Source organism: Streptomyces sp. NPDC047017 (assembly GCF_040644175.1).
Taxonomy (GTDB): Bacteria; Actinomycetota; Actinomycetes; order Streptomycetales; family Streptomycetaceae; genus Streptomyces.
Genome location: NZ_JBEYVW010000020.1, coordinates 54,801 through 164,827 on the forward strand (window position 1 = coordinate 54,801; position 110,027 = coordinate 164,827).

Below are 110,027 nucleotides of genomic sequence, written 5' to 3' on the forward strand. Positions count from 1 at the left end.
TGGCTCTCGTCCCGGATGCTCTCGTCGACCTGGATGCCGCGGGTGAGGCTCTCGATGATGGTGGCGCGCAGTGGCCGGAACCGGCGGGAGAACTGCTGGAGGACGGCCCGGTCGGACTGCCGGTGCTGCCCGATGACCTGGATCAGCCGCTTGCCCTGCTCGGACTCGGCGTCGAAGACGTTGACGGTGAAGGAGCGCAGCAGGCTGATCATCGCGGCGGTCAGCCGGCTGTTGGTGGCCTCCCGCAGCTCGGCGACCGCGCGGCGCACCTCGGGGCGGGTCGTGGTGGTCTCGTAGACCTTGAGGAAGCCGAGGGTGGCCAGGCAGAGTGTGACGGACATGGAGTAGGAGTCCACCACGCCGAGCTGGCTCTGCTCGTGGGTGACCTCGGTGTCCGGGCCGGAGGGCCGGAAGTAGTGTCCGCCGGCGAAGGTGGGGCTGTCGTCCGGTCCGGTGTGGGTGCGCATGAACTGGGTCAGCGCGGTGATCAGGTTGGGCGGGATCTCCAGGCGGCTGCCGATGCCGTCCAGGGCGCGCAGCACGTCCCGTTCCGTGGTGTCCGGCTGGTCGAGGCGGAAGGCGGGGACCTCGGTGGCCGGGTAGAGCAGGCACAGCAGGCGTTCGGCGTCGGCGACGCTGCTCAGCCCGTCGGTGTCCTTCCAGACCAGCTTGCCGTCGTCGAACGAGTGCCGGGCCGTGGCCCGCCAGATGTCCAGCAGATGCTGGCGTGGCTTGATCTGCATCCCCGCACCCCTCGTACAGGTTTGGTTTCCCTGTGTGCAGTCATGGTCCCCGTTCCTACGGGACGGCAACCTCCGTATTGCGCCGTCCCAGGGCCAGGAGCATCCCCTCGTGCCCCGGCCGCACCGAGTGGTGCAGGTCGTGGATCTCCAGCTCGCGGGCGAACGGGGCCAGGGCCTCGCGGGCCCGGTCCTCGTTGACCCGGTAGGCCGGGTAGTGGTGTTCGCCCACGTGGTAGCCGACCGACTCCTTCATGAAGGCGACGGCGAACGGCGCCCCCTCGTCGAGCGCGTTCATGAAGCACCGCACGCCGCGCCGGAACTCCTCGGGGCACTCGGACATCGAGTCGGCGACGAAGAACATCGTGCCGAGGTCCCAGCGCCGCTGCCCGTCGAGGTCGAACAGGTTGCCGCGCTCGACCCGGACGATCTCGCCGAGGCGGCCGCGCGGATCGACGTCGCGGTAGGCCGGGGCCTCGCGCAGCACCTGCCAGAAGGCGTCCCACGCCGGGTCGAGGCCGCCCGGGGAGACCTGCCGCTCCAGGTACGCGACGTTGGGGCGCGCGTATTCGAGCAGCAGGATCTTCTCGCACCAGGGCAGCATGGACAGCGCCGGATACAGGTTGGCGCCGGCGCCGACGTCGACGCCCCGCACCGAGTCCGGCACCGACCCGGCGAAGCAGCGGCTGAAGTAGTCGCGCAGCGACCGCACGATCAGCAGGTCGACTTCGAGCGGGGTCCGGTAGTTGAGATCGACGTACACCTCTGGGTCGAACTTCGACCACGGTGCGTCAGCGTTGCGGTCCATAGTCACCCTGCCGCGTTTCCATTCGTTTCCGGAGCAAGAGGCGCGCCGTGTGCGCGTGCCCCGTTGGGCGTCGGCGAACGAAGCGGCGAACGGCGTTTCCCGCACGGTAGGCCGCGCGAGCACGCCCGGACAGCCGGGAATACGCCAGTCCCCATGTGCAGGGGGCACTCCGGCGCACGTCGGCACAGCTCGGCGCACACCCTAAGTCGCCCTTGCGAGCAGGGAGTTGGCCGCCCACTCTAGTCAGGGCGAGCCGCCGGCCGCCACACCTGGAGTCAGTCGATCGGGTGTACCTCGCCGGTGCCCGTCGAGTTGACGTCCGTACGTCCTGACTGGGGGGTGGCATGACCGCCGAACCGCTGGAACGCTCCTTGGACCGCCACGAGCAGCTCACGAGGCGGGATGCCGCCGCCGCCCTCATGCCGCTGGTCCTGCGCGAGGCGCGCGAGTCCGACCTGCCCGAACTGTGCCGGCTCGACGAGGAGATCTTCCGCGAGGTCGCCTATCCGGGCTTTCTGCTGCGCCAGCTCTACGACATGTACGGGCCCCACTTCCTGGTCCTCGACGACGGCCGGGGCCAGTTGCGCGGTTACGTGCTGGCCGGCACCTCGGCGCCGTCCCGGGACAGCTGGATCCTCGGCCTGTGCGTGGCGCACGACCGGCGCCGGGTCGGGCTGGGCCGGACGTTGATGGTGGAGGTCCTGGACCGGCTGCGCCGCTGCGGGGTGGAACAGGTCCGGCTCACCGTGGAGCCCGCCAACCGCGCCGCGAACCTGCTCTACCGCTCCCTGGGCTTCAGTCCCGAGCCCCCGAACTCCGGCCTGCGCCGCGACTACTTCGGCCCCGGCATGGACCGCCGCGTCCTGCGCCTGCGGCTCACTTCCGACGACTGAGGCGGGGGGGCGGCGGCGCGCCGATGGCGCGGGGGCGCGGGTCTGGTCGGGACGGGGGTGGCCGGTGGGGCCGGCCGGGACGAAGGTGGCCGGTGGGGGCCGGCCGGGACGGACCTGGGCTACGCGAGTGCGGCCAGCGGCGGGCTCGGCCTATGCGGGTGCGGCCGGTGAGGACCCGCAGGGTGGGCGGCCCGTGCAGATGCGGCCAGTAGCGGGCCCGGCCCGTGCGGGTGCGGCCGGTGACGGTCCGGCCGGTGGAGACCCGAGCAGGGCGGGCGGCCTGCGCGGATGGGGCCAGGAGGGATCCTCCCTAGGCGGATGCGGCCGGTGAAGGCCCGGCTGGTGGAGCCCCCGTCAGGACGGGCGGCCTGCGCGGGCACGGCCAGCCCGGCCTATGCGGTCCGGCCGGTGAGGGCCCGGCCAGGACAGGAACCTCGCCTGTGCGGGTGCGACCGGTGGCAGTCCGGCCGGCCCGTGGAGGCCCGGCCAAGACGGGCGGCCTGCGCGGGCCCGGTCAGTGGCGGGTCCGGTCAGTGGCGGGTCCGGTCTGGACGGACCCGGCCTACGCGGTCCAGCCGGTGATGCCCGATCGGGATGGACGCCACCCGCGCGGGCGCGGCCGGTGAGTGGCCGAGCCAGGACGGACCCGGCTTGTGCGGGTGCGGCCGGTGAGGCCCGGCCGCCTGCGGTCCGGCCAGGACGAGACCAGCCACCCGGGAGCCCCATCAGGACGCGACCACCCACCTGCGAGCCCGATCAGGACAAGACCGGCCACCCGCTAACCCGGCCAGAACGAGACCCGACCCCCGCCAGCCCGGCCAGAACGAGACCCGACGCCCGCCAGCCCAGCCAGAACGAGACCGGCCGCCCGCCAGCCCGGCCAGAACGAGACCCGGCGTCCGCCAGCCCCCGGGGACGAGACCGGCTGCCCCCCAACCCGGTCAGGACGGGGTTCGGGCTGCTGCCAGGAGGCGGGTTACGTCGTCCGTGCAGATGGTCAGGGCGGCGCCGACCGTGGCGAGGGTGTCGCGTTCGGCGGGGGTGTAGGGACCGTCGGCCAGGGCGATCCGGGCGCCCTGGAGGAGGATCGACTCGCGGCCGGGGGCGGCGAGGTGCGGGGCGAGCGGGTCGAGCGCCTCGTGCAGCTCTATGGCCAGGCCCGTCACGCACGGCTGGTCCTCGTAGACCCGGCCGGTGTCGGCGGCCAGCGCCTCGACGAGGGCGGCGAGCTGCTCCTCGGTGCAGTCGGCGAGACCGGCCGCGCGCACCGCGCCCGCGGCGGTCTCCAGGGCCGTACGGGAGGAGGTGCCGCCGGCTGAGAGCACCGCGAGGGCGACGGTGTGCACGGCGTCGCGCAGCATCGCGGAGAAGCGGGAGGTGGTCGGGTGGTCCAGGGTGTCGAGGCCGAAGCGGCCGGCGCAGGCGGCGCACTCGACGACCGGTCCGGCCGCGCCGCGCGGCAGCAGCGGCACTCCGAGGACGGTGAACCGGCGCCGGCCGGCCAGCCGCTGGTAGTTGCGGTCGCCGCCGCAGCCGGGGCAGAAGAACTCGCCGTCCCCGACGGGTGTCCAGGCGGTACATGTGCCCAGCATCCGGGCAAGCCCGGCGGCACGGCCGTTTCGTCCCCGTACTGGCAGCACGTCGCACCTCCGTAACCTCGCGGCAACATCGCCGCGTGGCCGTGATGTTAGCCACATCGGGGAGCCTGAGTCAGTACCTTGGACGAGACCTTTCCGTGACCTGACGGAGACCCTGGCCGGTAAACGCCCGTGCACGACGGGGCCCCGGCCGCCCTCACGGGTGGCCGGGGCCCCGAACTCGCCGGTCAGCGCGGTCAGCGCGCCGCGCGGTTGACGGCCGAGACGACCGCCTTCAGCGACGCGCGTGTCGTGTTCGCGTCGATGCCGATCCCCCACAGGACCTTGTCCTCGATCGCGCATTCGATGTACGAGGCGGCCTGCGCGGAGGCGCCCTCGCTCATCGTGTGCTCCTGGTAGTCCAGCAGGCGCACATCCACGCCGATGGTGTGCAGGGCGTCGAAGAAGGCGGAGATCGGGCCGTTGCCCGAGCCGGTCAGAACGGTGTCCGCGCCGTCGAGCACGGCCTCCACGGTCAGCGTGTCCACGCCGTCGGTGTCCGTCGTCGACTGGCCCGTACGGACCTGGATGCGGCCCCAGGGGTTGTCCGGATTGGGCAGGTACTCGTCCTGGAAGACCGACCAGATCTCCTTCGGCGTGATCTCGCCGCCCTCGGCGTCCGTCTTCGCCTGGATGATCTTCGAGAACTCGATCTGCATCCGGCGCGGCAGGTCCAGCTTGTGGTCGTTCTTCAGGACGTAGGAGATACCGCCCTTGCCGGACTGCGAGTTGACCCGGATGACCGCCTCGTAGGAGCGGCCCACGTCCTTCGGGTCGATCGGCAGGTAGGGCACCGCCCACTCGATGTCGTCGACCGTGACGCCCTTGGCCCTGGCGTCGGCCTCCATCGCGTCGAAGCCCTTCTTGATGGCGTCCTGGTGGGAGCCGGAGAAGGACGTGTAGACCAGGTCGCCCACGTACGGGTGGCGCGGGTGGACCTCCATCTGGTTGCAGTACTCCCAGGTACGGCGGATCTCGTCGATGTCGGAGAAGTCGATCTGCGGGTCGACGCCCTGTGAGAACAGGTTCATGCCCAGGGTGACGAGGTCGACGTTGCCGGTGCGCTCGCCCTGCCCGAACAGGCAGCCCTCGATGCGGTCGGCTCCGGCCATGACCGCCAGCTCGGCCGCCGCCACGGCGGTGCCGCGGTCGTTGTGCGGGTGCACGGACAGGCACACGTGCTCACGGCGGGAGAGGTTGCGGTGCATCCACTCGAAGCGGTCCGCGTGCGTGGAGGGCGCCGAACGCTCCACCGTGGCGGGCAGGTTCAGGATGATCTCGCGGCCCGGGCCCGGCTGGTAGACGTCCATGACCGCCTCGCAGACCTCCAGCGCGAAGTCCAGCTCGGTGTCGGTGAAGATCTCCGGGCTGTACTGGTAGCCGAATTCCGTCTCCGGGCCCAGCAGTTTCTCGGCGTACTCCATCACCAGGCGGGTGCCGTCGACGGCGATCTGCTTGACGTCGTCCCTGGAACCGCGGAAGACCACCCGGCGGAAGACCGGCGCGGTGGCGTTGTACAGGTGGACGGTGGCCCGCCTGGCGCCCTTGAGCGACTCCACGGTCCGCTCGATCAGGTCCTCGCGGGCCTGGGTCAGTACGGAGATCGTGACGTCGTCCGGGATCGCGCCCTCCTCCTCGATGATGGAGCGCACGAAGTCGTAGTCGGTCTGCCCGGAGGCCGGGAAGCCGACCTCGATCTCCTTGTAGCCCAGCTTGACCAGCAGGTCGAACATGGCGCGCTTGCGGGCGGGCGACATGGGGTCGATCAGCGCCTGGTTGCCGTCGCGCAGGTCGGTGGAGAGCCAGCGGGGCGCGGCGGTGATCCGCCGGTCCGGCCAGGTGCGGTCGGGGATGTCGACCTGCTCGTACTGGCCGTACTTGTGGATCGGCAGGGAACTGGGCTGCTGGCGATTGGCCATGATTGCGTGGGCTCCTCGGGGATTCCGCGGTGGCGCGGGTGCCGGAAAGACGGCCGACGGCGCAACGCCAGACTCCGCGGGGAGGGGGTCGGCCTCGACTACAGGCCCTCGCCGCGGCAGCTAAGGAGAAGCAGCCCGAAACGCATGGTGCTGTGCAGCCTAGCCGAGCCGCGCCGGACGCGCGGGCCTGGTCCAGTATGCGAAACCGGGCGGACAAGAGGGACAAAACGTGTGTCATGTCACGCCGCGCAATCGTCCTTACCCTTCGCGACCGTGCCTCGAACCCCTTGCCCCGATTTTTCACTAATCATGGTTGCGGGTAGTGACATTGAAGTAACGCAGTGCGATGGTCGAAGCATGACCAGCCACGGGGGCCACGAGCCCGTCTTCTGCACCATCGTGCCGCCGCACGTCCTCGACCGCCTGTCCCGGCACGAGGACCCCGCGCTCTCCGGTCCGGCCCGCCGCAGCCTGGAGCGCGACGCCCTGGAGCGCACCCGCCGCCGGCTGACCACCGTCATCGGCGCGAGCCCGGTGGCGCCGCCCGCCGGCAAGCAGGCGGAGCAGCCGCACCGCACCGTCTACGACGCCCGGCACGGCACCGACCTGCCCGGCACCAAGGTCCGCTCCGAGGGCCAGCAGCCCGGCAAGGACGCCACCGTCAACCGCGCCTACTCCGGCCTCGGCGCCACCTTCGAGCTGTACCTGAAGGCGTACGGCCGCGACTCCATCGACGGCAGCGGACTGCCGCTGGACGCGTCCGTGCACTACGACGAGAAGTACAACAACGCCTTCTGGAACGGCGACCAGATGGTGTTCGGCGACGGCGACGGCGAGATCTTCCTCGACTTCACCATCCCGGTCGACGTCATCGGCCACGAGCTGACCCACGGCGTCACCCAGCACACCGCCAACCTCGCCTACTTCGGCCAGTCCGGCGCGCTCAACGAGTCGGTCTCCGATGTCTTCGGCTCACTGATCAAGCAGTACACGCTCGGCCAGACCGCCACCGAGGCCGACTGGCTGATCGGCGCGGGCCTGCTCGCCCCGCGCGTCACCGGCACCGCGCTGCGCTCCATGAAGGCCCCCGGCACCGCCTACGACGACGACGTGCTCGGCAAGGACCCGCAGCCCGCCACCATGGACGGCTATGTGAGCACCGGCAGCGACAACGGCGGCGTGCACATCAACTCCGGCATCCCCAACCACGCCTTCTACCTCGCCGCCACCGCGCTCGGCGGCCACGCCTGGGAGAAGGCGGGCCAGGTCTGGTACGACGTGCTGACCGGCGGCAAGCTCAAGCAGGAGGCGGACTTCGCGGACTTCGCGACCCTCACCGTGCAGGCCGCCCGGGAGCGGTTCGGCGCGGGCGACGAACTCCAGGCCGTGAAGAAGGCATGGGAACAGGTGGGGGTGCGCACACTCTGAATCCGTACTAGACACAGACCCATGCGTATTCAGGTACGGCGCACCGGCGGATTCGCGGGCATCGAGCGGCACGCCGAGGTCGACACCTCGGGGCGGCCCGACGCCCCCGAGTGGCAGGCCCTGGCCGAGAAGGTGCTGTCCGAGGAGGCGGCGGCCGCCGGCCGGGGCACACCGCCGGCCGGGGTCCCCGACGGCTTCCACTACGAGATCACCGTGGACGGGCACACCGTGCGCACGGCGGACCCCGACCTCACCGAGGACCAGCGCGAGCTGGTCTCCAGAGTGCTCAAGGAAGGGGCCTGACTCCTCGGCCGCGCACGGGCGTTGACTTCTGTTACCGGGGGTACGGATGATCCGCGCATGGCGACCGACACAGGCACTCCCCGCACCCCGGGCACCCCCGGCGCGTCCCGTCCCCGGTACCCCCTTCCCCGGTTCCCGGACGGCTTCCTGTGGGGCGTGTCCACCTCGGCGCACCAGATCGAGGGCGCCGCCGGTGAGCGCGAGCCGTCCGTGTGGGACGCGTTCACCGCCGAGCCGGGCCGCGTCAAGGACGGTTCCACGGCGGCGGTGGCCTGCGACCACTACCACCGCCACCGCGAGGACGTCGCCCTGCTGGCCGGGCTCGGCGTGGACGCGTACCGCTTCTCCGTCTCCTGGCCCCGGGTCAGCTCACCCGGCGGCCTCGACTTCTACGACCGGCTCGTGGACGACCTGTGCGCGGCCGGGGTGCGCCCGGTCCCCACCCTCTTCCACTGGGACCTGCCGGCCGGGCTGGACTGGCTGGACCGGGACACGGCCGAGCGGTTCGCCGCGTACGTCTCGGTGGTCGCCGCACGGCTCGGCGACCGGGTCACCCGGTGGATCACCCTCAACGAACCGGCCGAACACACCCTGCTCGGCCACGCGCTGGGCGTGCACGCCCCCGGCAGGCGCCTCCTGTTCGACGCGCTGCCGGTCGCCCACCACCAGCTCCTCGCCCACGGACTGGCCGTCCGGGCGCTGCGCGCGGCCGGTGCCACGGACATCGGCATCGCCAACTCCCACGGCCCGACCTGGCCCGCCTCCCCGGACGCCGCCGACACCGAGGCCGCCGACTTCTACGACACGCTCCTCAACCGCCTCTTCGCCGACCCGCTGCTGCTCGGGCGCTACCCCTCGGGACTCGGCGAGCTGATGCCCGGCGACGTCGAGGCGGACCTGAAGACCATCGCGGAACCGCTGGACTGGTACGGGATCAACTACTACGCCCCCACCCGCGTGGGCGCCCCGCAGGGCACCGGAGGCGACTTCGGCGGCGTGCCCATCCCCGCCGAACTGCCCTTCTCCCTCCGCGAGATCGAGGGCCGGCCGGTCACCGACTACGGCTGGCCGGTCGTCCCCGAGGGGCTGACGGAGCTGCTGACCGGCTTCCGCGACCGCTACGGCGACCGGCTCCCGCCCGTCCTCATCACCGAGAACGGCTGCTCCTACGACGGCCTGGACGACCAGGACCGCATCGCCTACCTGGACGGCCACCTGCGCGCCCTGCACCGGGCGCTGGAGGCCGGCGTGGACGTACGCGGCTACTTCGTGTGGTCCCTGCTGGACAACTTCGAGTGGGCGGAGGGATACGCGCGCCGCTTCGGCCTGGTGCACGTGGACTTCACGACGCTCCGGCGGACCCCGAAGGCCTCCTACGCCTGGTTCCGGGACGTGCTGCGGGCGCAGAGATGACCCAGGCCAGGCGGCTGCCGCCGGACGCGCTCGCCGAGCCGGTCACCCCGGTCGGCCGGGGCTGGACGGCGGCGCTCTCGCTCGCCAACGGCGCCGTCTGGGTGGGCTGGTACGGCCCGCTGCAGATCCTGCTCGCCGCCCAGGCGAAGGACTTCGCGCCCGGCACCGGGATGTCCAAGGAGACCCTACTGGCCTGGGTGACGGGCGCCGGCGCGGCGGTGTCGCTGGTGGCGAACCCGCTCTTCGGCGCGCTGTCGGACCGTACGACGGCCCGGTGGGGCCGCCGCACGCCGTGGATCGTGGCCGGCACGGCGAGCGGGGCCCTGTCGCTGCTGCTGCTCGCGGGCGCGGACGGGGTGGCGGCCATGGCGGCCGGCTGGTGCCTGGTCCAGCTGACGCTGAACGCGGCGTTCGCGGCGGTGACGGCGGCGGTCCCGGACCGGGTGCCGCGCGGCCGGCGGGGCGCGGTGGGCGGCTGGCTGGGGGCGGCGCAGATCCTCGGCGTGGTCGCCGGCACCGGCCTGGCGACGGCCGCGGGCGGTACCCGGGCGGGGTACGCGGCCTGCGCGGTGTTCACGGCGGCGGGCGTGCTGCCGTACGTCCTCGGCTTCCGGGACCTGCGGCTCGCCCCCGCGGACCGGCCGCCCTGGTCCTGGCGCGGCTTCCTGGCCGGCTTCCGGCTCAGCCCGCGCCGCCACCCCGATCTGGCCTGGGCCTGGCTGACCCGCTTCCTGATCAACCTCAGCAATTCCCTGGTGCTCCTGTACCTGCTCTACTACCTGCGCGACCGCGTCGGGTACGCCGATCCCGAGCGCGGCGTGCTGGTCCTCACCGCGGTGAACGGGGTGACGCTGCTGGCCACGGTGGTCGCCGGGGGCGTGTGGTCGGACCGTACGGGCCGCCGCAAACCGTTCGTGGTCTGGTCGGGCGTGCTGATGGCGGCGGCCACGGCGGCCCTGGCGGCCTGGCAGACCTGGCCGGGCGCGATCGCCGCGGCGGCGGTCCTCGGCGTCGGCTTCGGCGTCTTCACCTCGGTCGACTTCGCCCTGATGACCGATGTGCTGCCCACCGCCCCGGACCGGGGCAAGGACCTCGGCGTGATCAACGTCGCCAACGCGCTGCCGCAGGTCGCGGCGCCCGCGCTGGCCGCGCCCATCGTGACGTACCTCGGCGGCTACCGGGCGCTGTACCTGGTGGCGGCGGTCGTCGCCCTGGCGGGGGCGCTGCTGGTGCGCGCGATCCGCGGGGTGGAGTGAGCGGGCGGGACGGGCAGGAGGCGGAGCGGGCCGGAGGGAAAAGCCCTACGGGCTTGTCACCGCCCCGTCGTACCCTGGGAAGCGCGAGGCCGCCCTCAGCTGCGCGGCCGTGACGAGGAGGAATCGCAGGCGTCGAGCGCCGGCCCATGACTCAGACATCCGCAGCCAACACGCCCGCGCAGGGGCAGGCGAGAGCAGAGTTCACCGTCCCCGCCCAGCACCCCATGGTGACCGTCCTGGGCTCCGGCGACTCCCTTCTGCGCGTGATCGAGAGGGCCTTCCCCGGGGCCGACATCCACGTCCGGGGCAATGAGATCAGCGCGGTGGGCGACACGGCGGACGTCGCCCTCATCCAGCGCGTGTTCGACGAGATGATGCTGGTGCTCCGCACCGGGCAGCCGATGACGGAGGACGCAGTGGAACGCTCGATCGCCATGCTCAAGGCGAGCGAGAACGGGGAGAGCGACGGCCAGGAGACCCCGGCCGAGGTGCTGACGCAGAACATCCTGTCCTCGCGCGGCCGCACCATCCGCCCCAAGACGCTCAACCAGAAGCGGTACGTCGACGCGATCGACAAGCACACGATCGTCTTCGGCATCGGCCCCGCCGGCACCGGCAAGACCTACCTGGCCATGGCCAAGGCCGTGCAGGCCCTCCAGTCCAAGCAGGTCAACCGCATCATCCTGACCCGCCCGGCGGTCGAGGCCGGCGAACGCCTCGGCTTCCTGCCCGGCACCCTCTACGAAAAGATCGACCCCTACCTGCGCCCGCTCTACGACGCCCTGCACGACATGCTCGACCCCGACTCGATCCCCCGCCTGATGGCGGCCGGGACGATCGAGGTCGCGCCGCTGGCGTACATGCGCGGTCGTACGCTCAATGACGCCTTCATCATCCTGGACGAGGCGCAGAACACCAGTCCCGAGCAGATGAAGATGTTCCTGACGCGGCTCGGGTTCGACTCGAAGATCGTGATCACCGGTGATGTGACGCAGGTGGACCTGCCGAGCGGGACGAAGAGCGGGCTGCGGCAGGTGCAGGACATCCTGGAGGGCGTCCAGGACGTCCACTTCTCCCGGCTGTCGTCGCAGGACGTCGTACGGCACAAGCTGGTGGGCCGTATCGTCGACGCGTACGAGAAGTACGACAGCAGGCACGGCACCGAGAACGGCGGCGCTCCCCAGGGCGGCCGGCCGCGGGCCGCCGGGCGCGGGCACAAGGGGAAGTAGACCAGCACGACCATGTCGATCGACGTCAACAACGAGTCCGGAACCGAGGTCGACGAGCAGGCGATCCTCGACATCGCCCGCTACGCGCTCGCACGGATGCGCATCCACCCGCTCTCCGAGCTCTCGGTGATCGTCGTGGACGCCGACGCCATGGAGCAGCTGCACATCCAGTGGATGGACCTGCCGGGCCCCACGGATGTCATGTCCTTCCCGATGGACGAGCTGCGTCCGCCGGGCAAGGACGACGAGGAGCCCCCGCAGGGCCTCCTCGGTGACATCGTGCTGTGCCCGGAGGTCGCCGCCAAGCAGGGCGCCGAGGCGGAGACACAGCACTCCATGGACGAGGAGCTGCAGCTGCTCACCGTCCACGGGGTGCTGCACCTGCTCGGGTACGACCACGAGGAGCCGGACGAGAAGGCCGAGATGTTCGGCCTGCAGGCGGCCATCGTGGACGGCTGGCGTGCGGAGCGGGGCATGGACGGCCCCTCGCCGGCGCCGACCGTCTCGTAACCGCCGATGAGTGCGCAGCTCGTCGTCGGCGCGATCGCCCTGGTCGTCGTCGCCTGGCTCGCCGCCTGCGCGGAGGCGGGCCTGGCGCGCATCTCCAGCTTCCGGGCCGAGGAGGCCGTGAAGTCGGGGCGCCGGGGCAGTGCGAAGCTGGCCCGGATCGCCGCCGACCCGACCCGCTATCTGAACGTGGCCCTGCTGGTGCGCGTCGCCTGCGAGATGGCGGCGGCCGCGCTGGTCACCTCCGCGTGCCTGAAGGCGTTCCCGGCCACCGCCGAGGCGCTGGTGGTCGCGATCGCGGTGATGGTCCTGGTGTCGTACGTCGCCGTCGGGGTCTCCCCGCGCACCATCGGCCGGCAGCATCCGCTGAACACGGCGACCGTGGCGGCGTACGTGCTGGTGCCGCTGGCGCGGATCATGGGGCCGGTCCCGTCGCTGCTGATCCTCATCGGCAACGCGCTCACCCCGGGCAAGGGCTTCCGGCGCGGCCCGTTCGCCTCGGAGGCGGAGCTGCGCGCGCTGGTGGACCTGGCCGAGCAGGAGTCCCTGATCGAGGACGAGGAGCGCCGCATGGTGCACTCGGTCTTCGAACTCGGGGACACGCTGGTGCGGGAGGTCATGGTGCCGCGCACCGATCTGGTCGTCATCGAGCGGTACAAGACCATCCGCCAGGCCCTCACGCTCGCGCTGCGCTCGGGTTTCTCGCGCATCCCGGTCACCGGGGAGAGCGAGGACGACGTGGTGGGCATCGTGTACCTGAAGGACCTGGCCCGGCGCACGCACATCAGCCGGGACGCGGAGAACGACCTGGTGTCCACGGCGATGCGCCCGGCCGTGTTCGTGCCGGACACGAAGAACGCCGGGGACCTGCTGCGCGAGATGCAGAAGGACCGCCATCACGTCGCGGTGGTCATCGACGAGTACGGCGGCACGGCCGGCGTGGTCACCATCGAGGACATCCTGGAGGAGATCGTCGGCGAGATCACCGACGAGTACGACCGTGAGCTGCCGCCGGTGGAGGAGCTGGGCGAGGACCGCTACCGGGTGACCGCCCGGCTGGACATCACCGATCTGGGCGAGCTGTACGGCCTGGAGGAGTACGACGACGAGGACGTGGAGACGGTCGGCGGGCTGCTCGCCAAGGCGCTGGGCCGGGTGCCGATCGCCGGGGCCTCGGCCCTGGTCGAGCTGCCGGACGGGCGGTCGCTGCGGCTGACCGCGGAGGCCGCGGCGGGCCGCCGGAACAAGATCGTGACGGTGCTGGTGGAGCCGGAGGACCCTGCGGACGACGAGGAGAAGCCCGAGTGACGCCCCAGGAGCTGCGGGCCCTGTGCCTGTCCTTCGGCGCGGCCGTCGAGGACTTCCCGTTCACCCCGGAGACCTCCGTCTTCAAGGTGTGCGGCAAGCTCTTCGCGCTCACCGCGCTGGACGCGCGGCCCCTGACGGTCAACCTCAAGTGCGATCCCGAGGACGCGGTGCGGCTGCGCGGCGAGCACCCGGGGCTGATCGTCCCCGGCCGGCACATGAACAAGCGGCACTGGAACACGGTGACGGTCGACGGCCGGCTCCCGGACCGGCTGGTCCGGGAGCTGGTCGAGGACTCGTACGATCTGGTGGTGGCCCGGCTACCGCGTGCCGAGCGGCTGCGCCTCGACCGCCCCTGAGACCGCCGCTGAGCCCTTGCGGCCGCGCAGGCCGAGCCCGACCAGGACGGCCGCGGCGAGCACGATCACCGTGTCCAGGGCGAGCACGGTGTGGACACCGGCGAGCAGGTCGTCGGAGGTGGTGGCCAGCACGCCGAGCAGCGGGATGCCGACCGTGATGCCGACCTGCTGGGTGGCGGTGACCAGGCCGGTGGCCAGGCCCTGCTCCTCGTCGGGGACGCCGGAGGTGACGGTCAGGCCGTAGGAGACGATCGCACCCAGGTGGCACATGCTGGCCAGCGAGACGGCGGCCGTGGCGAGCCAGACCGACCAGGTGTGGGCGTTCACCCCGAGCAGCGCGGCGGTCAGCAGACCCTGCCCGGCCAGCGCGGCGACCAGGGTGCGGCGGGCGCCGATGCGGCCAATGACCTTCGGGGCGTACGCGCCGGCCACCGCCGACAGCACGCCCTGCGCGCCGAAGACGAGGCCGGTCTCGAAGGCCGACAGGCGCAGGGTCTCCTGGAAGTACAGGGTCAGCACGAAGATGACCGTGGACATCATCGAGAAGGTGACCAGACCGCCCACGTTGCCCCAGGCCACCGTGCGGCGGCGCAGCATGGGCAGGGAGACGAGCGGGGCGGTGGAGCGGGACTCCACGACGGCGAACGCGGTCAGCAGGGCGAGTCCGGCGATCAGCGCGGCGATGACGTCGGCGCGGCCGAAGCCGTGGTCGGCGGCGGTGGACAGGGCGTAGATCAGCGACAGCAGGCCGGTGGTGACGGTGACCGCGCCGGGGATGTCCAGGCGGGGCCGGTCGGGGGTGCGGGACTCGGGCAGCAGGGCGGGGGCCAGCGGGAGCACGAGCAGCGCGAACACGCTGAGCAGGGCCATGGTGGAGCGCCAGCCGAGGGCGTCGGTGAGGACGCCGCCGGCGACCATGCCGACGGTGAAGCCCAGCGACAGCAGGGTGCCGGAGATGCCGAGGGCGCGGTCGCGGGCGGGGCCCTCGGGGAAGGTGGTGGTCAGCAGGGACATGCCGGTCGGCACGATGGCGGCGGCGCCCAGTCCTTGCAGGGCCCGGCCGGTCAGGAAGGAGGCCGGGTCCCAGGCGAGGGTGGCCAGCAGCGAGGCGGCGCCGAACACGGCCAGGCCGGTCAGGAACAGCTTGCGGCGGCCGTACAGGTCGCCGATCCGGCCGAACAGCAGCAGGAAGCCGCCGGAGGGGAGCGCGAAGGCGGTGACCGCCCACTGGAGCGCGGACCGGCTCATGCCGAGGTCGGTGCCCAGCTCGGGCAGGGCGACGTTCAGCACGGAGAAGTCCAGGGCGACCATGAACTGGGCCGCGCACAGGACGAAGAGGACCAGCTTGTCGCGCGTCGACAGCCGGGGGTCGCCGGGTGCCGCCCGGCCGGGGGCGGTGGGAGCGGGTGCGGGTGAAGGTGCGGGTGCGGGTGCGGGGGTCGTGGTGGTGTCGATCGCCATGGGCAACAGCCTCGTGCGGCCGGAATACCCGTGGGGAGTCGGCACTTATGGTGGTGGTGGCACCACCAGACAGTACGAGGGGGATCCGGACGTGCCCGACACCGACGTGTTCAAGAGTCAGCGGCGGCGCGAGCTGCGCGAGTTCCTGATGAGCAGGCGGGCCCGGGTGACGCCGGCCGAGGCGGGCCTTCCGGACGGCGGGGCGCGGCGGCGCACGCCGGGGCTGCGGCGCGAGGAGGTCGCGGTGCTGGCCGGGGTGGGGGCCTCCTGGTACCAGTGGCTGGAGCAGGGCCGGGACATCTCCGTCTCCCCGCAGGTGCTGGACGCGGTGGCCCGGGTGCTGCGGCTGGGCAACACCGAGCGCCGCCATCTGTACGTGCTGGCCGGGCTGAACCCGCCCGTGCCCGAAGTGGCCCCGGAGCTGCGGGACATGTGCGACGGGCTGCGGCGGCTGATCGACACCTGGATGCCGTATCCGGCGCACATCATGGACATGTACTACAACTGCGTGATGTTCAACGACGCCGCCGCGGTGGTGCTGGGCATGCGCGCGGACCTTACGCGCAACTGCCTGGTGGACTTCTTCACCGACCCGCTGTACCGGGCCCGTTCGCACAGCTGGGAGAGCAACGCGCGGGCGGTCGTCGCGCAGTTCCGGGCCGCGTGCGCCGCCCGGCCCGACGACGAGGGCTACCGGTCGGTGCTGGCCGAGGTGAGCGAGGCCAGCGAGGAGTTCACGGCGCTGTGGGAGGAGCGGGACATCGAGGAGCCCGGTCAGATCCGCAAGGAGCTGGAGCACCCGCTGGTGGGGGTGCTGTTCGTGGAGTCGACGGCGATGCGGGTGCCGGCCCGGCCGGATCTGACGGTCGTGCTGCACACCCCGCTGGACGAGGCGAACACCGCGGCGAAGCTGGAGTGGCTGGCCTCCCCGGAGGGGCGGCGCGGGGCGATGTATCCGGTGGCGGGATGAGCGGGGCGGTTCCCTGTTCGGGGACGGCTCCCCGTTCCGGGGCGGTTCCCTGTTCGGGGGCGGTTCCCCGTTCCGGGGCGGTGCCGCGCCTCCGTATGCTCGGATCATGACCGACAGCAACGGGCTCGACCCCGAGGACCGCAAGATCGTCACCCTGGCCCGTTCGGTACGGGCCCGCAACGGCGTGCCGGAGGGCGCGGCGGTACGCGACGAGACGGGCCGCACCTACGCGGCCGGTTCGGTGCACCTGGCCTCGCTCGACCTGAGCGCCCTGCGGACGGCGGTGGCGATGGCGGTGGCCTCCGGCGCGACCTCGCTGGAGGCGGCCGCGGTGGTCAGCGAGGCCGAGGGGCTGCCGCCGGAGGACCTGGCCGCGGTACGGGATCTGGGCGGGGCCGGGACGCCGGTGCTGCTGGCCGGGCCGGACGGTGCCGTGCGGCTGACGGCGGCCGCGGAGTAGGACGCCGGGCGTCCGGGTACCGCCGGCGCGGCGTTCAGAGGGCGTCCGGGCCGCGTTCGCCGGTCCGGACGCGGACGACCGTCTCGACGGGCACGGCCCACACCTTGCCGTCGCCGATCTTCCCGGTGTGCGCGGCGTGGACCACCGCGTCGATGACGGCGTCCGCCTCGGCGTCCTCGACGACCACCTCGATCCGGACCTTGGGCACGAGGTCGACCCGGTACTCGGCGCCGCGGTACACCTCGGTGTGGCCGCGCTGGCGGCCGTAGCCGCTCGCCTCGGTCACGGTCAGGCCCTGTACGCCCCGCTCCTGGAGGGCGGTCTTGACCGCGTCGAGGCGGTGCGGCTTGATGATCGCGGTGATCAGCTTCATGGCTGGGGCGTGGCCTTCTGGGCGGAGTGGACGGGGGACGCGCCGACCGGGGCGCCGTGCCCGAGGACTCCGTGATCGTAGGCGGTCTCGGCGTGCACCGTCAGGTCCAGACCGGTGTGCTCCTCGTCCTCGCCCGCGCGCAGCCCGATCACCTTGTCGAGCAGCCGGCCCAGGCCGTACGTCGCGGTGAAGGCGTACGCCGCGACGCTCGCCACGGCCAGTGCCTGCCGGCCCAGCGGGGCGAGTCCGCCGCCGTACAGCAGGCCCTCGGGGCCGCCGGTCATCGCCCGCTGCGCGAACAGGCCGATGAGCAGGGTGCCGACGACACCACCGACCAGATGGACGCCGACGACGTCCAGGGAGTCGTCGTAGTCCAGCCGGAACTTCCAGCTCACGGCGTACGAGCACAGGCAGCCCGCGGCGAGGCCGACGGCCAGGGCGCCGGGCAGGGCGACGGTGCCGCAGGCCGGGGTGACGGCGACCAGTCCTGCGACGGCGCCGGAGGCGGCGCCCAGCGTGGTGGGGTGGCCGTCGCGTTTGTTCTCCACCACGAGCCAGCCGAGCAGGCCGGTGCAGCCGGCCGCGAGGGTGTTGAGGAAGGCGGCGGCGGCCAGGCCGCCGGCGCCCGTCGCGGAACCGGCGTCGAAACCGAACCAGCCGAACCAGAGCAGGCCGGCGCCCAGCATCACCATGGGCAGGTTGTGCGGGCGCATGGCGTCCTTCTTGAAGCCCAGGCGCGGACCGAGGACCAGGCAGAGCGCGAGGCCGGAGGCGCCGGAGGTGATCTCCACCGGGAGGCCGCCGGCGAAGTCGAGGGCGCGCAGGCCGTGACCGATCCAGCCGCCGGGGCCCCACACCCAGTGGGTGACCGGGACGTATACGAGCAGCGTCCAGGCGGGCACGAAGACCAGCCAGGCGCCGAACTTCGCGCGGTCGGCGATCGCGCCGCTGATCAGCGCGGCCGTGATGATCGCGAAGGTGAGCTGGAAGGTGGCGAACAGGAGGGTGGGGACGGTGCCGTGGACGTCGGCGGGGCCGATGTGCGCGAGGCCCGCCTGGTCCAGGCCACCGATCAGGCCGGCCGCCGTGTCGGTGCCGAAGGCGAGGGAGTAGCCGCAGGCCAGCCAGACCACGGTGACCAGGGCGATCGACACGAAACTCATCATCAGCATGTTGAGCACGCTCTTGGTGCGCACCATGCCGCCGTAGAACAGGGCGAGTCCCGGGGTCATCAGCAGGACCAGGGCGGTGGCGGCGAGCAGCCAGGCGGTGTCGCCGGTGTCGACGCGGGCGGTGGCGTAGGCGGCGTGCGCGGTGGCCAGGGCGGCGGGCTCCACGGGTGGCGTCTCCTCGCGGTGGGGGATCGTCCGAGGGTCACCGGCGTGCGTTTCCGGTCGCGTACGGGTGTGTTTCCGTGACGTTTCGTGTTGCCCGGGGGTTTCCGGGGCCTTCGCCCGGGGCGGTGGGTGGCACGCCGTGCGGCGGGGCGCCGGGGATCAGGGACAATGGGCGCCATGAGCGTTCGTACCCAGTCATCCGAGCAGTCCGGCGAGACTGTCCACCGGGCGGGCTTCGCCTGTTTCGTGGGCCGTCCCAACGCGGGCAAGTCCACCCTCACGAACGCTCTGGTCGGGCAGAAGGTGGCGATCACCTCGAACCGCCCGCAGACGACCCGGCACACCGTGCGGGGCATCGTGCACCGGCCGGACGCGCAGCTGATCCTGGTGGACACGCCGGGGCTGCACAAGCCGCGGACGCTGCTGGGCGAGCGGCTGAACGACGTGGTGCGGGCGACGTGGGCGGAGGTCGACGTGATCGGCTTCTGCCTGCCGGCCGACCAGAAGCTCGGGCCCGGTGACCGGTTCATCGCCAAGGAGCTGGCGGGGATCAAGCGGACGCCGAAGGTCGCGATCGTCACCAAGACGGACCTGGTGGACTCCAAGGCGCTCGCCGAGCAGTTGATCGCGATCGACCAGCTGGGCAAGGAGCTGGGGATCGAGTGGGCGGAGATCGTGCCGGTGTCGGCGACGGGCGGCGAGCAGGTGGAGCTGCTCGCCGATCTGCTGATCCCGCTGATGCCGGAGGGGCCCGCGCTGTATCCCGAGGGCGATCTGACGGACGAGCCCGAGCAGGTGATGGTGGCGGAGCTGATCCGGGAGGCGGCGCTGGAAGGGGTGCGGGACGAGTTGCCGCACTCCATCGCGGTGGTGGTGGAGGAGATGCTGCCGCGGGAGGACCGGCCGGCGGACAAGCCGCTGCTGGACATCCACGCGAATGTCTTCATCGAGCGGCCGAGCCAGAAGGGGATCATCATCGGGCCGAAGGGGAAGCGGTTGAAGGAGGTCGGGATCAAGTCGCGCCAGCAGATCGAGGCGTTGCTGGGGACGCCGGTGTTCCTGGACCTTCATGTGAAGGTGGCGAAGGACTGGCAGCGGGACCCCAAGCAGTTGCGCCGGCTCGGTTTCTGACACCCCGCCCCTTCGCCCACCCGGCCGCCCGGCTCGGTGAGTGAAGAGGTCCCGCCGCGGGGCTCCGCCCCGGACCCCGGCGGGGACTCCGTCCCCCGCACCCCTGTTCGGGCCACCCGCCTGCCCGGCTCGGTACGTGAAGAGAGTGCCCTCCGGGGCTCCGCCCCGGTCCCCGGCGGGGCTTCGTCCCCTGCGTCCCTGGGGGAGTCCGGCCGCTGTCCCCCTGCGGAGGGACGTGTCCCTGCGGCCCTCCCCCTCAGTTCGCACGCCGCGCCCCAGGGCCGGCCGCCCCCGGCGGTCGGCCCTGTTCTCGTCAGCGGAGGGCTCGGAGGGCCTTTTCCGTCTGGGGGGTGTTCAGTTTGACGAAGACCGGGGCCGTGCCCAGGGGGGTGGCGTAGGACGGGAGGGTTCTTCCTCCCTTGAGGGTTTTGTGGTGGGCCACGTCGTACCAGGTGCCCGGGGGGAGGTGGACGGGACGGGTGGGGGCGGCGGTGAGTTGGGGGGCGGCGAGGACGGCCGGGCCGAGCATCCACTCGTCGGAGACGGTGTAGGCCGCCCTGTCGTGCGGGAAGTCGAAGAAGAGGGGGCGCATGATCGGGTCGCCGGTCTTCAGGGTCTGCTGGACCTGATCCCAGAGGTAGGGGGCCAGGCTGGCGTGGCGGGCGATGGCCGCGCGGTAGAGGGCGGTGGTCTGCCGGTCGTAGACCACCTTCTTGCCGGTGGTGGGGTCGGTGGTCTCCACCGGGGACGTGGAGGCGTACATCAGCGGCATCAAGGACGCCGACTGGGCCCAGCGGACCAGGACCTCCTTGGTGGGGGCCGGCTCGCCGCTGGAGCCGCCGATCATGTCGGTGGTGACGAACGGGTAGCCGATGGTGGAGATGGCCAGGTTCTGGGTGACGGAGGCGCGCAGCGAGTTCCAGCCGGTGCCCTTGTCCTCCTGCCGGGTGACGAATCCCGCCCGGTGGGCCGCCGGGTCCCAGTGGACGCGGATGCCGACGCCCTGGAGGTCGTAGCCGTCGGCGAGCTGCGCGCCGAGCCGCTGGTAGTCGGTGGGCTTGTACCCCGCGTGCGGGGCGCACCGCTCGTCGAAGAAGCGGGTGTCGAACTTGAGGCCGTCGATGCCGTAGGCGCTCATGAGGGACTTGAGGCGGCCCTCGTACCAGGCCTTGGCGTCCGGGTTGCCGAGGTCGACGATGCCGGCCGTACCGTTCCACCAGGTGACCGTGCACGGCTTGGTGGTGTCGGCGGCGTCCTTGAGCAGGTAGCCGTGGTCGGCGGCGTACCGGTACTGGTCGGAGTCGAGGTTGATCCACAGGGTGACCCAGAGGCCGAAGTCGAAGCCCAGGCCGTGGATCTCGCGCGACATGGCCCCGGGGTCGGGGTACGCCTTCGCGTCGAAGGTCATGTTCCCGTAGTTCGACTCCCACTTGTCGTCGAGCTGGAGGGTGTGCCCGGTGACTCCGTTGTCGTGCAGGCGCCGCGCGTAGTCGAGCAGTCCTGCCTGGTCGACGTGGGTGTAGAACTGCGCCCAGGAGTTCCAGACGGGTTCCGCGTACTGGCGGTAGGTGGCGTCGGACTTGGCCGGCCTGCCGACGATGCCGATGTAGTCGCGGTACACGTCCAGGGGCGTGGACTCGACGAAGACGGTGGCCTTGTAGGGGGCCGCGGAGTCGATGTCGAAGCGGCCGAGGCCGTCCCCGCCCTGGTTGAGGTCGACGTCCATGACCTGGCCGGTGTCCACGCGCAGTCCGGTCGCCGCGGAGGTGTACCAGAACGGGTCCACCATGTAGTACGACGCCGGTCCGAAGCCCGGGTGGACGACCTGGCCGCTGTCCAGCGGCCAGGGCTGGTCGGTGCCGGGGCCGCCGTTCGGGGTCTCGGCCTCGCCGTGGCCGTACCAGTGGCCCGCGGAGTTCAGGGCGTAGGCGAGGCCCAGGCGGTCGGGGGCGGCGGCGCCGGTGACCCGCCAGTCGAGCTGGTAGCGGTCGGCGGCCGGGGTGAGGCGGGCCTCGACGGTGGCGCCGGGCGCCGTGGTGGCCGCGGTGAGCGTGAGGGTGCCGCCCCGCCAGGTCCAGTGGGTGACACGGGTGGCGTGCTGCCAGGTGCCGGCGGTGCGGAAGCGCAGGGCGCCGGTGTCACCGGGGGCGGTGGCCAGCACCGTGCTGCCCGAGCGGCGGGTGGTCAGGGCGAGTTGACCGGTCGTCACCTGGAGCTGGTAGCCGGGTGCGGTGCGGCTGCGCGGGACGGTCAGGGTGAGCCGGTCCGCGGACGTGGTGAGGCGGGGGGCCTGGGGGGACGGGGCGGCGGCGGCCTCGGCCCGGTGCTGCGCGGTGAGGGTGGCGGGGAGGGCGAGGGCCAGGGCCAGGGCGGCGAGGAGCGCCCGCGGTCTGCGTGATGGTCTGCGCACGACGCATGTCCTTCGACGGAGGGAGTCAGGAGGGAGCCATGGGTCAGTGGGTCAGGGCAGGGAGGGGGGCCGGAGAGGGGGCAGGGGGGACGGGAAGTGCGGGCCCGTGCAGCGGTGCGTGCACGATCGTGCTTGATTCGGCCGATGATCGAGCAGCAAACGTCACCTGTCAACGGTGCCTCACGCCGACCTGCCGAAGCCGATGGTCGGCACCGCCCGGCGGCGCGGCCACGGCTCGACGCTCGCCTCCGGCACCAGGGCGTCCAGGAAGGCGTACCGCCGCAGGGCCGCCGGGTCCTGCGCGTCCAGGGACTGGACCCGGCGCCACCAGGCGGCGATCTCGGACCAGCCGGGCGCCGACAGGGAGCCGCCGAACTCCTGCACGGAGAGCGCGGCGGTGAGGCCGGCGAAGGCGAGCCGGTCGGCCAGCGGCCAGCCCGCCAGCGAACCGGTGACGAAACCGGCCACGAAGACGTCACCCGCCCCGGTGGGGTCCAGCGCCTCCACCGCGATGGCGGGCACCTCGGCGCTCTCCCCCGTGCGCCGGTCGACCGCGTAGGCGCCCTCCGCGCCCAGGGTGACCACCGCGACCGGCACGAACTCGGTGAGCGCGTGCGCGGCGGTGCGCGGGCAGTCGGTGCCCGTGTAGCGCATCGCCTCCTCGGCGTTGGGCAGGAACGCCTCGCAGTGCTCCAGGTCGGCGAGGCCGGCCAGGTCCCAGGTGCCGGTGTCGTCCCAGCCCACGTCGCCGAAGATACGGGTGCCCCGGCGGGCCGCCTCGGCGATCCAGGGGGCGCGCCGGCCGGGGGTGAGGGAGGCGACGGCGGCTCGCGCGCGCGGCGGGCAGGCGGGGGCCTCCGTGTGCAGCAGGACGTCCTCGGGGGGCGGCTCGTGGCCGTGGGAGACCATCGTGCGCTCCCCTTCGTACGCCATGGAGACGGTGACCGGCGAGTGCCAGCCGGGGACCGTGCGGGACGGCGAGAGGTCGATGCCCTCGCCCTGCTCCAGCGCGTCCCAGCAGTACTCGCCGTAGTGGTCGTCGCCGAAGGCGGCCGCGAGGGAGGTGCGCAGGCCGAGGCGGGCCAGCGCGGTCGCCATGTTGGCCACGCCGCCCGGGCTCGAACCCATCCCGCGCGCCCAGGACTCGGTGCCGCGCACCGGGGCGGAGGCGAGTCCGGTGAAGACGATGTCGAGGAAGACGGTGCCGGTGAGGTAGACGTCCCAGGGCGGGTCGCCCGTCACACGCAGGGCGGACAGCGGGTCCACCTGGGGGTCGAGGGGGGCGTGCGGCACCCCGACGATGTACTCGCGGTCCTGCGGGTACGCGCCGCCGTCCGGGTACACGGCGTCGTCGTCGGGGTACTCGCCGTCGTCCGGGTGCGTCCCGGCCCGTGGGTACGGGGCGTACGCGTGCTCCGGCTCGTTCGGGTACTCCGGCTCGTTCGGGTACTCCGGTCCTTGGCCGGCGGACGTGTTGGACGCGGTCACGGTGCGCTCCCTGGCATGGTGCGGATCAAGCCAGTGTGCACCAGAGGACCGACAACGCGTCGGCGGTCACGCCGGACGGACCCGCCCAGAGGTCCGCGGGCCCGGCTACCAGCGGGGCGTCGCCGGTACGGTCCAGCCCGGCTCGGCCACCCGCATCGCCGCCGCGTCGTCGCGCTCGCGCAGCGCACCGTCGTCCGCCAGCCACCGGCGGTGCAGGCGTGCCAGCTCGGCCCGGTCGAGGGCGATCCCGAGGCCGGGGGTGTCGGGGACGGTGATCCGGCCGCCGTCGAAGACGAGGCGTTCGGTGAGGACGTCCTCGGACTGCCAGGGATAGTGGGTGTCGCAGGCGTGGTGGAGGTCCGGCACGGTCGCGGCCACCTGGGTCATCGCGGCCAGGCTGATGCCCAGGTGGGTGTTGGAGTGCATGGACAGGCCGACCCCGAACGTGCGGCAGACGGCGGCGAGTTGCCGGGTGCTGCGCAGGCCGCCCCAGTAGTGGTGGTCGCAGAGCACGATCCGCACGGCGCCCCGGGAGAACGCCTCCTCGACCTCGGCGAAGGCCGTCACGCACATGTTGGTGGCCAGCGGCACACCGGTGCGCGCGGCGACCTCGGCCATGGCGGGCGTGCCGAGCGCGGGGTCCTCCAGGTACTCCAGGACGTCCCCGAGTTCCGCCGCCACCTTCAGCGAGGTCTCCACGGACCAGGCGCCGTTGGGGTCGAGCCGCAGCGGATGGCCGGGGAACGCCTCGGCCAGCGCCCGCACGGCGGCGATCTCCTGCTCCGGCGGGAAGACGCCGCCCTTGAGCTTGAAGGACGTGAAGCCGTGCCGCTCCTTGAACCGGCGGGCCTGCTCCACCACCCCGGCCGGGTCGAGGGCGGCGCCCCAGTCGTCCGGTTCGCAGGCCACTGACCCGGGGTGGGCGGCCCACCGGTAGAACAGGTACGCGCTGTACTCGACCGCGTCGCGCACCTTGCCGCCGAGCAGCGTGTGCACGGGCAGGCCGAGCGCCTTGCCGAGGGCGTCCAGGCAGGCGACCTCGAACGCGGACAGGACGGAAAGGCGCAGCTTGTCCGCGGTCCGTACCCCGCGCAGGCCGCCGCCGTCCACGGCGGTGTCGGTGCGGGAGGCGTCCACGGCCAGCTCGTCCGCGACCGTGAACAAGCCGTTGAGGTCCGAGACCTGGCGGCCCTCCAGCCTGCGGGCGAACGGGCGTGCCAGCTCCAGGTAGGCACTGTCGCCGTAGGTCTCGCCGAGCCCGGTGGTCCCGTCGCCCGTCACCACCTCCACGATCAGGCGCGGGGTGTACGGCTGGTGGACGCCCTGGGTGTTCAGCAGCGGCGGGTCGGCGACCAGCACCGGTGTCAGCCGTACCTCGGCGATGGTGAGGTCGCGGGTCACGGGCGGCTCCTCCGAGGTCGCGTACGGTCGTCTACGTACAAGGACAGAGGTTATGTAGGTGAACAACGCCCGTCAATGGGGCGACTTCCGCCCAGGTATCCGCCCCAGGAAAACGGAAAGGCCCTGCCCCCACCGCCGCGTGAGCGGTGGGGGCAGGGCCGGTGCCGTACCGGACGCGCGGGAACTACAGGTAGTACCCGAACAGGTCGGCGATCACGTGGGCGTTGCCGGCGTTCGGACGGAAGGCGATCTTTCCGTTGACGACGGGCACGGTCACCAGATTGGCCACGGTCTGGCCGGCGGTCCAGTTGAGGTTGGAGGCGTTCGGCAGCGTGGTCCCGTCGGGCCAGACGGTCAGGAAGCCGTTGGACGTCGGGGCGGTGACGGTGACGTTGAGGACGACGGCCTTGGCCTTCGCCAGGGTGTGACCGTCGTTGAGGTCCAGCCGCAGGGTGGCGCCGCCGGGCACCGGCGTGTTGCGGTCCGTGCCGAGGGCGGAGCGGGTGTCGAGCAGCCGGCTCGGGCCCGCGGTGTGGAAGGTCGAGCCGTCCGCGGTGGGCACGTAGTAGCCGAAGACGTCCGCGATGAGGTGCACGGAACCGCCGCTGCCGTTGTACAGGTTCACCTTGCCGTCGGCACCGATGGGCAGGACGACCATGTTCGGACGGGTCTGTCCCGTGAGCCAGTTGATGTTCGACGTGGTCGGACGGCTCGCGCCGTTCGGGTACGCGATCAGGAAGCCCGCCGCGGCCGGCGCGGTGGCCGTGACGTTGAGGACCACGGCGGTGGCGCCCGTGGCGGGCACGCCGCCGGCGCCGGCGACCGTCAGGGACACGGTGCCGTGACCGGCGACCGCAGTCCTGCCCGGGACGCCGATGGCGCCACGGGTGTCCAGGACGCGGGCCGGACCGGTGGGCAGGTAGGTGCTGCCGCCGTCCTGGGTGGAGTAGTAGCCGGAGACGTCCGCGATGAAGTGGACGGTGCCGCCGCTGGAGTTGTAGAGGTCGACCGAACCGTCCGCGCCGACCGGCACGGTGACCAGGTTCGGGACGACCTGGCCCTTGAGCCAGTTCAGGTTGGACGAGGCCGGGCGGGTGGTACCGCTCGGGTAGGCGATCAGGACGCCGGACGAGGTGGGCGCGGCGGCCGTGACGTTGAGGACGACCGCGCTGACGCCGTCGGCCGGAACCCCGCCGACGCCCGCCACCTTCAGCTTGACCGCGTTGTTCGCGGCGACCGGGGCGGTGCCGGGGCGGCCGAGGCCCGCGCGGGTGTCGAGGACGCGGGCCGGGGTGAGCGCGTTGAAGGTGCTCGCCGCCGAGCGCGGGACGGCCTGGCACAGGCCCTTGACGATCTCGCGGCCGTTCGGGGTGCCGAGACCGGTCGCCAGGTCGTAGCCCGCGCCCGCCCGGTACAGGCCGCTGTCATTGCCGGACGCCGTCAGGTTGTTGCTGCCGGTGGTGACGTCACGGAACGCGGTGGCCGGGAGCCGGTACAGCGCGGAGTGCACGTCGCCGACGGTGCCGTTGGCCTGGCAGGCGAGGTCCTGGTCGGCCTGTGCCATGAGCGCGGCCCACACCGGGGCGGCGCCGCTGGTGCCGCCGAGGATGTTCCAGTACTGGTTGCCGTCGCTGTCGTGGCCGAAGGCGACGGGGTATCCGGTGGCCGGGTCGGCCACTGCGGAGACGTCCGGCACCTGGCGGCAGACCCGGTCCGCACCGGCGGCGCAGGCGTCGCTGTAGCCGGTGGCGCGGCGGTTCTGGAAGTCGCCGTCGTGGGTCAGCGCGAAGTGCTGCGAGACGCCGCCGCCGGAGCCGGCCCAGGTGGTCTGCTGGGCGACCGCTGCCCGCATGCTGGTGCCGCCGACGCCGAGGACGTAGGGCGAGCCGGCCGGGTTGTCGGTGACCAGCGACGTGGGGTTGGGCACGTTCGGGTTGTTGGGGTTGTAGCAGTCGGTGGAGCCGCTGTCGCCGGAGGCGGCGACGACGGTCTGGCCCTGCGCCACGGCCTGCTGGAACAGCAGGTTCTCCGCGTCCATCACGTCGGAGGGCGTGTTCGCCTCGCAGCTGCCCCAGCTGACCGAGACGACCTTGGCCTTGTTGTCCGAGACGATCCGGCGGTAGACGTCGGTGCCGTCCTGCCAGGTGTTCGGGCCCTGGTAGACGAGGATCTTGGACTGCGGGGCGAGGCCGGCGATGGTCTCCACGTCCAGCGCGGTCTCCACCCCCACACCGGTGGTGGCGCTCGCGGGCTGCGAGGGACCGCCGTTGACCCGCACCGCGCTGACCGGGACCTTGGTGCGGTGGCACGCCTGGTAGCTGGCGATGTCCTTGGGGTCGTAGTTCTCCAGCGAGTAGACCGCGATGGTGGTGCCGGTCTGCACGTTGGGCTGGTCCGCCATGTTGTACTGGGCCGCCAGCGACTTGGCGCTCCAGTAGTCCTGCTTGTCGTGAGCGGGCGGATCCGACGCGTACAGGTCGGAGACTTCCTTGCACATCGTCGGGGTGGTCCCCGTCAGACGGGACTGGGCCCCGCCCGCCGCCGGCGCGGTCCGCTGGGTGCGGAACCCGCCCTTGAGGCCGGTGTTCCGCGGCTGGTAGGCCGCCAGCGTGCTCAGCCCGACCACCGTGCGGACATCACCCGCGATCGCGCCGTCGAAGCGCGGGGCGGTGGTGTTGACGAGGCCGGTCGTGCCGTCCCCCAGCCGGTAGCCGTCGAAGCCGGTCGCGAACGCCTCGGCGGCGCCGGCGACCGTGGTGCGCACCGGCAGGGTGAGCCCGTCGCCCTCCAGGGCGCCGACGGTGAGGCCCTCGGCCTCCAGTTCGGCGCGGACCCGCCGCACGGTCTGCGGCAGCGCGCCGAAGGTGGTCGCGAACTCGCCCGTGCCGAGGTAGTGGCGGTAGGTGGGCGACCCGGGGTCGGAGACCCCGGCGACGAATCGATTCAGCGCCGCCTCGTCGCGGGGCTTCAGGACGACGCTCAGGTCGAGCGCCTCGTCGGCGGCCGGGTCGGCCGCGCGGACGGCGCCCTGCGGGACCTTCGGCGCCGAGCCGACCCGCTGCGGGGCCGGGCCGTCGGCCGTGGCCGCGTACGACACCGGCGTCGCGGTGGCCGTCACGGCCAGGGCGGCGACGGCTGCCGCGCCCCATCTGAACGCCATTTCACGGGCGGTTCTGCCCATGCGCACTCCTTCTCGCGATCCCTGTCGCCCGGAACGCGCGGGCAGGTGAGACCGCGGAAGGGTGCGGCCGTGCCGGTGTACGGGCACGGCGAAAGCGTGAAGAGTCCATCCCCCAGGTCCGGGCGTGCTCGCCCAGGACCAGATGTGCGTAAGCCCCCCCGGCGGTGTCACCGCTCCTGCGCGGCGGACGACAGCCAGAAGTGAATCTCTATCAGTCGGATGATCGACACGCCAAGCGGGTTACCGGTCTTTACCTGACCTTGATCGGAACAAACCCGAACCTCCCCAGGCGTGACCGCTCAAATACGGTCACGCGCGGGGGAACTCGTACGCCTCCACCTCCGCGAGGTACCGCCGGCGGAGTTCCTCGTCGTCCTCCAGGAAGGAGGCGAGGAAGGAGTTGCGGGCCAGCTCGCGCAGCCGGTCCTCGGTCAGGCCGAGGGCGCGGTGGACGGCGTCGAAGTTGTCGCCTGCGTAGCCGCCGAAGTAGGCCGGGTCGTCGGAGTTGACCGTGCACAGCAGGCCCGCCTCCAGCATGGCGGGCAGCGGGTGGTCGGCCAGGGTGTCCACGGTGCGCAGCCGGACGTTGGACAGCGGGCACAGGGTCAGCGGGACCCGGTCGCGGACCAGCCGCTCGACCAGCGCGGGGTCCTCCACGCAGCGCAGCCCGTGGTCGACGCGCTCGACGCCGAGCACGTCCAGGGCCTCGGTGATGTACTGCGGCGGGCCCTCCTCCCCCGCGTGCGCCACGCGCCGCAGGCCGAGGGCCGCGGCGGCCTCGTACACCGCGCGGAACTTGGCCGGCGGGTGGCCGACCTCGGCCGAGTCGAGCCCGATGCCGGTGATCCGGTCCAGATAGGGCCGGGCGGCCTCCAGGGTCTCCAGGGCGGACTCGGCGGACTCGTCGCGCAGGAAGCACAGAATCAGCCGGGTGGAGACGCCGTGCCGCTCCTCGCTGCGGCCCAGCGCCCGCCACAGCCCCTCGACGACCGTGGCCATGGGGACACCGCGCGCCAGGTGCGCCTGCGGGTCGAAGAAGATCTCCGCGTGCCGCACGCCCTGCGCGGCGGCCCGGGTCAGATAGGCGTCGGCCAGGTCGGCGAAGTCCTGCTCGGTGCGCAGGACGGCCATCAGTTCGTAGTACAGGTCCAGGAAGGACTGGAGGTCCTCGAACCGGTACGCCTCGCGGAGCGCGTCCGTGTCGGCGTACGGCAGGTGCACGCCGTTGCGCGCGGCCAGCCCGAAGGCCAGCTCGGGCTCCAGGGTGCCTTCGACGTGCAGGTGCAGTTCGGCTTTGGGCAGAGGCATCAGAGCATCGTACGGCCTGGTCAGCGACGTTTCGGCAGCGGTACCCGCAGCAGGTCGCGCGCCACGGTCAGCTCGCCCTCGTACCCGGCCGCCCGTGCCTGGCGCTCGAACTCCTCGGGGTCGGCGTAGCGCTGGCTGAAGTGGGTCAGCACGAGGTGCCGTACGCCCGCGTCCCGGGCCGCGCGGGCGGCCTGGCCTGCCGTCAGGTGGCCGTGGTCCACGGCCAGGTGCTCGTCCTCGTCGAGGAAGGTCGACTCGATGACCAGCAGGTCGCAGCCCTCGGCGAGCGCGTGCACACCGGGGCACAGCCGGGTGTCCATGACGAACGCGAACCGCTGCCCGCGCCGCACCTCGCTGACCGCCTCCAGCGGGATGCCGCGCAGCGAGCCCTCGCGCTGGAGGCGGCCCACGTCCGGGCCCTGGATGCCGTGCGCGGCGAGCCGGTCGGGCAGCATGCGCAGCCCGTCGGGCTCGGTCAGCCGGTAGCCGTAGGACTCGACGGGGTGGGAGAGGCGGCGGGCCTCCAGGGTGTACGCGCCCGTGGTGGCGAGGACGCCGTCGCTGTCGACCGGGGCCTCGGTGAGGGCGACCGTCTCGCGGTAGGCGGTGGCGTACCGCAGGCGCTCGAAGAAGTGCCGGCCGGAGCGCGGGTAGTGCGCGGTGACCTCGTGCGGGACCCGGTCGAGGTTGATCCGCTGGATCACGCCGGCCAGGCCCAGGCTGTGGTCGCCGTGGAAGTGGGTGACGCAGATCCGGTTCAGGTCGTGGGCGGCCGCCCCGGCGCGCAGCATCTGGCGCTGGGTGCCCTCGCCGGGGTCGAACAGGATGCCCTCGCCGTCCCAGCGCAGCAGGTAGCCGTTGTGGTTGCGGTGCCGGGTCGGTACCTGGCTGGCGGTGCCGAGGACGACGAGTTCACGGGCGGACACGGCGGCCTAGCCGGGGGGCCACTGCAGGCCGCGGCCGCCGATGACGTGCGCGTGGGCGTGCCAGACGGTCTGCCCGGCGCCGGCGCCGGTGTTGAAGACGGTGCGGTAGCTCTCCAGCTTCTCGTCGTCGGCGACGGCCTGGGTCTCGCGCAGGACGTCGGCGGCGAGCCGCGGGTCGCCGGCGGCGAGGGCGGCGGCGTCCTTGTAGTGCGCCTTGGGGATCACCAGGACGTGGGTGGGCGCCTGGGGGTTGATGTCACGGAAGGCGACGGTGGTGTCCGTCTCGCGGACGAGGGTCGCCGGGACCTGCCCCGCGACGATCTTGCAGAACAGGCAGTCGTCCTGGGGTTCCCCTGCCATGGATGCGCTCCTCGGGAGTCGGTCGGAATACGGGTGCATGCTATCGAGGGCGGGAACCGGCGGCCCGTCCGGACCACCGGCTCTCAGGGCAGGGCCGGCGGGGTCTTCGCGGGGGTCGCCTCCAGGGCCTCCAGCGCGATCCGGACCGCCTCGTCCAGCTGGACGTCCCGCCCGGCGACGTGGTCCTGCGGGCGCCGCACCACCTCGATGTCCGGGTCGACGCCGTGGTTCTCCACGCTCCAGCCCAGGCCCTCCAGCCAGAAGGCGTACTTGGGCTGGGTGATCAGGGTGCCGTCGACCAGGCGGTAGCGGCTGTCGATGCCGATGACACCGCCCCAGGTGCGGGTGCCGACGACCGGCCCGATGCCCAGCGCCTTGATCGCCGCGTTGACGATGTCGCCGTCGGAGCCGGAGAACTCGTCGGCGACGGTGACCACGGGGCCCCGCGGCGCGTCCCGCGGGTAGCTCTCCGGGCGCATCCCGCGCGGCAGGTCCCAGCCGACGATCCGCCGGGCCAGCTTCTCCACCACGAGCTGGGAGGTGTGGCCGCCGCGGTTCTCGCGCACGTCCACGACCAGGCCCTCCCGGGTCACCTCGACGCGCAGGTCGCGGTGGATCTGCGCCCAGCCGGGGGCCTGCATGTCGGGGATGTGCAGATAGCCGAGCCGGCCGCCGGAGCGCTCGTGGACGTGGGCGCGGCGGCCGGCCACCCACGCGTGGTAGCGCAGCGGCTCCTCGTCGGCCAGCGGCACCACCACCACGTGCCGGACCTCGCCGCCGCCGGCCGGGGAGATCGTCAGCTCGACGGGCCGGTCCGCCGTGCCGGCAAGCAGCGGGGCCGGCCCGGCCACCGGGTCCACGGGCCGGCCGCCGACCGCGGTGATCGCGTCCCCGGCGCGCACCGCGACGCCGGGCGCGGCGAGCGGGCTGCGGGCGCGCGGGTCGGAGGTCTCGGCGGGCAGGACCCGGTCGATGCGCCAGCCGCCGTCCTCGTGCCGGGAGATGTCCGCGCCGAGCTGGCCCTGCCGGGCGCCGTCGCCGGAGCCGGCGTACGGGGTGACGAAGGCGTGCGAGGTGCCGAGTTCGCCGTGCACCTCCCACAGCAGGTCCACCAGGTCGTCGTGGGTGGCGAGGCGGTCCAGGACGGGCCGGTAGCGCGCCAGGACGCCGTCCCAGTCGACGCCGCCCAGGTCGGCCCGCCAGAAGTTGTCCCGCATGACGCGGCCGGTCTCCTCGTACATCTGCCGCCACTCGGCGGCCGGGTCGACGCTCTGCCGGACCCGGCGCAGGTCGACGGTGATGTTGGAGTCGCTGTCCTCGTCGCCGGAGGCGCGCCGGTCGCTGGGCACGACCTTGAGCTTGCGGTCGGTCCACAGCAGGACGCGTCTGCCGTCGCCGCTGACCTCGAAGTGGTCGGCGTCCGCGGCGAGGTGCTCAATGCGCTGCTGGGCGAGGTCGTAGCGTTCCAGCTCGGTCTTCGGGTCGGGTTCGTCGGGGGTGGCGCGGGAGGCGCCGAGGACGCCGGTCACCGGGTGCCGCAGCCAGAGCACGCCGTCGCGGGCGGCGCGCAGGTTGGAGTAGCGGGCGGCCTCGACCGGGAAGGGCACGATGCGGTCGGCGAGGCCGTCGAGGTCGATCCGGGTGGCCGGGGTGCCCTCGCTGTCCGGGGTCTCCTCCTTGTCCGAGACCTCGAAAGGGCGGCCGTGGCGCTGCGGGCCGAACGGGGAGGGCGTGGTCGCGGCGAGGGTGATCAGGCAGGGGCGGGAGCTCTCGACGAAGGCCAGGTCGAAGACGTGCTCGTCGTAGACGGGGTCGAAGGAGCGGTGGGAGAGGAAGGCGAGATGCTTGCCGTCCAGGGTGAAGGCGGGGGCGTAGTCCTGGAAGCGCAGCGGGGTCGCCTCGGTGACCGACAGGTCGGTGGTGTTGGCCAGACGCAGCTGGCTGAGCGGGCGCGGTCCGGGGTGGGACCAGGCCAGCCAGGCGGAGTCGGGCGAGAAGACCAGGCCGGTGACGTCGCCGTGGTCGCTGCGGTCGACCTCGCGGACCTCGCCGCTCTCGCGTTCCACCAGCAGCAGCCGTCCGTCGTGCGCGGCGACGGCGGCGCGGCTGCCGTCGGGCGCCATGGCCAGGGCGAGGACCCGGCCGAGCTGTCCGGCGGCGAGCCGGCGCGGGGTGGCGCCGGGGGCCAGGCCGGTGGCGGGCGCGAACTCCAGCGCGTCGTCGCCCTCGGCGCCGGTCACCCAGACCACCCACTCCTCGCCGTCGGCGCGGAAGGTGCGCGGCAGCCTGGCCCGTACGCCGGGTTCGGCGGCGAGCGCGCGGGCCGGGCCTGCGCGGTGGGTGACCCAGTGGACGGCGCCGCGCACCGAGACGGCGCTGCCGCGCGCGGTGTGGCCGGGGGTGGCCGAGCCGAACCAGCGGGCGGCGTTGACCGGGTACGGCTGGAGGTTCGTGCGCGACCCGCCGAGCCGCAGGTCCAGGCGGCGCGGCTCGGCGCTCTCCAGGTCGTCCAGGAGCCACAGTTCACCGGCGCTCGCGTAGGCGACGCGGGTGCCGTCGGTGGCCGCGTGCCGCGCGTAGAAGCCGTCGAGCGGGGTGTGGCGGCGCAGGTCGGAGCCGTCGGCGAGGGAGGAGTACAGCGCGCCGGTGCCCTCGTGGTCCGAGAGGAAGGCGAGCCGGTCCCCCACCCATGAGGGGTACTCGATGTTGCCGTCCAGGTCGGCGTGCAGCCGGACGAACTCGCCGCTGTCGTCCGGGTCGATCCACAGCTTGCCGGCGGTGCCGCCGCGGTACCGCTTCCACCAGGCCGCCTCGCGGCCCATCGACACGGACAGCAGCACGGTGTGCGGCCCGTACGCGATGTCGCCGACCGGCCCGTAGGGCAGCGTGGCGGCCGGTCCGCCGTCCAGCGGCACGGCCCGCGCCCAGCTGCGGCGCAGGCTGGCCTGGCCCTGGGTGGTGGTCGCCAGGACCTGGCCGTCCGGGGTCCAGCCGCGCACCTGGGTGCGCCGGCTGCCCCAGTAGGTCAGGCGCTTGGCGGGGCCGCCGTCGACGGGGGCGGTGTGCACCTCGGGGGCGCCGTCGCGGGTGGAGGTCCAGGCGACGGTGGTGCCGTCGGGCGAGATGCGCGGGTGGTCCACCGGCACGGTGTCGGCGCTGACCCGCCAGGCCCGGCCGCCGTCCAGCGGCGCGAGCCACACGTCGTCCTCGGCGGTGAAGGCGGCCAACTCCCCGTGCAGGTGCGGGAACCGGATGTACGCAGGCGATGCGGGCTGAGTCACCCGGTCAACCCTACGCAGCGGCGCGGGCCGCGGACAGGGGGTTGGATCACTTCCGTCAGGTGCGCGGCGGCCGCTCTCAGGTGCGCAGCAGCAGCCACTCCTGGAGTTCGACGAGGTTGCCCTCGGGGTCCTTGAGGTGGGCGACCCGCATCCGGTCGGTCATGGGCGCCGGGCCGTGCACCAGGTCCGCGCCGCGGCCGGTGATCTCCGCGCAGTAGGCGTCCAGGTCGTCGACGCGCAGCACCACCAGGGAGCGGTGCCCGCTCGCGGTGCCGCCCAGCTCCTGGAGTATCCCGGTCATCATGGCGCGGTCCTGGAGGGCTATGCCCGCGGACCCGGTGGCGGGGCTGAACTTCTCGTACGGGCCGGCCGCCGCGCCGGACTGCGGCTTGAGGCCCAGTACGTCGGCGTAGAAGCGGTAGCAGGCGGCGAAGTCGGTGACGAGCAGCCGGACCTGGGCGAGTTCCACGGGCGTCCCCTCGGATCGGGACCGCCGGTCAGGACCAGCGGCCGGTGCGTCCCAGCAGCAGGGCCGCGGCCGCGGTCCCGGCGGTCGATGTACGCAGCACCGTACGCCCGAGGACGTACGCCCGCGCACCCGCGTCCGCGAAGAGCGCCAACTCCTCCGGTGATACGCCGCCTTCGGGGCCGACGACGAGCACGATCTCGCCCTCGGCGGGGAGTTCGGCGGTGGCCAGGGGCGCCTGGCCGCTCTCGTGCAGGACGGCGGCGAAGTCGGCGCCGGCCAGCAGCGCGGCGACCTGTTTCGTGCTCGCCGCCTCCGCGACCTCGGGGAAGCGGACCCGGCGGGACTGCTTGCCGGCCTCGCGGGCGGTGGCCCGCCACTTGCCGAGCGCCTTGAGGCCGCGCTCGCCCTTCCACTGCGTGACGCAGCGGGAGGCCGCCCACGGCACGATCGCGTCCACGCCGACCTCGGTCATGGTCTCCACGGCCAGTTCGCCGCGGTCGCCCTTGGGCAGCGCCTGGACGACGGTGATGCGCGGGGACTCCGGGGGCTCCTCGCGCACGGGTTCCAGGCCGGCCACGACGAGGCGGTCCTTGCCCTCGGCGGCCTTCACCGCGCCCTCGGTCCAGCGTCCGCGCCCGTCGGTGAGCACGACCTCCTCGCCGGGCCGCAGCCGCTTGACCGCGACCGCGTGCCGTCCCTCGGGTCCGTCGACCACGCACTCGGGGCCGACGCCGTCGAGCCGGTCGACGACGAACACCGGCTTGGTCATCGCCGCTCACCTCCCGCCTGGCCGTGACCCGCCTGGCCGTGACCCGCCTGGCCGTGTCCGGCCGGGCCGGGTGCGGACAACGCTGTCCGGGCGGCGTCCAGTTCGGCCGCCAGTACGTCCACCAGCTCGGCGGCGGGCAGCGCGCGGGCCATGCGGTGGCCCTGCCCGGCCCACAGCGCCATGCCCTGCGGGTCACCGGCCTTCGCGGCGGCCTTGCGCAGGGGCGAGGTGAGGTGGTGGACCTCCGGGTAGGCGGCGGGCGCGTACCGGCCGTGCTCGCGCAGGAAGCGGTTGACCAGGCCGCGGGCGGGGCGCCCGGAGAAGGCGCGGGTCAGTTCCGTGTGCGGGAACAGCGGGTCGGTCAGGGCCTGCTTGTGCAGGGCGTGCGCGCCGGACTCGGCGGTGGCGAGGAAGGCCGTGCCGAGCTGGGCGGCGCTCGCGCCGGCCGCCAGGACGGCGGCGATCTGGCTGCCGCGCATGATGCCGCCGGCGGCGATCACCGGCAGGTCGACGGCCTCGTGGACCTGGGCGACCAGGGAGAGCACGCCGATGCCCGCGCCGTCGTTCTCCGGCCGGTCGCGGTGGGCGCCCTGGTGGCCGCCGGCCTCCACGCCCTGCGCGATCACCGCGTCCGCGCCCGCCCGCCGCACGGCCAGGGCCTCCTCGACGGTGGTCACGGTGACCAGGACGTGACTGCCCACACGGTGCAGGGAGTCGACGATCTCGCGGGTGGGCACGCCGAAGTGGAAGGAGACCACCGGGACCGGGTCGTCCAGCAGGACGGCGAGTTTGACGTCGTAGCCGTCGTCGCCGCCGCACTCGGGATCGCCCAGCTCCGTCTCGTACCAGGTGGCCTCGCCGGCCAGTTGCTGGGCGTAGAGGTCGACGGTGCCGGACTCCGCGTGCTCGGGCTGCGGCATGAAGACGTTCACGCCGAAGGGGCGGCCGGTCAGCCCGCGCACCTGCTTGATCTCCTGGTACATGCCGTCGGCCGTCTTGTACCCGGCGGCCAGGAAGCCCAGCCCGCCGGCCTCGGACACGGCGGCGGCCAGCTGCGGCCCGGAGGGGCCGCCCGCCATCGGTGCCTGCACGATCGGATGAGGGAAGAGATCGGTCAGCGCGGACAGTGCGGAGGACATGTGCGCATGGTGTCACGTCCTGCGCACGGCTCCGAATCCGGGCATCCCTTGGCATATGCCAGAGGCAGCCACCGTGATCAGTGGCTGCCTCCAGGGTCCGCCGCCGTGCCCGGACGTGTCCGCCACCCTGCCCGGACGTGTCCCCCCGCTGTGCCCGTACGGCCTTCGCCGCGGTGCCTCAGCGGCCGTTGAACGCGTCCTTCAGCCGTGAGAACAGGCCCTGCTGGCCGGGCTGGAACTGCCCCGTCGGGCGCTCCTCGCCGCGCAGTTCGGCCAGCTCGCGCAGCAGGCGCTCCTGTTCCGGGTCGAGCTTGGTCGGGGTGGTGACCTCGACATGCACGATCAGGTCGCCCCGGCCGCCGCCGCGCAGGTGCGTGACGCCCCGGCCGTGCAGCGGGATCGACTGGCCGGACTGGGTGCCGGGCCGGATGTCGACCTCCTCCAGGCCGTCCAGGGTCTCCAGCGGCACCTTGGTGCCGAGGGCCGCCGCGGTCATCGGGATGGTGACCGTGCAGTGCAGGTCGTCGCCGCGCCGCTGGAAGGTCGAGTGCGGCAGCTCGTGGATCTCCACGTACAGATCGCCGGCCGGGCCACCGCCGGGGCCGACCTCACCCTCGCCGGCCAGCTGGATGCGGGTGCCGTTGTCCACACCCGCCGGGATCTTCACCGTCAGGGTGCGGCGGGCACGGATCCGGCCGTCGCCCGCGCACTCCGGGCACGGGGTCGGCACGACCGTGCCGAAACCCTGGCACTGGGGGCAGGGCCGGGAGGTCATGACCTGGCCCAGGAAGGACCGGGTGACCTGCGAGACCTCACCGCGGCCGCGGCACATGTCACAGGTCTGCGCGGTGGTGCCGGGCGCCGCGCCCTCGCCGTTGCAGGTGGTGCAGACGACGGCCGTGTCGACCTGGATCTCCTTGGTCGTCCCGAAGGCCGCCTCGTCCAGCTCCACCTCCAGCCGGATCATCGCGTCCTGGCCGCGGCGGGTGCGCGAGCGCGGCCCGCGCTGCGAGGCCGTGCCGAAGAACGCGTCCATGATGTCGGAGAAGTTGCCGAACGCGCCGGCGCCGAAGCCGCCCGCGCCGGCCCCGCCGGACTGCGAGAGCGGGTCGCCGCCGAGGTCGTAGACCTGCTTCTTCTGCGGGTCCGAGAGCACCTCGTAGGCGGCGTTGATCTCCTTGAACCGCTCCTGGGTCTTCGGATCGGGGTTGACGTCCGGATGCAGCTCGCGCGCGAGCCGCCGGAACGCCTTCTTGATCTCATCCTGCGACGCGTCGCGGCGCACGCCGAGAACGGCGTAGTAGTCCGTGGCCACTTACGACTCCGCCAGGATCTGTCCGACGTACCGTGCCACTGCGCGTACCGCTCCCATCGTTCCCGGGTAGTCCATGCGGGTCGGTCCGACCACGCCGAGCTTGGCCACTGCCTCGCCCCCCGAACCGTAACCGACCGACACGATGGACGTGGAGTTGAGTCCTTCGTGGGCGTTCTCGTGACCGATGCGCACGGTCATGCCCTGGTCCTGTGTCTCACCGAGCAGCTTCAGCAGGACGACCTGCTCCTCCAGCGCCTCCAGCACGGGCCGGATGGTGAGGGGGAAGTCGTGCCCGAAGCGGGTGAGGTTGGCGGTGCCGCCGATCATCAGCCGCTCCTCGTTCTCCTCGACGAGGGTCTCCAGGAGCGTGGACAGCACCGTGGCGACCGTCCCGCGGTCCTCCAGGTCGAAGCCGTCGGGCAGGTCCTCCACCAGCTGCGGCACGTCCGCGAAACGGCGGCCGGCGACCCGGCTGTTGAGCCGCGCCCGCAGGTCCGCCAGCGAGGTCTCGCCGAACGGGGCCGGGCAGTCGACCATCCGCTGCTCGACCCGGCCGGTGTCCGTGATCAGCACCAGCATCACCCGCGCCGGCGCGAGGGAGAGCAGCTCCACGTGCCGCACGGTCGAACGCGTCAGCGACGGGTACTGCACGACGGCGACCTGTCGGGTCAGCTGCGCCAGCAGCCGCACCGTACGGGCCACCACGTCGTCGAGGTCGACGGCGCCGTCCAGGAAGTTCTGGATGGCGCGCCGCTCCGGCGCGGTCATGGGCTTGACCCCGGCCAGCTTGTCGACGAAGAGGCGGTACCCCTTGTCGGTGGGGATACGGCCCGCGCTGGTGTGCGGCTGGGCGATGAAGCCCTCGTCCTCCAGGGCCGCCATGTCGTTGCGGACGGTGGCCGGTGAGACGCCGAGGTTGTGCCGCTCGGTGAGGGCCTTGGAGCCGACCGGCTCCTCGGTGCCGACGTAGTCCTGGACGATCGCGCGCAGCACCTGAAGCCTTCGCTCACTGAGCATCGCGCACACCTCCAGAGTCGTCCCTCGGCTCCCGCCTGGCACTCGGCGCATACGAGTGCCAGCATTCCCGGGCCCAGTGTACGGCCGTCGGGTACGGGGCGGGCAAGGCCGGGGCGGCCGGCCGCCGGGGAACGCTAGCGTCCGGGTATGACGGTCACTTGGGAAGAGGTCGGCTGGGAGCGGATCGCGGACGGGGTGGGGCGGGTGCGCCTGCCTGGCTGGGACTGCACGGTGGGGCTGGTGGTCGGGGACGGGGCGGCGCTGCTGGTGGACGCGGGGTCGAGCCGCGCGGAGGGCGCACGGTTGCGAACGCGGGCGCGGGAACTGGCGGGCTCCCCTGTGACACTTCTCGCGCTGACCCATGCCCACTTCGACCATGTCTTCGGGGCGGCGGAGTTCCCGGAGGCCGAGGTCTTCGCCGCCGCGGGGGCGTGCGTCGTCCTCGGCGACGAGCGCGGGCGCGCGGAGCTGCGCGCGGACGCGGTGCGCCACGGACTGGACGCGCGGGCCGCCGAGGAGGCCGCGGCGGCGCTGGTACGGCCCGGCCGCGAGGTCGCGGACCGGCTGGCCGTGCCGCTGGGCGGCGGGCGGGAGGCGCTGCTCGCGGACGTGGGTCCCGGCCACACCGCGCACGACCTCGCCGTGGTGGTGCCGGGCGGGCGGCCGGTGGTGTTCTGCGGCGACCTCGTCGAGGAGTCCGGTGAGCCCCAGGCGGGTCCCGACGCGGTGCCGTCCCGGTGGCCCGCCGCGCTGGACCGGCTGCTGGAACTGGGCGGCCAGGACGCGCTGTACGTGCCCGGGCACGGCGCGGTGGTCGACGCCGCCTTCGTCCGGGCGCAGCGGGACGCGCTGGCGGCGCGCTTCGGCGTGTCGCGCTGATCATCGTCCTGGCTCTCCCTATCGTCACTCGAATGCGCCAGTACTCCGCCGATCTGACCCCTCCCTGGAAGAAGCCGAAGGCCGTTGCCGAGGTCCCGGCCGAGCCGGGGCTCGTGGTGGAGGAGCCGGCCACCGGTTTCTGCGGCGCGGTGATCCGCTGCGAGGCGGGCACGGTGACCCTGGAGGACCGCTTCGGCAAGCACCGGGTCTTCCCCTTGCAGCCGGGCGGGTTCCTGCTGGAGGGCAGGCCGGTGACGCTGGTGCGCGCCGCCGCCGGCCCGGTGCGCGCCGCCCGTACGGCCTCCGGTTCCGTCGCCGTCCCCGGCGCACGCGCGCGCGTGGCCCGTGCCGGGCGGATCTATGTGGAGGGCCGGCACGACGCCGAGCTGGTCGAGAAGGTGTGGGGCGACGACCTGCGTATCGAGGGTGTCGTCGTGGAGTACCTGGGGGGCGTCGACGACCTGCCCGCGATCGTCGAGGAGTTCGCGCCCGGCCCGGACGCCCGCCTCGGCGTCCTGGTCGACCATCTGGTCCCGGGCAGCAAGGAGTGGCGGATCGCCGAGGCGGTGACCAGCGAGCACGCCCTGGTCGTCGGCCACCCGTACATCGACATCTGGGAGGCCGTGAAACCGTCCTCCCTCGGCATCCCGTCCTGGCCCCGGGTGCCCCGCGGCCAGGACTGGAAGACCGGCGTCTGCCGGACCCTCGGCTGGCCGGAGAACACGGGCGCCGCCTGGCAGGGCATCCTCGCCCGGGTGCGGTCGTACAAGGACCTGGAACCGGAGCTGCTGGGCCGGGTCGAGCAACTGATCGACTTCGTGACCGAGCCGGGGTAGGGCGGGGCCGGGCGCGGCCCGCAGGCCGCAGGCCGCGTGACCCGGTGCGGCTCAGTGCGGCTGGTGCGACTGCGGCTGGGGCGGCTGGTGCGGCTCAGTCCACCAGATCGCGTACCACCGCGTCCGCGAGGAGCCGCCCGCGCAGGGTGAGGGCCGCCCGGCCGCTGTCGTACGGCTCCCGCTGGAGCAGGCCGTCCGAGAGTGCCCTGCGGGACGCGGCGAGGCCCGCCTCGTGCAGCAGGTCCAGCGGGACGCCTTCCCGCAGCCGCAGCTCCAGCAGGACCCGCTCCACCCGGCGGTCCTCCGCGGTGAGGAGTTCGCGTCCGGCGCCCGGGGAGCGGCCGTCGGCCAGGGCCGCCGCGTACGCGCCGGGGTGCTTGACGTTCCACCAGCGCACGCCGCCCACATGGCTGTGCGCGCCGGGGCCCGCGCCCCACCAGTCCGCGCCGCGCCAGTACAGCTCGTTGTGCAGGCAGCGGGCGGCCTCGGAGGTGGCCCAGTTGGAGACCTCGTACCAGTCGAAGCCCGCCGCGGACAGCGTCTCCTCGGCGATCAGATAGCGGTCGGCGTGCACGTCGTCGTCGGTCATGGGGATCTCGCCGCGGCGGATGCGGCGGGCGAGCTGGGTGCCCTCCTCGACGATGAGGGCGTAGGCGGAGACGTGGTCGGGCCCGGCGGCCAGGGCCGCGTCCAGGGAGGCCCGCCAGTCGTCGTCGGACTCGCCGGGGGTGCCGTAGATCAGGTCGAGGTTGACATGCTCGAAGCCGGCCGCGCGGGCCTCGGCCACGCACGCCTCGGGGCGGCCGGGGGTGTGGGTGCGGTCGAGGACCCGCAGGACGTGCGGCCGGGCGCTCTGCATGCCGAAGGAGATCCGGTTGAAGCCGCCCTCCCGGAGGGCGGCGAGGTAGGCCGGGCCGACCGACTCCGGATTGGCCTCCGTGGTGATCTCGGCGTCCGGCGCGAGGCCGAACTCGTCGCGGACCGCCGCCAGCATCCGTACGAGGTCGCCGGCGGCGAGCAGGGTGGGCGTACCGCCGCCGACGAAGACCGTGCGGACCGGGCGCGGGTCGTCGCCGAGCACCTTGCGGGCGAGCCGGACCTCGTCGGCGAGGGTCTCGGCGTAGTTGTCGCGCGAGGCGAGCACGCCGCCGGTGCCGCGCAGCTCGGTGGCGGTGTACGTGTTGAAGTCGCAGTAGCCGCAGCGGGTCGCGCAGTACGGGACGTGCAGGTAGAACCCGAGGGGCCGGTCGGCCGCCCCGGCGAGCGCGGGAGTGGGCAGCGCGCCGTCGGCGGGGACGGGCTCGCCGTCGGGGAGTGCGGAAGGCATGCCCTCCATTGTCCAGCACCGCGCGGGTCGCCCGCGGATCGCCCGCGGCTCACTCCGCCTGGAGCACCAGCAGGGCCAGGTCGTCCTCGGGCGGACGCTCCCCGAACTCGTGCACCAGCCGCTGGATGCGTTCGGCGACGAGGTCCGCGTCGAGCCCGGCGCAGCCGGCCAGGGCGGCGGCGAGTCCGTCGCCGTCGTCGAACTGGCGCGTGCCCGAGCGCCGCTCGGTGACCCCGTCGGTGACGCACAGCAGGGTGTCGCCGGGGCGCAGCTCGAAGGTGTCGCAGACGTAGGTCTCGTCCTCGATGACACCGAGCAGGGTCTGCGGGCGGGCGACCGCGCGGACGTCGCCTGCCCGGGTGAGGAGCAGGGGCAGCGGGTGCCCGGCGCAGGCGAGGGTGCAGCGCACGCCGCCCTCGAAGGGGGCCAGCTCGCCGTAGAGCAGGGACAGGAAGCGGGTCTGCGGGCCGTCGCCGGGGGCGACCGGGCCGGCCAGGGCGCGGGCGGCGGCGTCGGCGGCCTCGGTGGCGTCGTCCAGGAGGAGCTGGTTGAGGCGGTCCAGGACGTCCGCGACGCCGTACCCCTCGCGGGCCAGCAGCCGCAGCCAGGGCCGGGCGAGCCCGATGACCACGGCGGCCTCGGGGCCCTTGCCCTGCACGTCGCCGACCGCGAAGCACCAGCGGCCGTCGCCGGCCGGGAAGAGGTCGTAGAAGTCGCCGCTGGGGCCGACCTGATCGCACGGCTCGTAGACGAGGGCGCTGCGCAGGCCGGGGATCTCGGCGACCGCGCCGGGCAGCAGCCCGCGCTGGAGCACGGCGCTGATGGTGGCCTGGCGGGCGTACTGCCGGGCCGCGCCGATGCCGAGCGCGACCCGGCGGCTGAGGTCCTCCACCAGGCCGGTGATCTCGTCGGGGAAGCGGAGCAGCCCGGCCCGGCCGATGACGAGGGTGCCGAGCGGCCGGCCGCCCGCGACCAGCCGGTAGGCGAGCGCGGCGCCCTCGGCCTCGCGCGGGCCCAGCGCCTGGCCGGGCCAGGGGTAGGGCTCGGGGCCGCCGGGCGGCGGGTCGTCGGTGGCGGGCGGCGGGTCCTTCTCCAGGGCCCGGCGCAGTTCCTCGATGCGGTTCTCGGTGCCGTGCCAGACCCGGGCGAGCCGCGGGCCGGGCGCGCCCTCGCTCCAGCCGCCGTCCTCGCCGTGGCTCAGCGAGCCCCAGCGGGCGGTGGACTCGTCCTCCAGCCACACCGCGCACCAGTCGGCCAGCCGGGGCACGATGAGCTGCCCGGTGAGCGCGGCGACCAGATTCTCGTCGAGCTGCCCGGCGAGCAGGTCGGATGCCTCCGCGAGGAAGGACAGCGCGCCGCGGCCCAGCCACTCGCGGTCGCGTTCGGCGCGCTGGGGCTCGGGCGCGAGGACGGCGGCGACGCCGAGTCCGGGGTCCCCGGCCGGGCCGGAGGGCTCGGGGGCGGCCTCCGCGGGCAGCCGCGCCCACACGGTCTTGGCGCCGGTGCGGTAGGTGATGCCCCATTCCTCGGCGAGCGCGGCGACCAGATGGAGGCCGCGGCCGTACTCCGCCGGTTCGTACGACGTCTCCCGGGCGTGGTCGCGGGGGGCGCGCGAGGGGTGGTGGTCGGACACCTCGACGACGCACGCGCCGGTGTCCGGCTCCAGCCGGCAGCTCAGCTCGACGTGGGTGCCGGCGTGCACGACGGCGTTGGTGACCAGCTCGCTGACGACCACCAGGACCTCGTCGGCCAGCCGGTCGGGCACGGCCAGGCCGAGGCCCCGCCACTCCCTGAACGCCGCCCGGACCAGGGCGCGGGCGGAACCGGGCGCGACGGGGCTGCCGGGCAGCGACGAACGCACCTGCGCGTACGTCCCCGGGTCCAGGTGCCCGGGTACCTCGAAGGCACGGGAGACGGTCTCCCGCTGTGTCGGAATGGCCCCCATCTGCAACTCCCGGGCATGCGCACGAAACGGTTCACCGACACCGACAGAGTGACAGACCGGCTGCACTCGTGAGCGATGAGTTACCGAAGTGGACAGCCGCGCGGGAGAACTGTGCTAGGAGAACGCCCGGGGCGGACGCAACCGGACGGGGAAGGACAGGTGTGGTCAGGGGTGGGCGTGGGGGCGGCGCGCGCGGGGCGGGGGGCACGGTGCCGAGCCGCGCCGGTCGGGGGCACGGGCGTCGGGAGGTCGGGGCCGGGGGCCCGTAGGGCAGTGTGGGGCGCCGGGGCCTCTGCGGAGCCGCGCAGGCCGGGGCGGCGTTCGCCGAGCCGCGCGGGCAGAGGCGTATCCGCTGGTCCAGGCCACCGCGCCGGCGGGCGAAGACCGGGGGCGAGGACGCCGCACCGGCGGGCGAAGATCCGGGGGGCGAAGACGCCGCACCGGCGGGCGAAGACCCGGGGGGCGAAGACGCCGCACCGGCGGGCGAAGACCCGGGGGGCGAAGACGCCGCGCGGAAGGCTCGCCCGCCGGGCACCCGTCGGCAGGCGCGGGCCGCCGAGGGGCTCGGCCCCCGGTGGCTGCCCGTGCGCCCGGTGGCTGCCCGCGCCCCCGGTGGCGCCCCGCGCCCCCGCCGGGCAGGCGTCACGCCTCCCGTGTGCCCGCGTACATCTCCTCGATCAGGTTCTTGTACTCGCGCTCCACCACCGGCCGCTTCAGCTTGAGGCTCGGGGTGATCTCGCCGTGCTCGACGTCGAGGTCGCGCGGCAGGAGGCGGAACTTCTTGATGGTCTGCCAGCGCTGCAGGCCCTCGTTGAGCTGCTTGACGTAGCCCTCGACCATCTCGACGGTCCGCGGGGCGGCCACGATCTCGGCGTACGCCTTGCCCCCCAGGCCGTTCTCCTGGGCCCACTCCTCGATCGCGGCCTCGTCGAGGGCGATCAGGGCGGTGCAGAAGTTCCGGTCGGCGCCGTGCACGAGGATGTTGGAGACGTACGGGCACACCGCCTTGAACTGGCCCTCGACCTCGGCGGGCGCGATGTACTTGCCGCCGGAGGTTTTGATCAGGTCCTTCTTGCGGTCGGTGATGCGCAGGTAGCCGTCCGGGGACAGCTCGCCGATGTCGCCGGTGTGGAACCAGCCGTCGGACTCCAGCACCTCGTCGGTCTTCTCGGGCAGCTTGTGGTAGCCCTGCATGATGCCGGGGCTGCGCAGCAGGATCTCGCCGTCGTCGGCGATCCGGACCTCGGTGCCGGGCAGCGGCTTGCCGACGGTGCCGGTGCGGTACGCCTCGCCGGGGTTGACGAAGGAGGCCGCGGAGGACTCGGTGAGTCCGTAGCCCTCCAGGACGTGGATGCCGGCGCCGGCGAAGAAGTAGCCGATCTCCGGGGCCAGGGCGGCGCTGCCCGACACGCAGGCGCGCAGCCGCCCGCCGAACGCCTCGCGGATCTTGGAGAAGACGAGGGTGTCGGCGACCTTGTGCTTGGCGGCCAGGGCGAAGGGCGCGGAGTGCAGGCCGGTGCGCTTGAAGTTGTCCTGGGTGACCTTGGCGTACTCGCGGCCGACCTCGGCGGCCCACTGGAAGATCTTGTACTTGGCGTTGCCGCCGGCCCGCGCCTTGGCGGCGACGCCGTTGTAGACCTTCTCGAAGATGCGCGGCACGGCCGCCATGTAGGTGGGCTGGACCACCGGCAGATTGTCGATGATCTTGTCGACGCGGCCGTCCACAGCGGTGACGTGCCCGACCTCGATCTGCCCGGAGGTGAGGACCTTGCCGAAGACGTGCGCGAGCGGCAGCCACAGGTACTGCACGTCGTCGGGCCCGATCAGGCCGGTGGAGGCGATCGCCTTCGCCATGTACGCCCAGCTGTCGTGCGCGAGGCGCACGCCCTTGGGGCGGCCGGTGGTGCCGGAGGTGTAGATGAGGGTGGCGAGCTGGTCCTTGGTGATCGCGCCGACCCGCTCCTTGATCAGCTCGGGGTGCTCGTCCAGGTAGGCGGTGCCGCGCCGCTCCAGCTCGTCGAGGGTGAGCACCCGCTCGTCGCTCCGCACGCCCGCCGGGTCGATGACGACGACATGGTGCAGGTCGGGCAGCTCGGCGCGCTTCTCGGCCGCCTTGGCCAGCTGGGCGGCGTTCTCCGCGATGAGCACCTTGCTCTCGGAGTCGGCGAGGATGAAGGCGGACTCGTCGGCGTTGGTCTGCGGGTAGATCGTGGTCGTGGCCGCGCCCGCGCACATGATGCCGAGGTCGGCGAGCAGCCACTCCACCCGTGTGGAGGCGGCGAGCGCGACGCGCTCCTCGGGCCGTACGCCCAGCGCGATGAGGCCGGCGGCGACGGCGTGCACACGCTCGGCGGCCTGCGCCCAGCTGAGCGACTTCCACTCGTCCGGGCCCTGACCGGAGGCCGCCGGCACCGGGTACCGGTAGGCCTCGGCGTCCGGTGTGGCCGCCACGCGCTCCAGGAAGAGGGCCGCCACGGACGGCGGACGGTTCTCGATCAGGGTCTGTGCGTCGCTCACGACATCCTCCGGGGCCCGCGACAGTGCGGCGGCTGGCTCAGGTACGGCTGGGTTGACTCACGGGTGACTGGTCGTTCGGGCTGCTGGTCTCCGGACCGTCGGCCTCGGACCGCTGGTCTCGGGCTGTCGGTCACGGACCGCTGGTCTCGGGCTGTTGGTCTCGGCTGTTGGTCTCGGCTGTTGTTTAACTCACGAGTAACTATGGAGCAGGCATCAGAGTAAAGGGCGACCGGCCACCGCGTAAGGGGCTGTGGCCTGTCAGTTCCCCCACGTCGCGGGGGTCCGCACGCGAAGGGGTCCGCCGTACTTGCGTACGACGGACCCCGATTCACCCGGTCCACCGGGCCGGCGCGCGCCCGCTGCGGGCGAGGGCCGGTTACTTCTTGCCCTTGGCCGATCCCGCGCTGTCGTCGCTGGAGAGCACCGCGATGAACGCCTCCTGGGGAACCTCCACGGAACCCACCATCTTCATGCGCTTCTTGCCCTCCTTCTGCTTCTCCAGCAGCTTCCGCTTGCGCGAGATGTCACCGCCGTAGCACTTGGCGAGGACGTCCTTGCGGATGGCGCGGATGGTCTCGCGGGCGATCACGCGCGAGCCGATGGCGGCCTGCACGGGCACCTCGAAGTTCTGCCGCGGGATCAGCTCGCGCAGCTTGGCGACGAGCCGGACGCCGTACGCGTACGCCTGGTCCTTGTGGGTGATCGCCGAGAAGGCGTCCACCTTGTCGCCGTGCAGCAGGATGTCGACCTTGACCAGGGAGCTGGACTGCTCGCCGGTGGGCTCGTAGTCCAGCGAGGCGTAGCCGCGGGTCTTCGACTTGAGCTGGTCGAAGAAGTCGAAGACGATCTCCGCGAGCGGCAGGGTGTAGCGGATCTCGACGCGGTCCTCGGAGAGGTAGTCCATGCCGAGCAGCGTGCCGCGCCGGGTCTGGCACAGCTCCATGATCGCGCCGATGAACTCGGTGGGCGCGAGGATCGTGGCCCGCACCACCGGCTCGTACACCTCGTCGATCTTGCCCTCGGGGAACTCGCTCGGGTTGGTGACGGTGATCTCGGCGCCGTCCTCCATGATCACGCGGTAGACCACGTTGGGGGCGGTGGCGATCAGGTCGAGGCCGAACTCGCGCTCCAGCCGCTCGCGGATCACGTCCAGGTGCAGCAGGCCGAGGAAGCCGACGCGGAAACCGAAGCCGAGGGCGGCGGAGGTCTCCGGCTCGTAGACCAGCGCGGCATCGTTGAGCTGGAGCTTGTCCAGCGCCTCGCGCAGCTCCGGGTAGTCGGACCCGTCCAGCGGGTACAGCCCGGAGAACACCATCGGCTTGGGGTCCTTGTACCCGCCGAGCGCCTCCGTGGCGCCCTTGTGCTGGCTGGTGACGGTGTCACCGACCTTGGACTGGCGGACGTCCTTCACACCGGTGATCAGATAGCCCACCTCGCCGACGCCCAGGCCGTCGGCGGGCAGCATCTCCGGGGAGTTGGTGCCGATCTCCAGCAGCTCGTGGGTGGCACCGGTGGACATCATCCGGATCCGCTCGCGCCTGTTGAGCTGGCCGTCGATGACACGGACGTACGTCACCACGCCCCGGTAGGAGTCGTAGACCGAGTCGAAGATCATCGCGCGGGCGGGGGCATCCTTGACGCCGACCGGCGCCGGGATCCGCTCGACCGCCCGGTCGAGCAGCGCCTCCACGCCGAAGCCGGTCTTGGCGGACACCTTCAGCACGTCGTCGGGGTCGCAGCCGACCAGGTTCGCCAGCTCCTCGGCGAACTTCTCCGGCTGCGCGGCCGGCAGGTCGATCTTGTTCAGGACCGGGATGATCGTAAGGTCGTTCTCCATCGCCAGGTAGAGGTTGGCGAGGGTCTGCGCCTCGATGCCCTGGGCCGCGTCGACCAGGAGGATGGTGCCCTCGCAGGCGGCCAGCGACCGGGAGACCTCGTAGGTGAAGTCGACGTGCCCCGGCGTGTCGATCATGTTGAGGATGTGCGTGTTGCCGGGGTCGTGGGTGGGAGCCCACGGCAGACGCACCGCCTGGGACTTGATCGTGATGCCGCGCTCGCGCTCGATGTCCATGCGGTCGAGGTACTGGGCGCGCATCTGCCGCTGCTCGACCACACCGGTCAGCTGCAGCATCCGGTCGGCGAGAGTGGACTTGCCGTGGTCGATGTGCGCGATGATGCAGAAATTGCGGATCAGCGCCGGGTCGGTACGGCTCGGCTCGGGCACATGGCTGGGGGTCGCGGGCACGCAGGGTCCTGATTCTTGAGGCGTCCGCATACGTCTGCTGGTGCGTCTGCGGTCTCGGGTCGGATCGATACGTAGTCTTTCCATGGTCCCATGCCCGGCGGGGACCAGGGAGCGGCGACCGGGGAGCGGCCACCGGTTTGGGCCGCGGGCGGGCCGCTGGTAGTGTGGGCGGCTGTGTCTCATGCCCTCTCAGCGCGAGGCACGACCCAAGAAATCACCGGTTGCGGGACCCCAGCGGCCCCGTGCCAGAACCTGAAAAGGCTCATTCGTGGCGAACATCAAGTCCCAGATCAAGCGGATCAAGACCAACGAGAAGGCGCGGCTGCGCAACAAGGCCGCCAAGTCCTCTCTGAAGACCGCGATCCGCAAGGCCCGCGAGGCCGCTGCCGCGGGTGACGTCGAGAAGGCCACCGAGTACCAGCGCGCTGCCGCGCGCCAGCTCGACAAGGCCGTCTCCAAGGGCGTCATCCACAAGAACCAGGCCGCCAACAAGAAGTCGGCGCTGGCTTCCAAGGTCATCGCGCTCAAGGGCTGAGTTTCCCGACTTGACGCCGGACGGAACCGGGCGGGCCCTCTCTCATCCGCCCCCGACCGGCACCCCGGACCCGTGCGCGGCCTGCGTTCGCCACGCGGGCATGGGTCCACCGGCTTGAACCGAAGGCCCCGGCGGCTTCCCCTTCTCGGAGGGAGCGGCCGGGGCCTTCGGGCTGTGCGGGGGGCTGCCGCAGCGGGGGGCTCTGCCACAGCGGGCGCGGGGCTGTCGCAGCGGGCGCGGGGCTGCCGCAGCGGGCGGCGCTGTCGTTCCGGTCGGGGACGGTCCGGTGAGCCGTACCGGACGAGCGCGGGCGTTATCCGCGTCCTCGCGACCTTGCCGGACCAGCGCGGGCGCTATCCGCGTCCTCGCGACCGGGCCGCCCGGGCGATGATCACCACCGCCTTCTCCAGGGCGTACTCCGGGTCGTCGCCGCCGCCCTTCACGCCCGCGTCCGCCTCGGCCACCGCGCGCAGGGCGACGGACACCCCGTCCGGGGTCCAGCCGCGCATCTGCTGCCGGACGCGGTCGATCTTCCAGGGCGGCATGCCCAGCTCGCGCGCCAGATCGGCGGGGCGTCCGCCGCGCGCGGAGGACAGCTTCCCGATGGCCCGCACGCCCTGCGCCAGCGCACTGGTGATCAGCACCGGGGCCACGCCGGTGGCGAGCGACCACCGCAGCGCCTCCAGGGCTTCCGCCGCCCGGCCCTCGACGGCCCGGTCGGCGACGGTGAAGCTGGACGCCTCCGCGCGGCCGGTGTAGTAGCGCCCGACGACGGCCTCGTCGATCGTGCCCTCCACGTCGGCGACCAGCTGCGAGGCCGCCGACGCCAGCTCCCGCAGATCACTGCCGATCGAGTCCACCAGCGCCTGGCACGCCTCGGGCGTCGCCGAACGCCCCAGCACGCGGAACTCCCCGCGGACGAAGGCGAGCCGGTCGGCCGGCTTGGTCATCTTCGGGCAGGCCACCTCCCGCGCGCCCGCCTTGCGCGCGGCGTCCAGCAGCGCCTTGCCCTTCGCGCCGCCCGCGTGCAGCAGCACGAGCGTGATCTCCTCGGCGGGCGCGGCGAGATACGCCTTCACGTCCTTGACCGTGTCGGCCGACAGGTCCTGCGCGTTGCGCACGACGACGACCTTGCGCTCGGCGAAGAGCGAGGGGCTGGTCAGCTCGGCGAGCGTGCCGGGCTGCAACTGGTCCGAGGTCAGGTCCCGTACGTCCGTGTCGGCGTCGGCGGCCCGGGCGGCGGCCACCACCTCCTGCACGACACGGTCGAGCAGCAGCTCCTCCTGGCCCACGGCGAGCGTCACCGGGGCGAGAGGGTCGTCATTCGCAGTCTTCCTGGCCATCGGGACAAGCATCCCACGGCCCACTGACAACAGCTCCGGCCCGCCGGGCCCGCCGTACGGCACACCCCGCGCGGCCGTGGGGGCGCTGGCGCGCCGCGGCTACGGCTCCTCGCGCCAGCCGTCCCACTCCCGGGCGAACTCGTCCAGCCCGGCGGGGTCGAGCCGTTCCTCCTCGTCGCGCAGGACGACGAGCCACTGCGCGTCCTCGGCGTCGTCCTCGCCGGCCAGCGCGTCCCGGACCAGCAGCGGCTCCTCCCGGAGCCCGAACCGCTCCCCCAGCGCCTCGGCCGCCTCCTCCGCGGCGTCACGGTCGGGCAGCACCAGCACATGTCTCACATCACTCACACACGCCATTGTCCGGCACCCGGGCCGGTGCCCTCGGCCGCCCTGCGGCGCGGCGGGCCGGATCAGCTCTTGGGCACGATCTGTATGTCGAGTTCGACCTCGATGGTGGGGCCGACCGCGGCGATGCCGCGCGCCAGCATCGTCTGCCAGCTCATCGTGTAGTCGTCGCGGTGCAGTTCGGCGGTGGCCCGGCAGGCCGCCCGTGCCTCGCCCTCCATGCCGTTGCCGAGGCCGAGGTACTCGGTGTCCAGGGTGACCGTGCGGGTCACGCCGTGCAGCGACAGCGCCCCGGTGACGGCCCACCGGCTGCCGCCGCGGTGCGCGAACCGGTCGCTGTAGAACTCCAGCGTCGGGAAGCGCTCCACGTCCAGGAAGTCCGCCGAGCGCAGATGGTCGTCGCGCATCCGGACGTTGGTGTCGATGGACGCCGCGTCGATCACCACGTGCATCGCCGACTGCTCCACCTCCTCGGCGATCCGCACCACCCCGGCGAAGGAGTTGAACCGGCCGTGGATCCGGGCCAGCCCGATGTGCCGGGCGGTGAAACCGACCGAGGAATGCGTGGGCTCGATGTCCCAGTCACCCGGCGCGGGCAGCTCGGGCGGCCGGGCCACCTGGAGCGTCACGTCGCCGAGCGAGGTGAGCGACTCCTCGGCGACCGTCGCCGCGGCGCGGTAGGGCGCGTACCCCTCGGCGGACACCGCGAGCCGGTACTCACCGGCCGGCACCGCCGCCACGAACGAGCCGAACGGGTCCGTCCCGCCGCCGACCACCGTGCGCCCCACCGCGTCGACGACCGTGAACTCCGCCTGCGGCACGGGCTGGCCGACCGGATCGAGCACCCGGCAGCTCACCACGCCCGCGCTCGGCGGCGTCCGCACCGCCGCCAGGGGATTCGTCCGTCGCCCGCGATTCGTCCGGCTTCCCAGCAAGCGGCCGATCATCTATGACACCTTCTGCACGATGTGAGAACAGCTGTTACCGAAGATCCATTCGATCACTGATGCGGCTTTCGAGGCAACACGGGGGCACATCACGGCAATCCACGACGCATGTACCGGTTCGTACGGTGTCCAGGGGCCCCCCCGTCCTCCCCCGCGCCCGAGCGGCTTCCCCGCCGCCCTCACTCCCGCACCACCCGCAGCCCCGCCCCCTCCCCGGTGACCGCGACCGCCCCGTCCCGGTCCGTCCGCAGCACGGTCGTGCCCCGGGCGCGCAGCGCGGCGACCGTGCCGGGGGCCGGGTGGCCGTACATGTTGCCCGCGCCGCAGGAGATCAGCGCCACCCGGGGCGCCGCCACCCGTATCAGGTCCGGGTCCTGGTAGGCCGAGCCGTGGTGGGCGACCTTGAGCACGTCCACGCCCGCCATCCGCGCGACCGCGGGCGAGTGCGACAGCGCCTGCTGGGCGGGGGGTTCGAGGTCGCCCAGCAGCAACAGCCGCAGGCCGCCGGAGCGCACGAGCAGGGCCACACTGGCGTCGTTGGGGCCGCCCGGGTCCAGGAGGGGGTGCGCCGGGGGCCACAGCACCTGCCAGGTCAGTCCGGCGGTGCGCCGCTCCTCCCCGGCGACGGCGTGGGTGAGCGGGATGCCCCGCCGCGCCGCCTGGCCGCGTACGGAAGCGGCCTGCTGCGCGGGCTCCTCGAACCCGGTCGTCTCGATGGCCCCCACCGAACGTCCCCGCAGCACGCCGGGCAGCCCGGTCACGTGGTCGGCGTGGAAATGGGTCAGCACGATCAGCGGGATTCTGGTGATGCCGAGGGCGCGCAGACAGCGGTCCACCGGTTCGGGGTCGGGTCCGGCGTCCACGACGACACCGGTGCCCGGTCCCGCCGCCAGCACCGTCGCGTCGCCCTGCCCCACGTCGCACATCGCGAACCGCCAGCCCTTCGGCGGCCAGCCCGTGAGCACCCGGGCCAGCGGCGGCGGCTGCACCACCAGCAGCAGGAGCAGCGCCCCGCAGATCCCGCAGAGCCAGGGGTGTCCCAGCAGCCGCCGGCCCAGCGGCACGGCCGCCACCGTGACCAGGCCCAGCAGCAGCGCCCCGGTCCAGCCGCCCGGCCAGTCCACTCCCCCGCCGGGCAGCGCCGCCCCGGCCCGGGCCACGTCCGCGATCCATCCGGCGGGCCACCCCGCGCACCAGGCGAGCGCCTCGGCCACCGGCAGGGCGACCGGTGCCGCCCCCAGGGCCGCGAAGCCCAGCACCGTGGCGGGTGCCAGCGCGATCTCCGCGAGCAGGTTGCACGGCACCGCCACCAGGCTCACCCGGGCCGACAGCACCGCGATCACCGGCGCGCACAGGGCCTGCGCCGCGGCCGCCGCGGCGATCGCCTCGGCCGCCCGGGCGGGGACGCCGCGCCGGCGCAGCGCCGCGCTCCAGCGGGGAGCCAGCGTGAGCAGGGCGCCGGTGGCCAGCACCGACAGCAGGAACCCGTACCCGCGGGCCAGCCACGGGTCGTAGAGCACCAGCAGCAGCACGGCCGTCGCCAGCGCCGGGAGCAGCGATCTGCGCCGTCCGGTCGCCAGGGCGAGCAGCGCCACCGCACCGCACGCCGCGGCCCGCAGCACACTCGGATCGGGCCGGCACACGATGACGAAACCGCAGGTGAGCGCCGCACCGAGCAGCGCGGTGACGCGCAGGGACAGGCCGAGTCCCGGGGCGAGGCCGCGGCGTTCGGCGTGCTGGGCCAGGCCGGGCGGGCCGATGAGCAGGGCGAGCAGGATCGTGAGGTTGCTCCCGGAGACGGCCAGGGTGTGGGCGAGGTCGGTCGCCTTGAACGCCTCGTCCAGTTCCGGGGTGATCCGCGAGGTGTCCCCGACCACCAGGCCGGGCAGCAGCGCCCGGGCGTCCGCGGGCAGGGGGTCGCTCGCCGTGCGCAGCCCGGCGCGCAAGCGGCCTGCCAGCCGCTGTGGCCCGGACGGTCCGGCGATCACCTCGGGGGCCGCCCGGCCCCGGACCCGCAGCACCGCCGCGATCCCGTCACCGCCCCCGCGCGGGGGCGCCAGCCGCGCCGTCACTCTCAGCCGCGTGGACGGCAGCAGGTCCAGCCAGCGGGAACGGGGCTTCCCCTCGCCTCCGGGCGCGGTGTCCTCGCTCCCCCGGGCGCCGGTGTCGACGAGGACGAGCACCGGTGCCCGGGTCACCACGGCCCTCGCCCCGTCCGCCCGTTCGACGCGCCGCACCCGGGCGTCGATCAGCACGGAGACGGGTGCCATGTGGTCGCCGCTGACCCGGCGGCGGGTGAGCCGCGGATCGGAGGTCAGTTCCACCTCCGCGGTCACCGTGGCGTACCGCCGCGCCAGTTCGGGCACCGGTCCGCGCCGCGCGTCGGCCCCGTGCAGTCCGGCGGAGACGGCTGCCGCGGCGGCGGCCAGCAGCAGGGCGGCGAGGGCCGCGGGTGAGCGGAGAGCCGCGGGTGAGCGGAAGGCCGCTCGGCCCGGTGGGGAGGCCGGCCTCGCGGTGCGGGGCTTTCGCCGTCTCGGGCGGCGGCCGAGGAGGGCGAGGGCCGCGACCGCGCACACGGCCGCGAAGGCCGTCACCCGTCCCGGCGGTGCCTCCAGCGCCACGGCCGCCGTCGCCCAGGCCGCGAGCGCCGGTGGCACCAGCCGCAGGTCCGCCGGTCCTTCCTGGCGGGGGTGGGAGGCTCCGAGCCGTGTGCCGGACGCGGTGTGCACGGCGGGGCGGGGGTGGGAGTAGGGGTGGCGAGAGTGGGAGTGGTGGGCCGGGGGCGCGAGGGGCTCGGTGGTGGGCGCCGGGTGGTCGGTGGCGGACGCCGCCGGGGCGTTGGTGGCGGGTGCCACCGGGGCGTCGGTGGTGGGCGGCGCCGGGACGTCGGTGGCCAGGTGTCGGTTCATGGCCTGACCAGGGGGCGGAGGTCGGCGTAGCGGCGGTCGCCGATGCCGTTGACCTCGCGCAGTTGGTCCACTGAGCGGAAACCGCCGTGCTGGGTGCGGTAGTCGACGATGTGCTGGGCCAGCACGGGGCCGACTCCCGGCAGGGTCTCCAACTGGTCGGCGGTGGCGCTGTTGAGCGAGACCGGGGACGCGGGGGCTGACGCCTTCCCGGGACCGGCGGCCGGGCCGGCCGGTGCCGCCGGTGCCGGGGCGCCGACGACCACCTGCTCGCCGTCCACGAGCAGCCTGGCCCGGTTGAGGCCGTCGAGATCGGTGCCGGGCCGGACCCCGCCCGCCGCCCGCAGCGCGTCGGCGACCCGGGAACCCGCCGGGAGACGGTGGACGCCTGGCTCCCGGACCTTGCCGCCGACGTCCACGACGATCTCCGGACCGGCCGTAGGCGTACCGGCCCCCGGCGGCGCGGCAGGGACGGCGGAGGGGGCGCCCCTGGCTTCCGCCGGGCCCGGGTGGGTGGCCACCGCCCGCACCACCTCGGGTGCCGGGACGGACCGGGTGCGGCCGGTCCAGAAGTGCTGCGCGGCGAGGACCACGGCGACCGCGAGCACCACCGTGAGGGCGATCACGCTCCTGCGTTCCAGCCCGCACCGCGTCTGCAGCCACAGGGGCAGGCGCTCGCGTAACGCGAGTCCGGTCCGTTCCCGCCATGGCGAGGCCGCGCCGGGGGGCTTCTCGGCCTCGGGGGCCTTCTCTCCCGTGTCGACATCGACGGCCGAGGCCGCCGTGGTGACGTCGGCCTCGTCCGGCGTCGCTGCCTCTCCCCTCTCTGTCCTTTCCGCCCCGGCCTCCTCTGTCCTTCCCGTCCGGGCCTCGGCCGCGCCGCGCCGCGCGTCGTACCGGGGCGGCGCCGCCGGACGCCCGGCGGCGCGCGGCGGGGCGCTGCCCGACTCCCCCGGGCGGCCGGGGTGTTCCGCGAACAGCACCCGTGCCCGGCGGCGCAGCTCCTCGGCCGGGGCGTGCCGCCGGTGGGGCGGGTGGCTCGCGGGCGGGCGGGGGTGGTGGCGGTGGGGGCGGCGACGGGTGCGGCCGTCGGAGTCCGGGGCGCGGCCCGGACCGCTGGTCGCCCTCGGGGTGCGGGGGTGTGCTCGAAGTGCCATGCGACGAGCATCGGGCAGTCCGGCGGATCGCGATGATCTTGCTCGGTTTCCGGGGACTACCGCCCGGTTGTGGACAACTCCGTCACTCACACGAGTGGTTCGCCGTGCGGGAGCGCCTCAGCGGGGCGAGATCACGACCCCGAGCAGCCCCGGCCCGGTGTGCGCTCCGATCACCGCTCCGACCTCGCTGACATGCAGCTCGGACAGCCCGGACACACGTGCCCGCAGCCGGTCGGCGAGGGCGGAGGCGCGGTCCGGGGCGGCGAGGTGGTGCACGGCGACGTCGATGCCGTGGCCGGCGCCCTCCGCGCGTTCGGCCGCGATCTCCTCCAGGCGGGCGATGGCCCGGGAGGCCGTCCGCACCTTCTCCAGGAGTTCGATGCGGCCGTCCCGCAGCTGGAGCAGCGGCTTCACGGCGAGCGCGGAGCCGAGCAGGGCCTGCGCCGCCCCGATGCGGCCGCCGCGGCGCAGGTAGTCGAGGGTGTCGACGTAGAAGTGGGCGGAGGTGCCTGCGGCGCGCTTCTCGGCGGCGGCGACCGCCTCGTCCACCGTGCCACCGGCCCCGGCGGTCTCGGCGGCGGCCAGGGCGCAGAAGCCGAGGGCCATGGCGACCATCCCGGTGTCCACCACCCGTACCGGCACCGGCGCCTCGCGGGCGGCGAGGACCGCGGCGTCGTAGGTGCCCGACAGCTCGGCGGACAGGTGCAGGGAGACGATGCCGTCGGCACCGGAGGCGGCGAGCCGGTGGTAGGTCTCGGCGAAGCGCTGGGGGCTGGGGCGCGAGGTGGTGACGGAGCGCCGCTTCTGCAGCGCCTGGGCCAGGGAGCGGGTCGAGATCTCGGTGCCCTCTTCGAGTGCCTGGTCGCCGAGGACCACGGTCAGCGGGACCGCGGTGATGCCGTGGCGCTCCATCGTCCGCGGCGGCAGGTAGGCCGTTGAATCGGTGACGATCGCGACATGGCGGGACATGAGCTGGAGGTTACCTGCCGTAGCGGCCGGGCGGCAGTCCAGCCCCTCCGACCGGGTGCGCGCGTGGCCGGATCAGGTCGTGCTCTCGGGGCGCGGCTTCTTCTGCCAGGAGTACAGGGGGCCGCGGCCGGGCGGGGTGATGGCGGCCCGCTCCGGCTCGGCGGCCGCGGGACCGGTCCCGGTCCCGGTCCGCGGCGGCGGGGCCGCCGGCTCGGACCGTCCCGGAGTGCCGGGCGCGGGTTCCGTGCTGGTCCAGTGGCGCAGGGCGTCGGCCTCCACGCCGATCTGCGCGCTCAGCAGGTCCAGGTCGTCGTCGGCGAAGCGGCGGGCACGGTCGTGGGCCGCCCAGCGCAGGGCGTCGGCCGATTCCGTGATGCGCCGGGTCCGCTCGGTCAGGTCCGGGAGCCGCTGGGCGAGCGTCGCCCGGTCCGGCTCGCTCTCCAGGCGCCTCAGCTCGTCGTCCAGTTCGTGGCCGTGCGCGCTGAGCCGCTCGAACAGGGAGACGGACTCCTTCAGGGACTCGTCCTGGGCGGCGCCCGCGTGCAGGGCGTCCTGGGTGGCGCGCATCGAGGTGCGCAGCGCGAGCCGGAGCTGGGCCAGCTCGCCCACCGGGCCGAGCTGGACGAAGGACTTGGCCCGCAGGGTGTGGTCCTCCACCGCCCGCCGGGCCTGGTTGATCGTGCGGTCCACGCCGCGCTTGGCGGCGCCGACCGCCTTGACCGTGGCGTAGGCGCCGAAGACCAGGCAGAGGACGAAGAGCACGGCGAAGACTGCGACGACTGCTTCCACGACGCTCCTCCTGGACTCGTGCGGCACGGGCCGCGCCGCTCCTCAACGGTAAACGCTGCGGGCAGGCCCAGGGTTCCGGAAGAACCCCGAACCTGCCCGTAGGGGACTACCCGGAGGCGCGCACGCCCCCGTCGTCAGGCCGGGGCGCGCACGCCCCCGCCGGCGTCAGGCCGTGTCCGCTCAGGCCGGGACGATGTTCACCAGCTTCGGCGCCCGCACGATCACCTTGCGGATGCCCGCGCCGTCCAGCGCGGCGACGACCTTCTCGTCGGCCAGCGCCACCTTCTCCAGCTCGTCCTCGGAGATGGACGGCGGGACCTCCAGGCGCGCCTTGACCTTGCCCTTGATCTGCACGACGCAGGTCACGGACTCGTCCTGGGCGTACGCCGGGTCGGCCACGGGGAAGTCCCGGTGCACGACCGAGCCGGTGCGGCCCAGCTTGTGCCACAGCTCCTCGGCGATGTGCGGGGCCAGCGGCGCGATCATCAGGACCAGCGGCTCGGCGACCGAACGCGGCAGCGCGCCGCCCGCCTTGGTCAGGTGGTTGTTCAGCTCGGTGACCTTGGCGATGGCGGTGTTGAAGCGCAGGCCCTCCAGGTCCTGGCGCACCCCGTCGATCGCCTTGTGCAGGGCGCGCAGCGTGTCCTCGTCGGCCTCGGCGCCGGTCACGGTGACCTCGCCGGTGGTCTCGTCGACGATGTTGCGCCACAGCCGCTGCAGCAGCCGGAACTGGCCGACCACCGCGCGCGTGTCCCACGGCCGGGAGACGTCCAGCGGGCCCATGGCCATCTCGTACAGGCGCAGCGTGTCCGCGCCGTACTCGGCGCAGATCTCGTCCGGGGTGACGGCGTTCTTCAGGGACTTGCCCATCTTGCCCAGCAGCCGGGAGACCTGCTCGCCCTGGTACCGGTAGGCGCCGTCGTGCTCCTCGACCTCGGTGGCCGGCACCGCGATGCCGCGGCTGTCGCGGTAGACGTACGCCTGGATCATGCCCTGGTTGAACAGCTTGTGGAACGGCTCGGCGGAGGAGACGTGCCCCAGGTCGAACAGGACCTTGGACCAGAAGCGCGCGTACAGCAGGTGCAGCACGGCGTGCTCGGCGCCGCCCACGTACAGGTCGACGCCGCCGTGCGGCAGGCCCTCGCGCGGGCCCATCCAGTAGCGCTCGATCTCGGGGTCGACCAGCTGCCGGTCGTTGTGCGGGTCCAGGTAGCGGAACTCGTACCAGCAGGAACCGGCCCAGTTGGGCATGGTGTTGGTCTCGCGGCGGTACTTCTTCGGGCCGTCGCCCAGGTCCAGGGTCACGTGGACCCAGTCCTCGTTGCGCGACAGCGGCGTCTCGGGCCGGGTGTCGGCGTCGTCCGGGTCGAAGGTGCGCGGCGAGTAGTCCTCGACCTCGGGCAGTTCCAGGGGCAGCATCGACTCGGGCAGCGCGTGGGCGACGCCGTCCTCGTCGTAGACGATCGGGAAGGGCTCGCCCCAGTAGCGCTGGCGGCTGAACAGCCAGTCGCGCAGCCGGAAGTTGACGGTGCCCTCGCCGATGCCCTCGCTCTCCAGCCACCCGGTGACGCGCTCCTTGGCCTCGGTGACGCCCAGGCCGTCCAGGGTGACGGTGTCGCTCGCCGAGTTGACGATCGTCGCGTCGTACGAGGCGAACGCGTCGTCCCAGGCGGCCGGGTCGGTGCCGCGGCCGTCGCTCGGCTCGACGACGCAGCGCATCGGCAGCTCGAAGGCGCGGGCGAAGGCGAAGTCGCGGCTGTCGTGCGCCGGGACGGCCATGATCGCGCCGGTGCCGTAGCCCATCAGGACGTAGTCGGCGATGAAGACGGGGACCCGCTCGCCGTTGACCGGGTTGGTCGCGAACACGCCGGTGAACACACCGGTCTTGTCCTTGGCCTCGGCCTGGCGCTCGACGTCGGACTTCGAGGCGGCCTGCGCGCGGTAGGCGGCGACGGCCTCGGCGGGGGTGGCGTGGCCGCCGGTCCACACCTCGTGGGTGCCCTCGGGCCAGGCGGCCGGGGCGAACTTCTCGACCAGCGGGTGCTCGGGCGCCAGCACCATGTAGGTGGCGCCGAACAGGGTGTCCTGGCGGGTGGTGAAGACCGTGATGTGCTCGCCGTCGACCGGGAAGTCGACGCGGGCGCCCTCGGAGCGGCCGATCCAGTTGCGCTGCTGCAGCTTGATGGCCTCGGGCCAGTCCAGCTCCTCCAGATCCTCCAGCAGCCGGTCGGCGTAGGCGGTGATGCGCATGTTCCACTGGCGCAGCTTGGACTTGAAGACGGGGAAGTTGCCGCGCTCGGAGCGGCCGTCGGCGGTGACCTCCTCGTTGGCCAGCACGGTGCCCAGGCCGGGGCACCAGTTGACCGGCGAGTCGGAGGCGTAGGCCAGACGGAAGCCGCCCAGGACGTCGGCGCGCTCGGCGGCGGTCAGCTCGCCCCACGCGCGCGCGTGCCCCGGCACCGGGCGCTCACCGGACTCGAAGCGCGCGATCAGCTCGGAGATCGGGCGGGCCTTCCCCGCCTCCTCGTCGTACCAGGAGTTGAAGATCTGCAGGAAGATCCACTGGGTCCACTTGTAGTAGGCCGGGTCGATCGTGGCGAAGGACCGGCGCTTGTCGTGGCCCAGGCCCAGCCGGCGCAGCTGGGCCTTCATGTTCTCGATGTTGGCCTCGGTGGACACGCGCGGGTGCGTGCCGGTCTGCACGGCGTACTGCTCGGCGGGCAGGCCGAAGGCGTCGAAGCCCAGGGTGTGCAGGACGTTGTGGCCGGTCATCCGCTGGAACCGGGCGTATACATCGGTGGCGATGTAGCCCAGGGGGTGGCCGACGTGCAGGCCCGCACCGGAGGGGTACGGGAACATGTCCATGATGAACTTCTTGGGGCGGGCGGCCAGCTCCGGATCGCCGGCCAGGTCGCCCTTCGGGTTGGCCGCCGCGTACGTGCCCTCGGCGTCCCAGAAGTCCTGCCAGCGTGCCTCGATGTCGGCCGCGACGGCGGCCGTGTAGCGGTGCGGCGCGGCCTCCGCCGACATGGCCGCGGGGGCGGCGGGGTTCGTCTCGCTCATGGTCCTCAAAGCTCCATCGATCGTCTCTGCCGGCGGCTGCGACTTTCCGGAAATGAAAAATCCCCTCGCACAGGAGGGGACGCCGCGCCGATTCCGACCAACCGATTCGCCCGGCGGTCGGGACTGATCAGCGCGGCTCGCTAAGCAGAAGGCGTACGGCACGCATGGCGTCAGGGTACCGCAGCCGTCGAGCGGGCCGCGCGGGGCTGGTGATTACCCGGCGTAACGGCCGCTATGGGGACAACGGGCTTTCCCTCCGCCTCGTTGATAACAAGACAATAACTCAAACAGCGTACCGGCCGGTTTGCCGCGGCTTAGAGTGCGTGCCCACGGGACCGCTCACCCGAACCGCTCGGAGTCGCCCCCATGCATCCTCGTCGCAGTCACAGCTCACCGCCCCGGCCCGGCCGCTCGGCCTACGGGGTGGCGTCCGCTGTCGCCCTGCTCCTGATACCCGTGGCCGTACTGGCCGGGGGGAGCCAGTTCCGCGAGTTCCTGAACTTCGGCGCGGGCGTGCTCAGCCTCGTCTCGCTCAGCTGCTCGGTGATCTGGGGCCTGCTCGCCCAGGACCGGATCTTCCTCAACACCCGCCAGCGGATCGTGGGCCAGGCGGTGCACCGGACGACCGCGGTCGCCTCGATCGCGTTCCTGCTGCTGCACATCACCGTCAAGATCGCCCTGGACCACACGCGGGTCATCGCCGCGGTGATCCCCTTCTCACTCGGCGTCACCGGCAGCGCGGGCCTGATCGGCCTGGGCTCACTGGCCGGACTGCTGATGGTCTTCGTGGGCGTCACCGGCGCGCTGCGCGGCAACTTCGCGAGCCCCGCCCCGGTGGCGGCGCGCTGGCGGGCGATGCACATGCTGGCGTACCCGGCCTGGTGCGCGGCGCTGGTGCACGGCCTGTACGCGGGCCGCCAGGCCAAGCCGGTCTTCGTGATCCTCTACTGCCTGTCCCTGCTCGGCGTCATGGCGGCCCTGGCGCTGCGCGCGGCACCGCGCCCGGTCAAGCGCAAGGTCACCGACCGGCTCACCGCCCTCCTCGGCGGCGCGGAGCGGCCCGGCCGGGAGAGCCTGGACGCGAGCCGGGCCAGGGCGGCGGGGACCGGCCGGACCGGCCCCCTGCCGGGCATACCGGCGCCCGCCACGCCGCCGTACGACACCGCCGCCTCCGTCACCGCGCCGCTGTACGGCGCCCCCGCCGCCGTCACCGCCCCGCTGTACGACACCCCCGCCCCGGAGCCCGCCACGGAGCCCGCCTCCGGCTTCGCCGCCGCCTACCGGGCCGTCTCGGCGCCGCCGCACGTCCCGCGCCCGCGCCCCGCAGGTGACGGCCCGCGCCCGGACCTGCTGCCCGACGCCCAGGCCGCCGCCGCGACGCCGGGCGCATACGACATCGGCGGCACCCTCGGCACCGGCGGCGCCGCCGGCTCGTGGGGCGACTGGCCGGTCCCCTCTCCCCCGCCCGTCGGCGAGGCGCCGCCGTCGGCCTACGACCCCATGATCGACACGGGATACACCCTCCCGCTCCACAACAATCCGGACACGAACCCCCACGGCGGACGTGACGTGCGCGACACCGCTGAGACGAACACCTTGTACGGCACGTACAACTCGGACGACACACACATGAGCGGTCCCGCCACTGATACACGCCCCGGCGCGCCCTACGGCGTGCCGGGCCCGGGCGAACCTTGGAACACGCCCTCCGGAGGCCACAGGTGAACGAGGCCCTGCCCGACGTACCCGAAGTCCGTGTCGTCGGGCTTCCGCAGCTCACGTCGGGTTTCGACCTTGTCGAACGGCTCGACCTGCCCATGCACCTGAAGGTGCATGGGCCGCTGGAGGCGCTGGGCGGCGAGCAGCTCGCCCAGCTCGCCGAGGCCGTCAACCTCCGCGGCCGCGGCGGCGCCGGGTTCCCCTTCCACAAGAAGCTGCGCTCGGTCGCCGAGTCGGCCATCCGCCGCGGGGTGCGGCCGGTCGTGGTCGTCAACGGCAGCGAGGACGAACCGGCCTGCCGCAAGGACACGGTGCTCATCAACCGCGCCCCGCACCTCATCCTGGACGGCGCCCTGCTGTGCGCGGAGGCGCTCGGCGCCCGCACGCTCGTGGTGGGCGTCACCCGGGAGTCCACCCAGCGTTCCATGGAGGCCGCCCTCGCCGAACGCGGTCTGGGCAACGGCCGCCGCTCGGCGATCCGCGCGCGCGTGCAGCGCAACCCGGTGCGCATGGTCACGGGCGCGGCGGCCTCGCTCATCCGCTCCATCGACGGCGGCCCGGCGATCCCGCCGGGCCGCAAGACCAGCGCCTCGCAGAGCGGTGTGGGCGGCGCCCCCACCCTGCTGTCCAACGCCGAGACCTTCGCCCAGCTGGCCATCGCCGCCCGCATCGGCCCCGAGCGCTACCGCAACACCGGCCTGTACGACGAGCCGGGCACCGTGCTGCTGACGGTCTCCGGCGCGGTCGCCCGCCCGATGGTCCTTGAGGTCCCCACCGGCGTACCGCTGCGCTACGTGCTCCAGCTGGCCGGCGCGCCGCCGGTGCCGCAGGGCGTGCTGACCGGCGGCTACCACGGCAAGTGGATCGACGCGGCGACCGTCGACGAGGCGATCGTCTCGCGCAACTCGCTGGACGCGGTGGGCGGTTCGCTGGGTGCCGGGGCGATCCTGCCGATCGGGCAGAACACCTGCCCGCTCGGTGAGTCGCTCCAGGTGGCGAAGTGGCTGGCGGAGGAGAGCGCGGGCCAGTGCGGCCCCTGCTACCTGGGGCTGCCGGCCGCCGCGCGCGGCCTGGAGGACATTCTGGACGGCGGCGGCCCGGCCGCCCTGGAAGCGCTCAAGCAGGTCGCCCGCAACGTCAAGCGGCGCGGCGCGTGCTCGCACCCGGACGGCTCGGCGATGTTCCTGGAGTCCACGGTCAAGGCGTTCACCGACGACCTGGCCGCCCATGTCCTCGGCAACGGCTGCGGACGGCCCGTGCAGGGCGTGCTGCCGCTCTTCGAGGGCGGCAGGACCCCGACCGGCGTCCCCGGCGGCGAGGACGGGCAGACCGGGCCCAGCCGGCAGAAGATCCATGTCGACTGGACGCTGTGCCGGGGCCACGGCCTGTGCGCGGACATCCTGCCGGAGGTGTTCGAACTGGGCGCCGACGGTTTCCCGACCGTCGCCCAGGCGCAGGTGCCGCGCTACGCGGAGGCCAAGGCGCTGCGCGCCGTGCGGCGCTGCCCGGCGCTGGCCCTGCGGATCGAGGAGGGCACCCGCGCGCAGGCGCCCGCGCGCAACCTGCCGGTCCTCTCCCAGGGCCGCGGCCGCCGCGCCCTGGGCCGCTGAGCGGAGTCCGGAACAGCAAGCACGCCGGAACACCGGAACGCCGGAGGCGGGCCACCCTGGTGGGTGACCCGCCTCCGACTTCTGTGGAGCTAAGGAGAATTGAACTCCTGACCTCCTGCATGCCATGCAGGCGCTCTACCAACTGAGCTATAGCCCCTTGCTTTGTTCCGCCCGGTTTCCCCGGCGGCGACGCCAACATTACACGGTCCGGGGGGTGCTCCACCAAATCGGTTTCCGCCCTGACCGGTATGGCCGGCTTGCCCGGTTTCCGGCGGCCACCGGGGCGATGGAACGCCGGACCGTCAGGCCCTCAAGCCGTCAAGCCGTGACGAACGAATAGAACCGCTTGAGCGTGCAGTGCTCCTCCAGGAGCCGGCCGTAGATCGGCTCGCCCTCCAGCTCGCGGTACGTCTCGATGGGGTCGCCTTTTATGATCAGCGCCCGCGCGCACTCCTCGCACCAGTACTGGTAGTCGGGGTTGATCGGCTCCATGTCGCGGACGATCGGCGTACCGCTGCCGCACCAGTCGCACTTCCGCCTGTGTGCACCCATCCGTCAGCTCCAGCTGTGACCGCAGGCCGTACACACGTACGAGACACCGCCGTTGTCGCCGAGGACTTGGGCCACATGGAGGGAGCCGCAGGAAGGGCAGACGAGCCGGGTGACGGTGTCCCGTATCAACGCCGCGTCAAGGAGGTGGGAGACCTCCTTGAGGATGCTCGCAGGCATCGCCACTCCTCCCCAGTCGGGCCGCGTCCCCTTCCGGCCGTCTGATTCTGCCACGGACGGACCAACACGGTCAGCGACGCCTCGGTACCGGTCCGGCCACGGGAGCACGCCCGGCGGCCGGTGTGCGCCCCGGCGGCGGAAAGCAGAGAATCCCGCCCCTGTGCGGGACGGGATTCTCTTCACCACTCTCCGGCGACTCGACCGAGTGCCGTTCTGTGGAGCTAAGGAGAATTGAACTCCTGACCTCCTGCATGCCATGCAGGCGCTCTACCAACTGAGCTATAGCCCCTTGCCCCCAAGCGGCGAAGCCGCCTGGTGTTTCGCTCCGCTTGGCGGGGCGAACAAGAAGAACTTTAGCCTGCGACCTGCCGGAAAGTGAAATCCGGGTCCCGTGCGGCCGGCGGGCCGCCCGGGACGGGCTCAGTCGTCGTCGCCCAGCACGGGCTGCGGCAGGGTGCCCGCGTTGTGCTCCAGCAGCCGCCAGCCGCGGGCGCCCTCGCCCAGCACGGACCAGCAGCAGTTGGACAGCCCGCCCAGGCTCTCCCAGTGGCGCGACTCCAGGCCGAGGAGGCGGCCGATGGTGGTGCGGATGGTGCCGCCGTGGCTGACCACCACGAGCGTGCCGTCCTCGGGCAGCTTCTCCGCGTGCCGCAGCACCACGGGGGCGGCCCGGTCGGCCACCTCGGACTCCAGTTCGCCCCCGCCGCGGCGCACCGGCTCGCCGCGCTTCCACGCGGCGTACTGCTCGCCGTGGCGGGCGATGATCTCGTCGTGCGTCAGGCCCTGCCAGACGCCCGCGTAGGTCTCGCGCAGGCCCTCGTCGCGGGCCACCTCCAGGCCGGTGAGGGCGGCCAGCTCGGCGGCCGTGCGCGCGGCCCGCTTCAGGTCGGAGGAGACGATCGCGTCCGGGCCGAGGGAGGCCAGCAGCCGGGCGGCGCGGCGCGCCTGGCCGATGCCGGTCTCGGTCAGCTCGACGTCCGTGGAGCCCTGGAAGCGGCGCTCCACGTTCCACGAGGTCTGGCCGTGCCGCCACAGGATGACGCGGCGGCCCCGGCCGGGCGGGCGGCCGGCTCCCTCACCGGCGCCACTCACCGCCACTCACCGTCCGGCCGGTCCGAGGCGTCGTCGGCCTGCAGCCTGGCGTGCTCCGCGGCCTTGCCGCGGGTCGCCCGGGCGTCCTCGGGCAGCTCCAGCTCGGGGCAGTCCTTCCACAGCCGCTCCAGGGCGTAGAAGACGCGCTCCTCGCTGTGCTGGACGTGGACGACGATGTCGACGTAGTCGAGGAGGACCCAGCGGGCCTCGCGGTCGCCCTCGCGGCGCACCGGCTTGGCGCCCAGCTCCTTGAGCAGGCGCTCCTCGATCTCGTCGACGATCGACTTGACCTGGCGGTCGTTGGGTGCGGATGCCAGCAGGAAGGCATCCGTGATCGACAGGACGTCACTGACGTCGTAGGCGATGATGTCGTGCGCGAGCTTGTCGGCGGCCGCCTGCGCGGCGGTGTGGATCAGCTCGATGGAACGGTCGGTCGCGGTCACTGCAGGGCTTTCCGTCGGCGGTCACTTGGGACCAAGGGTCTCACGGACCGCCGACAGCGCACCGGGCGATCACCGGATCACCGGCTCATCGGCCCGACGCCGGCTTGTAGTCCCGGCCGAGGACGACCGCCACGTCGGCGTTCGGGGCGACCGTGCCCTTCGTCACGGACCCGGCGGGCAGGCCGAGGGTCTTGGCCACCTCGGCGGCGTTCTCCTTGCCGGCGTCGTCGGCGTAGACGACCTGGGAGGCGGGCCGGGCGGCGGGGGCGGTGCCGGCCTCCAGGAAGGTGACGCCGCCGTTGAGCAGGGCGACGCGGGCCTTGTCGGTGTCGCCCTTGGTGCCGGAGGCGTTCTGGACCGAGACGCGGACGGCCGAGCCCTGGCCGGGGCTCTTGGCGGTGCCGCCCAGGATGTCCTTGACCACGCTGCCGCTGGTCTGCGCGCTCAGGGTGCCGTCGCCGCGGACGGGCAGCAGCGCGGTCCTGAAGTCACCGCCCTTGGCCAGTTCGGACAGCTTGGCGAGGAAGGTGCCGAGGTCGTTGTCGGTGAGCGAGGGATCGAGGATCTGCGCCAGCGTCTGCACGGTGACGGTCGCCGACTGCGGATCGGAGGACATCTTGCGCAGCACGCCCTGCACCACCTGCCCGAACCGCTCCAGCTGCGGATTCTCGGCCTCACCGGGGGCGCGGTAGGTGGCGTAGGCGACGGCCATCCGGCCGCTGAGGGTCTGGTCCTTGCCCCGGCGGACCAGGGGCTCGGTGGCCTTCTTCTTGCCGTCCGGGTCGGGTACGTCCGCGTCGGTGTCCACCTCGATGTCGCCGACCAGGTCGACGAGGTTCTGGAGGTAGGGGGTGTCCAGGCGCCAGGTGCCCTGGATGCTGGTGCCCAGGACGGTGTCCAGCTGGTCGCGGGTGCCCGCGGAGCCGTCGTCCTTGACCGACTTGGCCAGGGTCGTCGTGGAGCCGTCGTCGGAGGACAGGGACAGGGTGTTGGGCAGCAGCACGGTGGTGCCCTGCTTGGTGGTGGTGTTGTCCACGAGCAGCGCCGTCGAGGTGCCGCCCCGCGCGGTGTCGTGCAGGTGGACGACGATCACGTCGCGCTTCTGGGCGCCCGCGGCGCTCCCGGCGGCCGCCCCGCCGCCGGACGAGGACAGTCCGGGCAGCTTCCCGGCGTACCAGAGGTAGCCGACGCCGCCGACCACGATCAGGGCGAGCACGACGGCCAGGGCGATGACCCGGCTGCGGGCGCGGCGGCGGGCCTCCTCGCGGCGCTCGGTGCGGTTCTCGGTGAACTTGAGCCAGTCGATGACGTCCTCGGAGTCGTCGGTCGGCTCCTCCACGAAGGCGAACTGCTCGGTGCCGTACTCCGGCCGGTCCGGCTGCTCCGCCTGCTCGGTCCGCCCTGGCTGTTCCGTCCGCTCCGTCCGCCCTGGCTGCTCCGAGTGCTCCGGCGCCGCGTGCGCCGCCGGGCCGGGGTCCGCCGGGCGCGCCTGCTGCGGGATGTAGGCGGTCTGCTCGGCGGCCCGGTGCTGCTGCCCGCCGGCCGCGGTGCGGCCGTAGGCGTCGTACGGCGCCTGCTGCCCGGCACCGCCCTGGTGGCCCGTGCCGTAGGGGTCGTACGCGCCGGGGTACCCCGCGTGGCCGGGGGCGTGGTGGCCGGGGGTCTCGTAGGAGGACGGGTACGGCTCCTGCGTCCCGTACTGCGACTGGGACTGCGACTGCGACTGCGGGTAATGCTGCGGCGGCGGGTAGGGGCCGGCGGGATCGCTGTAGGAGGCCGGGCCGCCGGGCTGCTGACCGCCGTCCGCCGCGTACGGGTCGTCACCCTGGCCCCGGTACTGGCCCTGACCCTGGTACTGGCCCTGGTACTGGCCCTGGCCGCTCCGGTCCGGGTACGTCTCGTAGCCCTGCTGCGCGGGGACCTGCCGGTAGATGGGCCGGCCGTACTCGTCGTAGCCGACCAGCTCGTACGGGTCGCCGTCGTACCCAGCGTCGTATCGGTCGTTCACCGGTGCCCCTCTCGGCTCACTCGCCGCGGTACAGCTCACGCTTGGCGATGTAGCGCACGACTCCGTCCGGCACCATGTACCAGATGGGGTCGCCCTTGGCGACTCTCGCCCGGCAGTCGGTGGAGGAGATGGCGAGGGCGGGGACCTCGACGAAGGAGACGCCGCCCGCCGGGAGGCCGGGGTCGGTCAGGTGGTGGCCGGGCCGGGTCACGCCGATGAAGTGCGCCAGGGAGAAGAGTTCCTCCGAGTCCCGCCAGGTGAGGATCTGGCCGAGCGCGTCGGCGCCGGTGATGAAGAACAGGTCCGTGTCGGGGTTGAGGGCGCGCAGGTCGCGCAGGGTGTCCACGGTGTAGGTGGGGCCGCCGCGGTCGATGTCGATGCGGCTGACGGAGAACTGCGGGTTCTCCGCGGTCGCGATGACCGTCATCAGGTAGCGGTCCTCGGCGGTGGAGACCTTGCGGTGGGACTTCTGCCAGGGCTGGCCGGTGGGGACGAACACCACCTCGTCCAGGTGGAACTGCGCGGCGACCTCGCTGGCCGCCACGAGGTGCCCGTGGTGGACCGGGTCGAACGTTCCGCCCATGACGCCCAGGCGGCGCTTGCCCGAGACCGAGGGGCCGTTGCCGGGCCCGTACCGCTCGGGGTGGTTCACCGCGTCACTCACCGGACCGGTAGGCATGTCCTGCTCTCCCATGCGTGCAGACCCTACCGGCCCGGCCTGCGGGCTCCGTCCGGGCCGGGCTCAGCGGTCGCGGTTGAAGCGGGTGGTGACCCAGAGCAGGAGCAGCAGCACGATGAACGCGCCGCCGCCGGTCACCGCGGGGTTGAGGCTGTCGTGGTGGCCGCCCTCGGCCTCGGCGAGGTTGACCAACTGGGCAGCGGTGTTGTGCAGGCTCATCTTCGGCAGACCTATCCGGGTGTGGGCGGGATAAAGATGCCCGCCCATCGTAAGCGTCCGCCTGCGGACCGCTCACGCCGACTCCACCGTCACGGCCCGCCGCACGGGGCCGGGGCGGCCGGGTGCGCGCGGGCGGGAACCTTCCGGCGGGGTCAGTCGTCGTTGCGTTTGTAGCCGCGCAGCAGGAACCAGCCGGTGAGCACACAGCCCAGCACCATGACGACCAGGACGACGCGGAGCAGGTAGCCGCTGCCTCCCTGGTGGTGCTGGACGGCGGCGCTCGCGGCCTCGGTGAGCCGAACGGCTGCGGGGTAGTGCTCCATGGCGTGGACTCCTTCGCTGTACTGCCCGTCCACGGTATCGCCGCCCAGGGCGGCCTCCGCGTCGGGGGCACCCGGGGCACCACAGACTCGCATGGGGGATGGATTCAGATGTCCGACGACGGCCACGAGCAAGACGGGCACGAGCGGCTGCCCGGCCGGCAGCGCACGCGCTTCCCGGGGATCTCCTCACGTGCCTACGAGCACCCGGCCGACCGCTCCGCCCTGGTCGCGCTGCGCAAGCTGACCGGATTCGACACGGTGTTCAAGGCCCTGAGCGGCCTGCTGCCCGAGCGCAGCCTGCGGTTGCTGTTCCTGTCCGACTCGGTGCGCGTCTCCGACCAGCAGTTCGCCCATCTGCACCACATGCTGCTGGACGCCTGCCACATCCTGGACCTGGAGAAGGTCCCGCCGATGTACGTCAACCAGGACCCGCAGCCCAACGCGATGTGCATCGGCCTGGACGAGCCGATCATCGTGGTGACCACCGGCCTGGTCGAACTGCTCGACGAGGAGGAGATGCGGGCGGTCGTCGGCCACGAGGTGGGCCACGCGCTGTCCGGCCACGCGGTGTACCGCACGATCCTGCTGTTCCTGACCAGCCTGGCCGTCCGGGTGGCCTGGATCCCGCTGGGCAACATCGCGATCATGGCGATCGTCACGGCGCTGCGCGAGTGGTTCCGCAAGTCGGAGCTGTCCGCGGACCGGGCGGGCCTGCTGGTCGGGCAGGACGTACGGGCCTCGATGCGCGGCCTGATGAAGCTCGCCGGCGGCAACCACCTGCACGAGATGAACGTGGACTCCTTCCTCGCGCAGGCCGAGGAGTACGAGGAGGCGGGCGACCTGCGCGACTCCGTGCTGAAGATCCTGAACGTGCTGCCGCGCACGCATCCCTTCGCCACCGTGCGGGCGGCCGAGCTGAAGAAGTGGGCCGCCTCCCGCGACCACCAGCGGATCATGGACGGTCACTACCCGCGGCGCACCGGGGACAAGGACACCTCGGTCGGTGACTCCTTCCGCGAGTCGGCGGCGCATTACGCGAGCCATGTGAAGAACTCCAAGGACCCGCTGATGAAGCTGGTCACCGACATCGCGGGCGGGGCGGGCGACCTGGGCGACCGGGTCCGGCGCGGCTTCGGCGGCTTCACGGGGACCGGGTCCGGCAAGGGGGCCCGGTCGGAGGAGGGCTCGAAGGACGGCTCCAAGGACGGCTCCGAGGGAGACTCGGCGGGCGGCCCGACGGGCGGTGGCAAGGGCGGGGAGCCGTCCGGGGGCGCCCCGGACCGCGACGCGGACTGAGCCGCACGTCCGTGGCGCGCGAAGCGACCGCACGCCCGTGGCGCACGCCGTAACGCGCGGGCCGACCGCACGCCCGTAGCGCGCCCGGACCGACCGCACGCCCGCCGCACGCCCGCACCGGGCCCGCTCCCCTGGCCTGCCCCCCCGGGCCCGCTCCTCGGTGCCGGGCGCGGGCCGGGCGTCACACCGCCGGCTGGGCGCCCGGTGCCAGGGACCCGCACACGGCCGCCGTGCCGCCCGGCGCGTACGGGTCGGTGCCGGGCGGGCCGCCCGCGGGGGCGCCCTGTCCGGCGAGCAGTGGCCGGAAGCGGCCCGAGGGGTCCTCGGCGCACGCCAGCGGACCGGCCTGGACGGTCGCGGTGGCCAACTGGAGCCGGTGCAGCCGTAGATCGTCCTGGTCGAAGCGGAACCGCAGCTCGCGCCGGACGGTGAACAGCGAGGCGGGCGCCGCCGCGGCGGAGCGGGCCGGCTGGAGCGCGTACACCAGGACGGGGTCCGCGGTGACCTCCAGGGCGGCGGGGTCGGACTCGGTGGCCCGCAGGGTGCCCCGGACGCGGATCTCGGGGTCGGCCAGCCGGACCCGGCCCGTGTCGAGGCGGACGAGCCAGCCGGTGAGCGCGTGCCGGCCGTCGGCGGCCGGGTGGGCGAGGCTCCGGTCGAACTGGTCGAGCTGGCCCGCGTCCAGCAGCGACCGCACCGTGCCGGTGTCGGTGCCGTCGAGCACCGCCGGGTCCAGGGAGGACGCCACGATGTACTCCTTCGCCCGGAGCAGTGCCTCGGTGACCTGCCCGTCCGTGAAGTGGGCGGTGCCCCGGTGCTCGGGCAGCGGGATGCCGTTCGCGCCGGTGGCGAAGCGGGCGGCCGGGCTGTGCGCGTACAGGGCGGCGGGGTCGGCGGCCCCGGGCACCCGGCCGCGCGGGGCGAGCGGGACGACCGTGGTCCGCAGTTCCTCGGCCGGCGGCTGCGCCAAGGGCGCCCGGTAGGGGCTGCGGACGCCCAGGTAGACCGCGGTGGCGAAGGCCAGCGCGATCAGCAGCACGAGGAACAGCGCCTGCCGGGGCAGTCCGCCGCGCAGTGTGGGGCGGCGGCGGACGGCGGGGGTGTGGTCGGTCATGCGCTCGCGCGCGGAGTACTCCTGGAGGCGGGCAGCCCGGACGAACGACTCGTCGAAGACGACGGACCGGTATTCGTCCTCCGCGCCTGACGGGGAGCCCTCGGGTGTCCCTCCAGGCGGGTCTGCAGGCCCTCCCATACTTTCAGGGTAGGTCGCGCGGAGCGCCGGTAAACGCGCGGCCCCGGCCAAGTCTGTCAGGTCCCCACCAACGCTGGCGGGAGGCGCTCAGGGCGTGCGCGGAACGGCCGGAACAGGTGGCCGGGAGGGGCCGGCCGAGGCGGAGGGGGCGGTGCCGCCCTGCTCCAGGCCGGTCGAGGCGGGCGGCGGTGCCTGGTCCCGGCTGCCGGAGGAGCCGCCGCCCCGGTAGACCGCGGCGAAGGCCAGCGCGACCATGCCGATGCCCATCACGACGGCGAGCACCCAGGCGACGGGGCGGTGCCAGCGCACCTGCCGGCCGAACGCGCCGGGCATGCCGTGGCGGCCCTCGAAGAGGCCGGGGCCGTCCAGGCCGTCGAGGCCGGGATCGGCGCCGAAGCGGTGCCGGTCGGCGCCGAAGCCGTCCGAGTGGCGCTCGCCCCTGGCGTGGGCGCGGCGGGCCTCGGCCTCGGTCGCCTCGGCTCTGGCCTCGGCGGCGGCGAGCAGGCGTTCGACGGCGGTCGGCTCATGGATCACGGCCGCCCGTACGAAGGCCTCGTCGAAGACCACGGAGGCGAACTCTTCGTCCGACACCCCGCGGTCGTGGTCGTCGTCGGGCTCCCAGCCGTCCGGGAACGGCGTGCCCCCCACGTCCTCCGGCACGGGACCAGAGTAGACCTGGGGGGTCATTTTGGGCAGACGGTACGGAGATTCATCCGCCCGCCGAGACGGCTTTCGGCCGCCCGCCGCAGCCCCTCGGGCAGGGCCCGGGCGGCCCGGTTTCAGCGCCGGATGTGCCCGTCGCCCGTGACGATGTACTTGGTGCTGGTCAACTCGGGCAGGCCCATCGGGCCGCGGGCGTGCAGCTTCTGCGTGGAGATGCCGATCTCCGCGCCGAAGCCGAACTGGCCGCCGTCGGTGAACCGGGTGGAGGCGTTCACGGCGACGGTGGTGGAGTCGACCAGCTGGGTGAAGCGGCGGGCGGCCTGCTGCGAGGTGGTCACGATCGCCTCGGTGTGGCCGGAGGACCACAGCCGGATGTGCGCGACGGCCCGGTCCAGCGAGTCGACGACGGCGGCGGCGATGTCGTACGACAGGTACTCGGTGTCCCAGTCCTCCGGGGTGGCCTCCACGACCGTGGCCCGGGAGTCCTTGGCGTACGCCATGACCCGCTCGTCGGCGTGCACGGTGACCCCGGCCCCGGCGAGCGCGTCCAGGGCGCGCGGCAGGAACTCGGCGGCGATGTCCTGGTGGACCAGGAGGGTCTCGGCCGCGTTGCACACGCTGGGGCGCTGCGCCTTGGAGTTGACCAGGATGTCGACGGCCATGTCGAGGTCGGCCCGCGCGTCGACGTAGACGTGGCAGTTGCCGGTGCCGGTCTCGATCACCGGGACGGTGGACTCGTTGACGACGGTCCGGATCAGGGAGGCGCCGCCGCGCGGGATCAGCACGTCGACCAGGCCGCGGGCGCGCATCAGCTCGCGTACGCTCTCGCGGCCCTCGCCGGGCACCAGCTGGACGGCGTCTGCGGGCAGCCCGGCGCCGCCGACCGCGTCCCGGATCACCCGGACCAGGGCGGTGTTCGAGGCGTAGGCGGAGGCCGAGCCGCGCAGCAGCACGGCGTTGCCGGACTTCAGGCACAGGGCGGCGGCGTCCACGGTGACGTTGGGCCGGGCCTCGTAGATGATGCCGACCACGCCGAGCGGGACGCGGACCTGGCGCAGGTCCAGGCCGTTGGGGAGGGTGGAGCCGCGGACCACCTCGCCGACCGGGTCGGGCAGCGCGGCCACGTCGCGCACGTCGGCGGCGATGGCGCGCACCCGCTCCGGGGTGAGGGTGAGCCGGTCCACGACGGTCTCGCCGGTGCCGGCCGCGCGGGCCTTGGCGACGTCCTCGGCGTTGGCCTCGACGATCTCGGCGGTCCGCACCTCCAGGGCGTCCGCGACGGCGAGCAGCGCGTCGTCCTTCTCGGCGCGCGGCAGCGGCGCGAGGTCGGCGGCTGCGGCCTTGGCCCGGTAGGCGGCCTGGGCGACCGGGGACATCGAGTCGTACGGCGAGAGCGTGGTCATGGGGGCAGCGTAGTGCTCCCGGCCAGGGCGTTCACGCGCCGTTCCACACCGCGAGACACATCCGGACGGGGCTCGCGATCCGGGTCAGAAGGGGTGGACGCCGACCGGGGTGGCGGGCGGCGGGCCGTAGCCCTCGGCCAGCCGCTGGTGGTAGGTCTCGCGGTCGATGACCTCCAGGCCGACGATCTCCCAGGGCGGCAGCCGGGCGCTCTGCCGGTGCTCGCCCCACAGGCGCAGGGCGACGGCCGCCGCGTCGTGCAGGTCGCGGGCCTCCTCCCAGTAGCGGATCTCGGCGTGGTCGTCGGCGTAGCGGCTGGTCAGCAGGAAGGGGTGGTCGTGGGCGAGCTGCTCCAGACCGCGCCGGACCTCCTGGAGCGGGGCCTCGGCGCCGGAGACCCGCAGCGTGATGTGCCACAGCCGGGGCAGGTCCGCCGGTGCTGCGCCCCCGTCGTGCGCCGGGGCCGCCCGGTGCTCCCGTCCGCGCTCCCGCGTCCCGTGCTCCTTGGCGTACCGGTCGCCGGCGGCCACGCTGGTCAGAGCGCGCTCCTCGCCGGCCGCACGGGAGGGGGACCCGCCGGCACCACCGCGGGACGCCGACGCCCCAGGGCGTACTCGTCTCACGACGGCCTCCTTTTCCCCGTGCTCATGCGGAATGTGTCCCTGGGACAAAGTGCAGCAGGCCGTACGGCTCCATGGGGCGGTTTTGCGGAACGTCCCCCACCATCAGGGACCCGGCAGCCGGACGTATCGGGCCATTACGGCTCCAGGAGCACCAGATCGTCCCTGTGTACGACCTCGCGTTCGTACGCCGGTCCCAGCTCGCGGGCGAGTTCCCGGGTGGAGCGGCCGATCAGCCGGGGGATCTCGCGGGCGTCGAAGTTGACCAGGCCGCGGGCGACCGCGTGCCCGGCCGCGTCCCGCAGCTCGACCGGGTCGCCCGCGGTGAAGTCGCCCTCGACGGCGGCGATGCCGGCCGGCAGCAGCGAGGTGCGGCGCTCGACGACCGCGCGCACCGCGCCGTCGTCGAGGGTGAGCGAGCCCTGCGGGGCGGAGGCGTGCTGGAGCCACAGCAGCCGGCCGGCGGAGCGCTTGCCGGTGGGGTGGAAGTGGGTGCCGGTGTCGCGGCCGGCGAGGGCGTCGGCGGCGTGCACCGCGCTGGTGAGCACCACGGGGATGCCGGCGGCGGCCGCGATCCTGGCGGCCTCGACCTTGGTGACCATGCCGCCGGTGCCGACGCCTGCCTTGCCCGCGCTGCCGATCTCGACGCCCGCCAGGTCGGCCGGTGCGCGCACCTCGGCGATCCGGGAGGTGCCGGGCCTGCTCGGGTCGCCGTCGTAGACGCCGTCCACGTCGGAGAGCAGCACCAGAAGGTCGGCGTGGACGAGGTGGGCGACGAGGGCGGCGAGGCGGTCGTTGTCGCCGAAGCGGATCTCGTCGGTGGCGACCGTGTCGTTCTCGTTGACGATCGGCAGGGCGCCCATCGCGAGCAGCTTGTCCAGGGTGCGGGAGGCGTTGCGGTGGTGGGCGCGGCGGCTGGTGTCGTCGCCGGTCAGCAGGATCTGGCCGACGCGGACGCCGTAGCGGGCGAAGGACGCGGTGTAGCGGGCGACCAGCAGGCCCTGGCCGACGCTGGCGGCGGCCTGCTGGCGGGCGAGGTCCTTGGGGCGGCGGCGCAGGCCCAGCGGGGCGAGTCCGGCGGCGATGGCGCCGGAGGAGACCAGGACGATCTCCTTGTCCCCCTGGCCGCGGCTCTTGGCGAGGACGTCCACGAGGGCGTCCACCCGGTCGGCGTCCAGGCCGCCGGAGGCCGTGGTCAGCGAGGAGGAGCCCACCTTCACGACGATCCTGCGGGCCCGCGTCACGTCCTGCCTTGCCACTGTCACCTGCGTCGTCCTCACTCGGCCGTCCCTGGCGCCGCGTGCTCTCCCGCGCGGCGACGCGGCCAATCTACGGGAGGGCGGCGCGGCGGCGCCCGGGTGTTCCGGCGGCTGGACACGGCCCGGCGCCGGGCCGTGTCCAGGGCGCGGGAGGGGTCAGCCGCGCTCGCTGAGCGAGCGGCGGAAGGCCAGGCACTCCTCGTACACCGGCAGCATGCCCGCCGCGCGGGCCTCGGCCAGCGTGGGGCCCTGGGTGTCCTTCGCGGACAGCTCGGGCTCCCCGGAGACCGGCCACTGGACGCCGATGGCCGGATCGAGCGGGTGGATGGTGTGTTCGCGCTGCGGGGCGTAGCCCTCCGAGCACAGGTAGGTGACCGTCGCGTCGTCGGTCAGCGCGCAGAAGCCGTGGCCCAGGCCCTCGGAGAGGTAGACGGCCTTGCGGTCCTGCTCGTCCAGGCGCACGCCCTCCCACTGCCCGAAGGTGGGCGAGCCGACGCGCACGTCCACGATCACGTCGAGCACCGCGCCGCGCACGCAGGTCACGTACTTGGCCTGGCCGGGCGGCACGTCGGCGAAGTGGATGCCGCGCACCACGCCGGCCGCGGAGACGGAGAGGTTGCCCTGCTTGAGGTCGAGCGGGTGGCCGACCGTCTGGGCCATCAGGTCGGCCTTGTACCACTCCAGGAAGAGGCCGCGGGCGTCGCCGTGCTGCTGCGGCACGAACTCCCAGGCGCCTTCTATCCCCAGGGGGTTGACCTTCATCGAACGGTTCCGTCCTTCCTCATGCCTCGTGGGCCAGCAGGTCGAGGAGGTAGTCGCCGTAGCCGCTCTTGGTGAGCGGCTCGGCCAGGGCGCGCAGCCGCGTGTGGTCGATGAACCCGGCGCGCCAGGCGGCCTCCTCGACGCAGCCGATCTTCATGCCCTGGCGTTCCTCGACCACGCGCACGTACTCGGAGGCCTGGACGAGCGACTGGAAGGTACCGGTGTCCAGCCAGACGGTGCCGCGGTCCAGGACCGAGACCTGGAGTTCGCCGCGCTCCAGGTAGTGCTGGTTGACGTCGGTGATCTCCAGCTCGCCGCGGGCGCTCGGCTTGAGGTTCCGGGCGATCTCGACCACGCGGCTGTCGTAGAAGTACAGGCCCGGCACCGCGTAGCGGGACTTGGGCTGCTTGGGCTTCTCCTCGATGGAGCGGGCGCGGCCCTGCTCGTCGAAGTCGACGACGCCGTAGGCGGTCGGGTCGGAGACGGCGTGCGCGAAGACGACACCGCCCTCGGGCTCGCGGTACTTGGCGAGCTGCCGGTCGAGGCCGACGCCGTGGAAGATGTTGTCGCCGAGGATCAGCGCGACGGGCTCGTCGCCGATGAAGTCCTCGCCGATGACGAACGCCTCGGCGATGCCGTTGGGGTTGTCCTGCGTGGCGAACTCGATGTTCATGCCGAGGCCGGAGCCGTCGCCCAGCAGCCTCTCGAACTGGGGGCGTTCGTCGGGGCCGGTGATGACCAGGACGTCCTGGATGCCCGCCATCACGAGGGTGGACAGGGGGTAATAGATCATCGGCTTGTCGAAGACCGGCATCAGCTGCTTCGACACGGCCCGTGTGATCGGCCACAGTCGGGAGCCGGTACCACCGGCGAGCACTATTCCACGCATGGAAAGGCACCCTACGGCAGGGCGCGGGCCGCTCTCCCGCCGCCGGGCGTGACAACCACCACTGGCGGGGCCGGGAACCGCCGTGCGACCAGCGGCGGAGCCGTCGCGGCCCGGGGCGCCGGCGGCCGCCGTCCGCCGCGGGGGCGGCCGCCGGGCGGCCGGGCGGGGCCGAGCCCATAGAATGCTGGCTCTTATGAAGATTCTCGTCACCGGCGGCGCCGGGTTCATCGGTTCACAGTTCGTGCGGGCGCTGCTGAGCGGGCAGCTGCCCTCGGGCGAGGGCGCCCAGGTCACCGTCCTGGACAACCTGACCTACTCCGGCAACGAGGAGAACCTCGCGCCGGTGGCGGGCCAGCCCGGGTACGTGTTCGTGCGGGGCGACATCCGCGACCACGCGACGGTCGACGACGCGATGCGCGGCCAGGACGCGGTGGTGCACTTCGCCGCCGAGTCGCACGTGGACCGTTCGATCGCGGACTCCTCGCCGTTCGTGACGACCAATGTGCTGGGCACCCAGGTGCTGCTGGACGCCGCCCGCCGGCACGGTGTGGGCCGGTTCGTGCACGTCTCCACGGACGAGGTGTACGGCTCGATCGCCGAGGGTTCCTGGACCGAGGACTGGCCGCTGGCGCCGAACTCGCCGTACTCGGCCTCCAAGGCCGGCTCGGACCTGCTGGCGCTGTCGTACCACCGCACGCACGGCATGGACGTCGTGGTGACCCGCTGCTCCAACAACTACGGGCAGTACCACTTCCCCGAGAAGATGATCCCGCTGTTCACCACCAACCTGCTGGACGGCAGGAAGGTGCCGCTGTACGGCGAGGGCCTGAACGTGCGGGACTGGCTGCACGTCTCCGACCACTGCCGGGGCATCGAGATGGTGCTGCGCGGCGGCCGGGCGGGCGAGATCTATCACATCGGCGGCGGCACCGAGGTCACCAACAAGGAGCTGACCGGGCTGCTGCTCGACGCGTGCGGCGCGGGCTGGGACATGGTCGAGCACGTCGCCGACCGCAAGGGCCACGACCTGCGCTACTCCCTGTCGATCGCCAAGATCCAGGAGGAGCTGGGCTACACGCCGCTCGTCACCTTCGAGCAGGGCCTGGCCGACACCGTGCGGTGGTACCGCGACAACCGCGCCTGGTGGGAGCCGCTCAAGGCGAAGGCGGCGCTTCCGGCATGACGCGCTGGCTGATAACCGGCGCGGGCGGCATGCTCGGCCGTGACCTCACCGAGGTCCTCACCGGCCGCGGGGAGCAGGCCGTCACCGCGGCGACCCGCAAGGAACTGGACGTCACCGACGCCGCCGCGGTGCGCGCGGCCGTGGCCGGCCACGACATCGTGGTGAACGCGGCCGCGTGGACCGACGTGGACGGCGCCGAGGCCGAGGAGGCCGCGGCGACCCGGATCAACGGCGAGGGCCCGCGGGTGCTGGCCGAGGCGTGCGCCGCCCACGGCGCGGTGCTGGTCCAGGTCTCCACCGACTACGTCTTCCCGGGCGACGCCGCCGAGCCGTACCCGCACGACGCCCCGCTCTCGCCGGTCAACGCCTACGGGCGCGGCAAGCTGGCGGGCGAGCGCGCGGTGGCCGAGCTGCTGCCCGAACGCGGCTATGTGGTGCGCACGGCGTGGCTGTACGGCGCGCACGGGCGCAACTTCGTCGCCACCATGCTGGACCTGGCCACCCGGCGGGAGACCGTGGACGTGGTCGACGACCAGCGCGGCCAGCCGACCTGGACGGTCGCGCTCGCCCGCCAGCTCGCCGAGCTGGGCGAGGCGGCGCTCGCGGGCCGGGCCCCGGCGGGTGTCTACCACGGCACCGCGTCCGGCACCGGCACGTGGTGCGACCTGGCGCGGGCCGCGTTCGAGCTGACCGGCCTGGACCCCGCGCGGGTGCGGCCGACCACCTCGGACAAGTTCGTCCGGCCGGCCCCGCGCCCGTCGTACAGCGTGCTCGCGCACGACCGGTGGGCCGAGGCGGGCGTGCCCGTCCAGCCGCACTGGCGCGACCAGCTCGCGGCGGCCCTCCAGGTGATCGCTCCCCAGGGGCGGCCGAGCGCGTGAGCCTCCTGGACCGCATCAGCACCGCGCTGCCGCGGGGCACGGCGTCGGTGGGCGCCGGCACCGCGGTGCTCGGCGCCGCCAGTTACGTCCATCTCGCGGCGGCGGGCCACACGCTCGCCGTCGACGACATGGCGAGCTTCTCGGTCCTGTGGACCGTGGTCAACTCCATCGGCCTGGGCCTGTTCTTCCCGGTCGAGCAGGAGATCACCCGGCTCGTGGCGGGCCGCACGGTGCGCGGCGACGGCGTGGCGCCGGTGCTGCGGCGCGGCATGGCGCTGTCCGTGGGGCTGCTCGCGCTGGTGTGCGTGCCGCTCGCGGTGTTCGCCCAGCCGCTCGCGAACGTGTTCTTCCACGGCGACCCGCATCTGGTCCTCGCCCTCGGCGGGGCGCTCACGGGGCTGGCGGTGGCGTACGTCACCCGGGGTGTGCTCGCCGGGCTCGGGCGGTTCCAGGCGTACGGGCTGCAGCTGGGCCTGGACGGCGGGCTGCGCATCGTGCTGTCGGGGGCGCTCGCGGTGGCCGGGGTGCACTCGGTGTTCGCCTTCGCGGCGGTGCTCACGGTGGCCCCGCTGCTGGCCATGGCCGCCACGCTCGCGCCGGTGCGGCGGGGCTCGCGGCCCGGGTCGCACGCGCGGTGGCGCGACCTGATGGAACACCTGGGGCTGCTGGTCGGCTCGACGCTGCTGGCCCAACTCCTGGTGAACATCGCGGTGCTCAGCACCAAGGTGATCGCCACCGACGAGGACGCGCTGGTCGCGGCGCTGTTGTCGGCGCTGGTCCTGGCCCGGGTGCCGCTGTTCGTGTTCGGCGCGTTCCAAGTGTCGCTGCTGGCCGGACTGTCGGCGGCGGAGGCCGAGGGCGACACCCACGGCTACCGGCGGCTGCTGCTGCGCGCGACCTCCATCACAGCGGGACTCGGTGTGGCGGGCGGTATCGGCGCGGTGGTGCTGGGGCCCGCGATGCTGCCGGCGGTCTTCGGGGCGCCGGACGTGCTGGGCGCCGCCGACTTCGCCTGGCTCTCGCTCGGTACGACTCTGTACATGCTGACCATGGTGCTGGGGCAGGCGCTGATGACGAGCGGCGCGGCGCGGATGCAGCTGGTGGCCTGGATCGTGGGCACGGTGGTGCTGGTGGCGGTCACCGCCACCCCCCTGGAACTGCGTACCAGAGTCGAGTTGGCGTACACCGCGGGGTCCTTCGCGGTGGCCACCTGTATGACATTCGTTCTTCGCGCTCGTGTAAGCTGCCGCTCTGTGCGCTCATAGGATGATCGCCACTCCATCACCCTCCGACGGCAGCACGACGGACAGTGGAGTGCAGTCCGGCGGCCTCACTCAGCGGCCGTCCGCCCTTGGTACACCCCTGGAAGAGTAGACAGGCCCTTTCCATGAGTCGTCCGATACATCGGAGTGCGGCGTGAAGTTGTGGATGCTGACTTCGGTCACCGGAGTCTTCCTCGTCGCGTGCATCGTCGAGCTGCTGCGCCGCCGCAAGCTCAAGGAGAAGTACGCCTTCCTCTGGGTGCTCACCGGACTGGTGATCATTCCTCTCGGTTTCTTCCCGTCCGGCCTGGACTCGGTCGCCCGCCTGGTGGGCGTCCGCTCCGGCGTCAGTCTCATCCTGTTCCTCAGCGTGGCGTTCCTCTTCATCGTCTGCCTCCAGCTGAGCTGGGAGGTCGGGCACCTGGAGGAGGAGGGCCGGACGCTCTCCGAGGAAGTGGCGCTGCTCCGCGTCGACGTCCAGGAACTGAGGGGCCGGCTGGCGGAGCAGGAGACCCCGGTCACATCCGTCGAGCAGGGGGTAGGGAAATGATCGACGGCAAGCGTGTGCTGATCATCATGCCCGCGTGGAACGAGGCGGACGGCGTCGCCGACGTCATCAAAGAGGTCCACACCACGCTTCCGGGCGTGGACGTCCTGGTCGTGGACGACGGCTCCGCCGACGACACCGCGACCGTCGCCCGGGGCGCCGGCGCGACCGTGATGAAGCTGCCGTACAACCTCGGGGTGGGCGGCGCGATGCGGGCCGGCTACAAGTACGCCTACGACCGCGGCTACGACGTGGCCATCCAGGTCGACGCCGACGGCCAGCACGACCCGCGCAACGTGCCCGAGCTGCTGGCCCGGCTCGACGGGGACGCCGACCTCGTCATGGGCGCCCGGTTCGCCGGCACCGGCGAGTACGAGGCCCGCGGCCCGCGCCGCTGGGCGATGCTGGTGCTCGCCTTCTGGCTCTCGCGCATGGCCCGCACCAGGCTCACCGACGTCACCTCCGGCTTCCGCGCCTGCGGCCGCGACCTGATCGACGTGTTCGCCCACTGGTACCCGGTCGAGTACCTCGGGGACACCGTGGAGTCCACGATCACCGTGATACGCGCCGGCTACCGCGTCGAGCAGGTCCCCGTGGCGATGCGCCCGCGGACCACCGGCACCCCGAGCCAGTCGCCGCTGAAGGCCACCCTGTACCTGGGCCGCATAGGCATGATCCTGCTGCTCGCCTTCAGCCGCAGCGCCTCGCTGAGCCCGGTGCGGAAGGGGAAGTAGGACCGGTGCAGACCCTCGACATCATGCTCCCGCACTACGGCGACACCGCCCTGATGCAGGCCGCCGTGACCAGCGTGCTGGACCAGACCGACAAGGACTGGCGGCTCACGGTCGTGGACGACGGCCGCGAGGAGGGCGTACCGGAGTGGTTCGCCGCCCTCGGCGACAGCAGGGTCCGCTACCAGCGCAACGAACAGAACCTGGGCATCACCCGCAACTTCCGCAAGTGCGTCGAGCTGGTCGAGTCGACGCACTTCACCATGCTCGGCAGCGACGACCTGCTGCTGCCGACCTATGTCGAGACGATCCGCGCGGCCGTCGAGGCCGAACCGGACGCGGCCATCTACCAGCCGGGCGTCGAGGTCATCGACGAGCACGGCAACGCCTCCACCACGCTGGGCGACGAGGTCAAGCGCCGGCTGTACGCGCCGAAGAACGACGGCCGCCGGCTGGTGCTCTCCGGCGAGCCGCTGGCCGCGAACCTGCTCGGCGGCAACTGGCTGTACTTCCCCTCGATCTGCTGGCGCACCGACGCCGTCCGGGCGGTCAACTTCCGCGAGGACCTCTCGGTCATCCAGGACCTGGCCCTGATCATCGAGCTGGTCCGGCGCGGCGAGAAGCTCGTCGTCGACCCCGCGCCCGCCTTCCGCTACCGCCGCCACTCGGGCAGCCTGTCCTCGGCCGAGGCCGTCACCGGCGCCCGTTTCGGCGAGGCGGTGCGGTTCTTCCACGAGATCGCCGACGAACTCGACCGGCACGGCTGGCCCAAGGCCGCCCGCTCCGCCCGCCGGCACCTGTCCATGCGGCTGCACGCCCTGACGATGCTTCCCGGGGCGCTGCGCCAGCGCCGGTCGAAGACCATCCGCACGCTCCTCGGCTACGCCCTGTCCACGAGTCAGCGCTGACCCGGCCGCCACCCCCCTGTCTCCCACATCAGATTCCACGGTATTTGAGATGACACAGACGCAATCCCCTTCCGGCTCCGGCGCACCCCTGTTCAGCATCATCGTTCCGACCTACAAGGTGCAGGCGTTCCTGCGGGACTGCCTGGACTCGGTGCTGGAGCAGTCCTTCCAGGACTACGAACTCCTGGTCGTCAACGACTGCTCCCCGGACGGTTGCGGCGAGATCATCGATGACTACGCCAAGGCCGACCCGCGCGTCGTGGCGATGCACCTGGAGCAGAACGTCGGACTCGGGCGGGCCCGCAACGCCGGCATGGCCCGCGCCAAGGGCACCTACCTGCTCTTCCTCGACAGCGACGACACGCTGCTGCCCGGCTCGCTGCAGGCCATGGCCCAGCGCATAGCGCAGACCGGCAACCCCGATCTGGTGGTGTTCGACTACTCGCGCACCCACTGGGACGGCCGCATCACGCCGAACTCGCGTGCGGATGTGCTGGCCAAGGCCCCCCGCGGCACCTTCACGCTCAAGGACCATCCGGAGCTGCTCAACCTGCTCCAGGTCGCGTGGAACAAGGCGTACCGCCGGGACTTCGTCGAGCAGTGGGGCTTCGAGTACCCCTCGGGCTACTACGAGGACACCCCCTGGACCTACCCGGTGCTGATCGCCGCGGAGACCATCGCGGTGCTCGACCGGGTCTGCGTCTACTACCGCCAGCGGCGCCAGGGCAGCATCCTGCACTCCACCAGCCGCAAGCACTTCGACGTGTTCGACCAGTACGACCTGGTCTTCCGGTTCCTCGCGGACAATCCGGAGTTCGCCCAGTGGCAGGGCGTGCTGTACGAGCGGATGATCAACCACATCCGGGTGGTCGACTCCTCCCCCGGCCGGCTCCCCGACGACGCGCGCGCGGAGTTCCGCGAGCGCTGGACCGAGGCCGACCGCCGCCACCGCCCGCAGGGCCACATGGCGGTGAAGTCCAAGGGCGAGATGATCCCGGCCAAGCACTGGAACAAGGCCCGTGAGGCGGCCCGCTCGCTCAAGCGCACCAAGTCGGTGCCGGTCCGGCTGAAGAAGAAGCTGCGCAAGCGCGTGCTGCAGGCGTACTACCGCGCCCAGCGGATGCTGCCGGTGCAGAAGGACGTCGCGGTGTTCTCGGCGTACTGGAACGGCTCGTACTCCTGCAACCCGGCCGCGATCCACGAGAAGACGAAGGAACTCGCGCCCGGCATGAAGGCGGTGTGGGTCCTCAAGGACGAGGCCACCAGCCGGCCGCCCAAGGGCACGACCACCGTGCACCCGGGCTCGCTGGGCTTCTGGAAGGCCATGGCGCGCGGCAAGTACTTCGTCAACAACGTCAACCTGCCGCAGTCCGTGGTCAAGCGCCCCGGCCAGGTCCACGTCCAGACGCACCACGGCACCCCGCTCAAGCGCATGGGCGTCGACCTGGCGGAGTACCCGGTCGGCCGGCGCGGCATGAACCTGCCGCGCCTGATGGAGCGCGTGGACCGCTGGGACTACAGCCTCACGTCCAACAGCTTCTCCACCGCCGTCTGGGACCGCGCCTACCCGTCGTACTACGAGCGTCTCGAATACGGCTACCCGCGCAACGACCAGCTGGTCAACGCGACGGCGGCGGACGTGGCCGCGGCCCGCGAGAAGCTCGGTGTGGCCGAGGACACCAAGGTGATCCTCTACGCGCCCACGCACCGCGACTACCACGAGCTGCCCAAGCAGATGCTGGACCTGGAGACGTTCGCCGAGGCCGTCGGCAGCGACTTCACCGTCCTGGTGCGCGCGCACTACTTCTACGGCCAGGGCCTGCTGGCCACCGGGACCAGCGGCAGCGCCCGGCTCGTCGACGTCAGCGCGTACCCCTCGGTCGAGGAGCTGTACCTGGCCTCCGACTGCCTGCTCACCGACTACTCCTCGGTGATGTTCGACTACGCCAACCTCGACCGGCCGGTCGTGATCTACGCGAACGACTGGGAGATCTACCGCGCCACCCGCGGCACCTACTTCGATGTCACCGTCGACTCCCCCGGCCTGACCGTGCGGGACGAGGCGGAGCTGCTGGACGTCTTCGTCTCCGGCCGCTGGAAGGGCGCCGAGTCGGACACGGCCCGGGCCGCGTTCCGGGCGAAGTTCTGTGAGTTCGACGACGGCCGGGCGGCCGAGCGCGTGGTGCGCAAGGTGTTCCTCGGGCAGGACGAGGTCCCGCCGGTCCTGCCGATCGGGGAGCGTCCCGTGCCGCCGCGCCCGGCGCGGCAGGAGCGGCCCGAGGTGCCCCGCCCCCGTGACCGTGAGACCGTCTGAACCCATTAGTCTGTTCGTCCGACTGATCCGACCTCCATCCCCGAACCGCAGCGGAGCCGCGTTGAAACTCCCGCGCAACGCCTTTCTCAGCAAGCAGTGGCAGAGAATCCCGCCCCAGCGCCGACTGCCCGTGGCGGTCTACGCGACGACGCAGATTCTCTTCCTGCTGTGGTGGGCCGCGTTCTTCCCCGGTGCGCTGAGCTACGACTCGATCACGTACATCTGGCACGTCACCACGGGCCCCTGGGAGTCGAACCACTCCGTGGTCTACGACTCGCTGGTGTGGGTGACGCTGAACACCACCGGTGATGTCTGGCTGCTGACCCTGGCCCAGATCGTCGCCACGTCGGCGGTGCTCGCCTACTGCTCCGTGGCGCTGCGGGAGTGGGGTGTGCGGCAGCGGTGGGCGGCCGTCGCGGCAGTGGTGCCGGCGCTGGCCCCGCCGCTGGCCGTCTTCGTCATCTTCGTGTGGAAGGACGTGCCGTTCGTCATCGGCGGCATCCTGGCCTTCGGCGCGGCGGCCCGCCTCGCGGCGCGCCGCGCCCGGGGCCGGCAGGCCGTCCGCGACCGGGTCTTCTACCGCACCGTCGGGCTGCTCTTCCTGGGCTTCCTGATGCTCGCGGTCTTCCGCAACAACGGCCTGCTGGTCGCCGTGGTGGCCGCGCCGATCCTGCTGATAGCCCTGCCGTCGATGCGGAAGTGGATCCTGGCCGCGACGGCCGTACCAGTGATGATCATGATGCTGCTGAGCACCGTGGTCTACCCGGCGGCCGGCATCAAGACCCCGCCGAAGGACGCCGTCTACGCCTTCTTCTACGCGGACATCGCGGTCGCCTACAAGGAGCACCCGGGCTACTTCACCAAGGCCGACAAGAAGCTGATGGCCGACGTGGCTCCGCTGTCCCACTGGGGGGGCCGGGCCGGCAACTGCTACGACGCCGACTGGGCCATGGAACCGCCGATGAACCGCACGGAGGCGGCGCGGCGCAACGACGAGCTGATGGCGCTGTGGACGCGGGTCCTCAAGCGGACCCCGGACCTCGTCATCGGGGCCCGGGTGTGCCGGGCGCACATCGCGTGGTCGGTCTTCCCGGGCCCGAAGAGCCTCAAGGGCGACACGCTGCTGAGCGACCCGAAGACGTCGAAGACCCTCTTCAGCTACCTGGAGTGGAACGACGACATCAAGCACAGCAAGTACGTGCCCAAGCTCAAGATCCGCCCGCTGTCCCAGCCGCTGCACCAGGTCGCCGACTTCTCGTGGCGGGCGTTCAAGGTGCCGCAGCTCCAGTGGCTGTTCTTCCGCGGGGCGACGTGGTGCTACGCCACGTACCTGATCGTGCTGCTGTACCGCCGCCGTGCCAGGCTCAAGGGCGTCACGGCGCTGCTCTCGGTCACGCTGGGCCTCCAGCTGACCGTGCTGGCGGCGAACCCGGCACCGCTGTGGCGCTACATGATCGGCCCGATCTTCATCGGCGTGCTGACCCTCCCGCTGCTGTGGGCCAAGCCGCGCTTCGGTGAGCAGGACGGCACACAGCCGTCCGAACCCGTGCTGACCCCCAAGCGCGAACCGGACCCCGAACCGGCCCCGGTCGCCTGACGCACCGCTCACCCCGACACCGCGAAAGGGCCCGTTCTCCTCGGCGAGGAGAACGGGCCCTTTCGCATGGCGTCCGGCGACCGTCCTAGAACGGATCGAAGTCGTCGAACTCCTGATCCGACTCGTCCCGCTCCGCCTGACGGTCGCGGCGGCGCTGGGCCGCCGGGCGGGGGGCCTCGAAGCGGTGGTCCTCGCCGCGGCGGCCGAGCATCTCCGCGCCGGCCATCACCGACGGCTCCCAGTCGAAGACGACCGCGTTGTCCTCGGGGCCGATGGCGACGCCGTCGCCGGTGCGGGCGCCGGCCTTCATCAGCTGCTCCTCGACACCGAGGCGGCCGAGCCGGTCGGCGAGGTAGCCGACGGCCTCGTCGTTGTTGAAGTCGGTCTGGCGCACCCAGCGTTCGGGCTTCTCGCCGCGCACCCGGTAGAGGCCGTCCTCCTCGCGGGTGACCGTGAAGCCGGTCTCGTCCACGGCCTTGGGCCGGATGACGATCCGCGTCGCCTCCTCCTTGGGCCGGGCGGCACGCGCCTTCGCGACCAGCTCGGCCAGCGCGAACGACAGCTCCTTGAGGCCGATGTGGGCCACCGCCGACACCTCGAAGACGCGGTAGCCGCGCGCCTCAAGGTCCGGGCGGACCATCTCGGCCAGGTCCTTGCCGTCGGGCACGTCGGTCTTGTTCAGGACGACCAGGCGCGGGCGGTTGTCCAGGCCGCCGTACTGGCGCAGCTCCTCCTCGATGATGTCGAGGTCGGAGAGCGGGTCGCGGTCGGACTCCAGGGTCGCGGTGTCCAGGACGTGCACGAGGACGCTGCAGCGCTCCACGTGGCGCAGGAACTCCAGGCCGAGGCCCTTGCCCTGGCTGGCACCGGGGATCAGGCCCGGCACGTCCGCGACGGTGTAGACGGTCGAACCGGCCGTCACCACGCCCAGGTTGGGCACCAGGGTGGTGAACGGGTAGTCGGCGATCTTCGGCTTGGCCGCGCTGAGCACGGAGATCAGCGAGGACTTGCCGGCGCTCGGGTAGCCCACCAGCGCCACGTCCGCGACGGTCTTCAGCTCCAGGACGATGTCCCCGAGGTCCCCCGGCTCGCCGAGCAGCGCGAAGCCGGGCGCCTTGCGCCGGGCGGAGGCCAGCGCCGCGTTGCCCAGGCCGCCCCGGCCGCCCTGCGCGGCCACGTACGAGGTGCCGTGGCCCACCAGGTCGGCCAGCACATCGCCCGCCGTGTCGAGCACGACCGTGCCGTCCGGCACCGGCAGGACCAGGTCCTCGCCGTCCTTGCCGGAGCGGTTGCCGCCCTCGCCGGGCTTGCCGTTGGTGGCCTTGCGGTGCGGCGAGTGGTGGTAGTCGAGCAGCGTGGTCACGGACTGGTCGACGACGAGGATCACATCGCCGCCGCGCCCGCCGGTGCCGCCGTCCGGGCCGCCCAGCGGCTTGAACTTCTCGCGGTGCACGGAGGCACAGCCGTGGCCTCCGTTACCCGCGGCGACATGCAGTTCGACGCGGTCCACGAAGGTGGTCATGGTGCAGTGCCTCCAGAAACGTACGGATTCGTACCGGGTGTACGAGATGTCTCTTCATCAACGCGCGAAAGGCGGACCCGCTTCCCGACCGGGAAGTGAGGTCCGCCTCGCGCGACGAAAGTTCGGTCGAGACCGTGAATCAGCTGATTCAGGCGACCGGAACGATGTTCACGACCTTGCGGCCACGGTGGGTGCCGAACTCCACCGCACCGGACAGCAGCGCGAACAGGGTGTCGTCCCCGCCGCGGCCGACGCCGGCGCCGGGGTGGAAGTGGGTGCCGCGCTGGCGGACCAGGATCTCACCCGCGTTGACGACCTGACCGCCGAAGCGCTTCACGCCGAGCCGCTGGGCATTGGAGTCGCGACCGTTCCGGGTGGACGATGCGCCCTTCTTGTGTGCCATGTCTCCTCAGTCCTTACTTCGCGGCCGCGGGGATCTCAGTGACCTTGATCGCCGTGTACTGCTGGCGGTGGCCCTGACGACGGCGGTAGCCGGTCTTGTTCTTGTAGCGCAGAATGTCGATCTTCTGCCCCTTGTGGTGGTCCACGACCTCGGCCTGGACCTTGATGCCGGCCAGCACCCACGGGTCGCTGGTCACAGCGTCGCCGTCGACAACGAGCAGGGTCGAGAGCTCGACCGTGTCGCCAACCTTGGCAGTGGAAATCTTGTCAACCTCAACGATGTCGCCGACAGCAACCTTGTGCTGGCGACCACCGCTGCGCACGATGGCGTACACGCGGATCTCACTCTCTCGCTCGGGAAACGGCACCCCCGCAGGCCAGCCGCCCGCGGCGCGGGCGACCTCTCCCGGCCAGCCCGGCCCGGGAGGAAGAGGTTTACGGGGATGTGGCATGTTCGAAGGACACGCCGACGGTCAAGGTTACGGGGCCGTGGCCGAGGGGGTCAAACCGGGCCGGGCCCCGTGGATGTGCCGCTGGTCACGGCCGTCCGGGCCGCCGTGCCGGGGCGCACACGGTGACCGTGTGCGCCCCGGCGGGCGGCTCAGCTCTCGTCGGCCGCCGCGGTCTTCTTCGCCGCCGCCTTCTTGGCGGCCGTGGCCGTCTTGGCGGTCTTGGCCGTCTTCTTGGCGGTCGTCGTCTTCTTCGCCGCGGTCTTCTTGGCCGCCGTCTTCTTCGTGGCGGTGGCGGCCTTCTTCGCGGTGGCCTTCTTGGCGGCCTTGCGGGCCGTCTTCTTGGCCGGAGCGGCCTCCTCGGCGCCCTCCTCGGACCCGGCTTCGGAACCGGCCTCGGCCGGTGCCTCGGCGGCGGGCTCCGCCTCCTGCGCCGCGCCCGACGGGACGACCACGACGGCCGTCTCCTCGGCGGCGGTCGGCGCGGTGGCCTTGCGCACGGCGCGGCGGCGCGGCCGGGCCGGGGCGGCCGGCTCGGCGGCCTCCTCGGCCGGGGCCTGCTCCGCCACCGGTGCCGGGGCCTCCTCGACCTCGGCCCGCGGCGCGGGCTCAGGCTCGGCCGGGGCCGCGGCCGTCTCCGGCACGGTCACCACGGCCGTCTCGGCGCCCGCGGGGGAACCGGCCGGCGCCGACGCCCTGCGGGTCGCGCGGCGGCGGGTACGGCCCTTCGGCGCGGCGTCCTCCACCGGGGCCTCGGCCGGCTCGGCGGCCGCGGCCGGGACCACGGGGTCCTCGGCGGCCACCGGCTCGGCCTGCGCCTCGGCGGCGGGCTCCGGACGCACCGGGCGCCTGCTCTCCTCGGCGGCGGTGACGTCCTGCGCGGTGGGGACCTCGGCGGCACCGTCGGCCGCCGCCCGCGGCGCGCCCGCGGGAGCGGACGCCCGCCGGCTCGCCCGGCGCCGGCCGCGACCGCGCCGGGCCGCCGCCTCCGCCTCGGCGACGGAGCTGTACAGCTCCTCGTCCGGCTCGAACTCGGGCGCGGGCAGCGCGACGGGCTCGGCCGCCTCGGCGGCGACCTCCGCCTCGGTCTCCGCCTCCTCCTCCGCGGTCGGCACCGCGGCCTGGACCGCCGCCGTCTCGTACTCGTGCTCGTGCTCGTGCGGCTGCTCCGCACCGGCGCGGGCGCGCTTGCGGCGCTTGCCGCCGTTCGCCCCGCCGCCGGCCGAGGGCTGCTCCATGTGCACGATGACACCGCGCCCGTTGCAGTGGACGCAGGTCTCCGAGAAGGACTCCAGCAGGCCCTGGCCGACCCGCTTGCGGGTCATCTGCACCAGGCCCAGCGAGGTCACCTCGGCCACCTGGTGCTTGGTGCGGTCGCGGCCCAGGCACTCCAGGAGGCGGCGCAGCACCAGATCGCGGTTGGACTCCAGGACCATGTCGATGAAGTCGATCACGATGATGCCGCCGAGGTCGCGCAGCCTGAGCTGGCGCACGATCTCCTCGGCCGCCTCCAGGTTGTTCCTGGTGACCGTCTCCTCCAGGTTGCCGCCCTGGCCGGTGAACTTGCCGGTGTTGACGTCGACGACGATCATCGCCTCGGTCCGGTCGATCACCAGCGAACCGCCGCTGGGCAGCCAGACCTTGCGGTCCAGCGCCTTGGCGAGCTGCTCGTCGATCCGGTACGTGGCGAAGACGTCGACCTCGCTCGTCCAGCGCGACAGGCGCGGGGCGAGGTCCGGCGCGACGTGCGAGACATAGCCGTGGATGGTGCCCCACGCCTCGTCACCGCTGACGACGACCTTGGAGAAGTCCTCGTTGAAGATGTCGCGGACCACGCGGACGGTCATGTCCGGCTCGCCGTACAGCAGCGTCGGCGCGCTGCCGCTGCCGTTCTTGGCCTTCTTGCGGATGTCGTCCCACTGCGCCTGCAGCCGCTCGACGTCCCGGCGCAGCTCCTCCTCGCTCGCGCCCTCGGCGGCGGTGCGCACGATGACGCCCGCGTCCTCGGGGACGATCTTCTTGAGGATGGTCTTCAGCCGGGCCCGCTCGGTGTCGGGCAGCTTGCGGCTGATGCCGGTCATCGAGCCCTCGGGGACGTACACGAGGTAGCGGCCCGGCAGGGAGACCTGGCTGGTCAGGCGCGCGCCCTTGTGGCCGATCGGATCCTTCGTCACCTGGACGAGCACCGACTGGCCGGACTTGAGGGCGGACTCGATGCGGCGCGGGCCGTTGGCCATGCCCAGCGCCTCGAAGTTGACCTCGCCCGCGTACAGCACGGCGTTGCGGCCCTTGCCGATGTCGATGAAGGCGGCCTCCATCGACGGCAGGACGTTCTGCACCTTGCCGAGGTAGACGTTGCCGACGTAGGAGACGGCCTGCTCCTTGTTGACGTAGTGCTCGACGAGCACGCCGTCCTCCAGGACGCCGATCTGGGTGCGGTCGCCGTGCTGGCGGACGACCATCACGCGCTCGACGGCCTCGCGGCGGGCCAGGAACTCGGCCTCGGTGATGATCGGGACGCGGCGGCGGCCCTGCTCGCGGCCCTCGCGGCGGCGCTGCTTCTTGGCCTCCAGGCGGGTCGAGCCCTTGATGGACTGGACCTCGTCGGTGACGTCGCCGGAGCGCTCGTCCTTCTTGCGCGGCTCGCGGACCTTGACGACGGTGCGCTCGGGGTCGTCGGCGGACGGCTCGGCCTCCGGGGCGCCGTCACCGGCGCGCCGGCGGCGCCGGCGGCGGCGCCGGCTGCTGCTGTTGCCGGAGCCCGCGGCGTGCTCGTCGTCCTCCTCCGCGTCCTCCTCGACCTGCTCGGCGGTGTCCTCGGCGTCCTGCTCGGCCTGCGCGGCGGCGGCCTCCTCGCCGTCCTCGGCGTCCTCGTCACCGCCGGCCTCGGCCGACTCGCCCCGGCGGCGGCGACGGCCCCCGCGGCGGCGACGGCGGCGCGAACCGGTCTCCTCGCCGTCCTCGCCCTCGTCGGCGGCCTCGGCGTCCTCCTCCTCGGCCTCCTCCGCCTCTTCCTCGGCGGCGGCCTGCGCGGCGGCCCGGTCCTCGGGCTCCTCGTCGGCGCCCCGGCGGCGCCGGCGGCGCCGCGCGCCGGGCTGCTCGGCCTGCTCGGCCGGTGCGGGCTGCTCGGTCACGGCCTCCTCGGCCGGCTCGGGCTCCTCGACGGCCGAGGCTCCGGCGGCCGCCTCGGCGGCGGCCCGCTGCGGGGTCTGGAACTGGAACTTCGGCTCGGCGAAGACGGGCGGCTGGAAGACGGCCACGGCGGGCCGTGCGGGACGGCGCGAGGACTCGTCCTCCTGGCCGGCGGACCGCCCGGCGGGCTCGGAGAACCCGGTGGCGGCACGCCGTACCACCCGGCGCCGGCCGCGCCGCGCACCCGCCTCCTCGGCGGGCTCCTCGGCGGGGGCACGGTCGGCGGGGGCCTGCGCGGCCTCGGCGGCCGGCGCGGTCACGTCGGCGGCGGCCGTACGGCGCGTGGCCCGGCGACGGGACCGCTGCGGGGCGGCCTCCTCGGCCTCCGGCGCCTTCTCGGCCCGCGGCTCGGCGGCCGGTTCCTCGACAGCCGGGGCCGGTGCGGCCTCGGTCTGCTCGGGGGCCTGCTCCGGGGCGGCCTCGGCGGCGGGCGCCGAGGAGCGGCGCGTGGCACGGCGGCGGCCGCGCTGCGGAGCGGCGGCCTCGGCCTGCGGCTCGGCGGCCCGCATCTCCTCGGCCGTCTCCACGGCCTGCGGCTCCTCGACGGGAGCGGCCTCGGTGGCGGCCTCGCTCACGGGCGCGCCGGCCGGTGCCGAGGCGCGGCGCGTGGCGCGGCGGCGGGTGCGCTGCGGGGCGGCCTCCTCGGCCTGCGCCTCGGCGGCCTGCGGCTGCTCGGCGGCGGCCGGCTCGACGGGGGCCTCGGCGGGCGCGGCGGCGCGGCGCCGGGTGCGGCGGGCGGGGGCGGGCGCCTCGGCGGCCGTCTCCCCGGTGCCGCTCGCGGCGGTCACGACGGTCTCCGCGGCTTCGGCGGCCGCCTCGTCCCCGGTGGGCGCGGACACGCTGCGCGTGGCGCGGCGGCGGGTACGGCGCGGGGCGGCGGCCTCGCCGCTCTCCACGGACCCGGCACTCGTCTCGTCGACGGCCTCGGTCTCCTCGCCGGCGGTCACCGGGACGACGGTCTCGGCGGCGGGGGCCGCGGTGGTCTTCGGCGTCCCGGTGGGCGCGGAGGCCCGGCGGCGGGTACGGCGCGCGGGAGCGGGCTCCTCGGCGGCCGCCGCCTGCTGCGGCTCCGGGTCCCCGGCGAGATCCGCGGCGGAGGCCGGCGGTACGGCCGAAGCGGTGACCTCGGCCGGGGCCCCGGCGGCACCGGGCGGTCCCGCCGGGCGCGACGCGGCACGGCGCCGGCGGCGCGGCGGCAGGGTGTCGCTGGGGGTGTTCAGTTCTTCGGAACCCTGGGTGGGCTCGGTCGGTTCGAGCATGCGGGCGAATCTCCCGTCAGGCTCCCGGGCGCCGCGCCTGGTCCGGCGCCGATCGCATCGACCGGCCGCCGTTGACGTCCGCGGCCTCGCGATGGCGCGATGGCCGCCGTCCGGGGCGCGGGCGCCGCACGGGAGCTCTCCGTGTCCTGTCTCGCCGGTTCCGTACGCCTTGTCGCGTACGGCCTGGCGAAAGTCTTCTGGTCGGTGCGCTGCCCGACCCAGGTGGCTCCCGAGTACGAGGGCGGCGCTTTCGACGTCCGTCCCTACGGAACCTTCCCTAAGCAGGTGCCTTCGCGGCGGCGGCGCCGGCGGCCCCTTCGGAAACGGCCGGGGCGGCCGGGTCTGCCTCGCGGTCGGGCGCGAGCGGGTCGGTCACCGTGCCGGTCTCTTCATCGAGCAGCCCCTGCGCCAGCCTGGTCACCGCTGCAGGGACCGGCGGCGCCAGGTCGGCCACGGCGCGGAGACCGGACAGGACGTCGTCGGGTCGTACGGCAGGCGTCACGTGCCGAACAACCAGCCGCAGTATCGCACAAGGCTGGTCGGTCGGCCTATCAGCCGCCGCTTCGGGCGTCGTCACGCTCTGCAGGCTCACCACCGCGGGCCGGGCGTCGAAGGTGCGTACGCCGTTCTTGGTCAGGCGCTGCACCTCGACGGCCTCGGCGCCGTCGAAGGCCGCCACCGCGCGGTCCGCCTCGGCCGGGTCCACGCCGGCCAGCCGCAGCTCCCACACGGAAGCGGTGAGCCGGTCGGCGAGTCCGGAGGTGCGGGCCTCGACCGCTTCGACGATGTCGAGCCCTGCGGGCATCGACTCGTCGAGGAGGACCCGCAGCAGCTCCGGGTCGCGGGGCGCGGTGAGCGCGATCTCCAGGTACTCCGCCTCACTGCCCGTGCCGGTGGGTGCGGCATTGGCGTAGGACACCTTCGGGTGCGGCGTGAATCCCGCCGAGTACGCCATCGGCACCTCGGCACGGCGCAGCGCGCGCTCGAAGGCGCGCTGGAAGTCACGGTGGCTGGTGAACCGGAGGCGGCCGCGCTTGGTGTAGCGCAGTCGGATGCGCTGCACCGCGGGTGCTGGCGGCGGGCCTACGGGCTGTCGCTTGCCCAGTGTCGCTCAGTCCTTCGTGAGTACGGTCCTGCTGTCATCAAGGGTACGTGCGGCGGGCCGCTCAGTGCGTGTGCCCGCTGCCGGCCGGTTGCCGCACGGTCAGCGGCAGCAGTTTCCTGCCGGTCGGGCCGATCTGGATGCTGGTGTCCATCGCCGGGCACACACCGCAGTCGAAGCACGGCGTCCAGCGGCAGTCCTCGACCTCGGTCTCGTCCAGGGCGTCCTGCCAGTCCTCCCAGAGCCAGTCCTTGTCCAGGCCGGAGTCCAGGTGGTCCCAGGGCAGGACCTCCTCGTAGGAGCGCTCGCGGGTGGTGTACCAGTCGACGTCCACGCCGAAGGCGGGCAGCGTCTTGTCCGCGCAGGCCATCCAGCGGTCGTAGGAGAAGTGCTCGCGCCAGCCGTCGAAGCGGCCGCCGTCCTCGTAGACCGCGCGGATCACGGCGCCGGTACGGCGGTCGCCGCGGGAGAGCAGGCCCTCCACGATGCCGGGCTTGCCGTCGTGGTAGCGGAAACCGATGGAGCGGCCGTACTTCTTGTCGCCGCGGATCTTGTCGCGCAGCTTCTGCAGCCGCGCGTCGGTCTCCTCGGCGCTCAGCTGCGGCGCCCACTGGAAGGGCGTGTGCGGCTTGGGCACGAAGCCGCCGATGGAGACGGTGCAGCGGATGTCGTTGGCGCCGGAGACCTCGCGGCCCTTGGCGATGACGTGGGTGGCCATGTCGGCGATCTGCAGCACGTCGTCGTCGGTCTCGGTGGGCAGGCCGCACATGAAGTACAGCTTGACCTGCCGCCAGCCGTTGCCGTACGCGGTGGCCACGGTGCGGATCAGGTCCTCTTCGGAGACCATCTTGTTGATGACCTTGCGCATCCGCTCGGAGCCGCCCTCGGGGGCGAAGGTGAGGCCGGAGCGGCGGCCGTTGCGGGTCAGCTCGTTGGCCAGGTCCACGTTGAAGGCGTCCACGCGGGTGGAGGGCAGCGAGAGGCCGATCTTGTCGTCGGTGTAGCGGTCGGCCAGGCCCTTGGCGACGTCACCGATCTCGCTGTGGTCCGCCGAGGACAGGGAGAGCAGGCCGACCTCCTCGAAGCCGGTCGCCTTGAGGCCCTTGTCGACCATCTCGCCGATGCCGGTGATGGAGCGCTCGCGCACCGGGCGGGTGATCATGCCGGCCTGGCAGAAGCGGCAGCCGCGGGTGCAGCCGCGGAAGATCTCCACCGACATCCGCTCGTGCACCGTCTCGGCCAGCGGGACCAGCGGCTGCTTGGGGTAGGGCCACTCGTCCAGGTCCATCACCGTGTGCTTGGAGACGCGCCACGGGACGCCGGAGCGGTTGGGGACCACGCGGGCGATCCGGCCGTCGGGCAGGTACTCGACGTCGTAGAAGCCGGGGATGTAGACCCCGCCGGTCTTCGCCAGGCGCAGCAGCACCTCCTCGCGGCCGCCGGGGCGGCCCTCGGCCTTCCACGCGCGGATGATCCGCGTCATGTCGAGGACGGCCTGCTCGCCGTCGCCGATGACGGCGGCGTCGATGAAGTCGGCGATCGGCTCGGGGTTGAAGGCCGCGTGGCCGCCCGCCAGGACGATCGGGTCGTCGACCGTGCGGTCCTTGGCCTCCAGCGGGATGCCCGCCAGGTCCAGCGCGGTGAGCATGTTGGTGTAGCCCAGCTCGGTGGAGAAGGACAGGCCGAACACGTCGAACGCCTTGACCGGGCGGTGGCTGTCCACCGTGAACTGCGGGACGCCGTGCTCCCGCATCAGCTCCTCCAGGTCGGGCCAGACGCTGTAGGTGCGCTCGGCGAGGACGCCCTCCTGCTCGTTGAGCACCTCGTAGAGGATCATGACGCCCTGGTTGGGCAGGCCGACCTCGTAGGCGTCCGGGTACATGAGCGCCCAGCGCACGTCACAGCTGTCCCAGCCCTTGACGGTGGAGTTGAGCTCGCCGCCCACGTACTGGATCGGCTTCTGCACGTGCGGCAGCAAGGCTTCGAGCTGGGGGAAGACCGACTCGACAGTCATCGTGGGGCACTTTCGTGAGCTGACGGGGGTGACCATCAACCCTAACCCGCCCGGAGAGCCGCTCCGCACGGCCGCGGGGCGGCCTCACGCCGGGCCGCCCCGTGACCTGGTGCTCACGCGGACATGGGCCGCTGCACCCGGATCGACTGGAGCAGCCCCACCGCCACCCAGACCGCGAACATGGACGAGCCGCCGTAGGAGACGAAGGGCAGGGGCAGGCCGGTGACCGGCATGATGCCCAGGGTCATCCCGATGTTCTCGAACGCCTGGAAGGCGAACCAGGCGACGATCCCGGCGGCGACCACCGTGCCGTACAGCTCGCCGGTCTCGCGGGCGATCCGGCAGGCGCGCCACAGGACGACGCCGAGCAGGACGATGATCAGGCCGGCGCCGGCGAAGCCCAGTTCCTCGCCCGCCACCGTGAAGACGAAGTCGGTCTGCTGCTCGGGCACGAACTGGCCGGTGGTCTGCGAGCCGTGGAAGAGGCCCGCGCCGGTCAGTCCGCCGGAGCCGATGGCGATACGGGCCTGGTTGGTGTTGTAGCCGACGCCGGCCGGGTCGAGGCTGGGGTTGGCGAAGGCCGCGAACCGGTTGATCTGGTACTCGTCCAGGATGTGCAGCTGCCAGATGGCGAGGCAGCCCAGCGCGCCCGCCCCGAGCAGGCCGAACACCCAGCGGTTGGAGGCACCGGAGGCGAGCAGCACGCCCAGGATGATGGTGACCAGGACCAGGACCGTGCCGAGGTCGGGCATGAGCAGCACGATCAGGATCGGTACGGCGGCCAGGCCCAGGGACTGCAGGACCGTGCGGTGGTCGGGGTGGGGCTTGTCGCCGGCGTCGACCCGGGCGGCGAGCATCATCGCCATCCCCAGGATGATCGTGATCTTCACGAACTCCGAGGGCTGGATGGAGAAGCCGCCGCCGAGCACGATCCAGTTGCGGCTGCCGTTGATGGTGGCGCCGAGCGGGGTGAGCACCAGCAGGATGCCGAAGACCGAGGCGCCGTAGAGGATCGGGACGGCGCTGCGCAGGGTGCGGTGGCCCAGCCAGACGGTGCCGATCATCAGGGCGAAGCCGATGCCGGTGTTCAGCAGGTTGCGGATGAGGAAGTAGTACGGGTCGCCCTGGTTGATCTCGGTGCGGTTGCGGGTGGCCGAGAAGACCAGGGCGGTGCCGATGCCGGAGAGGGCGAGCGCCGCGAGCAGCATGGGCCAGTCGAGCCGGCGGGCCATCGAGTCGCGGGCGAAGACCCGGGTCCAGCCGGCCCGTTCGGGCCCGTACCCGGAGACGGAGAAGCTGTTCGCGCCGGTCATGCGGCTGCCCTCCGGCCTGCGGCGCGGCGCGGGTGCCGCCGCGGTCGCCTGCGTGGTCGCCTGCGGGTGTCGCGGTTGCCCGTGGGTGTGCCGGTGGTCGCGGGCTGCTGGTCGCCGGGCGGGTTGGCGGTGCCCTCCTTGGCGACCTCCTTGGCGACCTTCTCCTGGTCCCGGGCCGGGTCGCCGGGGATCTTCGGGGCGGGGATGGTGCCGTCCGCCTGGATCTTCGGCAGGGCCTGCTGCGGGGTGGGCAGCAGCGCCTTCTTGTCGTCGACGGAGCCGTCGGCCTGCACGCCGTACAGGGAGCTGTAGATGTTGCGCACGGCCTCACCGGAGGCGCCGGAGCCGGTACCGGCCTGGGCGATGGTCATGATGACCGAGTAGTCCTTGGTGTAGGTGGCCAGCCAGGAGGTGGTCTGCTTGCCGTAGACCTCGGCGGTACCGGTCTTGGCGTGCAGCGGGATCTTGTTCTGCGGCCAGCCGTTGAACTTCCAGGCGGCGGTGCCGCGGGTGGCGACGCCGGCCAGGGCCTGGTCCATCATGGTGCGGGTGGCCTGGGTGATGGGCAGCCGGCCGCGCGGCTGCGGCTTGATGCCGGTGACGTGCTTGCCGTCGGCGCTGACGACCGCCTTGCCGATGGTCGGCGTGTACAGCGTGCCGCCATTGGAGATCGCGCCGTAGATCATGGCCTCCTGGACCGGGGTGACGAGGGTGTCGCCCTGGCCGATGGAGTAGTTGATCTCGTCGCCCTCGCGCATCTTGTTGCCTTCGAGGCAGTTCTCGTAGGCGATCTTCTCGACGTAGCTGCCGTTCTTCTTGCCGGACTTGCACCAGGCGTCCTTGTTGGCCGCCCAGTACCGCTGCTTCCACTGGCGGTCCGGGACGCGGCCGGTGACCTCGTTGGGCAGGTCGATGCCGGTCTCCTTGCCCAGGCCGAACTGGTGGGCGGTCTTGAAGAACCAGTCCTTGGGCTGGCCCTTCTTCGGGTTGATGCCGCCGTCGCGCTTCCATTCGCTGTCCGCGATGCCGTAGAACACGGTGTCGCAGGAGACCTCCAGGGCGCGGCCCAGCGAGATGTCGCCGAAGTTCTCGCCCTCGAAGTTCTTGAACGTCTGCCCGCCGACCGAGTAGGAGCTGGTGCAGGGGTAGGCGCCGTTGAAGTCGTGGCCGGCCTGGACCGCGGCGGCCGTGGAGACCACCTTGAAGGTCGAACCGGGCGCGGACTGACCCTGTATGGCCCGGTTCAGCAGCGGGTAGTCGGAGTTCTTGCCGGTCAGCGCCTTGTAGTTCTTGGCGGAGATGCCGCCGACCCAGACGTTCGGGTCGTACGTCGGCGCGGACGCCATGGCGACGATACGGCCGGTCTTGGCCTCCATGACGACGACCGCGCCGGAGTCCGCCTTGTAGTTGGTGCCGGTGATGCTGTCGTACTGCTGGCGGGCGGCCTTCATCGCCTTGTCGAGTTCGTACTCGGCGACCCGCTGGACCCGGGCGTCGATGCTGGTGACCAGGTTCGAACCGGGCTGGGCGGCGTCCGACTTGGCCTTGCCGGTGACCCGGCCGAGGTTGTCGACCTCGTAGCGGGTGACACCGGCCTTGCCGCGCAGTTCCTTGTCGTACTGCCGCTCCAGGCCGGAGCGGCCCACCATGTCGGAGCGCAGATAGGGCGAGGAGGTGTCCTTGGCCTGCTGGATCTCGTCGTCGGTGACCGGCGAGAGGTAGCCGAGGACCTGCGCGGTGTTGGACTTGCCGGGCGCGGCGTAGCGGCGCACGGCCTCCGGTTCGGCGTTGATGCCGGGGAAGTCCTCGGCGCGCTCGCGGATCTGCAGGGCCTGCTTGGGGGTGGCCTCGTCGGTGATGGGGATGGGCTGGTAGGGCGAACCGTTCCAGCAGGGCTGCGGGGTCTTGGCGTCGCACAGCCGGACCTTCTGCAGCACCTCCTGCGGGTCCATGCCGAGGACGCCGGCCAGCTTGCTGAGGACCGCCCTGCCGTCGTCCTTCTGCTTGAGCAGTTCGGTGCGGGAGGCGGAGACCACCAGGCGGGTCTCGTTGTCGGCGAGCGGCACTCCGCGCGCGTCCAGGATCGAGCCGCGCACGGCGGGCTGGACGACCTGCTGGACGTGGTTGCCGGAGGCTTCCCTCTGGTACTGGGCGCCCTCGCGGATCTGCAGGTACCACAGCCGGCCGCCGAGGGTGCCGAGCAGGGAGAGAACGAGGATCTGGATGACGACGAGCCGGGTCTGGACCCTTGGGGTCCGTCCGGTCTCGGGAATGTTGGTCACTGGTGCTGCCTCCCCCTCTCAGTGTGTGGACGAGTCGTATCCGACGAAGCTGTGAGACCGGGGGCCGGCCGGCCGCCGTGCTGTCACAGGCGCTTGACCCCCTTGACGCGGCCCACCCGGGTGGTGCGGGCGCGGGCCCTCGACTTGAGGCCGCCGAGCGCGCCGCGCTGGCCGCCGATGCGCAGTCCGGTGCCGGAGGAGAGCCAGCCGGAGGAGAGGTCGGCCTTCTTCGCGGCGGAGCCGGCCTCGGCGAGCGGATCGTTCTCGGCGCGCCGGGCCAGCGCCATGATGCCGGGGACCACGAACGGGGCGAGCAGCAGGTCGTAGACGGCGGCGCTGATCAGCAGGCCGGGCAGGCCGACGTGGCGGGCGGCGGTGTCGCCGACGAGGGCGCCGACCCCGGCATAGAGCAGGGTGGAGCCGAGGGCGGCGGCGACCACCACGGCCATCGGGCCGGTGGCCGACTTGACCTGGCCGGTCTCGGGCTTGATCAGTCCGGCCAGGTAGCCGATGACGCACAGCACCAGGGCGTAGCGGCCGGCCGCGTGGTCGGCGGGCGGGGCGAGGTCGGCGAGGAGTCCGGCGCCGAAGCCGACCAGGGCGCCGCCGACATGGCCGTAGACCATGGCGAGGCCGAGGACGGTGAGCAGCAGCAGGTCGGGGACGGCGCCCGGCAGGTGCAGCCGGGCCAGGACGCTCACCTGGATCACCAGGGCGACGACGACCAGCACGGTGGAGAGCAGGATCCGGTTGAGACGCATGAGGACTTTTCTCGCTCCTACTGCTGCTGGTCGTCGGTGGACTGCCCGTCGGGCTCGCCGGTGCCGGTGCCGGAGCCGTTGCCGGAGCGCCGGCCGGTGTCCGTGTCGGAGGAGGGGGTGACCGTCACGGTCACCGTGGGCGTCGGGGTGGGCTTGGGCTTGGCCGGCAGCACCGCGTCGCGGGGGTCCTTCTTCGGGGCCTGGACGACGACGCCGACCACGTCGAGCTTGGTGAAGCCGACGTACGGCGTGACGTAGACCGTGCGGGTCAGGTCGCCGCCGGAGGCCTCCACCCGGGAGACGACGCCGACCGGGACGCCGGGCACGAAGGGCTTGTCGGACTGGGAGCCGAAGGTGATCAGCCGGTCGCCCTTCTTGACCTCCGCCTTGCCGTTGAGGAGCTGGACGCGCATCGGGCGGTCGCCCTGGCCGGAGGCGAAGCCGAGTTCGTCGCTGCCCTCCATGCGGGTGCCGACGGTGAAGTCGGGGTCGTTGGCGAGCAGCACGGTCGCCGAGTCGGGGCCGACGGTGGTGACCCGGCCGACCAGGCCGTCGCCGTTGAGGACGGTCATGTCGCGCCGGATGCCGTCGTTCGAGCCGGCGTCGATGGTGATGGTCCAGGAGAAGCCCTGGGCGGCTCCTATGGCGATGACCTGGGCGCCCTTGATGCCGTACTGGCCCTCGCCGGCCAGCTTGAGCATCTTGTCCAGCTGGGCCAGGCGGCTGCGGTTGCGGTCGTCGCTGCCGAGCTTCGCCTTGAGGGCGGCGTTCTCCTTCTCCAGGGCGGCGAGGCGGTCGTGGCGGCCGCCGGAGTCGCGGACCGCGGAGACCGCGTTGCCGACCGGGTCCACCGCCCCCGACACACCGTTCTCGATCGGGCCGAAGACGGTCGCGGCGGCCCGCCGGGCACCGTCCACCGGGGAGTTCTCCCCGCCGCGGATGTCGACCGTGATCAGCGCGAACGCGACGGCGATCAGCAGCACCAGGAGCAGCCGGCTCTCTTTCGTGTCCCTCACGTGCGGCGGCCGTGCCCTTCCTCGTAGGAAACCGGGTGGCCCCCGCGGCGCGCGAAGCGCGAACCCGAGGGGCCCGTTTGCGGGAGCTTATGCCTCTATATCAACGATCCGCCGTACGAGAGGAGATCATCTCGTACGGCGGAATCGAAAAGTTGCGTCATCGGCGCGGCTGGGCGTCCAGTACCTGCTGCAACGCCTCGAACTCCTCGACGCACTTGCCGGAACCGAGCGCCACGCTGTCCAGCGGGTCCTCGGCGATGTGGATCGGCATGCCGGTCTCCCGGCGCAGCCGCTCGTCCAGGCCGCGCAGCAGCGCGCCGCCGCCGGTCAGCACGATGCCCCGGTCCATGATGTCGCCGGACAGCTCCGGCGGGCACTTGTCGAGGGTGGTCTTGACCGCGTCGACGATCGCGTTGACCGGTTCCTCGATCGCCTTGCGCACCTCGGCGGCCGAGATGACGACGGTCTTCGGCAGGCCGGACACCAGGTCCCGGCCGCGGATCTCGGTGTGTTCGTCGGCGTCGAGGTCGTACGCGGAGCCGATCGTGATCTTGATCTGCTCGGCCGTGCGCTCCCCCAGCAGAAGGCTGTACTCCTTCTTGACGTGCTGGATGATCGCGTTGTCCAGTTCGTCGCCCGCCACCCGGATGGACTGGGCGGTGACGATACCGCCGAGCGAGATGACCGCGACCTCCGTGGTGCCGCCGCCGATGTCCACCACCATGTTGCCCGTGGCCTCGTGGACCGGCAGGCCGGAGCCGATGGCCGCGGCCATGGGCTCCTCGATGATGTGCACCTGGCGGGCGCCGGCCTGCGAGGACGCCTCGATGACGGCGCGGCGCTCGACACCGGTGATACCGGAGGGCACGCAGACGACGACCCGCGGACGAGCCAGATAACGCCGCTTGTGGATCTTCAGGATGAAGTAGCGGAGCATCCGCTCGGTGATCTCGAAGTCCGCGATCACGCCGTCCTTGAGCGGACGCACGGCCACGATGTTGCCGGGGGTGCGCCCGATCATCTTCTTCGCCTCGGCGCCGACCGCGAGGATGCCACCGGTATTGGTGTTGATCGCGACGACGGACGGCTCGTTGAGTACGATCCCGCGACCCCTGACGTACACCAGCGTGTTGGCGGTCCCGAGGTCGACAGCCATGTCACGGCCGATGAACGACATTGAGTTCCCCATCAGGATTCGTCTGGCCTTCCCTGGGAGCTTTTGAGGGCATTTCAGGTACGGCGAGGTGGGTGCTGTGACGTGAAGGCTTCCATCGTAGACGCGCCTGCACGAACACCGCGCGAGGGTCTTCGCCATTGTCAGCAGATGGCGTACCGCCTCGCTTGTGGAGACGGTCCATCGGGGGCACGCGTTCCCCCGATCGGCACCGGGTATGCCGGAGGCGGCCGTCACCCGGCGGCCGCCCAGGTCAGGCGAGCCGATGAGCTGACGGTGTGTCAGCGGGCGCGGGCGGCGGCCGGCGGCCGTCCGTCCCGGACTCAGCCGCGGCCGGGGAAGAAGATCTTCACCTCGCGCTCGGCGGACTCCTCGGAGTCGGAGGCGTGGATCAGGTTCTCCCGGACGATCACGCCGTAGTCCCCGCGGATCGAGCCGGGCGCGGCGGCGATCGGGTCGGTCGGGCCGGCCAGGGCGCGCACGCCCTCGATGACCCGCTCACCCTCGACGATCATGGCCACGACCGGACCGGAGGCCATGAACGCCACCAACGGCTCGTAGAAGGGCTTGCCCTTGTGCTCGCCGTAGTGCTGCTCCAGCGTGTCCTGGTCCAGGGTCCGCAGCTCCAGCGCGGTGATCTGCCAGCCGGCCTTGCGCTCGATACGGCTGATGATCTCGCCGGTCAGGCCGCGACGGACGGCGTCGGGCTTGAGGAGGACGAGGGTGCGCTGGGTCACGGGGACTCCTTCTGCTGTACAGATGTGCGGTGGCACGAGGTTACAGGGCCACCGTCACACAGCGTCAGCCGAGGCGGAGCCGGCCTCGGCGGCCCGCTCCGCGAATCTCGCCTTGGCCGCGTCGATCTTCCGCCCGAAACGCACCGACGCCCACCACAGCGCCGCGAAGACCGCGCCGAGGAAGTACATCACCGGCACGACGGCACCGGCGGCGATCAGCGCGAGCTGCAGCGCCCAGCCCAGCACGACCCCGGCGGGCCGGGTCACCATGCCGCACAGCAGCACGCACAGCACCATGGCGACACCGCTGACCGTCCACACGGCCGTCATGGTGAGGTCCGGGTCCTTCATCGCGACCAGCGCGGCGAACCCGATGACGAAGAACTCGCCGATCAGGGTCGAGGAACACAGCGTACGCACGAGGCTCAGCCCTTCCCGAGGAGCAGCCGGGCCTCACCCACGGTGATGACCGATCCGGTGACCAGCACTCCGCCGCCGGCGAACTCGCCCTCCTCCTCGGCGAGCGTGATCGCCGCCTCCAGGGCGTCCGGCAGCCGCGGCTCCACCTGGACGCGGTCCTCGCCGAACACCTCGACGGCGATCGCGGCCAGTTCGTCGGCGTCCATCGCGCGGTGGCTGGAGTTCTGGGTGACCACGACCTCGGCGAAGATCGGCTCGAACGCCTCCAGCAGACCGCGCACGTTCTTGTCGCCGCTGGCCCCGACCACGCCGATCAGCCGGCTGAAGTCGAACGCCTCCTGCACCGCCTCGGCGGTCACCTGCGCGCCCGCCGGGTTGTGCGCGGCGTCCAGGACCACGGTCGGCGAGCGCCGCACGACCTCCATGCGGCCCGGCGAGGTCACCGCCGCGAACGCCTTGCGGACGGTCTCGCCGTCCAGCGGCTGGGGCCGCTGGGCGCCCACGCCGAAGAACGCCTCCACGGCGGCCAGCGCCACGGCCGCGTTGTGCGCCTGGTGCGCGCCGTGCAGCGGCAGGTACACCTCGGGATACTCGCCGCCCAGCCCGCGCAGGGTCAGCAGCTGGCCGCCCACGGCCGGCTGCCGGGCCACGACACCGAACTCCAGCCCCTCGCGGGCCACCGTCGCGTTGACCTCCACGGCCTTCTTCAGCAGCACCTGGGCGGCGTCCACCGGCTGCTGGGCGAGGATCACGGTGGCGTCCTGCTTGATGACCCCGGCCTTCTCCCCGGCGATCTCCCCGGTGGTCGAGCCGAGGCGGTCGGTGTGGTCCAGGCCGATGGGCGTGATCACGGCGACGTCCGCGTCGATGACGTTCGTGGCGTCCCAGGTGCCGCCCATGCCCACCTCGACCACGGCCACGTCCACCGGCGCGTCGGCGAAGGCGGCGTACGCCATGCCGGTCAGCACCTCGAAGAAGGACAGCCGGTACTCCTGGGCGGCGTCGACCATCTCCACGTACGGCTTGATGTCCTGGTACGTCTCGACGAACCGCTCGGCGGACACCGGGGCGCCGTCCAGGCTGATCCGCTCGGTGACCGACTGCACGTGCGGCGAGGTGTACCGGCCGGTGCGCAGCTCGAAGGCGCCGAGCAGGGCCTCGATCATGCGGGCGGTGGAGGTCTTGCCGTTGGTGCCGGTGATGTGGAGGGAGGGGTACGACCGCTGCGGCTCGCCCAGTACGTCCATCAGCGCGGCGATCCTGCTGACCGAGGGCTCCAGCTTGGTCTCGCCCCAGCGGGTCGCCAGCTCCGCCTCGACCTCGCGCAGCGCCTTGTCGACCTCGGGGTCCTCCGGCCGGGCCGGCACGTCCGCGTGCGCCGGGGCGCCCTGGGTGCGCAGGGTGCGGCTGCCGGCCTCGATCACCGCGAGATCGGGGTCGCGGGTGGTCTCGGCCTCGATGATCTCGTCGAAGGAGTCGAGGGGGTCGGGCCGGTCGTTTTCGTCGGGGAGGTCGCTCACGGGGCCAGTCTACGGAGGCGCGGGGCGGTGCGAGGCGCCGGTTCGGGGGAGGCGCCCCGAAGGGGCGTGGGGAACCGCGCGACCGGCCACGACGCACCCGCACCGGGCCACCGCGCCCACCCGCCCCGAGCCGCGCAAGGCCCCGGAGTCGAGGGGACTCCGGGGCCTTGCGCGGCGTGCGGGCGGCTGCCTACGCCTGCGGCAGCCGCTCCAGCTGCGCGGTGATCCGCGCGATGTCCTCCTCCGCCTTGGCGAGCCGGCCGCGGATCTTGTCGACCACGTGGTCGGGAGCCTTCGCGAGGAACGCCTCGTTGCCGAGCTTGCCGTTCGCCTGGGACTTCTCCTTCTCGGCGGCGGCCAGGTCCTTGGCCAGCCGCTTGCGCTCCGCCGCCACGTCGATCGTGCCGGACAGGTCGAGGGCGACCTCGGCGCCGGACACCGGCAGGGTGGCGGTGGCGGTGAAGGACTCGCCCGCCGGCTGGAGCCGCAGCAGCTGCCGGATGGCGGCCTCGTGCGGGGCCAGGGCCGTACCGTCCAGGGTCAGGCGGGCCGGGACCCGCTGCCCCGGCTGGAGGCCCTGGTCGGCGCGGAACCGGCGGACCTCGGTGATGACGGACTGGAGCGTTCCGATCTCCCGCTCGGCCGCCGCGTCCCGGAAGCCGCTGTCGCCGGGCCACGCGGCGACGACGACCGACTCGCCGCCGGTCAGCGTGGTCCACAGCGTCTCGGTGACGAACGGGACGACCGGGTGCAGCAGCCGCAGCGTGACGTCCAGGACCTCGCCCAGAACCCGCTTGCTGACCTCGGCGGCCTCGCCGCCCGCCTGGAAGGTGGTCTTGGACAGCTCGACGTACCAGTCGAAGACCTCGTCCCAGGCGAAGTGGAACAGCGCGTCGGACAGCTTGGCGAACTGGTAGTCGTCGTAGTACGCGTCGACCTCGGCGACCACCGAGTTCAGCCGGGACAGGATCCAGCGGTCGGTGGCCGACATCTTCCCGGCGTCCGGCAGCGGGCCGTCCACCGTCGCGCCGTTCATCAGGGCGAAGCGGGTGGCGTTCCAGATCTTGTTGGCGAAGTTGCGCGAGCCCTGGACCCAGTCCTCGCCGATGGGGACGTCCACTCCGGGGTTGGCGCCCCGGGCCAGGGTGAAGCGCAGCGCGTCCGAGCCGTACTTGTCCATCCAGTCCAGCGGGTTGACCGCGTTGCCGAAGGACTTCGACATCTTCTTGCCGAACTGGTCGCGGACCATGCCGTGCAGGGCGACGGTGTGGAACGGCGGGGTGCCGTCCATGGCGTACAGGCCGAACATCATCATCCGGGCGACCCAGAAGAAGAGGATGTCGTAGCCGGTGACCAGGACGGAGTTCGGGTAGAACTTCGCGAGCGACTCGGTCTGCTCCGGCCAGCCCAGCGTGGAGAACGGCCACAGGCCGGAGGAGAACCAGGTGTCCAGGACGTCGGTGTCCTGGTGCCAGCCCTCGCCGCCCGGGACCTCGTCGTCGGGGCCGACGCAGACGACCTCGCCGTTCGGCCCGTACCAGACGGGGATGCGGTGGCCCCACCACAGCTGGCGCGAGATGCACCAGTCGTGGAGGTTGTCGACCCAGTCGAAGTACCGCTTCTCCATCTCCTGCGGGTGGATCTTGACCTTGCCCTCGCGGACCGCGTCACCGGCGGCCTTGGCTAGCGGGCCGACCCTGACCCACCACTGCATGGACAGGCGCGGCTCGACCGTGGTCTTGCAGCGCGAGCAGTGGCCGACGGAGTGGACGTAGGGGCGCTTCTCGGCGACGATCCGGCCCTCGGCCCGCAGTGCGGCGACGATCGCGGAGCGGGCCTCGAAGCGGTCCAGGCCCTGGAAGGGGCCGTGCGCCGTGATGACCGCGTGCTCGTCGAGCACGGTGACGGCGGGCAGGTCGTGGCGGCGGCCGATCTCGAAGTCGTTCGGGTCGTGGGCCGGGGTGACCTTGACGGCGCCCGTGCCGAACTCCGGGTCGACGTGCTCGTCGGCGACGACGGGGATGGACCGGTCGGTCAGCGGCAGCTTGATGAGCTTGCCGACCAGGTGCTTGTACCGCTCGTCGTCGGGGTGGACGGCGACGGCGGTGTCGCCGAGCATCGTCTCGGCACGGGTGGTGGCGACGACGATGGTCTCGTCCCCCTCGCCGTAGGTCATCGAGACCAGCTCACCGTCGTCGTCCTGGTACTCGACCTCGATGTCGGAGATGGCCGTCAGACAGCGCGGGCACCAGTTGATGATGCGCTCGGCGCGGTAGATCAGCTCGTCGTCGTAGAGCCGCTTGAAGATGGTCTGGACGGCCTGGGACAGGCCCTCGTCCATGGTGAAGCGCTCGCGGGACCAGGCGACGCCGTCGCCGAGGCGGCGCATCTGGCCGGAGATCTGCCCGCCGGACTCGCCCTTCCACTTCCACACGCGCTCGACGAACGCCTCGCGGCCCAGGTCGTGGCGGGACTTGCCCTCCTTGGCCAGCTCCCGTTCGACGACGTTCTGGGTGGCGATGCCGGCGTGGTCCATGCCCGGCTGCCACAGCGTCTCGTAGCCCTGCATGCGCTTGCGGCGGGTGAGGGCGTCGATGAGCGTGTGCTCGAAGGCGTGGCCCAGGTGGAGGCTGCCCGTGACGTTCGGCGGCGGGATGACGACGGTGTACGGCGGCTTCTCGCTCTTGGCGTCCGCCTCGAAGTAACCCCGCTCCACCCAGCGCTCGTACAGCGGCCCCTCTACGTCGGCCGGCGCGTACTGGGTCGGCAGTTCGGTGTCGGGCGCGGGTGGCTGCTGCTGAGCGTTCTCGGTCACGGGCTCAGTTTAGAGGCGTCACCGGCGTGTCCCGAACCGCATTTGTTGTGTAACGGTGCGCACCCCGCCGACCTGCACCGGCCGTGGCTGCGCCAGGATGTCAGATACGCATAAGCATCTGGAGGGGAACCCAGGAATGAGCTACAACCAGCCGGGCCCGTACGGCGGGCAGCCCCAGCAGCCCGGACCGTACGGTCAGCCGGGCCCCTACGGCCAGCAGCCGCCGCAGGCGCCGCCCGCGCAGCAGCCCGGCTACGGCTACCCCCAGCAGCCGCCGCAGCCGCAGCCCGGTTACGGCTACCCGCAGCAGGCCCCGCCCGCCCAGCCGCCCGGCTACGGCCACCCGCAGGGCGCCCCGCAGCAGCCGAACCCGTACGGCCGGCAGCCCCAGCCGCCGTACGGCCAGCAGCCGCCCTACGGCTCCGTGCCGCAGCCGCCGTCCGCCGGCGGCGGCGGCGGGAAGAAGACGGCGCTGATCGTCGGCGCGGTCGCGGTCGTGGCCGCGATCGGGGTGGGCGCGTACCTGCTGATCGGCGGGGGCGGGAGCGGCGGTGGCGGCTCGGTGGCCGACGACGGCGCGCACAAGCTGGTGCTCCCGGCCACGGTCGGCGACTACAAGAAGTCCGACGCCGCCGGCTCCGACGACGGCGGCCCCACCGGTGCCACCAGCGCGGACAAGCTGAAGGCGCTCGGCATCGAGGACGGACAGGCGGTCCGGGGCGGTTACGGCCCCACCGACATCACCAAGCTCGGCAGGTCGATGGCGGTCAACGCCGCCTACGGGAAGATCGGTGACCCGGCGGCCTCGATCGACAACGGGTTCGCCGCGTCCCACAAGAACTCCGAGGACACCGACGGCAAGGCGAAGGTCACCTGGAAGGGCAGCCCGCAGAGCTTCAAGCCGGCCGGTCTCGACGGGGCCCTCATGAAGTGCCAGCTCGCCCACATCGACGAGGGCACCACCAAGCTCGACGTGCCGACCTGCATCTGGGCCGACCACAGCACCTACGGCGTGGTCAACGGCGTCGACCTGACCGCCGCGAAGACCGGGGGCGGCGGTTACTCGCTGGACGACGTCGCCGCCTTCGCCGCCCAGCTGCGCACCGCGGCGCGCGTCAAGGCCTGACCGCGGCGGCGGACGTACGGAAGTACAGGAAGCACAGGAAGTACGCATACGGAAGGGGCCCCGGTCGTACGACCGGGGCCCCTTACCGATTGGGAGGGCGGGGCACGCCCGCATGTGCGCGCCCCGGCCCCCGCCCCCCCCCG

The 110,027-nt window shown here is 72.8% G+C and carries 89 protein-coding genes and 2 tRNA genes (1 of these 91 only partly in view); 27 read left to right on the forward strand and 64 right to left on the reverse strand.

What is annotated here, in order from left to right:
* Nucleotides 1–743, reverse strand: partial view of an SCO2524 family protein gene (locus ABZ858_RS29145; protein ID WP_361384973.1) — the start only. The gene continues 1,102 nt to the left of window position 1, outside the view; only the first 743 of its 1,845 coding nucleotides appear in the window; it begins with the start codon at nucleotides 741–743; the stop codon falls past the left edge of the window.
* 55 nt (nucleotides 744–798) lie between these two features.
* Entirely contained in the window at nucleotides 799–1,548 is a 750-nt protein-coding gene (locus ABZ858_RS29150) for an SCO2525 family SAM-dependent methyltransferase (protein WP_361384976.1), read from the reverse strand.
* A 344-nt stretch (nucleotides 1,549–1,892) separates the two neighbouring features.
* Between ABZ858_RS29150 and ABZ858_RS29155 the strand changes: the two genes are divergently transcribed.
* Nucleotides 1,893–2,441, forward strand: a complete 549-nt coding sequence (locus tag ABZ858_RS29155) for an N-acetyltransferase (RefSeq protein WP_361384979.1) — start codon at nucleotides 1,893–1,895, stop codon at nucleotides 2,439–2,441.
* 941 nt (nucleotides 2,442–3,382) lie between these two features.
* Here ABZ858_RS29155 and ABZ858_RS29160 read toward each other — a convergent pair.
* Nucleotides 3,383–4,081: a TerB family tellurite resistance protein gene (locus ABZ858_RS29160; protein ID WP_361384982.1), complete on the reverse strand. Its 699-nt coding sequence runs from the start codon at nucleotides 4,079–4,081 to the stop codon at nucleotides 3,383–3,385.
* Nucleotides 4,082–4,275: 194 nt separating this feature from the next.
* Nucleotides 4,276–5,997 carry a 2-isopropylmalate synthase gene (gene leuA / locus ABZ858_RS29165; RefSeq protein WP_361384985.1) on the reverse strand — a complete coding sequence of 574 codons (1,722 nt, stop codon included), beginning with the start codon at nucleotides 5,995–5,997 and terminating at the stop codon, nucleotides 4,276–4,278.
* Between the two features lie 357 nt (nucleotides 5,998–6,354).
* On the opposite strand from leuA, the gene ABZ858_RS29170 reads away from it, so the two are divergent.
* The 8 genes from ABZ858_RS29170 (at nucleotide 6,355) to ABZ858_RS29205 (ending at nucleotide 13,797) form a co-directional block, all read left to right on the forward strand.
* Nucleotides 6,355–7,425 carry a M4 family metallopeptidase gene (locus tag ABZ858_RS29170; protein WP_361384988.1) on the forward strand — a complete coding sequence of 357 codons (1,071 nt, stop codon included), beginning with the start codon at nucleotides 6,355–6,357 and terminating at the stop codon, nucleotides 7,423–7,425.
* A 21-nt stretch (nucleotides 7,426–7,446) separates the two neighbouring features.
* On the forward strand, nucleotides 7,447–7,728 hold the full coding sequence (locus ABZ858_RS29175) for a protealysin inhibitor emfourin (RefSeq protein WP_361384991.1): 282 nt from the start codon (nucleotides 7,447–7,449) through the stop codon (nucleotides 7,726–7,728).
* Between the two features lie 57 nt (nucleotides 7,729–7,785).
* Nucleotides 7,786–9,141 carry a GH1 family beta-glucosidase gene (locus tag ABZ858_RS29180; protein ID WP_361384994.1) on the forward strand — a complete coding sequence of 452 codons (1,356 nt, stop codon included), beginning with the start codon at nucleotides 7,786–7,788 and terminating at the stop codon, nucleotides 9,139–9,141.
* On the forward strand, nucleotides 9,138–10,397 hold the full coding sequence (locus tag ABZ858_RS29185) for an MFS transporter (protein ID WP_361384997.1): 1,260 nt from the start codon (nucleotides 9,138–9,140) through the stop codon (nucleotides 10,395–10,397). The genes ABZ858_RS29180 and ABZ858_RS29185 overlap by 4 nt, the downstream gene beginning before the upstream one ends.
* Nucleotides 10,398–10,543: 146 nt before the next feature.
* Nucleotides 10,544–11,626, forward strand: coding sequence for a PhoH family protein (locus ABZ858_RS29190; RefSeq protein WP_361385000.1), 1,083 nt, complete (start codon nucleotides 10,544–10,546; stop codon nucleotides 11,624–11,626).
* Between the two features lie 12 nt (nucleotides 11,627–11,638).
* Nucleotides 11,639–12,136 carry an rRNA maturation RNase YbeY gene (gene ybeY / locus ABZ858_RS29195; RefSeq protein WP_361385003.1) on the forward strand — a complete coding sequence of 166 codons (498 nt, stop codon included), beginning with the start codon at nucleotides 11,639–11,641 and terminating at the stop codon, nucleotides 12,134–12,136.
* A gap of 6 nt (nucleotides 12,137–12,142) precedes the next feature.
* Complete coding sequence (locus tag ABZ858_RS29200) at nucleotides 12,143–13,441, forward strand: hemolysin family protein (protein WP_361385006.1); 1,299 nt, start codon at nucleotides 12,143–12,145, stop codon at nucleotides 13,439–13,441.
* On the forward strand, nucleotides 13,438–13,797 hold the full coding sequence (locus tag ABZ858_RS29205) for an MmcQ/YjbR family DNA-binding protein (RefSeq protein WP_361385009.1): 360 nt from the start codon (nucleotides 13,438–13,440) through the stop codon (nucleotides 13,795–13,797). The genes ABZ858_RS29200 and ABZ858_RS29205 overlap by 4 nt, the downstream gene beginning before the upstream one ends.
* Here ABZ858_RS29205 and ABZ858_RS29210 read toward each other — a convergent pair.
* A complete protein-coding gene (locus tag ABZ858_RS29210) occupies nucleotides 13,759–15,258 on the reverse strand; it encodes an MFS transporter (RefSeq protein WP_361385012.1) in 1,500 nt (499 codons plus the stop codon). The genes ABZ858_RS29205 and ABZ858_RS29210 overlap by 39 nt on opposite strands.
* A 148-nt stretch (nucleotides 15,259–15,406) precedes the next feature.
* On the opposite strand from ABZ858_RS29210, the gene ABZ858_RS29215 reads away from it, so the two are divergent.
* Nucleotides 15,407–16,228 carry a helix-turn-helix transcriptional regulator gene (locus ABZ858_RS29215; RefSeq protein WP_361385228.1) on the forward strand — a complete coding sequence of 274 codons (822 nt, stop codon included), beginning with the start codon at nucleotides 15,407–15,409 and terminating at the stop codon, nucleotides 16,226–16,228.
* 106 nt (nucleotides 16,229–16,334) lie between these two features.
* Nucleotides 16,335–16,688, forward strand: coding sequence for a cytidine deaminase (locus tag ABZ858_RS29220; protein ID WP_361385015.1), 354 nt, complete (start codon nucleotides 16,335–16,337; stop codon nucleotides 16,686–16,688).
* A 34-nt stretch (nucleotides 16,689–16,722) separates the two neighbouring features.
* On the opposite strand, the gene ABZ858_RS29225 is transcribed toward ABZ858_RS29220, so the two are convergent.
* Nucleotides 16,723–17,061 carry a P-II family nitrogen regulator gene (locus tag ABZ858_RS29225; RefSeq protein WP_361385018.1) on the reverse strand — a complete coding sequence of 113 codons (339 nt, stop codon included), beginning with the start codon at nucleotides 17,059–17,061 and terminating at the stop codon, nucleotides 16,723–16,725.
* A complete protein-coding gene (locus ABZ858_RS29230) occupies nucleotides 17,058–18,398 on the reverse strand; it encodes an ammonium transporter (RefSeq protein ID WP_361385021.1) in 1,341 nt (446 codons plus the stop codon). The genes ABZ858_RS29225 and ABZ858_RS29230 overlap by 4 nt, the downstream gene beginning before the upstream one ends.
* A 177-nt stretch (nucleotides 18,399–18,575) precedes the next feature.
* Between ABZ858_RS29230 and era the strand changes: the two genes are divergently transcribed.
* On the forward strand, nucleotides 18,576–19,529 hold the full coding sequence (gene era, locus ABZ858_RS29235) for a GTPase Era (protein WP_361385024.1): 954 nt from the start codon (nucleotides 18,576–18,578) through the stop codon (nucleotides 19,527–19,529).
* A gap of 313 nt (nucleotides 19,530–19,842) precedes the next feature.
* Here the strand turns inward: era and ABZ858_RS29240 are convergent, their stop codons facing one another.
* The 13 genes from ABZ858_RS29240 to hrcA form a co-directional block, all read right to left on the reverse strand.
* Nucleotides 19,843–21,939, reverse strand: a complete 2,097-nt coding sequence (locus tag ABZ858_RS29240; RefSeq protein WP_361385027.1) for a glycoside hydrolase family 31 protein — start codon at nucleotides 21,937–21,939, stop codon at nucleotides 19,843–19,845.
* Nucleotides 21,940–22,119: 180 nt separating this feature from the next.
* Nucleotides 22,120–23,241, reverse strand: coding sequence for a PfkB family carbohydrate kinase (locus ABZ858_RS29245; protein WP_361385231.1), 1,122 nt, complete (start codon nucleotides 23,239–23,241; stop codon nucleotides 22,120–22,122).
* 291 nt (nucleotides 23,242–23,532) lie between these two features.
* Nucleotides 23,533–24,828, reverse strand: a complete 1,296-nt coding sequence (locus ABZ858_RS29250; protein ID WP_361385030.1) for a glucarate dehydratase family protein — start codon at nucleotides 24,826–24,828, stop codon at nucleotides 23,533–23,535.
* Between the two features lie 184 nt (nucleotides 24,829–25,012).
* The gene (locus ABZ858_RS29255) at nucleotides 25,013–28,009 is read right to left on the reverse strand and encodes a protease pro-enzyme activation domain-containing protein (RefSeq protein ID WP_361385033.1); all 2,997 of its coding nucleotides are present in this window, start codon (nucleotides 28,007–28,009) and stop codon (nucleotides 25,013–25,015) included.
* 309 nt (nucleotides 28,010–28,318) lie between these two features.
* Entirely contained in the window at nucleotides 28,319–29,317 is a 999-nt protein-coding gene (locus ABZ858_RS29260) for an adenosine deaminase (RefSeq protein WP_361385036.1), read from the reverse strand.
* A gap of 20 nt (nucleotides 29,318–29,337) precedes the next feature.
* Entirely contained in the window at nucleotides 29,338–30,243 is a 906-nt protein-coding gene (locus ABZ858_RS29265) for a ribonuclease Z (RefSeq protein ID WP_361385039.1), read from the reverse strand.
* A 6-nt stretch (nucleotides 30,244–30,249) separates the two neighbouring features.
* Nucleotides 30,250–30,603, reverse strand: a complete 354-nt coding sequence (locus ABZ858_RS29270) for a histidine triad nucleotide-binding protein (protein WP_361385042.1) — start codon at nucleotides 30,601–30,603, stop codon at nucleotides 30,250–30,252.
* An 83-nt stretch (nucleotides 30,604–30,686) separates the two neighbouring features.
* The gene (locus tag ABZ858_RS29275) at nucleotides 30,687–33,884 is read right to left on the reverse strand and encodes a S41 family peptidase (RefSeq protein ID WP_361385045.1); all 3,198 of its coding nucleotides are present in this window, start codon (nucleotides 33,882–33,884) and stop codon (nucleotides 30,687–30,689) included.
* Nucleotides 33,885–33,960: 76 nt separating this feature from the next.
* Complete coding sequence (locus tag ABZ858_RS29280) at nucleotides 33,961–34,353, reverse strand: VOC family protein (protein WP_361385048.1); 393 nt, start codon at nucleotides 34,351–34,353, stop codon at nucleotides 33,961–33,963.
* 28 nt (nucleotides 34,354–34,381) lie between these two features.
* Nucleotides 34,382–35,122, reverse strand: a complete 741-nt coding sequence (locus ABZ858_RS29285) for a 16S rRNA (uracil(1498)-N(3))-methyltransferase (RefSeq protein WP_361385051.1) — start codon at nucleotides 35,120–35,122, stop codon at nucleotides 34,382–34,384.
* Complete coding sequence (locus ABZ858_RS29290; protein WP_361385054.1) at nucleotides 35,119–36,261, reverse strand: nitronate monooxygenase; 1,143 nt, start codon at nucleotides 36,259–36,261, stop codon at nucleotides 35,119–35,121. The genes ABZ858_RS29285 and ABZ858_RS29290 overlap by 4 nt, the downstream gene beginning before the upstream one ends.
* A 178-nt stretch (nucleotides 36,262–36,439) precedes the next feature.
* Nucleotides 36,440–37,576, reverse strand: a complete 1,137-nt coding sequence (dnaJ, locus tag ABZ858_RS29295) for a molecular chaperone DnaJ (RefSeq protein ID WP_361385057.1) — start codon at nucleotides 37,574–37,576, stop codon at nucleotides 36,440–36,442.
* On the reverse strand, nucleotides 37,577–38,593 hold the full coding sequence (gene hrcA / locus ABZ858_RS29300; RefSeq protein ID WP_361385060.1) for a heat-inducible transcriptional repressor HrcA: 1,017 nt from the start codon (nucleotides 38,591–38,593) through the stop codon (nucleotides 37,577–37,579). It abuts the gene before it with no gap.
* 147 nt (nucleotides 38,594–38,740) lie between these two features.
* On the opposite strand from hrcA, the gene ABZ858_RS29305 reads away from it, so the two are divergent.
* Both ABZ858_RS29305 and ABZ858_RS29310 read left to right on the forward strand, forming a co-directional pair.
* Nucleotides 38,741–39,472, forward strand: a complete 732-nt coding sequence (locus ABZ858_RS29305) for an MBL fold metallo-hydrolase (RefSeq protein ID WP_361385063.1) — start codon at nucleotides 38,741–38,743, stop codon at nucleotides 39,470–39,472.
* 32 nt (nucleotides 39,473–39,504) lie between these two features.
* Nucleotides 39,505–40,308 (forward strand): DUF3097 domain-containing protein, encoded by an 804-nt coding sequence (locus ABZ858_RS29310; RefSeq protein ID WP_361385066.1) that lies wholly within the window; start codon nucleotides 39,505–39,507, stop codon nucleotides 40,306–40,308.
* Nucleotides 40,309–40,402: 94 nt separating this feature from the next.
* On the opposite strand, the gene hemW is transcribed toward ABZ858_RS29310, so the two are convergent.
* The 4 genes from hemW to lepA form a co-directional block, all read right to left on the reverse strand.
* Nucleotides 40,403–41,635: a radical SAM family heme chaperone HemW gene (hemW, locus tag ABZ858_RS29315; protein WP_361385069.1), complete on the reverse strand. Its 1,233-nt coding sequence runs from the start codon at nucleotides 41,633–41,635 to the stop codon at nucleotides 40,403–40,405.
* A gap of 49 nt (nucleotides 41,636–41,684) precedes the next feature.
* A complete protein-coding gene (locus ABZ858_RS29320) occupies nucleotides 41,685–43,580 on the reverse strand; it encodes an ATP-binding SpoIIE family protein phosphatase (protein ID WP_361385072.1) in 1,896 nt (631 codons plus the stop codon).
* Between the two features lie 642 nt (nucleotides 43,581–44,222).
* The gene (locus ABZ858_RS29325) at nucleotides 44,223–46,097 is read right to left on the reverse strand and encodes a long-chain fatty acid--CoA ligase (RefSeq protein WP_361385075.1); all 1,875 of its coding nucleotides are present in this window, start codon (nucleotides 46,095–46,097) and stop codon (nucleotides 44,223–44,225) included.
* A 376-nt stretch (nucleotides 46,098–46,473) separates the two neighbouring features.
* Nucleotides 46,474–48,342 carry a translation elongation factor 4 gene (gene lepA, locus ABZ858_RS29330; protein ID WP_361385078.1) on the reverse strand — a complete coding sequence of 623 codons (1,869 nt, stop codon included), beginning with the start codon at nucleotides 48,340–48,342 and terminating at the stop codon, nucleotides 46,474–46,476.
* Nucleotides 48,343–48,610: 268 nt separating this feature from the next.
* On the opposite strand from lepA, the gene rpsT reads away from it, so the two are divergent.
* Nucleotides 48,611–48,877 carry a 30S ribosomal protein S20 gene (rpsT, locus tag ABZ858_RS29335; protein WP_361385081.1) on the forward strand — a complete coding sequence of 89 codons (267 nt, stop codon included), beginning with the start codon at nucleotides 48,611–48,613 and terminating at the stop codon, nucleotides 48,875–48,877.
* Nucleotides 48,878–49,230: 353 nt separating this feature from the next.
* Here the strand turns inward: rpsT and holA are convergent, their stop codons facing one another.
* The 8 genes from holA to leuS form a co-directional block, all read right to left on the reverse strand.
* The gene (holA, locus tag ABZ858_RS29340; RefSeq protein WP_361385084.1) at nucleotides 49,231–50,220 is read right to left on the reverse strand and encodes a DNA polymerase III subunit delta; all 990 of its coding nucleotides are present in this window, start codon (nucleotides 50,218–50,220) and stop codon (nucleotides 49,231–49,233) included.
* Nucleotides 50,221–50,319: 99 nt separating this feature from the next.
* Nucleotides 50,320–50,565 carry a hypothetical protein gene (locus ABZ858_RS29345; RefSeq protein ID WP_361385087.1) on the reverse strand — a complete coding sequence of 82 codons (246 nt, stop codon included), beginning with the start codon at nucleotides 50,563–50,565 and terminating at the stop codon, nucleotides 50,320–50,322.
* 62 nt (nucleotides 50,566–50,627) lie between these two features.
* A complete protein-coding gene (locus ABZ858_RS29350; RefSeq protein ID WP_361385091.1) occupies nucleotides 50,628–51,509 on the reverse strand; it encodes a YceI family protein in 882 nt (293 codons plus the stop codon).
* A 179-nt stretch (nucleotides 51,510–51,688) separates the two neighbouring features.
* A complete protein-coding gene (locus ABZ858_RS29355; protein WP_361385234.1) occupies nucleotides 51,689–54,238 on the reverse strand; it encodes a ComEC/Rec2 family competence protein in 2,550 nt (849 codons plus the stop codon).
* 176 nt (nucleotides 54,239–54,414) lie between these two features.
* Entirely contained in the window at nucleotides 54,415–55,572 is a 1,158-nt protein-coding gene (locus tag ABZ858_RS29360) for a helix-hairpin-helix domain-containing protein (RefSeq protein ID WP_361385094.1), read from the reverse strand.
* 117 nt (nucleotides 55,573–55,689) lie between these two features.
* Nucleotides 55,690–56,541: a DegV family protein gene (locus ABZ858_RS29365; protein WP_361385097.1), complete on the reverse strand. Its 852-nt coding sequence runs from the start codon at nucleotides 56,539–56,541 to the stop codon at nucleotides 55,690–55,692.
* A gap of 72 nt (nucleotides 56,542–56,613) precedes the next feature.
* On the reverse strand, nucleotides 56,614–57,330 hold the full coding sequence (locus ABZ858_RS29370; RefSeq protein ID WP_361385100.1) for a hypothetical protein: 717 nt from the start codon (nucleotides 57,328–57,330) through the stop codon (nucleotides 56,614–56,616).
* A 180-nt stretch (nucleotides 57,331–57,510) separates the two neighbouring features.
* Nucleotides 57,511–60,393, reverse strand: a complete 2,883-nt coding sequence (leuS, locus tag ABZ858_RS29375; RefSeq protein WP_361385103.1) for a leucine--tRNA ligase — start codon at nucleotides 60,391–60,393, stop codon at nucleotides 57,511–57,513.
* Between the two features lie 366 nt (nucleotides 60,394–60,759).
* Here leuS and ABZ858_RS29380 point away from each other — a divergent pair, with 366 nt between their 5' ends.
* Nucleotides 60,760–62,118: a cytochrome b/b6 domain-containing protein gene (locus tag ABZ858_RS29380; protein WP_361385106.1), complete on the forward strand. Its 1,359-nt coding sequence runs from the start codon at nucleotides 60,760–60,762 to the stop codon at nucleotides 62,116–62,118.
* Nucleotides 62,115–63,722: an NADH-ubiquinone oxidoreductase-F iron-sulfur binding region domain-containing protein gene (locus ABZ858_RS29385; protein ID WP_361385110.1), complete on the forward strand. Its 1,608-nt coding sequence runs from the start codon at nucleotides 62,115–62,117 to the stop codon at nucleotides 63,720–63,722. The genes ABZ858_RS29380 and ABZ858_RS29385 overlap by 4 nt, the downstream gene beginning before the upstream one ends.
* A gap of 84 nt (nucleotides 63,723–63,806) precedes the next feature.
* On the opposite strand, the gene ABZ858_RS29390 is transcribed toward ABZ858_RS29385, so the two are convergent.
* The 10 genes from ABZ858_RS29390 to ABZ858_RS29435 form a co-directional block, all read right to left on the reverse strand.
* Nucleotides 63,807–63,879: transfer RNA gene (locus ABZ858_RS29390), tRNA-Ala, on the reverse strand.
* Nucleotides 63,880–64,040: 161 nt separating this feature from the next.
* Nucleotides 64,041–64,274, reverse strand: a complete 234-nt coding sequence (locus ABZ858_RS29395) for a hypothetical protein (RefSeq protein ID WP_006136074.1) — start codon at nucleotides 64,272–64,274, stop codon at nucleotides 64,041–64,043.
* A 3-nt stretch (nucleotides 64,275–64,277) separates the two neighbouring features.
* Nucleotides 64,278–64,451 (reverse strand): hypothetical protein, encoded by a 174-nt coding sequence (locus ABZ858_RS29400; RefSeq protein ID WP_361385113.1) that lies wholly within the window; start codon nucleotides 64,449–64,451, stop codon nucleotides 64,278–64,280.
* Between the two features lie 216 nt (nucleotides 64,452–64,667).
* Nucleotides 64,668–64,740, reverse strand: a tRNA-Ala gene (locus ABZ858_RS29405).
* A 131-nt stretch (nucleotides 64,741–64,871) separates the two neighbouring features.
* Nucleotides 64,872–65,549 (reverse strand): histidine phosphatase family protein, encoded by a 678-nt coding sequence (locus tag ABZ858_RS29410; protein WP_361385116.1) that lies wholly within the window; start codon nucleotides 65,547–65,549, stop codon nucleotides 64,872–64,874.
* Nucleotides 65,540–65,986, reverse strand: a complete 447-nt coding sequence (gene rsfS, locus ABZ858_RS29415; protein ID WP_361385119.1) for a ribosome silencing factor — start codon at nucleotides 65,984–65,986, stop codon at nucleotides 65,540–65,542. Before rsfS ends, ABZ858_RS29410 begins: the two co-directional genes overlap by 10 nt.
* An 85-nt stretch (nucleotides 65,987–66,071) precedes the next feature.
* Nucleotides 66,072–67,994 carry a LytR C-terminal domain-containing protein gene (locus tag ABZ858_RS29420; protein ID WP_361385122.1) on the reverse strand — a complete coding sequence of 641 codons (1,923 nt, stop codon included), beginning with the start codon at nucleotides 67,992–67,994 and terminating at the stop codon, nucleotides 66,072–66,074.
* Between the two features lie 16 nt (nucleotides 67,995–68,010).
* Entirely contained in the window at nucleotides 68,011–68,688 is a 678-nt protein-coding gene (gene nadD, locus ABZ858_RS29425) for a nicotinate-nucleotide adenylyltransferase (RefSeq protein WP_361385125.1), read from the reverse strand.
* A gap of 48 nt (nucleotides 68,689–68,736) precedes the next feature.
* On the reverse strand, nucleotides 68,737–68,892 hold the full coding sequence (locus ABZ858_RS29430; protein ID WP_361385128.1) for a hypothetical protein: 156 nt from the start codon (nucleotides 68,890–68,892) through the stop codon (nucleotides 68,737–68,739).
* Nucleotides 68,893–69,044: 152 nt separating this feature from the next.
* On the reverse strand, nucleotides 69,045–69,215 hold the full coding sequence (locus ABZ858_RS29435; protein WP_361385131.1) for a hypothetical protein: 171 nt from the start codon (nucleotides 69,213–69,215) through the stop codon (nucleotides 69,045–69,047).
* A gap of 108 nt (nucleotides 69,216–69,323) precedes the next feature.
* Between ABZ858_RS29435 and ABZ858_RS29440 the strand changes: the two genes are divergently transcribed.
* Complete coding sequence (locus tag ABZ858_RS29440; RefSeq protein ID WP_361385134.1) at nucleotides 69,324–70,511, forward strand: M48 family metallopeptidase; 1,188 nt, start codon at nucleotides 69,324–69,326, stop codon at nucleotides 70,509–70,511.
* 181 nt (nucleotides 70,512–70,692) lie between these two features.
* On the opposite strand, the gene ABZ858_RS29445 is transcribed toward ABZ858_RS29440, so the two are convergent.
* The 7 genes from ABZ858_RS29445 to rfbA form a co-directional block, all read right to left on the reverse strand.
* On the reverse strand, nucleotides 70,693–71,763 hold the full coding sequence (locus tag ABZ858_RS29445; protein ID WP_361385136.1) for a hypothetical protein: 1,071 nt from the start codon (nucleotides 71,761–71,763) through the stop codon (nucleotides 70,693–70,695).
* Between the two features lie 87 nt (nucleotides 71,764–71,850).
* Nucleotides 71,851–72,450: a hypothetical protein gene (locus ABZ858_RS29450; protein WP_361385139.1), complete on the reverse strand. Its 600-nt coding sequence runs from the start codon at nucleotides 72,448–72,450 to the stop codon at nucleotides 71,851–71,853.
* A 92-nt stretch (nucleotides 72,451–72,542) separates the two neighbouring features.
* Entirely contained in the window at nucleotides 72,543–73,829 is a 1,287-nt protein-coding gene (locus tag ABZ858_RS29455) for a glutamate-5-semialdehyde dehydrogenase (protein ID WP_361385142.1), read from the reverse strand.
* 84 nt (nucleotides 73,830–73,913) lie between these two features.
* Nucleotides 73,914–74,450 carry a hypothetical protein gene (locus ABZ858_RS29460; protein ID WP_361385145.1) on the reverse strand — a complete coding sequence of 179 codons (537 nt, stop codon included), beginning with the start codon at nucleotides 74,448–74,450 and terminating at the stop codon, nucleotides 73,914–73,916.
* A gap of 134 nt (nucleotides 74,451–74,584) precedes the next feature.
* Nucleotides 74,585–75,691 carry a glutamate 5-kinase gene (gene proB / locus ABZ858_RS29465; protein WP_361385237.1) on the reverse strand — a complete coding sequence of 369 codons (1,107 nt, stop codon included), beginning with the start codon at nucleotides 75,689–75,691 and terminating at the stop codon, nucleotides 74,585–74,587.
* 171 nt (nucleotides 75,692–75,862) lie between these two features.
* Nucleotides 75,863–76,468: a dTDP-4-dehydrorhamnose 3,5-epimerase gene (rfbC, locus tag ABZ858_RS29470; protein WP_361385148.1), complete on the reverse strand. Its 606-nt coding sequence runs from the start codon at nucleotides 76,466–76,468 to the stop codon at nucleotides 75,863–75,865.
* A gap of 19 nt (nucleotides 76,469–76,487) precedes the next feature.
* Nucleotides 76,488–77,357 (reverse strand): glucose-1-phosphate thymidylyltransferase RfbA, encoded by an 870-nt coding sequence (gene rfbA, locus ABZ858_RS29475; RefSeq protein WP_361385151.1) that lies wholly within the window; start codon nucleotides 77,355–77,357, stop codon nucleotides 76,488–76,490.
* 193 nt (nucleotides 77,358–77,550) lie between these two features.
* Between rfbA and rfbB the strand changes: the two genes are divergently transcribed.
* From rfbB to ABZ858_RS29515, 8 genes are all read left to right on the forward strand, one after another.
* Complete coding sequence (rfbB, locus tag ABZ858_RS29480) at nucleotides 77,551–78,540, forward strand: dTDP-glucose 4,6-dehydratase (protein WP_361385154.1); 990 nt, start codon at nucleotides 77,551–77,553, stop codon at nucleotides 78,538–78,540.
* Nucleotides 78,537–79,421 (forward strand): dTDP-4-dehydrorhamnose reductase, encoded by an 885-nt coding sequence (rfbD, locus tag ABZ858_RS29485; RefSeq protein ID WP_361385157.1) that lies wholly within the window; start codon nucleotides 78,537–78,539, stop codon nucleotides 79,419–79,421. The genes rfbB and rfbD overlap by 4 nt, the downstream gene beginning before the upstream one ends.
* Complete coding sequence (locus tag ABZ858_RS29490; RefSeq protein WP_361385160.1) at nucleotides 79,418–80,686, forward strand: hypothetical protein; 1,269 nt, start codon at nucleotides 79,418–79,420, stop codon at nucleotides 80,684–80,686. Before rfbD ends, ABZ858_RS29490 begins: the two co-directional genes overlap by 4 nt.
* Nucleotides 80,687–80,837: 151 nt before the next feature.
* Nucleotides 80,838–81,233, forward strand: a complete 396-nt coding sequence (locus tag ABZ858_RS29495) for a DUF2304 domain-containing protein (RefSeq protein WP_361385163.1) — start codon at nucleotides 80,838–80,840, stop codon at nucleotides 81,231–81,233.
* Nucleotides 81,230–81,964: a glycosyltransferase family 2 protein gene (locus ABZ858_RS29500; protein ID WP_361385166.1), complete on the forward strand. Its 735-nt coding sequence runs from the start codon at nucleotides 81,230–81,232 to the stop codon at nucleotides 81,962–81,964. Before ABZ858_RS29495 ends, ABZ858_RS29500 begins: the two co-directional genes overlap by 4 nt.
* 5 nt (nucleotides 81,965–81,969) lie before the next feature.
* Nucleotides 81,970–82,869, forward strand: a complete 900-nt coding sequence (locus tag ABZ858_RS29505; protein WP_361385168.1) for a glycosyltransferase — start codon at nucleotides 81,970–81,972, stop codon at nucleotides 82,867–82,869.
* 49 nt (nucleotides 82,870–82,918) lie between these two features.
* The gene (locus tag ABZ858_RS29510; protein WP_361385172.1) at nucleotides 82,919–85,183 is read left to right on the forward strand and encodes a CDP-glycerol glycerophosphotransferase family protein; all 2,265 of its coding nucleotides are present in this window, start codon (nucleotides 82,919–82,921) and stop codon (nucleotides 85,181–85,183) included.
* 61 nt (nucleotides 85,184–85,244) lie between these two features.
* Nucleotides 85,245–86,780, forward strand: a complete 1,536-nt coding sequence (locus ABZ858_RS29515; RefSeq protein WP_361385175.1) for a hypothetical protein — start codon at nucleotides 85,245–85,247, stop codon at nucleotides 86,778–86,780.
* 85 nt (nucleotides 86,781–86,865) lie between these two features.
* Here the strand turns inward: ABZ858_RS29515 and obgE are convergent, their stop codons facing one another.
* The 15 genes from obgE to ABZ858_RS29590 form a co-directional block, all read right to left on the reverse strand.
* Complete coding sequence (gene obgE, locus ABZ858_RS29520) at nucleotides 86,866–88,302, reverse strand: GTPase ObgE (RefSeq protein WP_361385178.1); 1,437 nt, start codon at nucleotides 88,300–88,302, stop codon at nucleotides 86,866–86,868.
* Nucleotides 88,303–88,450: 148 nt separating this feature from the next.
* Nucleotides 88,451–88,705, reverse strand: a complete 255-nt coding sequence (gene rpmA / locus ABZ858_RS29525; protein ID WP_217239943.1) for a 50S ribosomal protein L27 — start codon at nucleotides 88,703–88,705, stop codon at nucleotides 88,451–88,453.
* Nucleotides 88,706–88,718: 13 nt separating this feature from the next.
* Nucleotides 88,719–89,039 (reverse strand): 50S ribosomal protein L21, encoded by a 321-nt coding sequence (gene rplU, locus ABZ858_RS29530; RefSeq protein ID WP_004931419.1) that lies wholly within the window; start codon nucleotides 89,037–89,039, stop codon nucleotides 88,719–88,721.
* Nucleotides 89,040–89,305: 266 nt separating this feature from the next.
* A complete protein-coding gene (locus ABZ858_RS29535) occupies nucleotides 89,306–93,604 on the reverse strand; it encodes an Rne/Rng family ribonuclease (RefSeq protein WP_361385182.1) in 4,299 nt (1,432 codons plus the stop codon).
* 277 nt (nucleotides 93,605–93,881) lie between these two features.
* Nucleotides 93,882–94,667, reverse strand: a complete 786-nt coding sequence (locus ABZ858_RS29540; protein ID WP_361385185.1) for a TIGR03936 family radical SAM-associated protein — start codon at nucleotides 94,665–94,667, stop codon at nucleotides 93,882–93,884.
* Between the two features lie 103 nt (nucleotides 94,668–94,770).
* On the reverse strand, nucleotides 94,771–96,720 hold the full coding sequence (locus ABZ858_RS29545) for a TIGR03960 family B12-binding radical SAM protein (protein ID WP_361385188.1): 1,950 nt from the start codon (nucleotides 96,718–96,720) through the stop codon (nucleotides 94,771–94,773).
* A 113-nt stretch (nucleotides 96,721–96,833) separates the two neighbouring features.
* Nucleotides 96,834–98,033: a rod shape-determining protein RodA gene (gene rodA, locus ABZ858_RS29550; RefSeq protein WP_361385191.1), complete on the reverse strand. Its 1,200-nt coding sequence runs from the start codon at nucleotides 98,031–98,033 to the stop codon at nucleotides 96,834–96,836.
* On the reverse strand, nucleotides 98,030–100,315 hold the full coding sequence (gene mrdA, locus ABZ858_RS29555) for a penicillin-binding protein 2 (RefSeq protein WP_361385194.1): 2,286 nt from the start codon (nucleotides 100,313–100,315) through the stop codon (nucleotides 98,030–98,032). Before mrdA ends, rodA begins: the two co-directional genes overlap by 4 nt.
* 83 nt (nucleotides 100,316–100,398) lie before the next feature.
* A complete protein-coding gene (gene mreD, locus ABZ858_RS29560) occupies nucleotides 100,399–101,076 on the reverse strand; it encodes a rod shape-determining protein MreD (protein WP_361385197.1) in 678 nt (225 codons plus the stop codon).
* A 17-nt stretch (nucleotides 101,077–101,093) separates the two neighbouring features.
* Entirely contained in the window at nucleotides 101,094–102,092 is a 999-nt protein-coding gene (mreC, locus tag ABZ858_RS29565; protein WP_361385200.1) for a rod shape-determining protein MreC, read from the reverse strand.
* A gap of 157 nt (nucleotides 102,093–102,249) precedes the next feature.
* Entirely contained in the window at nucleotides 102,250–103,269 is a 1,020-nt protein-coding gene (locus ABZ858_RS29570; RefSeq protein ID WP_019325389.1) for a rod shape-determining protein, read from the reverse strand.
* 320 nt (nucleotides 103,270–103,589) lie between these two features.
* A complete protein-coding gene (gene ndk / locus ABZ858_RS29575; RefSeq protein ID WP_037854465.1) occupies nucleotides 103,590–104,003 on the reverse strand; it encodes a nucleoside-diphosphate kinase in 414 nt (137 codons plus the stop codon).
* Between the two features lie 54 nt (nucleotides 104,004–104,057).
* The gene (locus ABZ858_RS29580; RefSeq protein ID WP_361385203.1) at nucleotides 104,058–104,423 is read right to left on the reverse strand and encodes a DUF4233 domain-containing protein; all 366 of its coding nucleotides are present in this window, start codon (nucleotides 104,421–104,423) and stop codon (nucleotides 104,058–104,060) included.
* A gap of 5 nt (nucleotides 104,424–104,428) precedes the next feature.
* Complete coding sequence (locus tag ABZ858_RS29585) at nucleotides 104,429–105,943, reverse strand: folylpolyglutamate synthase/dihydrofolate synthase family protein (RefSeq protein WP_361385206.1); 1,515 nt, start codon at nucleotides 105,941–105,943, stop codon at nucleotides 104,429–104,431.
* Between the two features lie 190 nt (nucleotides 105,944–106,133).
* Nucleotides 106,134–108,758 (reverse strand): valine--tRNA ligase, encoded by a 2,625-nt coding sequence (locus ABZ858_RS29590; protein ID WP_361385209.1) that lies wholly within the window; start codon nucleotides 108,756–108,758, stop codon nucleotides 106,134–106,136.
* A 136-nt stretch (nucleotides 108,759–108,894) separates the two neighbouring features.
* Here ABZ858_RS29590 and ABZ858_RS29595 point away from each other — a divergent pair, with 136 nt between their 5' ends.
* The gene (locus tag ABZ858_RS29595) at nucleotides 108,895–109,884 is read left to right on the forward strand and encodes a hypothetical protein (RefSeq protein WP_361385212.1); all 990 of its coding nucleotides are present in this window, start codon (nucleotides 108,895–108,897) and stop codon (nucleotides 109,882–109,884) included.
* Nucleotides 109,885–110,027: the final 143 nt, after the last annotated feature.

What these genes read in the sequence shown, in the direction of transcription:
- ABZ858_RS29455 (WP_361385142.1), bottom strand. Translation starts at nt 73,829, where the DNA reads ATGACCACGCTCTCGCCGTACGACTCGATGTCCCCGGTCGCCCAGGCC.
- rfbA (WP_361385151.1), bottom strand. Translation starts at nt 77,357, where the DNA reads ATGCGTGGAATAGTGCTCGCCGGTGGTACCGGCTCCCGACTGTGGCCG.
- ABZ858_RS29595 (WP_361385212.1), top strand. Translation starts at nt 108,895, where the DNA reads ATGAGCTACAACCAGCCGGGCCCGTACGGCGGGCAGCCCCAGCAGCCC.
- ABZ858_RS29310 (WP_361385066.1), top strand. Translation starts at nt 39,505, where the DNA reads ATGCGCCAGTACTCCGCCGATCTGACCCCTCCCTGGAAGAAGCCGAAG.
- rpmA (WP_217239943.1), bottom strand. Translation starts at nt 88,705, where the DNA reads ATGGCACACAAGAAGGGCGCATCGTCCACCCGGAACGGTCGCGACTCC.
- ABZ858_RS29175 (WP_361384991.1), top strand. Translation starts at nt 7,447, where the DNA reads ATGCGTATTCAGGTACGGCGCACCGGCGGATTCGCGGGCATCGAGCGG.
- ABZ858_RS29450 (WP_361385139.1), bottom strand. Translation starts at nt 72,450, where the DNA reads ATGACCCCCCAGGTCTACTCTGGTCCCGTGCCGGAGGACGTGGGGGGC.
- mreD (WP_361385197.1), bottom strand. Translation starts at nt 101,076, where the DNA reads ATGCGTCTCAACCGGATCCTGCTCTCCACCGTGCTGGTCGTCGTCGCC.
- leuS (WP_361385103.1), bottom strand. Translation starts at nt 60,393, where the DNA reads ATGAGCGAGACGAACCCCGCCGCCCCCGCGGCCATGTCGGCGGAGGCC.
- obgE (WP_361385178.1), bottom strand. Translation starts at nt 88,302, where the DNA reads ATGACCACCTTCGTGGACCGCGTCGAACTGCATGTCGCCGCGGGTAAC.
- ABZ858_RS29380 (WP_361385106.1), top strand. Translation starts at nt 60,760, where the DNA reads ATGCATCCTCGTCGCAGTCACAGCTCACCGCCCCGGCCCGGCCGCTCG.
- ABZ858_RS29535 (WP_361385182.1), bottom strand. Translation starts at nt 93,604, where the DNA reads ATGCTCGAACCGACCGAGCCCACCCAGGGTTCCGAAGAACTGAACACC.
- ABZ858_RS29395 (WP_006136074.1), bottom strand. Translation starts at nt 64,274, where the DNA reads ATGGGTGCACACAGGCGGAAGTGCGACTGGTGCGGCAGCGGTACGCCG.
- ABZ858_RS29155 (WP_361384979.1), top strand. Translation starts at nt 1,893, where the DNA reads ATGACCGCCGAACCGCTGGAACGCTCCTTGGACCGCCACGAGCAGCTC.
- ABZ858_RS29360 (WP_361385094.1), bottom strand. Translation starts at nt 55,572, where the DNA reads ATGGCACTTCGAGCACACCCCCGCACCCCGAGGGCGACCAGCGGTCCG.
- ABZ858_RS29435 (WP_361385131.1), bottom strand. Translation starts at nt 69,215, where the DNA reads ATGGAGCACTACCCCGCAGCCGTTCGGCTCACCGAGGCCGCGAGCGCC.
- ABZ858_RS29220 (WP_361385015.1), top strand. Translation starts at nt 16,335, where the DNA reads ATGACCGACAGCAACGGGCTCGACCCCGAGGACCGCAAGATCGTCACC.
- ABZ858_RS29200 (WP_361385006.1), top strand. Translation starts at nt 12,143, where the DNA reads ATGAGTGCGCAGCTCGTCGTCGGCGCGATCGCCCTGGTCGTCGTCGCC.
- ABZ858_RS29350 (WP_361385091.1), bottom strand. Translation starts at nt 51,509, where the DNA reads ATGATCGGCCGCTTGCTGGGAAGCCGGACGAATCGCGGGCGACGGACG.
- ABZ858_RS29255 (WP_361385033.1), bottom strand. Translation starts at nt 28,009, where the DNA reads ATGGGCAGAACCGCCCGTGAAATGGCGTTCAGATGGGGCGCGGCAGCC.
- ABZ858_RS29500 (WP_361385166.1), top strand. Translation starts at nt 81,230, where the DNA reads ATGATCGACGGCAAGCGTGTGCTGATCATCATGCCCGCGTGGAACGAG.
- ABZ858_RS29225 (WP_361385018.1), bottom strand. Translation starts at nt 17,061, where the DNA reads ATGAAGCTGATCACCGCGATCATCAAGCCGCACCGCCTCGACGCGGTC.
- ABZ858_RS29305 (WP_361385063.1), top strand. Translation starts at nt 38,741, where the DNA reads ATGACGGTCACTTGGGAAGAGGTCGGCTGGGAGCGGATCGCGGACGGG.
- ABZ858_RS29400 (WP_361385113.1), bottom strand. Translation starts at nt 64,451, where the DNA reads ATGCCTGCGAGCATCCTCAAGGAGGTCTCCCACCTCCTTGACGCGGCG.
- ABZ858_RS29185 (WP_361384997.1), top strand. Translation starts at nt 9,138, where the DNA reads ATGACCCAGGCCAGGCGGCTGCCGCCGGACGCGCTCGCCGAGCCGGTC.
- ABZ858_RS29150 (WP_361384976.1), bottom strand. Translation starts at nt 1,548, where the DNA reads ATGGACCGCAACGCTGACGCACCGTGGTCGAAGTTCGACCCAGAGGTG.
- ABZ858_RS29210 (WP_361385012.1), bottom strand. Translation starts at nt 15,258, where the DNA reads ATGGCGATCGACACCACCACGACCCCCGCACCCGCACCCGCACCTTCA.
- ABZ858_RS29270 (WP_361385042.1), bottom strand. Translation starts at nt 30,603, where the DNA reads ATGGCAGGGGAACCCCAGGACGACTGCCTGTTCTGCAAGATCGTCGCG.
- ABZ858_RS29290 (WP_361385054.1), bottom strand. Translation starts at nt 36,261, where the DNA reads ATGTCCTCCGCACTGTCCGCGCTGACCGATCTCTTCCCTCATCCGATC.
- ABZ858_RS29440 (WP_361385134.1), top strand. Translation starts at nt 69,324, where the DNA reads ATGTCCGACGACGGCCACGAGCAAGACGGGCACGAGCGGCTGCCCGGC.
- rodA (WP_361385191.1), bottom strand. Translation starts at nt 98,033, where the DNA reads ATGACCGGCGCGAACAGCTTCTCCGTCTCCGGGTACGGGCCCGAACGG.
- ABZ858_RS29320 (WP_361385072.1), bottom strand. Translation starts at nt 43,580, where the DNA reads ATGGGGGCCATTCCGACACAGCGGGAGACCGTCTCCCGTGCCTTCGAG.
- ABZ858_RS29445 (WP_361385136.1), bottom strand. Translation starts at nt 71,763, where the DNA reads ATGGGAGGGCCTGCAGACCCGCCTGGAGGGACACCCGAGGGCTCCCCG.
- ABZ858_RS29545 (WP_361385188.1), bottom strand. Translation starts at nt 96,720, where the DNA reads ATGACTGTCGAGTCGGTCTTCCCCCAGCTCGAAGCCTTGCTGCCGCAC.
- ABZ858_RS29510 (WP_361385172.1), top strand. Translation starts at nt 82,919, where the DNA reads ATGACACAGACGCAATCCCCTTCCGGCTCCGGCGCACCCCTGTTCAGC.
- rfbC (WP_361385148.1), bottom strand. Translation starts at nt 76,468, where the DNA reads ATGAAGGTCAACCCCCTGGGGATAGAAGGCGCCTGGGAGTTCGTGCCG.
- ABZ858_RS29215 (WP_361385228.1), top strand. Translation starts at nt 15,407, where the DNA reads ATGAGCAGGCGGGCCCGGGTGACGCCGGCCGAGGCGGGCCTTCCGGAC.
- nadD (WP_361385125.1), bottom strand. Translation starts at nt 68,688, where the DNA reads ATGGGAGAGCAGGACATGCCTACCGGTCCGGTGAGTGACGCGGTGAAC.
- ABZ858_RS29430 (WP_361385128.1), bottom strand. Translation starts at nt 68,892, where the DNA reads ATGAGCCTGCACAACACCGCTGCCCAGTTGGTCAACCTCGCCGAGGCC.
- ABZ858_RS29170 (WP_361384988.1), top strand. Translation starts at nt 6,355, where the DNA reads ATGACCAGCCACGGGGGCCACGAGCCCGTCTTCTGCACCATCGTGCCG.
- ABZ858_RS29260 (WP_361385036.1), bottom strand. Translation starts at nt 29,317, where the DNA reads ATGCCTCTGCCCAAAGCCGAACTGCACCTGCACGTCGAAGGCACCCTG.
- ABZ858_RS29285 (WP_361385051.1), bottom strand. Translation starts at nt 35,122, where the DNA reads ATGACCAAGCCGGTGTTCGTCGTCGACCGGCTCGACGGCGTCGGCCCC.
- ABZ858_RS29365 (WP_361385097.1), bottom strand. Translation starts at nt 56,541, where the DNA reads ATGTCCCGCCATGTCGCGATCGTCACCGATTCAACGGCCTACCTGCCG.
- ybeY (WP_361385003.1), top strand. Translation starts at nt 11,639, where the DNA reads ATGTCGATCGACGTCAACAACGAGTCCGGAACCGAGGTCGACGAGCAG.
- rfbD (WP_361385157.1), top strand. Translation starts at nt 78,537, where the DNA reads ATGACGCGCTGGCTGATAACCGGCGCGGGCGGCATGCTCGGCCGTGAC.
- ABZ858_RS29190 (WP_361385000.1), top strand. Translation starts at nt 10,544, where the DNA reads ATGACTCAGACATCCGCAGCCAACACGCCCGCGCAGGGGCAGGCGAGA.
- ABZ858_RS29180 (WP_361384994.1), top strand. Translation starts at nt 7,786, where the DNA reads ATGGCGACCGACACAGGCACTCCCCGCACCCCGGGCACCCCCGGCGCG.
- era (WP_361385024.1), top strand. Translation starts at nt 18,576, where the DNA reads ATGAGCGTTCGTACCCAGTCATCCGAGCAGTCCGGCGAGACTGTCCAC.
- ABZ858_RS29570 (WP_019325389.1), bottom strand. Translation starts at nt 103,269, where the DNA reads ATGTCGTTCATCGGCCGTGACATGGCTGTCGACCTCGGGACCGCCAAC.
- hrcA (WP_361385060.1), bottom strand. Translation starts at nt 38,593, where the DNA reads ATGCTCAGTGAGCGAAGGCTTCAGGTGCTGCGCGCGATCGTCCAGGAC.
- rfbB (WP_361385154.1), top strand. Translation starts at nt 77,551, where the DNA reads ATGAAGATTCTCGTCACCGGCGGCGCCGGGTTCATCGGTTCACAGTTC.
- leuA (WP_361384985.1), bottom strand. Translation starts at nt 5,997, where the DNA reads ATGGCCAATCGCCAGCAGCCCAGTTCCCTGCCGATCCACAAGTACGGC.
- hemW (WP_361385069.1), bottom strand. Translation starts at nt 41,635, where the DNA reads ATGCCTTCCGCACTCCCCGACGGCGAGCCCGTCCCCGCCGACGGCGCG.
- holA (WP_361385084.1), bottom strand. Translation starts at nt 50,220, where the DNA reads ATGGCCAGGAAGACTGCGAATGACGACCCTCTCGCCCCGGTGACGCTC.